General features: G+C 73.0%; 95 protein-coding genes, 5 pseudogenes and 1 riboswitch (1 of these 101 cut by a window edge). Of the genes and pseudogenes, 47 read left to right on the top strand and 53 right to left on the bottom strand.

The features are described 5' to 3' along the window. The 13 genes and pseudogenes from AS857_RS02340 to AS857_RS37100 form a co-directional block, all read left to right on the top strand. A protein-coding gene (locus tag AS857_RS02340; RefSeq protein ID WP_058041414.1) for a GMC family oxidoreductase crosses the window boundary here: on the top strand, nt 1–18 show its end. It extends 1,593 nt beyond the left edge of the window; 18 of the gene's 1,611 nt are visible here — the last part of the coding sequence; its start codon lies off the left edge, out of view; its stop codon occupies nt 16–18. Nucleotides 19–66: 48 nt separating this feature from the next. Further along, complete coding sequence (locus AS857_RS02335) at nt 67–1,449, top strand: hypothetical protein (protein ID WP_144440698.1); 1,383 nt, start codon at nt 67–69, stop codon at nt 1,447–1,449. A 9-nt stretch (nt 1,450–1,458) separates the two neighbouring features. Then, entirely contained in the window at nt 1,459–2,160 is a 702-nt protein-coding gene (locus AS857_RS02330) for a class I SAM-dependent methyltransferase (protein WP_216823935.1), read from the top strand. A 36-nt stretch (nt 2,161–2,196) separates the two neighbouring features. Next, on the top strand, nt 2,197–3,516 hold the full coding sequence (locus tag AS857_RS02325; RefSeq protein WP_079110003.1) for a diaminopimelate decarboxylase: 1,320 nt from the start codon (nt 2,197–2,199) through the stop codon (nt 3,514–3,516). After that, nucleotides 3,498–4,319, top strand: a complete 822-nt coding sequence (locus AS857_RS02320) for a 2,3,4,5-tetrahydropyridine-2,6-dicarboxylate N-succinyltransferase (RefSeq protein WP_058041412.1) — start codon at nt 3,498–3,500, stop codon at nt 4,317–4,319. The genes AS857_RS02325 and AS857_RS02320 overlap by 19 nt, the downstream gene beginning before the upstream one ends. A gap of 3 nt (nt 4,320–4,322) precedes the next feature. Beyond that, nucleotides 4,323–5,513, top strand: coding sequence for an aminotransferase class I/II-fold pyridoxal phosphate-dependent enzyme (locus tag AS857_RS02315; RefSeq protein WP_058041411.1), 1,191 nt, complete (start codon nt 4,323–4,325; stop codon nt 5,511–5,513). Between the two features lie 58 nt (nt 5,514–5,571). Then, nucleotides 5,572–6,831, top strand: coding sequence for an ATP-grasp domain-containing protein (locus AS857_RS02310; RefSeq protein WP_058041410.1), 1,260 nt, complete (start codon nt 5,572–5,574; stop codon nt 6,829–6,831). A 9-nt stretch (nt 6,832–6,840) separates the two neighbouring features. Continuing rightward, the gene (locus AS857_RS02305) at nt 6,841–8,043 is read left to right on the top strand and encodes an ATP-grasp domain-containing protein (protein ID WP_058041409.1); all 1,203 of its coding nucleotides are present in this window, start codon (nt 6,841–6,843) and stop codon (nt 8,041–8,043) included. Beyond that, nucleotides 8,040–8,582, top strand: a complete 543-nt coding sequence (locus tag AS857_RS02300) for a cupin domain-containing protein (RefSeq protein WP_058041408.1) — start codon at nt 8,040–8,042, stop codon at nt 8,580–8,582. Before AS857_RS02305 ends, AS857_RS02300 begins: the two co-directional genes overlap by 4 nt. After that, a complete protein-coding gene (locus AS857_RS02295) occupies nt 8,572–9,915 on the top strand; it encodes an MFS transporter (protein WP_058041407.1) in 1,344 nt (447 codons plus the stop codon). The genes AS857_RS02300 and AS857_RS02295 overlap by 11 nt, the downstream gene beginning before the upstream one ends. 3 nt (nt 9,916–9,918) lie before the next feature. Further along, a complete protein-coding gene (locus AS857_RS02290) occupies nt 9,919–11,112 on the top strand; it encodes an ATP-grasp domain-containing protein (RefSeq protein WP_058041406.1) in 1,194 nt (397 codons plus the stop codon). 1 nt (nt 11,113) lies between these two features. After that, on the top strand, nt 11,114–12,649 hold the full coding sequence (locus AS857_RS02285) for a DUF885 family protein (protein ID WP_058041405.1): 1,536 nt from the start codon (nt 11,114–11,116) through the stop codon (nt 12,647–12,649). Nucleotides 12,650–12,880: 231 nt separating this feature from the next. After that, nucleotides 12,881–12,970 (top strand): annotated as a pseudogene (locus AS857_RS37100) (IS5/IS1182 family transposase); the annotation flags it as partial. Between the two features lie 204 nt (nt 12,971–13,174). On the opposite strand, the gene AS857_RS02280 reads toward AS857_RS37100, so the two are convergent. The 3 genes from AS857_RS02280 to AS857_RS02270 form a co-directional block, all read right to left on the bottom strand. Then, nucleotides 13,175–13,618 (bottom strand): DUF2267 domain-containing protein, encoded by a 444-nt coding sequence (locus AS857_RS02280; RefSeq protein ID WP_058041404.1) that lies wholly within the window; start codon nt 13,616–13,618, stop codon nt 13,175–13,177. A gap of 57 nt (nt 13,619–13,675) precedes the next feature. Next, nucleotides 13,676–14,071 (bottom strand): DUF2267 domain-containing protein, encoded by a 396-nt coding sequence (locus AS857_RS02275; protein ID WP_058041403.1) that lies wholly within the window; start codon nt 14,069–14,071, stop codon nt 13,676–13,678. A 106-nt stretch (nt 14,072–14,177) separates the two neighbouring features. Then, nucleotides 14,178–14,609 carry an Hsp20/alpha crystallin family protein gene (locus tag AS857_RS02270; RefSeq protein WP_058041402.1) on the bottom strand — a complete coding sequence of 144 codons (432 nt, stop codon included), beginning with the start codon at nt 14,607–14,609 and terminating at the stop codon, nt 14,178–14,180. A 127-nt stretch (nt 14,610–14,736) separates the two neighbouring features. On the opposite strand from AS857_RS02270, the gene AS857_RS02265 reads away from it, so the two are divergent. Then, nucleotides 14,737–15,366, top strand: coding sequence for a hypothetical protein (locus tag AS857_RS02265; RefSeq protein ID WP_058041401.1), 630 nt, complete (start codon nt 14,737–14,739; stop codon nt 15,364–15,366). A gap of 66 nt (nt 15,367–15,432) precedes the next feature. Here the strand turns inward: AS857_RS02265 and AS857_RS02260 are convergent, their stop codons facing one another. After that, nucleotides 15,433–15,714 carry a transposase gene (locus AS857_RS02260; RefSeq protein WP_058041400.1) on the bottom strand — a complete coding sequence of 94 codons (282 nt, stop codon included), beginning with the start codon at nt 15,712–15,714 and terminating at the stop codon, nt 15,433–15,435. Nucleotides 15,715–15,942: 228 nt separating this feature from the next. Here AS857_RS02260 and AS857_RS02255 point away from each other — a divergent pair. Then, nucleotides 15,943–16,885 (top strand): annotated as a pseudogene (locus tag AS857_RS02255) (IS110 family transposase); the annotation flags it as partial. A 126-nt stretch (nt 16,886–17,011) separates the two neighbouring features. Beyond that, nucleotides 17,012–17,164 (top strand): annotated as a pseudogene (locus AS857_RS42220) (IS110 family transposase); the annotation flags it as partial. Between the two features lie 55 nt (nt 17,165–17,219). Here AS857_RS42220 and AS857_RS02250 read toward each other — a convergent pair. The 4 genes from AS857_RS02250 to AS857_RS02235 form a co-directional block, all read right to left on the bottom strand. Further along, entirely contained in the window at nt 17,220–17,984 is a 765-nt protein-coding gene (locus tag AS857_RS02250) for an acyltransferase (RefSeq protein WP_058041399.1), read from the bottom strand. Nucleotides 17,985–18,063: 79 nt separating this feature from the next. Continuing rightward, nucleotides 18,064–26,142 (bottom strand): non-ribosomal peptide synthetase, encoded by an 8,079-nt coding sequence (locus tag AS857_RS02245; RefSeq protein ID WP_058041398.1) that lies wholly within the window; start codon nt 26,140–26,142, stop codon nt 18,064–18,066. Beyond that, the gene (locus tag AS857_RS02240; protein WP_058041397.1) at nt 26,139–29,549 is read right to left on the bottom strand and encodes a type I polyketide synthase; all 3,411 of its coding nucleotides are present in this window, start codon (nt 29,547–29,549) and stop codon (nt 26,139–26,141) included. The genes AS857_RS02245 and AS857_RS02240 overlap by 4 nt, the downstream gene beginning before the upstream one ends. Then, the gene (locus AS857_RS02235; protein ID WP_079110002.1) at nt 29,546–30,925 is read right to left on the bottom strand and encodes an MFS transporter; all 1,380 of its coding nucleotides are present in this window, start codon (nt 30,923–30,925) and stop codon (nt 29,546–29,548) included. Before AS857_RS02235 ends, AS857_RS02240 begins: the two co-directional genes overlap by 4 nt. A gap of 291 nt (nt 30,926–31,216) precedes the next feature. On the opposite strand from AS857_RS02235, the gene AS857_RS02230 reads away from it, so the two are divergent. Continuing rightward, entirely contained in the window at nt 31,217–31,438 is a 222-nt protein-coding gene (locus tag AS857_RS02230; protein ID WP_058041396.1) for a response regulator transcription factor, read from the top strand. Between the two features lie 130 nt (nt 31,439–31,568). Here the strand turns inward: AS857_RS02230 and AS857_RS02225 are convergent, their stop codons facing one another. The 7 genes from AS857_RS02225 to AS857_RS02195 all read right to left on the bottom strand — a co-directional run bounded on the left by AS857_RS02225 (nt 31,569) and on the right by AS857_RS02195 (nt 40,761). Further along, nucleotides 31,569–32,231, bottom strand: a complete 663-nt coding sequence (locus tag AS857_RS02225; RefSeq protein WP_058041395.1) for a DedA family protein — start codon at nt 32,229–32,231, stop codon at nt 31,569–31,571. A 156-nt stretch (nt 32,232–32,387) separates the two neighbouring features. Continuing rightward, complete coding sequence (locus AS857_RS02220; RefSeq protein WP_058041394.1) at nt 32,388–33,083, bottom strand: hypothetical protein; 696 nt, start codon at nt 33,081–33,083, stop codon at nt 32,388–32,390. Nucleotides 33,084–33,133: 50 nt separating this feature from the next. Next, nucleotides 33,134–34,279: a glycosyltransferase family 4 protein gene (locus AS857_RS02215; RefSeq protein WP_058041393.1), complete on the bottom strand. Its 1,146-nt coding sequence runs from the start codon at nt 34,277–34,279 to the stop codon at nt 33,134–33,136. After that, complete coding sequence (locus tag AS857_RS39400) at nt 34,174–35,694, bottom strand: lipopolysaccharide biosynthesis protein (protein WP_058041392.1); 1,521 nt, start codon at nt 35,692–35,694, stop codon at nt 34,174–34,176. The genes AS857_RS02215 and AS857_RS39400 overlap by 106 nt, the downstream gene beginning before the upstream one ends. 2 nt (nt 35,695–35,696) lie before the next feature. Continuing rightward, nucleotides 35,697–38,687 (bottom strand): glycosyltransferase family 4 protein, encoded by a 2,991-nt coding sequence (locus AS857_RS02205; protein ID WP_058041391.1) that lies wholly within the window; start codon nt 38,685–38,687, stop codon nt 35,697–35,699. Continuing rightward, a complete protein-coding gene (locus AS857_RS02200; protein ID WP_079110000.1) occupies nt 38,684–39,544 on the bottom strand; it encodes a glycosyltransferase in 861 nt (286 codons plus the stop codon). The genes AS857_RS02205 and AS857_RS02200 overlap by 4 nt, the downstream gene beginning before the upstream one ends. A gap of 92 nt (nt 39,545–39,636) precedes the next feature. Further along, on the bottom strand, nt 39,637–40,761 hold the full coding sequence (locus tag AS857_RS02195; RefSeq protein ID WP_144440697.1) for a hypothetical protein: 1,125 nt from the start codon (nt 40,759–40,761) through the stop codon (nt 39,637–39,639). 424 nt (nt 40,762–41,185) lie between these two features. Here AS857_RS02195 and AS857_RS02190 point away from each other — a divergent pair, with 424 nt between their 5' ends. Next, nucleotides 41,186–41,551, top strand: a complete 366-nt coding sequence (locus AS857_RS02190) for a hypothetical protein (RefSeq protein ID WP_144440696.1) — start codon at nt 41,186–41,188, stop codon at nt 41,549–41,551. Between the two features lie 132 nt (nt 41,552–41,683). Here the strand turns inward: AS857_RS02190 and AS857_RS02185 are convergent, their stop codons facing one another. Further along, nucleotides 41,684–42,139, bottom strand: a complete 456-nt coding sequence (locus tag AS857_RS02185) for a DUF4442 domain-containing protein (RefSeq protein WP_058041388.1) — start codon at nt 42,137–42,139, stop codon at nt 41,684–41,686. An 81-nt stretch (nt 42,140–42,220) separates the two neighbouring features. Here AS857_RS02185 and AS857_RS02180 point away from each other — a divergent pair, with 81 nt between their 5' ends. Then, nucleotides 42,221–43,276, top strand: coding sequence for a DUF8017 domain-containing protein (locus AS857_RS02180; RefSeq protein ID WP_058041387.1), 1,056 nt, complete (start codon nt 42,221–42,223; stop codon nt 43,274–43,276). Nucleotides 43,277–43,349: 73 nt separating this feature from the next. Here the strand turns inward: AS857_RS02180 and AS857_RS02175 are convergent, their stop codons facing one another. Both AS857_RS02175 and AS857_RS02170 read right to left on the bottom strand, forming a co-directional pair. Next, nucleotides 43,350–44,195 (bottom strand): spermidine synthase, encoded by an 846-nt coding sequence (locus tag AS857_RS02175; protein ID WP_245699553.1) that lies wholly within the window; start codon nt 44,193–44,195, stop codon nt 43,350–43,352. A 15-nt stretch (nt 44,196–44,210) separates the two neighbouring features. After that, nucleotides 44,211–45,395: a GTP-binding protein gene (locus tag AS857_RS02170; protein ID WP_058041386.1), complete on the bottom strand. Its 1,185-nt coding sequence runs from the start codon at nt 45,393–45,395 to the stop codon at nt 44,211–44,213. A 170-nt stretch (nt 45,396–45,565) separates the two neighbouring features. On the opposite strand from AS857_RS02170, the gene AS857_RS02165 reads away from it, so the two are divergent. From AS857_RS02165 to AS857_RS02135, 7 genes are all read left to right on the top strand, one after another. Continuing rightward, nucleotides 45,566–46,273 carry a TVP38/TMEM64 family protein gene (locus AS857_RS02165; RefSeq protein WP_058041385.1) on the top strand — a complete coding sequence of 236 codons (708 nt, stop codon included), beginning with the start codon at nt 45,566–45,568 and terminating at the stop codon, nt 46,271–46,273. Nucleotides 46,274–46,406: 133 nt separating this feature from the next. After that, nucleotides 46,407–46,727 carry a hypothetical protein gene (locus AS857_RS02160; RefSeq protein ID WP_058041384.1) on the top strand — a complete coding sequence of 107 codons (321 nt, stop codon included), beginning with the start codon at nt 46,407–46,409 and terminating at the stop codon, nt 46,725–46,727. Nucleotides 46,728–46,877: 150 nt separating this feature from the next. Beyond that, entirely contained in the window at nt 46,878–47,750 is an 873-nt protein-coding gene (locus AS857_RS02155; protein ID WP_058042051.1) for an undecaprenyl-diphosphate phosphatase, read from the top strand. A gap of 181 nt (nt 47,751–47,931) precedes the next feature. After that, nucleotides 47,932–48,522, top strand: a complete 591-nt coding sequence (locus AS857_RS02150) for a hypothetical protein (protein WP_058041383.1) — start codon at nt 47,932–47,934, stop codon at nt 48,520–48,522. Between the two features lie 147 nt (nt 48,523–48,669). Beyond that, entirely contained in the window at nt 48,670–49,197 is a 528-nt protein-coding gene (locus AS857_RS02145) for a DUF4352 domain-containing protein (protein WP_058041382.1), read from the top strand. Between the two features lie 409 nt (nt 49,198–49,606). Then, nucleotides 49,607–50,059: a type II toxin-antitoxin system VapC family toxin gene (locus tag AS857_RS02140; protein WP_107105488.1), complete on the top strand. Its 453-nt coding sequence runs from the start codon at nt 49,607–49,609 to the stop codon at nt 50,057–50,059. A 64-nt stretch (nt 50,060–50,123) separates the two neighbouring features. Then, the gene (locus tag AS857_RS02135; protein WP_058041381.1) at nt 50,124–51,170 is read left to right on the top strand and encodes an enoyl-CoA hydratase/isomerase family protein; all 1,047 of its coding nucleotides are present in this window, start codon (nt 50,124–50,126) and stop codon (nt 51,168–51,170) included. A gap of 39 nt (nt 51,171–51,209) precedes the next feature. Here the strand turns inward: AS857_RS02135 and AS857_RS02130 are convergent, their stop codons facing one another. From AS857_RS02130 to AS857_RS02105, 6 genes are all read right to left on the bottom strand, one after another. Further along, nucleotides 51,210–52,544, bottom strand: coding sequence for a CAP domain-containing protein (locus AS857_RS02130; protein WP_058041380.1), 1,335 nt, complete (start codon nt 52,542–52,544; stop codon nt 51,210–51,212). Between the two features lie 117 nt (nt 52,545–52,661). Beyond that, the gene (gene meaB, locus AS857_RS02125; RefSeq protein ID WP_058041379.1) at nt 52,662–53,651 is read right to left on the bottom strand and encodes a methylmalonyl Co-A mutase-associated GTPase MeaB; all 990 of its coding nucleotides are present in this window, start codon (nt 53,649–53,651) and stop codon (nt 52,662–52,664) included. A gap of 16 nt (nt 53,652–53,667) precedes the next feature. Further along, a complete protein-coding gene (gene scpA, locus AS857_RS02120) occupies nt 53,668–55,872 on the bottom strand; it encodes a methylmalonyl-CoA mutase (protein WP_058041378.1) in 2,205 nt (734 codons plus the stop codon). After that, the gene (mutA, locus tag AS857_RS02115; protein WP_058041377.1) at nt 55,872–57,761 is read right to left on the bottom strand and encodes a methylmalonyl-CoA mutase small subunit; all 1,890 of its coding nucleotides are present in this window, start codon (nt 57,759–57,761) and stop codon (nt 55,872–55,874) included. The genes scpA and mutA overlap by 1 nt, the downstream gene beginning before the upstream one ends. 144 nt (nt 57,762–57,905) lie before the next feature. Beyond that, on the bottom strand, nt 57,906–58,904 hold the full coding sequence (locus tag AS857_RS02110) for a hypothetical protein (protein ID WP_058041376.1): 999 nt from the start codon (nt 58,902–58,904) through the stop codon (nt 57,906–57,908). 122 nt (nt 58,905–59,026) lie between these two features. Next, a complete protein-coding gene (locus tag AS857_RS02105) occupies nt 59,027–61,138 on the bottom strand; it encodes a SpoIIE family protein phosphatase (RefSeq protein WP_058041375.1) in 2,112 nt (703 codons plus the stop codon). Between the two features lie 70 nt (nt 61,139–61,208). Here AS857_RS02105 and AS857_RS02100 point away from each other — a divergent pair, with 70 nt between their 5' ends. Then, nucleotides 61,209–62,645 (top strand): lipase maturation factor family protein, encoded by a 1,437-nt coding sequence (locus tag AS857_RS02100; RefSeq protein ID WP_058041374.1) that lies wholly within the window; start codon nt 61,209–61,211, stop codon nt 62,643–62,645. Between the two features lie 159 nt (nt 62,646–62,804). Here the strand turns inward: AS857_RS02100 and AS857_RS02095 are convergent, their stop codons facing one another. Continuing rightward, nucleotides 62,805–64,253 carry an FAD-dependent monooxygenase gene (locus AS857_RS02095; RefSeq protein WP_107105487.1) on the bottom strand — a complete coding sequence of 483 codons (1,449 nt, stop codon included), beginning with the start codon at nt 64,251–64,253 and terminating at the stop codon, nt 62,805–62,807. Between the two features lie 141 nt (nt 64,254–64,394). Between AS857_RS02095 and AS857_RS02090 the strand changes: the two genes are divergently transcribed. Together AS857_RS02090 and ligD (AS857_RS02085) are read left to right on the top strand one after the other, a co-directional pair. Continuing rightward, nucleotides 64,395–65,411, top strand: a complete 1,017-nt coding sequence (locus tag AS857_RS02090; RefSeq protein WP_058041373.1) for a PHP domain-containing protein — start codon at nt 64,395–64,397, stop codon at nt 65,409–65,411. A 10-nt stretch (nt 65,412–65,421) separates the two neighbouring features. Continuing rightward, complete coding sequence (ligD, locus tag AS857_RS02085) at nt 65,422–66,396, top strand: non-homologous end-joining DNA ligase (RefSeq protein ID WP_058041372.1); 975 nt, start codon at nt 65,422–65,424, stop codon at nt 66,394–66,396. Between the two features lie 10 nt (nt 66,397–66,406). On the opposite strand, the gene ligD (AS857_RS02080) is transcribed toward ligD (AS857_RS02085), so the two are convergent. Then, complete coding sequence (gene ligD / locus AS857_RS02080; protein WP_058041371.1) at nt 66,407–67,312, bottom strand: non-homologous end-joining DNA ligase; 906 nt, start codon at nt 67,310–67,312, stop codon at nt 66,407–66,409. Nucleotides 67,313–67,353: 41 nt separating this feature from the next. On the opposite strand from ligD (AS857_RS02080), the gene ku reads away from it, so the two are divergent. Then, complete coding sequence (gene ku, locus AS857_RS02075) at nt 67,354–68,364, top strand: non-homologous end joining protein Ku (RefSeq protein ID WP_245699552.1); 1,011 nt, start codon at nt 67,354–67,356, stop codon at nt 68,362–68,364. A gap of 33 nt (nt 68,365–68,397) precedes the next feature. Here the strand turns inward: ku and AS857_RS02070 are convergent, their stop codons facing one another. Further along, complete coding sequence (locus tag AS857_RS02070; RefSeq protein ID WP_058041369.1) at nt 68,398–71,112, bottom strand: ATP-binding protein; 2,715 nt, start codon at nt 71,110–71,112, stop codon at nt 68,398–68,400. 427 nt (nt 71,113–71,539) lie between these two features. On the opposite strand from AS857_RS02070, the gene AS857_RS02065 reads away from it, so the two are divergent. From AS857_RS02065 to AS857_RS02045, 5 genes are read left to right on the top strand one after another with little or no spacing between them, the layout of a single operon-like run. Beyond that, on the top strand, nt 71,540–73,054 hold the full coding sequence (locus AS857_RS02065) for a sensor histidine kinase (protein WP_058041368.1): 1,515 nt from the start codon (nt 71,540–71,542) through the stop codon (nt 73,052–73,054). Nucleotides 73,055–73,079: 25 nt separating this feature from the next. Beyond that, entirely contained in the window at nt 73,080–73,466 is a 387-nt protein-coding gene (locus tag AS857_RS02060) for a roadblock/LC7 domain-containing protein (protein ID WP_206329087.1), read from the top strand. Beyond that, nucleotides 73,463–73,828, top strand: a complete 366-nt coding sequence (locus AS857_RS02055) for a DUF742 domain-containing protein (protein ID WP_058041366.1) — start codon at nt 73,463–73,465, stop codon at nt 73,826–73,828. Before AS857_RS02060 ends, AS857_RS02055 begins: the two co-directional genes overlap by 4 nt. After that, on the top strand, nt 73,809–74,447 hold the full coding sequence (locus tag AS857_RS02050; protein ID WP_058041365.1) for a GTP-binding protein: 639 nt from the start codon (nt 73,809–73,811) through the stop codon (nt 74,445–74,447). The genes AS857_RS02055 and AS857_RS02050 overlap by 20 nt, the downstream gene beginning before the upstream one ends. Beyond that, nucleotides 74,444–75,892, top strand: coding sequence for a cytochrome P450 (locus AS857_RS02045; protein ID WP_058041364.1), 1,449 nt, complete (start codon nt 74,444–74,446; stop codon nt 75,890–75,892). Before AS857_RS02050 ends, AS857_RS02045 begins: the two co-directional genes overlap by 4 nt. A gap of 263 nt (nt 75,893–76,155) precedes the next feature. On the opposite strand, the pseudogene AS857_RS40905 reads toward AS857_RS02045, so the two are convergent. Continuing rightward, nucleotides 76,156–76,764, bottom strand: a pseudogene (locus AS857_RS40905) (terpene synthase family protein); the annotation flags it as partial. 539 nt (nt 76,765–77,303) lie between these two features. Here AS857_RS40905 and lnt point away from each other — a divergent pair. Then, a complete protein-coding gene (gene lnt, locus AS857_RS02040; RefSeq protein WP_058041363.1) occupies nt 77,304–78,872 on the top strand; it encodes an apolipoprotein N-acyltransferase in 1,569 nt (522 codons plus the stop codon). Here lnt and AS857_RS02035 read toward each other — a convergent pair. Continuing rightward, entirely contained in the window at nt 78,844–79,749 is a 906-nt protein-coding gene (locus tag AS857_RS02035; protein WP_058041362.1) for a Gfo/Idh/MocA family protein, read from the bottom strand. The genes lnt and AS857_RS02035 overlap by 29 nt on opposite strands. A gap of 107 nt (nt 79,750–79,856) precedes the next feature. On the opposite strand from AS857_RS02035, the gene AS857_RS02030 reads away from it, so the two are divergent. Both AS857_RS02030 and AS857_RS02025 read left to right on the top strand, forming a co-directional pair. Further along, nucleotides 79,857–80,366 carry a DinB family protein gene (locus AS857_RS02030; RefSeq protein WP_058041361.1) on the top strand — a complete coding sequence of 170 codons (510 nt, stop codon included), beginning with the start codon at nt 79,857–79,859 and terminating at the stop codon, nt 80,364–80,366. 78 nt (nt 80,367–80,444) lie between these two features. Then, the gene (locus AS857_RS02025) at nt 80,445–81,149 is read left to right on the top strand and encodes a hypothetical protein (RefSeq protein ID WP_144440695.1); all 705 of its coding nucleotides are present in this window, start codon (nt 80,445–80,447) and stop codon (nt 81,147–81,149) included. Between the two features lie 68 nt (nt 81,150–81,217). Here AS857_RS02025 and AS857_RS02020 read toward each other — a convergent pair whose 3' ends face one another. The 5 genes from AS857_RS02020 to AS857_RS02000 all read right to left on the bottom strand — a co-directional run bounded on the left by AS857_RS02020 (nt 81,218) and on the right by AS857_RS02000 (nt 84,945). Next, a complete protein-coding gene (locus AS857_RS02020; protein WP_058041359.1) occupies nt 81,218–81,916 on the bottom strand; it encodes a uracil-DNA glycosylase in 699 nt (232 codons plus the stop codon). A gap of 100 nt (nt 81,917–82,016) precedes the next feature. After that, complete coding sequence (locus tag AS857_RS02015) at nt 82,017–82,811, bottom strand: SDR family oxidoreductase (protein ID WP_058041358.1); 795 nt, start codon at nt 82,809–82,811, stop codon at nt 82,017–82,019. Between the two features lie 14 nt (nt 82,812–82,825). Then, nucleotides 82,826–83,587 carry a 3-oxoacyl-ACP reductase FabG gene (gene fabG / locus AS857_RS02010; RefSeq protein ID WP_058041357.1) on the bottom strand — a complete coding sequence of 254 codons (762 nt, stop codon included), beginning with the start codon at nt 83,585–83,587 and terminating at the stop codon, nt 82,826–82,828. A gap of 141 nt (nt 83,588–83,728) precedes the next feature. After that, a complete protein-coding gene (locus tag AS857_RS02005) occupies nt 83,729–84,124 on the bottom strand; it encodes a DUF3037 domain-containing protein (RefSeq protein ID WP_058041356.1) in 396 nt (131 codons plus the stop codon). Further along, nucleotides 84,121–84,945: a HipA family kinase gene (locus tag AS857_RS02000; protein WP_058041355.1), complete on the bottom strand. Its 825-nt coding sequence runs from the start codon at nt 84,943–84,945 to the stop codon at nt 84,121–84,123. Before AS857_RS02000 ends, AS857_RS02005 begins: the two co-directional genes overlap by 4 nt. A 95-nt stretch (nt 84,946–85,040) precedes the next feature. On the opposite strand from AS857_RS02000, the gene AS857_RS01995 reads away from it, so the two are divergent. Beyond that, nucleotides 85,041–85,550, top strand: coding sequence for a Rieske (2Fe-2S) protein (locus tag AS857_RS01995; RefSeq protein WP_079109998.1), 510 nt, complete (start codon nt 85,041–85,043; stop codon nt 85,548–85,550). A 22-nt stretch (nt 85,551–85,572) separates the two neighbouring features. On the opposite strand, the gene AS857_RS01990 is transcribed toward AS857_RS01995, so the two are convergent. Next, nucleotides 85,573–86,217 carry a cysteine hydrolase family protein gene (locus AS857_RS01990; RefSeq protein ID WP_058041354.1) on the bottom strand — a complete coding sequence of 215 codons (645 nt, stop codon included), beginning with the start codon at nt 86,215–86,217 and terminating at the stop codon, nt 85,573–85,575. A gap of 140 nt (nt 86,218–86,357) precedes the next feature. On the opposite strand from AS857_RS01990, the gene AS857_RS01985 reads away from it, so the two are divergent. Continuing rightward, on the top strand, nt 86,358–86,828 hold the full coding sequence (locus tag AS857_RS01985) for a pyridoxamine 5'-phosphate oxidase family protein (RefSeq protein ID WP_058041353.1): 471 nt from the start codon (nt 86,358–86,360) through the stop codon (nt 86,826–86,828). 145 nt (nt 86,829–86,973) lie between these two features. On the opposite strand, the gene AS857_RS01980 is transcribed toward AS857_RS01985, so the two are convergent. After that, entirely contained in the window at nt 86,974–87,885 is a 912-nt protein-coding gene (locus tag AS857_RS01980) for a LysR family transcriptional regulator (protein WP_058041352.1), read from the bottom strand. Nucleotides 87,886–87,960: 75 nt separating this feature from the next. Between AS857_RS01980 and AS857_RS01975 the strand changes: the two genes are divergently transcribed. Further along, nucleotides 87,961–89,013 carry a DMT family transporter gene (locus AS857_RS01975; protein WP_079109997.1) on the top strand — a complete coding sequence of 351 codons (1,053 nt, stop codon included), beginning with the start codon at nt 87,961–87,963 and terminating at the stop codon, nt 89,011–89,013. Between the two features lie 98 nt (nt 89,014–89,111). Here the strand turns inward: AS857_RS01975 and AS857_RS01970 are convergent, their stop codons facing one another. Beyond that, nucleotides 89,112–90,443: an aminotransferase class I/II-fold pyridoxal phosphate-dependent enzyme gene (locus AS857_RS01970; RefSeq protein WP_079109996.1), complete on the bottom strand. Its 1,332-nt coding sequence runs from the start codon at nt 90,441–90,443 to the stop codon at nt 89,112–89,114. Between the two features lie 35 nt (nt 90,444–90,478). On the opposite strand from AS857_RS01970, the gene AS857_RS01965 reads away from it, so the two are divergent. Beyond that, complete coding sequence (locus AS857_RS01965) at nt 90,479–91,150, top strand: pyridoxamine 5'-phosphate oxidase family protein (protein ID WP_107105486.1); 672 nt, start codon at nt 90,479–90,481, stop codon at nt 91,148–91,150. On the opposite strand, the gene AS857_RS01960 is transcribed toward AS857_RS01965, so the two are convergent. The 3 genes from AS857_RS01960 to AS857_RS01950 all read right to left on the bottom strand — a co-directional run bounded on the left by AS857_RS01960 (nt 91,137) and on the right by AS857_RS01950 (nt 94,055). Further along, entirely contained in the window at nt 91,137–92,147 is a 1,011-nt protein-coding gene (locus AS857_RS01960) for a DMT family transporter (protein WP_058041348.1), read from the bottom strand. The genes AS857_RS01965 and AS857_RS01960 overlap by 14 nt on opposite strands. 274 nt (nt 92,148–92,421) lie before the next feature. After that, nucleotides 92,422–93,432, bottom strand: a complete 1,011-nt coding sequence (locus AS857_RS01955) for an EamA family transporter (protein WP_058041347.1) — start codon at nt 93,430–93,432, stop codon at nt 92,422–92,424. A 122-nt stretch (nt 93,433–93,554) separates the two neighbouring features. Further along, the gene (locus AS857_RS01950) at nt 93,555–94,055 is read right to left on the bottom strand and encodes a Clp protease N-terminal domain-containing protein (protein ID WP_160330171.1); all 501 of its coding nucleotides are present in this window, start codon (nt 94,053–94,055) and stop codon (nt 93,555–93,557) included. A 380-nt stretch (nt 94,056–94,435) separates the two neighbouring features. Here AS857_RS01950 and AS857_RS01945 point away from each other — a divergent pair, with 380 nt between their 5' ends. Continuing rightward, nucleotides 94,436–95,425, top strand: coding sequence for a PI-PLC domain-containing protein (locus AS857_RS01945; RefSeq protein ID WP_245699551.1), 990 nt, complete (start codon nt 94,436–94,438; stop codon nt 95,423–95,425). Between the two features lie 98 nt (nt 95,426–95,523). After that, complete coding sequence (locus AS857_RS01940) at nt 95,524–96,342, top strand: PhzF family phenazine biosynthesis protein (protein ID WP_058041345.1); 819 nt, start codon at nt 95,524–95,526, stop codon at nt 96,340–96,342. 61 nt (nt 96,343–96,403) lie between these two features. Here AS857_RS01940 and AS857_RS01935 read toward each other — a convergent pair whose 3' ends face one another. Both AS857_RS01935 and AS857_RS01930 read right to left on the bottom strand, forming a co-directional pair. Then, nucleotides 96,404–97,201 carry a CPBP family intramembrane glutamic endopeptidase gene (locus AS857_RS01935; protein WP_058042047.1) on the bottom strand — a complete coding sequence of 266 codons (798 nt, stop codon included), beginning with the start codon at nt 97,199–97,201 and terminating at the stop codon, nt 96,404–96,406. Between the two features lie 164 nt (nt 97,202–97,365). Further along, a complete protein-coding gene (locus tag AS857_RS01930) occupies nt 97,366–98,868 on the bottom strand; it encodes a glutamate-cysteine ligase family protein (protein ID WP_058041344.1) in 1,503 nt (500 codons plus the stop codon). A 517-nt stretch (nt 98,869–99,385) separates the two neighbouring features. Between AS857_RS01930 and AS857_RS01925 the strand changes: the two genes are divergently transcribed. Both AS857_RS01925 and AS857_RS01920 read left to right on the top strand, forming a co-directional pair. Next, nucleotides 99,386–99,973: a hypothetical protein gene (locus AS857_RS01925; RefSeq protein WP_058041343.1), complete on the top strand. Its 588-nt coding sequence runs from the start codon at nt 99,386–99,388 to the stop codon at nt 99,971–99,973. A 324-nt stretch (nt 99,974–100,297) separates the two neighbouring features. Then, on the top strand, nt 100,298–100,504 hold the full coding sequence (locus tag AS857_RS01920; RefSeq protein ID WP_058041342.1) for a DUF5999 family protein: 207 nt from the start codon (nt 100,298–100,300) through the stop codon (nt 100,502–100,504). 172 nt (nt 100,505–100,676) lie between these two features. Here AS857_RS01920 and gcvP read toward each other — a convergent pair whose 3' ends face one another. Continuing rightward, complete coding sequence (gcvP, locus tag AS857_RS01915) at nt 100,677–103,562, bottom strand: aminomethyl-transferring glycine dehydrogenase (protein ID WP_058041341.1); 2,886 nt, start codon at nt 103,560–103,562, stop codon at nt 100,677–100,679. 187 nt (nt 103,563–103,749) lie between these two features. Next, nucleotides 103,750–103,860: riboswitch (glycine riboswitch) on the bottom strand. 108 nt (nt 103,861–103,968) lie between these two features. Here gcvP and AS857_RS37085 point away from each other — a divergent pair. Further along, a pseudogene (locus tag AS857_RS37085) lies at nt 103,969–104,325 on the top strand (PRC-barrel domain-containing protein); the annotation flags it as partial. Here the strand turns inward: AS857_RS37085 and AS857_RS01910 are convergent. From AS857_RS01910 to clsA, 10 genes are all read right to left on the bottom strand, one after another. Continuing rightward, nucleotides 104,262–105,887 (bottom strand): DNA polymerase IV, encoded by a 1,626-nt coding sequence (locus AS857_RS01910; RefSeq protein ID WP_079109994.1) that lies wholly within the window; start codon nt 105,885–105,887, stop codon nt 104,262–104,264. The pseudogene AS857_RS37085 and the gene AS857_RS01910 overlap by 64 nt on opposite strands. Before the next feature lie 112 nt (nt 105,888–105,999). Continuing rightward, a complete protein-coding gene (locus AS857_RS01905) occupies nt 106,000–106,605 on the bottom strand; it encodes a MerR family transcriptional regulator (RefSeq protein ID WP_382050750.1) in 606 nt (201 codons plus the stop codon). A 188-nt stretch (nt 106,606–106,793) separates the two neighbouring features. Next, nucleotides 106,794–107,267, bottom strand: coding sequence for a bifunctional nuclease family protein (locus AS857_RS01900; protein WP_014058684.1), 474 nt, complete (start codon nt 107,265–107,267; stop codon nt 106,794–106,796). 52 nt (nt 107,268–107,319) lie between these two features. Next, nucleotides 107,320–108,129, bottom strand: coding sequence for a transcriptional regulator FtsR (ftsR, locus tag AS857_RS01895; protein WP_058041339.1), 810 nt, complete (start codon nt 108,127–108,129; stop codon nt 107,320–107,322). Between the two features lie 42 nt (nt 108,130–108,171). Continuing rightward, nucleotides 108,172–109,035, bottom strand: a complete 864-nt coding sequence (locus tag AS857_RS37080) for an FHA domain-containing protein (RefSeq protein ID WP_079109993.1) — start codon at nt 109,033–109,035, stop codon at nt 108,172–108,174. A 106-nt stretch (nt 109,036–109,141) separates the two neighbouring features. Further along, a complete protein-coding gene (locus AS857_RS01885; RefSeq protein WP_245699606.1) occupies nt 109,142–110,218 on the bottom strand; it encodes a DUF881 domain-containing protein in 1,077 nt (358 codons plus the stop codon). 158 nt (nt 110,219–110,376) lie between these two features. Beyond that, complete coding sequence (locus AS857_RS01880; RefSeq protein WP_049715989.1) at nt 110,377–110,709, bottom strand: small basic family protein; 333 nt, start codon at nt 110,707–110,709, stop codon at nt 110,377–110,379. Beyond that, nucleotides 110,706–111,629: a DUF881 domain-containing protein gene (locus AS857_RS01875; protein WP_058041336.1), complete on the bottom strand. Its 924-nt coding sequence runs from the start codon at nt 111,627–111,629 to the stop codon at nt 110,706–110,708. Before AS857_RS01875 ends, AS857_RS01880 begins: the two co-directional genes overlap by 4 nt. A gap of 141 nt (nt 111,630–111,770) precedes the next feature. After that, nucleotides 111,771–114,266: a mannose-1-phosphate guanyltransferase gene (locus AS857_RS01870; protein WP_058041335.1), complete on the bottom strand. Its 2,496-nt coding sequence runs from the start codon at nt 114,264–114,266 to the stop codon at nt 111,771–111,773. 85 nt (nt 114,267–114,351) lie between these two features. Further along, nucleotides 114,352–114,942, bottom strand: coding sequence for a cardiolipin synthase ClsA (clsA, locus tag AS857_RS01865; RefSeq protein WP_058041334.1), 591 nt, complete (start codon nt 114,940–114,942; stop codon nt 114,352–114,354). Between the last annotated feature and the right edge of the window lie 148 nt (nt 114,943–115,090).

The raw sequence follows: 115,090 nt of genomic DNA, 5'->3' as shown, positions 1-115,090 counted from the left end.
GAACGCGGCCGCACGTAGGCGAAGGCGCCGAGGGCCTCCAATTCCGATTCCAGAACGGGAAGTTCTATGTCTGACAAGCCTACCGTGGACCGCTTCGACTACACCGTGAACCTCGAACGGGCCGGTTCGTACCGCATGCGCCGCAGCGCCCTCTGGCCGCCATCCGGTTCCTACGCCCTGGGCTGCCTGGACCTCGCCGGGGCGACCCCCGACCTCGGCGACGGCTTCCGCCGGGCGCTGGCCGCTCTCAAGGGCGCCGTCGAGGCCGAGTGGCACACGGTCAAGGAGATCGGCATCCCGGCCCGTCGCCGCTTCAACGACCCGCCGGCGGTCGCCGGGGCCCTGCGTGACGTCGCCGAGTATCTGCCGGGCGAGGCCGACCGGCGGGCGGCCGAGCTGCGCGCCGACGCCGTCCGGAACGGTTACGACGACGGCATCCTGAAGGAACTCGCCTCCCTTGAGGAAGAGGTCACGATCGTCGCGGGGCAGATCTCCACCTGGTACGGCAAGGACGTGCGCGGCCTGCCGACGGCCTTCGCGTGCCGCACCGACGGGGCCCGTCAGGAGCTGGTCGGCCAGGCCCTGGCCCTGCGGGACGAGGCGGCCGGCTACCTGCACCGCCTCCACTCCGGCCTGCGGCTGGGGGAGCTTCCGGCTTTCGGCGCGGCCGAACTCTTCTTCATGGCAGGCGAGGGCAACCTGCACCCCAAGCACATCGCCTACTTCCTCCCCGAGGACGAGGGCGTGAAGTACTCGCCCTTCAAGAAGACGTACTACTTCGCCAACACCCACCGGGCTCTGCTGGAGACGATCTCGGCCCCGCTGGCCGCCCGCCACGTCGAGGCCGGACCGCGCTTCGCCCCGGCCGACGAGCGCTTCGCGACCATCCCGGTACTCGGCGTGCTCGGCCACGAGCTGGGCCACTTCGTCCACCGGACCGCCACCGACTTCACGGATCTCAACGCCGAGGACCGCTGGGCCTCCGTAGTCCTCCAGGAAGTCGCCGCCGACGTCTTCGGGACCCTGATCCTGGCCGACGTATGGGCGCCGCGCCTGGGCATCGCCGCCGAGGACTGCGTCGCGTACTACCTCGCGGAGTGCCTGCGCTACCTGGACCGCGGACTGGGCCACTTCCCCGACAGCGACGGCATGTTCCTCCAGCTGTCCTACTTCGTACAGCTGGGCGCCCTGGAAGCGGATCCGGACGGCGCACCGCGCCTGAAGGGCGACCCCGGCGCCGTCCTGGCCGGACTGCGCTCGCTGGCGCGGGTCCTGGCCGACACCCTGCTCGCCACTGACGCCGGTCGGGCGGTCCGCCTCCACCGGACTTTCGGTCCGGCGACGGCTTCCCCGCTGTCATTCCTCATCGACGAGCTGCGCGGCCAACCGCTGCCCTCCGTCGAGTACATGCAAGAGCACCTCCACTTCGCCGCCACTCCGGCCTCCTGAAAGCGGGACATGATGATCAGCGAGACTCAACAGGACCTCGACCGGGTGCGCGAGTACTACACGTCGAGGCGTGCCGCGGGCGACGGCGAGGAGAGCATCTACGCCATCTGGGAGAAGGGCGGGGCATTCAACGACTCGATCACGCCGTCGACGTACGTGCCCGAGTACCGGTCCCACATGGCGCTCAAGCTTCTCTCGCTGACGCAGGACGGCGCGAACATCTTCTCCTTGGGCTGCGGCAACGCCGCCGTGGAAGGGGTCGTTTCCGGCCTCAACCGGACGGTGCGCGGCATTGACTTCAACGAGGAGGCCGTCGGACTGGCCCGGCATAAGGGCGTCGACGCGTTCGCGGCCGACTACTTCACGCTGACGCCGTCCGACGTCGCCGACGCCGACCTCATCTACGCGGACGGCTTCTTCGGCCACCTCTTCGACAGCGAGCAGGAGTTCGGCCCGGCCCTGGCCAAACTCGCCTCCCTGAAGCCGAAGTCGGGCGCCTACCTGGTGCTCTCCAACGACGCGCCGGCCGACCCCCAGGCGCCGTTCGCCCCGCACGAGCGGGTCGAGGACTTCTGGTTCCTGTCCAGGGGCTACCTCCAGGATCGCCTCTCGGACCTGGGCTACGTCCCGGTGGAGAGCTACTACTTCCCGTACGTGCGCCCCGTCAGCGGCATGCGCAACCGCACCGTCTGCGTCGCCCGGGTCCCGTAACCACCGGTCGTCCGTCCCACCCCGAAAGGGAAGACCTTGCCCATAGCCGATGGGTTCGAGCGGCGTCTGCGGCCGCTGCTCCAAGAGATCGTGGCCGTCTACGGCACTCCGTTCCACCTCTACGACGCCCGGGGGATCATCGACACCCACCGTGCGATGGAGGCCGCCTTCGCCGGCGTCCCCTACCGTCAGCACTTCGCGGTGAAGGCGCTGCCCAACCCCGCCGTCCTGTCCCTGCTTCTGGCGGAGGGCAGCGGACTCGACTGCGCCTCGCCCGTCGAGCTGGAACTGGCGCGAAGCGTCGGGGCCGGTGGCGGCGACGTCGTGTTCACCTCCAACAACACCACTCCACAGGAGTACGAACTCGCCCTGACGTCAGGGGCATTGGTCACCTTCGACGACCGTTCGCTGCTGGACCGGGCCGACACCCTGCCGGAGACCGTCGCCTTCCGGGTCTCGCCGCACGGGCTCTCCGCCGGCTCCCGCCTCATGGGTGACGCGAAGGCGACGAAGTTCGGGGTGCCGGTGCCGGAACTCGCCGACGCCTACCGAGAGGCCAAGCGGCGCGGGGTCACCCGCTTCGGCATCCACGGCATGACCTGCGCCAACGAACTCGATGTGGGCCGGGCGGCGCGCGCCGCGGTGGACGTCATCGAGCTGGGCGCGCGGATCGCCGAGGACGTGGGCATCACGCTCGACTACATCAACGTCGGCGGCGGCCTCGGGATCCCCTACCGCCCCGAGGACCGGCCGTTCGGCTTCACGGCGTACGCGGACGCCATCGTGGCCGCCCGCCGCCGCTGCTTCCCCCGCTCGGCACCGCGGATCCTGATGGAGTGCGGACGGTACGTCACCGGCCCGCACGGGGTCCTGGTGACCCGGGTCGTCAACCGGTGCAGCAAGGGCCAGGAGGTCGTCGGCGTCGACGCCTCGATGTCCGCGCTGATGCGCCCCGGGTTCTACGGGGCGTACCACCACGTCAGTCTGCCCTTCGCCGCGGGACGGCCCGAGTCGCGCTACGACGTCGTGGGCTCGCTCTGCGAGAACATGGACAAGTTCGCGATCGACCGGTCGCTGCCCGACCCCCGCGTGGGCGACATCGCGCTCGTGCACGACACCGGCGCCCACGGGCACGCGATGGGCTTCACCTACAACGGGCGGCTGCGGCCCGCGGAACTCCTGCTGACGCCGGACGACGATGTCGTCGAGATCCGGCGCGCCGAACGGTTCGAGGATTACATCGCGACCGTCCGCACGCAGCCCGTCCCCGTCCTGAGCGCGGCGGCCCGACCCGCCGCCCGGGCAGCACGCACCACAGGCGAACAGGAGCGAACGGCATGCATTCCAGAGCGCTGATCGAGGGTGCCTTCGAGCGCCGCGCCGGGCTGACACCGGCGGACCTCGCGGAGCTCGCCCCGCACGTCGAGGCCGGTCTGGCCGCCCTCGACCGGGGCGAACTGCGGGCCGCGAACCCGGTCGACGGGGTGTGGGTCGCCAACACCTTCGTCAAGAAGCTGATCCTGCTGTCCTTCCCGCTCGGGCGGAACGAGCTCGCGGACTCCGGCCCCGGACGGCCCAGGACCTTCGACAAGGTGCCGCTGAAGTTCGAGGACTGGCAGGAGGACGACTTCGAGAAGGCGCGGATCCGGGTGGTCGCGGGCGCCGTCGTGCGCCGCGGCGCCCACGTGGCACCGGGCGCCGTACTCATGCCGTCCTTCGTCAACATCGGCGCCTACGTGGGCGCCGGAACCATGGTCGACACCTGGGCCACAGTCGGCTCCTGCGCCCAGGTGGGCGAGCGCTGCCACATCTCCGGCGGCGCCGGTATCGGCGGCGTCCTCGAACCGATCGGTGACAGCCCCGTGGTCATCGAGGACGACGTGTTCATCGGCGCGCGCAGCGAGATCGCCGAAGGCGTACGGGTGCGGCGCGGAGCCGTCATCGGCATGGGCGTCTACCTCGGCGCGTCCACCCCCATCGTGGACCGGGCGAGCGGCGAGGTGCTGCGCGGCGAGGTTCCGGAGAACGCCGTCGTGGTCGCCGGGGCACGCACCGACCCGAGCCGGCCCGAACTCTCCACGTACGCCGCGGTGATCGTCAAGTACGCCGACGAGCGCACCCGGGGCAAGACCGCGCTGAACGACCTGGTGCGGGACTGAACCGTGAGCCCACTCGCCGGCGCCTTCGCCCGGCTGCGCGCCCTGCAGCACGGCATCCCCACGCCACCGGGGCTCGACCCGGTCCAGCTCCACCTGGGCGAGGCCCGCCTCGGGGGCGGCGGCCTCGACACCGTGCTCCTGGCCGACGCCAACGGCTGGAGCGGCTATCCGAGCCCGGGCGGCACGGACGAGCTGCGCAGCGCCTACCAGGGGTGGCTGGCACGGCGCTTCGGCGTGCGGGAAGGCCCGGCCGACGGACGCGTGGCGGTCGAGCCCACCCCGGGCAGCAAACAGGCCGTGGCCGTCGCCGTGGCCCGCGCGGTGGCCCGGGTCCGGCCGGAGGGCGGCCCAGCGGCGGTCGTCATGCCGAACCCGTTCTACCCGACCTACCACGCTGCCGCCCTGGCGGCGGGCGCCCGGCCGGTGTTCTACCGCGTCGACGGCGACACCGCCGCCGGAGTGGAGGCGGCCGTAGCGGCGGCGGACGCCCCCGTCGCGGCGGTCGTCGTGTGCAGCCCCGGCAACCCGCGCGGCGAGGTCCTCCCCGAGGACGCCCTGCGGGCCGTGGAGAGGACCGCGGCCGCCGCCGGGGCCCTGCTCGTCGTCGACGAGTGCTACACCGACCTCTGGCTCGAACGGCCGCCGACCGGGTTCCTGTCGCTGGTGGAGCGCGGCGCGGTGGAGCCCGGCCGGTTCCTCGTGCTGCACAGCCTGTCCAAGCGGTCCGGGGCGCCGGGGCTCCGCAGCGGGTTCGCCGCGGGCGACCCGGCGACCGTGGCCGACTACGCGCATTACAACCGGGCGTGCGGCGTGTCGACCCCCGCGCCCGTGTGCGCCGCGGCCGCCGAGCTGTGGCGCGACGAGACCCACGTACGGCGGGCGCGGCGGGCCCTGGCCCGCAACTGGGAGCTCGCGGGCGAACTGCTGGCCGCCGTGCCGGGCTACCGCAGGGCGGCGGCCGGGTTCTTCCTGTGGCTGCCGGCCGACGACGACGAGGCCACGGCCCGCAGGCTCTGGCGCGACCACGCCCTGTCCGTGATGCCCGGCCGCTACCTCGCCGCCGAGGAGCCCAAGGGCGGCAACCCGGGCGCCGGACACCTGCGGATCGCGCTCGTGCACCCGGAGCCGGTGATGCGCACAGCGCTCGCCCGCCTGCGGAACGCCATGGTGCCCGGCCCTCGCCCGGCGGCCTGATCCCGGCCGCGCCGGCGCACCACCCGAAGACCCTCTCACCGGCCCAAGGAGGCCTGCCATGACGCACCCCCAGGAGAAGCCGCTGCTGCTGGTGATCACCAGCGGCCTGCGGCACTACCGCGAGTACCTGTTGCGGTCAATGTCCCACCGCTACCGGGTCCATCTGATCGACTCCGTCGCCCCCACCTGGGAGCTGCCCTACCTGTACGGCTCCACCGTGGTGTCCGACACCGGCGCCCGGTCCGTGCTGGAGGCCGCCCGGGAGGTCGCGGCACGCGAGGCGGTGTCCGGCGTCATGAGCTGGCACGAGGAGCACATCGTGCAGGCGGCCCTGGTCGCCGAGGAGCTCGGCCTGCCCGGCACCGCGGCCGATACCGTCCGCCGATGCCGGGACAAGTTCGCCACCCGTACCGCGCTCGCCGCCGCCGGACTGCCTCAGCCGCGCTTCGAGCTGACCGGGAGCCGCGAGGAGGCGCTGGCCGCCGCCGAGCGGCTGGGCTACCCGGTGGTGATCAAGCCGCGCGCCGCCGGCGGCAGCCAGGGCGTCGTCCTGGTCCACGACCCGGCCGGGCTGTCCCGGCAGTTCGAGACCACCCGCGACGTCCCGGTCCCGCACGCACCCGACTTCGACCGGGTGGTGCTCGTCGAGGAGTACCTGGAGGGCCCGGAGATCAGCGTCGACGCAGTGGTCCACGGCGGCTGTGTCACTCCGCTGTTCGTGGGACGCAAGGAGGTGGGCTACCCGCCGTACTTCGAGGAGACCGGGCACCGCGTCGACAGCGCCGACCCGCTGCTGAGCGACCCAGACCTTCTGCGCGCCCTGACCGGCATCCACGAGGCCCTCGGCTGCAGCGACGGCTGGACGCACAGCGAGCTCAAGCTCACCCCTCAGGGCCCCAAGCTGATCGAGGTCAACGGACGCCTGGGCGGCGACCTGATCCCCTACCTCGGCATGCGCGCCTCGGGCATCGACCCGGGGCTGGCCGCGGCCGACGTCGCCTGCGGCGCCGCCCCGCACACGGCCCCGTCGGCCGCGGGCGTGGCGGGCGTGCGGTTCTTCTACCCGGAGCACAACGACTCCGTCATCGCGTCGGTCGGCTTCGACGACGACGGGCTGTCCACCGAGACCGACCTGCTGGTGACACTGGTGGAGCCGGGCGACGTGGTGTCCCCGCCGCGTCAGGGCCTGATCGACGGGCGCGTCGCCCTCGCCACAGCGGTGGCCGCCACCGCGCGGGAGTGCGCAGACGCCCTGGACCGAGCGCAGGGCGCGCTGCGCCTGTCGGTCACCGAGCCGTCCCTCGCACCGGTGCGGTAGGGGAACGCCATGCACATCCTGGTCATGCACCGCGTCCCCGACTCGTTCGTACGCTACGCCGAGCAGATCGACCACGAGGCCCACGATGTCACCTACGTGAGCGCCCCCGACCGGCTCGCCACCCTCCCCGACGGCGTGCGCGGCCGCCGCATCGAACGCGCGGGCACCGGCGACACCGCCGACGAGGTGCTCGCCGCCGTGGCCGGTCTGCCCCGGCCCGACCTGGTCGTCGCCCTGTCCGAGTACGACCTGCTCCCCGCCGCCCGCGTACGGGAGGCGCTGGGGGTCGACGGCCCCGACGTACGGGCCGTGCTCCCCACGCGCGACAAGGTCGTGATGAAGTCGGCGGTCGTCGCGGCGGGCATCCGCGCCCCCCGCTTCGCCCCGCTGGCCACGGCGCTCGCACAGGGCGCCGGGTCCCTGCCCTGGAGCGGACGCACCGTCCTCAAGCCGCTCGCGGGCGCCTCCAGTGAGGGGATCTCCACGCATCCCGGACCGGCCGAGGCGCTGGCGGCGGCCACCGGCGTCGACGTGGACTCCTTCGAAGTCGAGGAGTTCGTCGAGGGGCCGGTCATCCACGTCGACGGGCTGCTGGCGACGGGCGCACCCGTCGCCGTCCAGGCGAGCCGGTACGTCGGCACCTGCCTGGGCTACGCCGCGGGCCGGCCGCTGGGATCGGTGCAGATCGACACCACGCCCAGGATCACCGAGTGGGCGCTGGCCTGTCTGCGTGCCGTCGGCATCGAGGACGGTCCCTTCCACCTGGAGGGCGTCGACACCCCCGAGGGCCTGGTCTTCCTGGAGGTGGGGGCACGCGTCGGCGGCGCGGACGTGGTCGACACCTTCGAGCTGGCCACCGGGGTGCACATGCCTTCCGTCCAGGTCCGGCTGATGGTCGACGGGTCCGGCGCCCCGCCCCTTGCCAGGACCCCGGGCCCCCACGAGCGGTACGGCTGGTTCGCCGTGCCCGGCCACACCCTCGGCACCCGCTACTGCCGGATCGAGGGGGAGAAGCCCTTCCGCGACGACCCGGTGGTGCTGCGCTGGTTGCAGCGCGCCCCCGACGAGCCGGTCAAGGACGTGATCACGTATGCCGACGCCGACGTCCCGATCGCGGGCGTGGCCGGCCCCGCCACCACCGACCTACTGGAGCGCTTCTTCACCGAGTTCTTCGCATCGGTGAGCGTGGCCCCGGCAGAGGAGCCGTCATGACCCTGCAGCCCCGCCTCGTCGTGGCCGCCCGCACCGAGGACGGCACGTCCGTCGCCGCCGTCGACCGTCCCGTCCCGCCCGTCGCCGTCGGCGCCTGGCCCGGCTCGCGGTTCTACCTCGCCTGGGGCAGCGAGGACGGTGGCGCCCGGGTCGGCAACGGCATGCCCGCGCCCGTCACCCTGCCCTTCTTCCCCGGCCCCGGCGGCACCCGTCTGCTGTTCGCCCGCTATGAGGCGCAGTTCACCACCCCGGTGCCGGTGGGCGACCCGGACGAGCTCGCCGCCGAGGCCGAGGAGAAGCTCCCCGGCCTCCTGGACGTCTTCGAACCCGGCGGGTCCCCCCTGCACACCACCGACACTCTCGACTACGGGATCTGTCTGCAGGGCGAGCTCCACCTCGAACTCGACGACGGCCGGGAGGTATTGATCACCCCCGGCACCTGTGTCGTCCAGCTCGGCACCCGCCACGCCTGGCACAACCGCGGTACCGAGGCAGCCCTGATGTGCTTCGTCGGGATCGGGGCCGACCGTGACGACTGAGCCGAGCGCCCGGCGGGCGGCCGACGAGCCCCGCACGCCGCTCGCCTTGCTGCGCTCCTGGCTGCCCCCCGGCGACAGCGCGCGCAGGCTCATAGCCGCGTCGTTCGCCGACTCCCTGGGCACCGGTCTGTTCATCGCGGGCTCGGCCCTGTTCTTCACCCGGGTCCTGGGCCTTACGACCGTCCAGGTCGGCATCGGTTTGTCCCTGGCCGGGCTGGCCGGGTTCCTGGGTATGGTGCCGCTGGGCCGGCTGGCCGACCGGATCGGCGGCAAGCGCGCCATCATGGCCCTGTACGTGTGGCGGGGCGCCTGCTTCGCTGTCTATCCCCTCGCCCGCGAGCCCGAGGTCTTCTTCGTCCTCGCGTTTCTCATCGGCATCGCGGAATGGGGCGGCGGCCCTATCGTCCAGGGCATCGTCGGCACCGTCGAGGGTGAGGCGTCCCGAGTGCGGACCATGGCTGTGATCGCCTCCGTCCGCAACGTCGGTTTCAGCCTGGGCGCGGTACTCGCCTCCCTCGCCCTGGCCACGGACAGCGGTACGGCGTTCACCGCCCTGGTGCTCGTCGACGCGCTGACGTTCTTCGCTGCCGCGGCGCTGCTGTCCCGGCTGCCCGCCGCCGCCAACGGCGCGGCCGTCGGCCTTGCGACCGCCCGCGCCCCGTCGGCCGGCTCCGTGCTGCGGGTGCACGACCCCAGGTTCCTGGCGCTGTCGGTCCTCAACGGCGTGCTGTTCCTGCACGCCATCCTGCTCACCGTGGCGCTCCCGCTGTGGATCGCGACCAGGACCGAGGTGCCCCCGGCGGTCACCGGCGCCGTCGTCGTCCTCAACACCGTGCTCGTGGTGCTGCTCCAGGTCCGCCTCAGCCGCAGCTCCCTCGACTTGCTCAGCGCCGCCCGCCGCCAGCAGTGGTCCGGCTGGACCCTGGCCGGCTGCTGCCTGCTGACGGCTCTTTCCGCGAGCGCCGGACCCGTCGTGGCGACCGCTCTGGTCATCGCCGCGACGGCGGCGCTGACCTTGGGCGAGATCTGGCAGTCGGTCGGCGCGTGGCGGCTGTCCTACGTGCTGTCCCCCGAGGACCGCCGCGGCTACTACCTGTCGGTGTACGAACTGGGCACCAGCGCCGCCTCCGCGGCGGGACCCGCGCTCCTCACCTGGGCGGTGATCGAGAACGGCCGGGCGGGCTGGATCGGCCTGGCTGCCTGCTTCGCCTTCACCGGCATCGCGATCACATCGATCGCACACCGGGCCGGCCGCGCGGTCGGCGCCCCGGCCCCCACGACGCCGAAGGACCAGGCGCCGTCCCCGGCACACGAGTCATCACAGGAGAGGTGAACCATGCAGAGGCTGCTGCTGGTCGGAGTCGGACTGACAGGGCGGCCCTACGCCGCCGCCGCCCGCCGGCTCGGCGTGCGGGTGCACGCAGTGGAGACCGCGCCCATGGCGGTGGCGCTGGCCGGCCAGGTCGACGAGGTGACGGTGTGCCGGGGCCGCTCGGACGAGCTGTGGTACGAGGCCGCCGGCGCCGCGGTGCGCACCGCCCGGCCCGACGGGGTGCTGGCCTTCAGCGAGCCGCACGTCCTGGCCGCCGCACTGGTCCAGGACGAACTCGGGCTGCCGGGCCCCTCGTTGCGCGCCGCCGCGACGTCGCGCAACAAGGCGCTGCAGCGGGCCCGGTTCACGGCGGCGGGCATCGGCCAGCCCGACTACCTGGTGACCGACCGGCTCGCCGACGCCGCCGAGTGGGCCGCGTCCCGGCTTCCCGTGGTCGTCAAGCCGCTGTCCTCGGCGGGCAGTGCGGGCGTCGAACTCGTCGCGGATCAAGCCGCGTTCGCCGAGGTGGCCGCACGCCGGGACAGCGAGGGCCGGCTCTTGGTCGAACAGGCCGTGAGCGGACCCGAGTACAGCTGGGAAGCGCTGGTGCGCGAGGGCAAGGTGTGGTTCGCCAACCTGACCGAGAAGGAGACCAGCGGTCCGCCCCACTTCGTGGAGACGGCGCACCGCGTCCCGGCCCCGGTCGACGGGGTCACCCGGGCGGTCGCCGACGACCTCGGCGCGGCGGTGCTCGACGCCCTCGGCATGCGCACCGGCATCGTGCACCTGGAGTTCCGTCTCACCCCGACGGGATCCTCCGTCATGGAGATCGCCGTACGCACACCGGGGGACCGCCTCATGGACCTGCTCGGCCTCGCCCACGGCGTCGACTGGTACGAGGCGGCGGTTCGCATGGCGCTCGGCCGGGACCTGCCGGCCCTGCCGCCCGGTCCGACGCGGCACACGGCGGTCTGCTTTCCCCCGGCGTCCCCCGGCACCGTCACCGCCGTTCACGGGCTCGCCGACGTCCTCGCCCACCCTTGCGTGGTGGAGGCCGAGGTGAGCATCGCGCTGGGTGGTGCCGTCGCACCGGTCCGCTCCTCGGCCGAGCGCGTCGGCCAGGTCCTCCTCGCCGCCGACGCCCCGGCCGTGCTCTCCGCGGCACTCGCCGACGTCCGCGCCACGCTCCATGTCGAGACCCGTCCGGCAGGCGCCTGACATGACCGGCATCACCGATGCGCGGGTGAGCGCCGCGCTCGCCCTCGACCTGGCCCGGGCCCGCGAGTCCGTCGGCCTCCACGTGTACGACGGGCAGGTCCAGGACCTCTCGCCCGGAGGTGTGAGCGGCACGCTCGCCCGCCTGGGACGCGGGCCGTTGCCCGAGGACCCGTTCGACGCGGAGGTCACGCTGATCCACGAGGACGGACTGCGCGCCCGGTTCGCCGAGGCCCAGCTGCACCGCCGCGATCCGCTTCTGCACGTCGCCGCCATGGACCTGGCCTGCTACGACCGGCAGTACGCCCCGGCCGGGCAGCGGCACCACGCGCGGATGCGGCACCTGTCGGGCTGGCCGGATGCGGTGGACAACGCGATCGAGGCCCTGGACCGGGTGCCCGCGCCGGTGGCGACCGCCACGCTGCCCGCGGTCCGCGGCCTCGCGCACGGCGTGGACGACGCCCGCGCCCTGGCCGCGCTGCGGCGCCTGGTCCGCCACGTCGAGACGGCCGCGCGGGACGGGGGCCCCTCGGCGGCCCTGGGCACCGCCGCGTTCGAGCGGCTGCTGGGCGCCGGGGAGGGCCTCACGTACGACGTCACGGAGCTGACGACCACGGCCGAGCGCGAACGGGCCCGCCTGCTGGAGCTGTTGAGGGACGCCGTGGACCGGCTTGCCCCCGGCGAGCGCCCCGCCGACGTCCTACGGGCCCTGCTGCGCGATCACCCGGTGACCGCCGACGGCGTCTTCGTCGAGGCCGCCGCCCTGATCGACGAGGTCACCGCTTTCGCCGTCGATCGGGATCTGATCGCCGACCCCGGCGGCGTCTGCCGGGTCGGACCCGCCCCGGCCTCACGGGCCTTCGCGCAGGCGATGATGTCCTGGTCCGCGCCGTACGAGGCCGACGCCCCCAGCTGGTACTACGTTGTGCCGCCCGACCCGGCGTGGCCGCCGGGGGAGGCCGAGGAGTGGCTGGCCGTCTTCAGCCGCACCTCGTTGCCCGCCATCACCGTGCACGAGGTGACGCCCGGTCACTATGCGCACGGCCGTGCGCTGCGGGCGCTGACCAGCGACGTGCGCCGCTCGCTGGAGTCCGCCGGGTTCGTCGAGGGCTGGGCGCACTACACCGAGGAGCTGTACGCCGAGGAGGGCTTCAGGGCCGACGACCCGCGCTATGTGATCGGCGTGGCCGTCGAGGCGCTGCTGCGGGTGACCCGGCTGACCTGCTCGATCGGCCTGCACACCGGGGCGATGACCGTCGACGAGGCCACGGCCCGCTTCGAGGCCGATGCGTTCCTGCGCGGCCGGGCCGCCCGGGGCGAAGCCCTGCGCGGCACCGTCGAGTCCACGTACGGGCGTTACACGCTGGGCAAGATGGCGATCCGTCAGGCACGCGATCGCGCACACGACAGCTGGGGGCAGCGCTATACGCACCGACGCTTCCACGACGCGCTGCTCGCCCTCGGTATGCCTCCCCTCGGGCTGCTGGAGCGGGCCTTCGTCGGCGACCTCGCCCCCCGGCCACCGACGGTCGTCGGATGACCGGGACGGCCCGGCAGCGGCGAAGCGTTCGCCGATGAGGTCGCCATCGGCTTCTTGGGCCTGGCTCGCCGCCGCTGTGGTGCGACCCCCGCGACTACCCGGCCTTCCTCGGGCTCGCCACCGCGATCGGCTGCTGCGAACGATTCATTTTCGCAGCAGTGAGCAACGTGAGCAGCGCGTGAGCGAAGCATAAGACGGTGTCCTATGTGGTGAGGCGGACGTTGACTGGTCATGGGGCGGGGAACGTGGGACTGGATCGTGCCGGACGGGCTGTGGGAGATCGCGAGGCCGCTGATCCCGCCGTCGAAGGTCCGGCCACAGGAGCGCGTAGGAGCCGATGGTGTCGGCGACGCGTGAATCGTCCAAGCGCCGCCGACACTGCTCGGCCTCCCGGCCGAGCAGGAGACCAAGCCGGACGAGACCGTGACCGGATAGCCCTCTCGGGAACCAGCGTGGCCTCGCCCTCGGACACCGGGCGAGGCCACGACCATCTCATTGCCCCTTCGTCGCCAGCTCTGCCCCCCTTTACGCGGCCGGGGTGAGTTCGGCGCGGCCGAACAGCAGGGCGTAGCCGGTGGGGAGCTGGTGGAGGATGCGGGTGATGAGGTCGGGTCCGGCGTGGGCGGCGACGGCGGAGAAGACGGAGCCGGTGTCCCAGCGGGTGGTGGCCAGGGAGGCGCCGGTGCGGGCGGCGAGGTCCTTGACGAAGGCCCAGCCGGTCAGGGGCCGGGTGTCGGGGATCTGCGCGGTGAGGACGCGTGCGGCCTCAAGGGGCAGCCGGGCGGCCAGGTCGACACGTTCGTCGCCGGTCAGCTGGCGTCCCAGCCCCGCAAGGACCAGGCGGACGGCTTCGTCGGCTCTCTCGCGGGTGGGGTAGGCGCCTTCGTAGCGGACCTGCTCCAGCATCTGCTCATACGTCGTCCCGTACGGTTGCTGGTGCTCAAGCGGTACGCGCACGTCGCTGATCACTGCGGTACATGCCTTTCGTGGAGCCGGGGGTGCCGGTGTGCGGCACCGAGGTATGGGTCAGGTGGGCTGGGGGTGACCGAAGAGCAGGTCGTAGCCGGCGGGGAGCTGGAGCAGGATCTGCCCCAGCAGGTCGTCGCCGGCGGTGTCGGCGGCCGTGGACAGCACGGCGCTGACGTCCCACGTCGCAGTCTGCTCGGTGGCGCCCTCGATCCAGGCCGCGGCCGCCCGCACGAACCGCTCCGGGGGCAGTGGCTCGGCGCTCTGCAGCGGGTTGAGCAGGATCAGGGCGAAGTCCTCCGGCAGGCGTGCCGCGAGCTGGGCGCGGACTTCGCCGACCAGGTGCGCGCCGAGCAGGGCGAGCACTACCCGGGCCGCGCGCTCGGCTTCCTCCACAGTTTCGTACTCGCCGCGTTCTTTCACGTGGTCGAGGAACGCTTTGCGTCGCAGAGTCATCTCGGCCGCTCCCCTTCCTTCTTCGGACGGCCTACGGGGTGCGGAGGGCGGGGTGAGGGGGAGATCGGAGATCAGGTGCCCGTCCTCCGCACCCTTCCGGCCGGTGTCAGCCGGAGATCTCCTTGCGGCCGGATCCGACGCCGATGGAGATCTTGCGGGGCTTGGCGCGCTCGGCGATCGGGATGCGCAGGATGAGGACGCCCGCGTCGTAGTCGGCCTTGATGTGCTCGGTGTCGAGGGTGTCGGCGAGCACGATCTGGCGGGAGAAGACGCCCAGCGGCCGCTCGGACAGTTCCATCTGCACGTCGTCGGCCTTCGTCACGGGCCGACGCTCGGCCTTGACCGTCAGCATGTTCCGCTCGACGTCGATGTCGATCGCGTCCGCGCTGACGCCCGGGAGGTCGAAGGCCACCACGTACTCGTCGCCCTCGCGATAGGCGTCCATCGGCATCGCCGACGGCCTCGACCAGGTGCCCGGGCCCATCAGCTGCTGGGTCAGCCGGTCCAGCTCACGGAAGGGGTCAGTGCGCATCAACATGGAAAGACACCTCCAGAGGTTCGGGCAGTTGCTGCCAATGCGCCTCACTGAAACCGTTGTAACATGTCATCCATTGGATGACAAACGTGGTGTCGTCCACACGATGACAATCCCGAGGGAGGTGTCCGTGACCCCGGCCGACCAGCCGTCCTCCTCCAGCACCGACGCCCACAGCCCGGCGTCGTTCCTCGCCGCCGCGGCGGCCCTGCGCGCCATCGACGACGCACTGCGCACCGCCCAGCACGGAGCCCCCGACACCCTCGGCGCCGGGCCGGCACCGGAGCAGGCCCTCGCCTCCGTATTGCTGCTGCGGCAGGTCCGCGAGCAGCTCGCCGGATGGGAGACCGGCCTGATCGAAACGGCCCGCGACGCGGGCGCCAGCTGGGCCGACCTCGCCCACCCCCTCGGCGTCGCCAGCCGACAGGCCGCCGAGCGCCGCTACCTGCGCGGCCGCCCGGGCCCCACCGGGACCACCGGCGAACAGCGCGTAACGGCCGCCCGGCAGGCCCGCGCCGCGGAACGCACCACCGCTACCTGGGCCCGCCACAATGCCGCCGACCTGCGCCGCCTCGCCGGCCAGATCACCGCACTCACCGACCTTCCCCCCGCCGCCCGTCACTCGGTCGGCGAGCTCCACACAGCCCTCGCCCACAACGACCCCGCCGCCCTCATCGCCCCCCTGGCCGCCACCCGCCGCCACCTGACCACCGCCCACCCCGACCTCGCCGCGCAACTCGACACCCTCACACCGCCCTAGAAATCCAGTGAAGATGTTGGAGTTGGGCCGCTCGACAAATGAGCCTGGGCGGCCCGTTCCGCCTGGTCAGGGGCTGGCTGGAGCCAGGGTCCAGGTTCCGTTGTGGTGGTCGAGTCCGAGGTTGATCAGTCGGCGGAGGTTGAGGGCGGCGGCCCGGTGGCGGATCCAGCGTTCGCCTTTGATGGTGCCGCGGCAGGGCAAGCGGCGGTTGCCTCGGTGGACGAGCCAGGCGATGACCCGTTCCACGGGCGGTCGCCAGCGGCGGTAGTCAGCCTGCCAGGTGGGGTCGGCGGCCTGTTGCCGGGCAGCTTCCTGCAGGGCCCGGAAATCGCCAGCGTCGCCCCCCATTACCTTCTTGGTGGCCCCGCAATGGGGCGCCCGGCCTCCGGAGTTGGCATGACTTTCTCCCCCTGTCGAACGCATGGCCTGGGGGGTGGTGTCACCGGCTCCGGAGGCATCGACAGACCGCTGGTTAGGGGCATGACCACCGGCTTTGCAGGTCGGGAGGCTCTTCGTAATGTGGATGTGGCGATCGGTGCCGTGGGACGGCCGGGCGAGGACGACCGAAGGACGCACGTGATCGACACCAGCGGCATCGGCGCCTTCCTCGGCCTGGACGTCGGCAAGGGCGAACACCACGCCACCGCCGTCACCCCAGCCGGGAAGAAAGCCTTCGACAAACGGCTGCCCAACAGCGAGCAGAAGCTCCGTGAGGTCTTCGGCAAGCTCAAGGCCAAGCACGGCGCCGTGCTCGTGGTCGTTGACCAGCCCGCCTCGATCGGGGCCCTGCGACGCGTTCGTCATCGCCGACGCCGCCCGCTCGATGCCGCACACCCTGCGGGCGATCGATCCCGCCGACGAGACGGTCGCCGAGCTGGAGATGATCGCCGGCTTCGACGACGACCTCGCCGGCGAAGCCACCAGGGTCTCCAACCGCTTGCGGGGACTGCTGACCCAGATCCACCCGCACCTGGAACGAGTGATCGGCCCGCGTATCCAGCACCCGGCTGTCCTGGCCCTGCTGGAACGCTTCGGGTCTCCGGCCCAGATCCGCAAGGCCGGCCGCCACCGGCTGGTGAACCTGCTCCGGCCGAAGGCACCCAGGATGGCAGAACGGCTGGTCGACGACATCTTCACCGCCCTGGACGAGCAGACCGTGGTCGTTCCCGGCACGGACGCGGCCGCGCTGATCGTCCCGAGCCTGGCCACTTCTCTGACCGCCGTCCTTGACCAGCGGAAACTGCTGGCCGGACGGATCGAGGAACTGCTGGAGGCCCACCCTCTTTCCAAGGTCCTGACGTCCATGCCGGGGATCGGCGTCAGGACCGGAGCCAGGATCCTCATCGACGTCGGCGACGCCAGCGGCTTCCCCTCCGCCGCCCACCTCGCCGCCTACGCGGGCCTCGCCCCAGCAACCAGAAGTTCCGGGTCCTCGATCCGCGGTGAACAACCCTCCCGGAGAGGAAACAAGCAGCTCAAACGGGCTTTCTTTCTCTCCGCGTTCGCCGCTTTGGCCGACCCCGTGACTCTGTTGCTCAATTCCGCGGAACGTCCGGGCTCGCGTCCGCGACCTGCACCAACGCTGTCGCGAAGGGCGTGGCAGGCGCTGGTTCCTGCAGGTTCTCCGAATTGAGCAACAGAGTCCCCCGTCTCCCGGGCCTACTACGACAAGAAGATCGCCCAGGGGAAGCATCACACCCAAGCCCTTCTCTGCCTCGCCCGACGACGAGCCGACGTGCTCTTCGCCATGCTCCGCAACGGCACCTTCTACGACCCCAAGCCCACCCCCACGGGTTGACGAAACCCATAGGGGCACCCCCCCCGGCGGCTGGGAACGGTCCTGGCAGCCCCGGCTACGCCCCGTCCGGTGACGGTGGCAGGTCGGCGAGCGCCTTCAGCTGTTCCGCTGTCATTTCTGAGGGGATCGGTACCGGGGGCGCCGTCCGCAGTGGCGGGACCCAGCCGGTTGCCGCCTCCCAGCGGCGTACGACCTTCGCCGGGGCGCCCGCGACCACCGCGTGGTCGGGGACCTCGCCGCGGACGACGGAGCCCGCGGCGACGACCACGTTCCGGCCGAGGCGGGCGCCGGGGAGTATCACCGCGCCGGTGCCGAGCCAGCTGCCGGAGCCTATGGAGACGGGTGCGCTGCGCGGCCACTGTCTGCCGATGGGCTGGTGCGGGTCGTCGTAGGAGTGGTTGTCGCTGGTGACGTAGACGTACGGGCCGCAGAAGACGTCGTCGCCGAAGGTCACCGGCTGCGAGGCCACGACGTGGCTGCCCCGGCCGAGGACCACGCCGTTGCCCAGCCGGAGCACGGGGTCGGGCCCGAGGTCGAGGCCGGGCATCATCCCGGCGGTGAGCGTGACCTGCTCGCCGATGATGCAGTGGTCGCCCAGCTCGATCCAGCGCTCGCCGAAGACCGTGCCGAGCGGGAAGGCGAGCCTGGTCGCCGGGCCGATCCGGCGGAAGCGGTACGGGCCCGGCCGCTCGGCGGTCACCGCGCCGGCCTGCTGGATCCACCGCCAGCCGCGGTGGACCGCGCTGGACGCGGCACGACGCCCCCACGCCCGCAGGGCGGTGGAGGCGTCGGAAGAGAACGTGTTCCGGTTCTTCGGCACCCGGTCACGGTAGTCGGCCGGGTGTCGGCCGGCCGCCGGGGTGACCTGTGATCTTCACCCCACCGGCCGGCCGGACGGATCACCCTTCGAGGGCCGCCCGGACCTCCTCGCGCAGCAGCTCGACGTAGTCGCGCGTCCAGCCTTCGACGGTCTCCCGGTCCCACAGGTCGGAGGAGTACTCGACCATCCCCGCGAGCACGTCGCCCGCCGGGACGAGGCCGAGGGTGAACTCCGCCCGGGAGGCCGCGGGCGCGAGGTCCTCGACGGCCACGGTCAGCCCCGGCATCTCGATGTCGGTCTCCAGCGAGCTCTGGTACGCGAAGCCCACCGCGAGCCGGTCCGGCATGTCCACGCCCTCCCGCTGCATCAGGGGCGCGAGGCGCCGCGGCGGCAGGAGCTCGTCGATGCACTCCACGGACGTACGGGCGACCCGGTCCGTCAGCGCCGCGAACGACGCCGCCTCGCCGTCGCGCACCCGCAGCGCGAACCCGGACGTCGTACAGGCCATGAGCGACTCGAACTCGCGCCGCTCCCGGTTGGCGTAGGAGATGCTGAACACGACGTCGGACTGGCCGGACTTGCGGGCCATCAGCCGGCCCAGCGCCGCCACGGTGACCGCGAAGGGCGTGGTGCCACGGCTGCGCGCCAGGCGCTCCACGTCCGCGCGCACGTCGGCGGGCACCGTGAACATCACGGCGCCGCCCCGCCCGCTCGCCTTCTCCGGTCGCGGCCGGTCCAGCGGGAGGTCGATGCCGAACGGCACGCCGTCCAGCTCCCGCCGCCAGAACTTCAGCTTGCGCTCGTCGGCGGCCGGGTCGGCGTGCTCGCGCTGCCAGCGCGCGTACACGCCCGGCTGCAGCGGCTCGGGCTCCAGCCCGTCGGGCAGGCCCTTCGCGGCGGCGCCGTAGAGCGCGGCCAGCTCCTTCAGCAGCAGGCTGACGGCCCACCCGTCGCACACGGCGTGGTGCAGGACGAACAGCAGCACCCAGGTCCGCTCGCCGGCCCTCAGCAGGCGCAGCCGCGGTCCCGCTCCGGTGGCGAGGTCGAACGGCTCCTCGGCGGCCTCTGCGGCGATCCGCTCCAGGCCCGCGTCGCGCTCCCCCGCGGGCAGCCCGCTCAGGTCCTCGACGGGCAGGTCGACGGGCCCGGCGGGCAGCATCTCCTGCTGCCAGTCGTCGTCGCCCGCCGCGACGATGCGGGTGCGCAGGCCCTCGTGCCGTGCGACGAGCCGGGTCAGGGCGGTACGCAGCGCGGACACGTCCAGGTCGCCGGTGAGGGTCAGGCGCATGGCGACGTTGAACACCTGCGGGAGGGGGTGGCCGAGCTGGCCCGTGACGAAGCGGATCTGCTGCTCGGTGGCGGGGGCCCGGTGCTCCACGGCGTCACCGAAGACCACGCCCTCCGTCTCCGCCCCGTTCTCCTGCGACGGCGATCCGGCCAGGAAGGCTGCCATGGCCCGCAGGGTCGGCTCCTCGTAGAAGCGCACCATCGGGTACTCGGTGCCGAACTCCTCGCGGGCCCGGTTGACCAGCCGGATCGCGGTGATGGAGTGGCCTCCGAGGTCGAAGAACGAGGCGTCGGGGGCGATGCCGCCCGCGTCGGTGCCGAACTCCGCGGCCCACAGGGCGCGCAGCCGTCGCTCGACGTCGTTCCGGGGCGCGGGGGCTGCGTCCCCGGTACCGGCACCGGCGTGTACGACAGGTGCGGCCGATACGGCGGGGGCCGCAGTGACGAGGTCGGGTGCCGGCAGGCCCGCGCGGTCCAGCTTGCCCGCCGCCGTCACCGGCAGCGCGGCCAGGACAGTCCAGGCGCGCGGCACGAGGTACTCGGGCAGGCGCTCGGCCAGGGCGTCGGCCATGAGGTCGGCGAACGCCTGCCGGTCGTCGGCGCCGTCCCCGACCGGGTCGGCGGGTACGGCGAAGGCGGCGAGGTACGCCTCGCCCCGGCCGTTGCGGCGCGCCAGGACGACGGCCTCGCGCACTCCGTCCAGGGCGTTGAGCGCGCGGGAGACCTCCTCCGGCTCGACGCGGTAGCCGCGGATCTTCACCTGGTCGTCGGTGCGGCCGCGGAACTGCAGCCTGCCGTCGGCGGTCCAGCGCACGAGGTCGCCCGTGCGGTAGAGCCGGGCGTCCGGGCCGCCGTCGGGGCCGCTGTCGGGGTCGGGCAGGAAGCGTCCCGCGGAGGCCTCGGGGCGGTGCAGGTAGCCGCGGGCCACGCCCGGGCCGCCGACGTACAGCTCCCCCACCGCGCCGACCGGGACCGGCGCGCCGGACTCGTCCAGGACGCGCAGGCGCACGTTGTCGACGGGGCGGCCGATCGCGATCTCCTCGCCCGCGCCGCCGGACTGCGGGCCGGGGTCGACCGTCTCGACGGTGCACAGCACGGTGACCTCGGTGGGCCCGTAGACGTTGACGACCTCGTACGGCGTGCCGGGGCGCGGCCGGGTGCGCAGCACGTCACCGCCCAGGAGCAGGTGGCGCAGCGGCGGCTGGTCGTCCGGCGCGACCTGCAACACGGTCTCGCCGAGGGCCGTCGGCAGGATGGTGAAGGTGACGCCCTGGGCGGCGTACCAGCGGGCGAGCGCGAGCGGGTCCTTGCGGACGGCGTCGCCGGCGACGGTGACCGAGGCCCCCGCGGTCAGCGCCGGCCAGATCTCCATGACGGAGGCGTCGAAGCTCTGGCTGCAGACGACGGCGCTGCGGTCGGCGGCGGTGAAGCCGAAGCGGCGGTGCTGCCACGCGCACAGGTCGGTGACGGCGCCGTGCGGCACGGCGACGCCCTTGGGCGTGCCGGTGCTGCCCGACGTGTAGATGACGTAGCAGAGGGACTCGCCGTCCGTGGCGGGCGCCACAGGTGCCGTGCCGACTGCGGTGCCGGCCGGGGCGTCGTCGGGGGTGACGACGGTGACGCCGACCGGAAGGCGGAGGTCCGCGGCCTGGTCGTGCGTGGACACCAGGGTGCGGGCGCCGGACTCGGCGAGCACCGTCTCGGCACGGTAGCGGCCGAGTGCGGGGTCCAGGGGCACGTACGCGCGGCCGGACTTGAGCGCCGCGAGCATGGCGACGACGAGCTCGGCGGAGCGCGGCAGCCACAGGGCGACGGGGGCTCCGTCACCACCCCGCTCCCGCAGCACGCCGGCAAGCCTCTCGGCCCGCTCCTCCAGCTGACGGTAGGTCAGCACGGTGTCGCCGTCGATCACGGCGGTGGCGCCGGGCGCCGTCGCGGCCTGCCGGGCGACCAGGTCGTGGACGGTGCCGGCCGCCGCGGGCCGCACCGGGCCGTTCTGCCAGGCGGCCGGTACGGGGTCGCCGGGGGCGGCCGTCGCGGCGAGGCGGGACAGCGGGGCCTCCGGCGCCTCGACGGCGGCCGCGAGCAGGTCCCGGAAGGTGCCGAAGAACCGGTCGACGGTATCCGGGTCGAACAGGTCGGTGTTGTACTCCAGGTGGCAGCGGATGCCCTGCGGCTGGTCCGTGAAGTAGACGGTGAAGTCCGTCAGGGCCTTGTCCGGGCCCGCGTCCAGCGGCGTGGCCCGCACCCCGGGCAGCTCGAAGCGGAAGGGCTCGCTGCTCTGGAACTCGGCGAGGACCTGGAAGACGGGGGTGCGGTCCAGGACGCGCGGCGGCGCGAGCTCGCGCACCACGGCCTCGAAGGGCACGCCCGCGTGGTCGTACGCGTCGAGGGCGCGGCCGCGCACCCGGTCCAGGAGCGCCGCGAAGGACGGGTCGCCGGAGAGGTCGAAGCGCAGGGCCAGGGTGTTGACGAAGAACCCGAGCAGCTCCTCGGCGCGCTGCGGGCGGTCCGAGATCGGGGTGCCGATGACGATGTCGTCCTGCCCGGTGACCCGGTGCAGCATGGCCGCGTAGCCCGCGAGCAGGGTCATGAACAGGGTGCCGCGGCGGGCCCGGCTCAGCTCCCGCAGCCGCGTGGAGAGCTCCGGGTCCAGGGTGCGGAAGACGGCCCGGCCGTTGGAGGTCATCACCGCCGGGCGCGGCCGGTCGGTGGGCAGGTTCAGGGCGGGCAGGTCGCCGCCGAGCGTCTCGCGCCAGTAGGCCAGGTCCGCGGCGGCCTCCGGCCCCTCCAGGGCGGCGGCCTGCTCGCGGGCGTGCTCGGCGTAGCTCCACGTCAGCTCGGGCAGGCCGAGCTCGGTGCCGTCGCGCCAGGCCCGGTAGAGGGCGGACAGGTCCCGGGTCAGGACGGTCGCGGAGGCCGCGTCGACCACGATGTGGTGGAGGGACAGCACGAGGACGTGCGCGTCGTCGGCGAGCCTCACCAGCCGCGTGACGAACAGGGGCCCCTCCGCGAGGTCGAAGCGGCGGGCGCTCTCGGCCGCCAGGACCTCCTGCACCGCGGCCTCGCCCCGCCCCGTGCCGTCGATGACGGCGAAGTCGGGCTCGGCGGGGGCCCGTACGACCTGGCGCGGCTCGTTGCCGATCTCCCGGAAGACGGTGCGCAGGCCTTCGTGGCGCGCCACCAGGCCGCGCAGCGCAGCGCGCAGGGCCGCCACGTCGAGCGGGCCGTCGAGGCGGATCGCCTTGGTCTCGTTGTAGGCGGTGCGGCCCGGCAGCATGCGCTCCAGGAACCAGATCCGCTGCTGGCCCGGCGAGAGCGGGGCGTCCGCGGGGGCGGGGGCAGGAGCGGGGGTGGGCGCGGGAGCGGAGGCGGGCGCGGGGGTGAGGAGTGCGGCGGGAACGAGCGCCGGGGCCGGCGCCCCGGCCTCGGCCTTCGTCCCGGCCCCGGCCGGGGCCTCGCGGTGGCGGCGGCGCAGCGCGTCGATGTGGGTGAGGCTCGCGCGCAGCTCGTCCGGCGCGACGCCGAAGTCCACGAGCGAGACGATCTCGTCGGCGCCGGCCGCGGTCACCGTGTGCACCACGGGCGAGACGCTGTCGACCGTGCCGATCAGCGCCCGCTGATCGCAGTAACGGTCGTACGCGCGGCGGAACACCACGTCCAGGTCGTCCTCGCTGAGCGAGGAGAGGTCCACGTTGTGCCCGAGGCTGTTGGTGACACCGCCGAACAGCGACAGGGACGCCCGCATGTAGCGCGACAGGGGTTCGTACGCCTCGGCCCGCGCGACGTCGTGACGGCCGGCGAGGTAGGTGTGCATCAGGACGGCCACGCGCCCGGCGGCCGGGTCCAGCCCGTGCTGCTCGCGGGTGCGGCGGTACAGCGCGACGTTCTCCGCGAGCTGTTCGACGCTCTGCGTCATCAGGTTGGTGACGACGCCGAGGTCGTGGCGGGCCGCCAGCTCGAACGAGGCCGGGTTGCCGACCACAGCGGTGTACATGGGCGGGGCGTCCTGGACGGGCCGCGGGAAGAGCCGCACGTCGGCCTCGCCGTCACCGGTGGCCCGGTGCAGCGCCTCGCCCCGCCAGAACCGCCGCACCTGCTCCAGCTGCTCGTACATCGCCTGCTTGTGCCGGCCGAAGCGCTCGGGGAAGAAGACGAAGTCGTTGGCGTGCCAGCCGCTGGCGATGCCGATGCCGACGCGGCCCCCGGATAGGTTGTCCACCATCGACCACTCCTCCGCGACCCGGATCGGGTCGTGGATCGGCAGGACGACGGACCCGGCGTTGAGCCGGATGCGCGAGGTCTCCCGGGACAGGGCGGCGGCGAGCACGGCGGGGTTGGGAAAGAGCCCGCCGAAGGAGTGGAAGTGCCGCTCGGGCATCCACAGCGCGTGGAACCCGTTCCGGTCCGCGAACCGCGCGGTCTCCAGGAGCAGCTCGTACTTGCCCACGCGGGGCGCGGCGTCGGCACCGGCGCCGGCGTCCTGCGGGTAGTCACCGAAGAAGTAGACGCTGAAGTCCGGGGTACGGGGGCTTGCCTGCGGGGCGGCCGGGGCGGGGGTTGCCTGCGGCGCAGCCGGTACGGGGGTTCCCTGCGGCACCGCCGGTACAGGGGTTCCCTGCGGCACCGCCGGTGCGACGGCCGCGGCCGCGTTCCAGGCCATGGCGGCGACGCGGCGCCCGGGCCCGCGGGGCCCGTCGCCGTCGGAGCCCGCCTGCGTGCCGGGCCCGCCCGCCTCGTGCGGGCTGGAGGCCCGCTCCTGGCCGGGCCCGCCCAGCCCCTCAGGGCCGGGGACCTGCCCCGTGGCGGGCCGGCCCGCAGGAGACGGGCCGGAAGCCCGCTCCCGGCCGGGCTCGCCCGCCGCCTGCAGGCCGGAAACCTGCCCCTCGCCGGGCCCACTCGGCTCCAGCGGACCGGAAGCCCCTTCTTTTTTAAGCCCGTCCGGCGACTGAGGACCGGGGTCCGGGGCGGAGCCCCGGGGCGGGGACGCCGGTTCCGGGGACCTCGCGGCTACGGTGACCAGGTCCGCCAAGGACGCCCCGCCCGCCGCAGGCGCCTTCGGTGCCGCAACGCGGGCGGTGCCCGGAAAGAACCCCGCCCCCCGAAGCTCCCGCAGGGAACCCTTCACCGCGTCCGCGATGAATTCCAGATCGCCGTCCGAGTGCGCGGTGGAGAGGAAGAAGTTCCGCCACTCCCACACGTGCACGCCGCGCAGCATCATGTGCTGGTACAGGAGCTCCATGTCCGCACGGTGGTCGAAGCGGAACTGCGAGCCGAAGTGGCTCATCCGCAGCGGGAACTCCTCCGCCTCGAAGAAGGCGTTGAGCCCCGCGGCCATCTCGCCGGTGCGGGCGTTGAGCCGCTCCTGCAGCAGCGGGCTGTGCTCCTTGAGGTGCGTGAGGACGGCGCGCGCGGCGACCATCGACACCGGGTGCTGGATGTACGTGCCGCCGAAGAACGTGGTGTCCGCGGGCGGGTAGCTGTTGTCGCCGTAGGACCAGTAGCCGCCGTCGACGCCGTCCATGATGTCGGCGCGGCCGGCGATGGCTCCGATGGGGAAGCCGCCGCCGAGCAGCTTGCCGTAGGTGGCGAGGTCGGGCGTGACGCCGTACAGCTCCTGGGCGCCGCGCAGCGCGGGGCGGAAGCCGGTCAGCATCTCGTCGAACATGAGGACGATGCCGAGGCGGGCGGTCAGCTCGCGCAGCTTCCGTACGAACTCGACGGGCTGCAGCTCGGGGTGCCGGCTCTGCACGGGCTCGATGATGACCGCGGCGATGTCCCCGGCCTGCTGCGCGATGGCCTCCAGGGAGGCGTCGCTGCCGTATTCCAGGACGATCAGGTCCGAGACGGCGCTGTCCGGGATGCCGCGGGAGACGGGCACGGTGACCCGGGCTTCCGGGCCGCCCGAGGAGCGGCCGAGGACGGTGTCGGCGTGGCCGTGGTACGCGCCGAGGAAGGTGACGATCTTGTTGCGACCGGTGGCGGAGCGGGCGAGGCGGATCGCCGCGGAGTTCGCCTCCGTACCGGAGTTGGCGAACGCCACGCGCTCCATGCCCGTCATCCCGGCCAGCAGCTCGGCGGCTTCGCCGGTCTCGACGTTGCGGGGACCGAGCTGGATGCCGCGGGTGAGGTGCTCGCGCACCGCCTCGCTGACGAAGGCCGGCTCATGCCCGAAGAGCAGCACGCCGAAGCCCATGGTGATGTCGACGTACTCGTTGCCGTCGACGTCCTGCAGGCGGGAACCGCTCGCCCGGCGGCCCGCGATGGGGTAGAGCATCTCCTTCGTACCGCTGCGGAAGCCCACGACGGCGCGGCTGTCGGCGAGGACCCGGCGGTAGCGCTGGGCGATCTGCTTGGAGGTCGGCGTCTTGGCGGTGTAGCGGCGCACGAGGTCGTCGAGGTGGTCCTGTTGGGAGCGCGGGGCACCACCCTGGACCATGCCGGAGGCGCGCGAGACGGTCACCCGGGGGCCGTGGACGCGCCGCGGTGCGGCGGCCTGCTCCGCGGCCGCCGCCCCACCCGGGACGGGCTGCTCGCCCGAGGCTGCTGTCTCACCCGAGGCCGCCGGCCCGCCCGCGGTCGCCGGTGTCTCCGGGACGGGCGGCTCGCCCGAGGCCACCGGATTCCCCGTGATCGCCGGCGTTCCCGTGCCGGGCGCCTCGCCCGGCGCCGCCGGATGCTCCGCGCCACCCGGCGCTGCCGCGACAGGCGGCCTGTCCGTGGCCGCCGGTTTCTCCGTGCCCGGCGGCGTCCCGTCCGGCGGACTGCCCGCCGGCCCGCCGCCGATCTGCTCGGCGATGCGCCGCGAGAGCTCGTTCATGGCGGCGAGGTCCTGTTCGAGGGCCGCGGAAGCGGCGTCCAGGCCGGTCACTGGGCCACCTTGCCGTTGAGGCGGACCGTCGCGGCGGCGGTCTGCAGGGACAGCAGCTGGGAGAGCTGGGACATCATCTGCAGCTGTATCTGCGATATCTGCTGCAGCTTGTGGGCGAGGTCCTCCAGCTCCCGGCGCGTGGCGTACTCGGGCGCTGCGGCGGACGGGGCCACGGGCTCGGGCGCAGGCGCCGCAGGGAAGGCAGGAGCCACGGGGGCGGCTGGAGCCGCAGGAGCGACAGGGGCCGGCGGGACGAAGGGGGCGGGTGCGGCGGGCCACTGCCCGGCGGCGGGCTGCGGCGCGACCGGCTGCTCCGCCACAGGAGCCACGGGCGGCACGGGCGCCACGGGCGGCACCGGCGCCACGGGCGGCGCGGCCTGCGCCGCAGCGGGCGCCACGGGGGCCTGCCCCGGCATCCGGCCGGCGATGAGCTCCGCGAGCCGCCGCGGCGTCCCGGTCTCCTCGAACAGCTCCCGCATCGAGACCTTGACCTGGTGCTCCTGCTCCAGTTCGCGCAGCACGCTGATCATCTGCAGCGAGTCGGCGCCGAGGTCGAAGAAGGAGGTCTCGCCGGTGATGGCGTCCGGGTCGTGGCTGAGATGCCGGGCGGTGGACTCGATGATGCTTCGGACGACCCGCTCGACCGCTGCCTCGTGCTGTACCACTGTGGCTCCATCTGTCGCTGGTGTTCCGGTACGTACGGCCGTCAACTCCGGCCCTGTCCAGTAGTCCTTGTGCTGGAATCGGTATCCCGGCAGCGGGATCCTGCGGCCGCCGCAGCCGGTGAGCAGCGGCTGCCAGTCCAGGTCCGCGCCCGCGCAGTGCAGGGCCGCCGCGGCGCCCCACAGCGTGCCGAGGCCGGTGCCGCGGCGGAGCGACGGCAGGGCGGGCACTCCGGGCAGGGCCCGGCGCGCCAGGCCGCTGAGCGTGGTGTGCGGGCCGATCTCGACCAGTGCTGCGGGCGCCGTCCCGCCGATCGTGCGCAGCGCCTCGTCGAAGCGGACGGGCTCCCGGGTGTGCCGCAGGAAGTAGGCGGTGTCCGGGGTCCAGCCGGGCGGGCGGACGGTGCCGTCGAGTCCGCTGACGAAGGGGATCGCCGTCGGCCGGAAGGTGACCGTGCCGAGCACCGCCCGGAAGTCCTCCAGCATCGGATCCATGAGGGCGGTGTGGAAGGCGCGGTCGACCGGCAGGCGTTCGCCCGGGGTGCCGCGCGCTTCCAGCAGCGCGCACACCCGCTCCACGGCGGCCACGGGCCCGGCGAGCACGTGGGAGCGCTCGCCGTTGGCCACGGACAGCTCGGCGCCGGGGACTTCGGCCGCCAGGGCGAGGGCCGCGTCGCGGGTGAGCGGTACGGCCGCCATCGCGCCGGGGGCGCAGAGCCGCTGCATCAGCCGGCCGCGCTCGACGGTCAGCCGCAGGCCGTCCTCCAGCGAGAGGGCCCCGGCGGCGTGCAGGGCCGCGTACTCGCCGACGCTGTGCCCGGTGACGGTGGCAGGGGTGACACCGGTCTCCCGCCACAGCCTCGTCAGGGCGCACTGCAGGGCGAACAGGGCGGGCTGGGCGGTGTCGGTGGGCCAGGGGAAGTCATCCCCCGTGGAACCCGGTCCGCCGAGCAGCCCGTCGAGCAATCCGTCGAGCAGAGAGCCCCCCGTGAGTTCCCGGTAGTGGCGCTCGCAGGCGTCGAGGACGTCGCGTACGGCGGGGAAGCGCTCGTACAGGTCCGCGGCCATGCCCCGGTACGGGCTGGCCTGGCCGGTGAAGAGGAAGGCGGCGCCGGCGGCGCCTTCGCGCGGCGCCGTCCCGGTCGTCACGGCCGCCGTGCCCGTCCCGGCGAGCCAGGCGTCGAGGGCGTCGGCGAGCGCGGCGGGGCCGGCGCCGCGGGCGGCGAGCCGGTGGCGGCGGTGGGTGCGGCCGAGCGCGGCGGTGGTGACGAGGTCGGCCTGCCGGGTCCCGGGCCGCTGCCGCAGCGCGTCGCGGAAGGCGCGGGCGTTGGCGGCCAGCGCCTCCTCGCTGCTGCCGGAGACCAGGAGGACGTCCGGCGGGGCCGCGGCGGCGGCCGGGCGGGGCGCGGGCTCGGGTGCCTGCTCCAGGATGAAGTGGACGTTGGTGCCGCCGATGCCGAGCGAGGTCAGGCCCGCGCGGCGCGGGTGGTCCCCCTCCGGCCACGGCGTGGCCGTGCCGGGGATGTAGAAGGGGCTGCCGTCCAGGGCGAGCAGCGGGTTGGGGGTGGTGAAGTTCGCCATCGGCGGGACGACGCCGTGCTTGAGGACGAGCAGCGTCTTGATCAGGCCGGCCAGGCCGGAGGCCACGTCGAGGTGGCCGATGTTGGCCTTGGTCGAGCCGAGGGCGCAGTAGTGGGTCCGGGCGGTGTCCTGGCGGTAGGCGGCCGCGGCGCCGTCGAACTCGATGGGGTCGCCCTTGAGGGTGCCCGTGCCGTGGGTCTCCAGGTAGCCGATGGTGTCCGCGCCGACGCCCGCCCGCTCCAGGGCCCGGCGGATGGCGGCGCACTGGCCACCGGCACTGGGGGCGGTGTACGCCTTCTTGTCCGCGCCGTCGTTGGCGACGCCCCAGCCGCGGATGACGCCGTGGACGGTGTCGCCGTCGGCGAGCGCGCGGTCGAGCCGCTTGAGGACGACGGCGGCGACGCCGGTGCCGCCGACGGTGCCGTCCGCGCCCGCGTCGAAGGCGCGCAGCCGGCCGGACTTGGAGAGGATGGAGCCCTTGACGTACTGGTAGCCCAGCACCTGCGGCACGTGGACGGCCGCCGCGCCGGCGAGGGCGATGTCGCAGTCCTCCACCAGCAGCGCCTGCGCGGCGGTCTGCACCGCCACGAGCGAACTGGAACAGGCCGTCTGGACGTTGACGGCGGGTCCGGTCAAGCCGAGCCGGTAGGCGGCGCGGGTCGCGGTGAAGTCGGGGGCGTTGCCCGTCACGATCTGCATGCCCGCCATCCAGTTGTCGGCGGGCACGCTCGGCAGGACGTTGTTGAGGAGGTAGTTCTCCAGCGTGTAGAGGTGGTAGCCCGTGGTGGCGTAGACGCCCACCCGGGTGCCGTCGCGCTCTCCCGGGTATCCCGCGTTCTCCAGGGCGTGCTGGGCGCACTCCAGGAACATGCGTTGCTGCGGGTCGGTGAGCTGGGCCTCGCGGGCGCTCATCCCGAAGTGCTGGGCGTCGAAGCCGGTGAGGTCGTCCAGGATCCCGGAGGCGCCGACGAAGTCGGGTGCCTCGTAGCGCTCGGCGGGCACTCCGGCCGCGGCGAGCTCCTCGTCGGTGAAGCGGGTGATGCAGTCCGTCCCGTCGCGGACGACGCGCCAGAGCTCCTCGGGGGTGTCCGCGCCCGGTAACCGGAAGGCCAGTCCGATGACGGCGATGCCCTGACCGGTGCCTTCTTGGTACGTGGATGTCATGAGCTGCGGCCTTCCGCCGTGGATACGTCCGTCGTGACGTCCGTCGATGCGTTCTTCGCGACGTCCGCCGCGACGTCCGCCCTGACGTCCGCCGATGTCCCCGCCGTTGCGCCCGCCGGCACGTCCCGGACGTCCCGACCACCGGCCGGCCCGTCCTCCCCCCGCGTGAGCTTGCCGCCGCGCCTGAGGAGCAGGACGAGCAGGGCGACGCACAGGGCGATGGCCAGACCGTGGAAGGCGGCCACCACCTGCAGCGGCGAGAACGACTCCAGCAGGGCCGCGCTGACGATCATGCCGAGGCCGAAGCCGGTGTTCTCGGCCGAGGCGGACAGCCCGAAGAGCCGGCCGCGCTGGGCGTCGGGGGCGGCCTGGAGCCGGGAGATGTACACGATCTCCGTGAACCCGTCGGCCATGCCGGCCACCAGCGCGGCGATGATGGCCGGAACGGTGGGCAGACCGGCGAAGACCACGATGAACGCCGCCGACATCACGCACGCCCCGAGCGCGAACGCCCGCTCCCCCGGGGTGCGGCCGGTCTTCTTCGTGACCCGGCCGAACAGCTGCTGCGCGACGATGTTGCCGATGGCCCAGGTGGCCCAGAACTGGCTGATGAACGTGGCCGGGTGGCCGGGGTCGAGGCTGTCCGAGTAGATGGGCAGGGCCACGTTGTGGGACGAGGAGCCCAGCCCGTCGACGGCCCGGACGGCGATCATCACCGCGAGCAGGGGCGCCGTGCGCAGCAGCATCCGGGCGAAGCCGCTCGCGGCGCCGCCGGCCTCCTCCTGCTCCGCGCCCGCCTCCGCCGCCGGGTCCGCAGCGGCCGCCCGGGTCCGTACGGGCAGCAGGAACAGGACGGTCGCGGAGATCACGAAGGTGGCGGCGTCCAGTGCGAACGCCGCGGAGTAGCCGAGCTGCGCCACGACCAGGCCGGACGAGGCGAAGCCCGCGATCATGGCGAGCGAGCGGCCGGTGACGAGCAGGCCGTTGGCGCGGGCCCGGTGTTCGGAACCGACGATCTCCGGCACGCTGCTGCGCAGGGCGACCTGGGAGAGTGTCGAGCAGAACCCGGTGATCACCGCCAGGCCGAAGAGCAGCCCGACCCGGGCCCCGTCGGGCGCGAGCAGCAGGGCGATCAGGGCCAGGGCCTGGGTGAGGTCGGCGCCCACCATGAGCCGCTTGCGGTCGCAGGTCGAGACGAGACGCCCGGCCACGAAGCCCGAGAGCACGTTGGTCACCAGGCGGACGGCCATGAAGAGGCCGGCGGTGAGCGCGCTGCCGGTGACGTGGTAGATGAAGACGTTCAGCGCCACCATGTTCAAGTAGCTGCCGTACGCCGAGATTCCGTTTCCGACGACGAGCAGACGGAAGTGCCCCATGCGCGGTCCCCCTCCGCTCGCTCCGGGTTGCGTCGACGCCGCGGTCGGCGGCGCACGCTCTCACACTCGCCCGCTTCGAAGCGGGGCTGGAGCCACGGAAGTTGGGGACTTGACAGTCGACTTACCTGCGATTAGGGGGCCATTGACCGGTTGGCCACTATTTTTTGCTTGCTTTTACCCGAGTTCGTGGTTAGATCCATTCAAAAGCGTCGCGCGGGGGAAAGGAACTTCACCCGCGGCCGGCCGCAGGCCACCCACGCCGCGCGGCTCCGCCTGCCCCATGGAGAACCGATGCCCGGCCTCAGCGTCCAGACGGGACCACCGCGCCTGTCGCCCCGCGAGCGGCAGGTGCTGGCCCACATCGGGGCGGGGCTCACCTACCACCAGACGGCCAGGCGACTCGGTATCAGCGTCCACACCGTCGGCACCTACCTCCGCCGCATCCGCGCCAAACGCCCCGCACCGACGCTGGCGGATCTTGTACGCCTCAGCATCAGCCAGGACGCGGGCTGAGCGACCGCCGGCCACGGACCGGGAACATGGACGGCGTGAAAAGCGCGGACGGATGCAGAAAGCCCCCGGACCCTCTGCAGGGCCCGGGGGCTTCGGCGGGGCTCCGGGGAGCCCCGAGGTCACTCGGCGGTCAGTCGGCGGCCCGGACCGGCTCCGGCTGGGCGGCGGCGGGATCGGCGGCGTGGGCGGCCTGGGCCTTCTTGGCCTTGATCCGCATCACGACGAACGAGCCCAGACCGAAGAGCACGGCGGCGACCAGACCGAGCCAGGAGAACTTCTTCAGCCACTCCTCGGCCACCTTGCCGACGGAGTAGATCACGGCGACGGTGCCGCCGGCCCAGACGATGCCGCCGAGCACGTTGGCGATCAGGAACTTCCAGTACGGCATTTTCAGCACGCCCGCGAGCGGGCCCGCGAAGATCCGCAGCAGGGCGATGAAGCGGCCGACGAAGACCGCCCACATGCCCCACTTCTGGAAGGACCGCTCGGCGGTGGCCACGTGGTGCGGGCCGAAGTGCTTGGGGAACTTCCGGCCGAGCCACTCCAGCAGCGGCTTGCCGCCCTTGCGGCCGATCATGTAGCCGATGGAATCGCCGACGATGGCGCCCGTGATGGCACACGCCGCCAGAACGTACGGGTTGATGTGGTCCTGGGTGGCGGCCAGCAGCGTGGCGCTGACGAGGACGATCTCACCGGGAAGCGGAATACCCAGGCTCTCCAGTCCGATGACCCCGCCCACCAAGAGGTAGACGGCGATCGCCGGTACCGTTTCGAGCCACTCCTGGATGTGCAACGCCGGTTCCTCCCGTTAACGATCTCTTCCCGGCGTGCGCCGCGGGGCGCACGCCGGGAAGCCTACTGGAGGAGAGGACTCCTTCAGGCCCTCCCAGGTTGCGGCGGACCGGCTACTTGTTCGGCCGGAGGGGGCAGAGGGCGGTTCCCGGCCCGGTTACGCCTTGGGCGCCGCGGGACCCATGGCGATGAAGGAGAACGGCACGGGCTTCCAGGTGCCGCCCGGGTCCGCGGTGTAGATCACGGCCGCGTTCGTGCCGATGCTCGCGACCGTGACGATCGCCGTCGCACTGCCCACCGCCGCCGTGGCCACGACGGCCGGCGGGGAGGTGAAGGCCTTGGCGAACGTGATCGTGAAGGTCGAGGTCGCCGACCGGACCGAGGTGAAGCCGGTGCCCGAGACGACACCGCCGGCAGCCGAGACGGTGCCGTACACCCGCTGCTCCACCGGCTGCGGCGCGCTGATGCGGAAGCTGAGCTTCGAGGCGGTGGCGCCTATGGCGAGGCCGTCCGGGAGGGTGCGGTCGCCCGGGGCGGCGTTCGGCAGGGCCTGGACGTTCACGGAGTAGAAGCCCTCCGGCTTGTTGCCGATCGCCTCGGCCTTGAAGCGCACGAGCCGGCCGTCGGGGTCGCGGCTCTCGATGGGCAGCGGCCGGTTGATGCCGGAGTCGAGGTTCATGTAGCGGATCTCGCCGGTGGGCGGGAAGACCAGGCCCTCCGGCAGCTTCACCTGGATGATCTCGCCGGGGCCGACCGGGTTGCCGTCGACGTACACCTCGATCGCGAACGAGGCGTTCGCCCCGGGCTGCAGGACCTGCGGGATCGGGTTGCCCTGGTTGATGTGGAATGCCATGTCTCTTCTTCCTCTTCTCTCGGTTTTTCTTGGTGTCTCTCGGTGAGCGGTCACCCGTCGGCGACGGGTGCCTCGTGCAGGAGCCGGACGCCCGGGGTCACCCGGTGGTAGGCCGCGAGCTGCGCGGCGGCGATCCGGTCCCAGTCCAGGTGGGCCACCGTCGGCGGCCCCTTCGCGCCCAGCGCCGCGCAGCGGGCCGGGTCGCGGGTGAGCGCGGCCAGGGCGGCCGCGTAGGCGTGGAGGTCGCCGGGCGGGACGCGTACGCCCACGTCGTCGGTGACCAGGTCGCGCAGGCGGGGGATGTCGAAGGCCAGCACGGGGGTGCCGGTGGCCAGGGCCTCGGCAGCGACCATGCCGAAGGTCTCGTGGCGGCTGGGCACGCAGGCCAGGCGGGCCGAGGCCAGCAGGTCGAACCGGGCCGGGCCGTCGACGCGGCCCAGCCACCGGACGCGGTCGGCGATGCCCAGCTCGGCGGCCAGGGCGCGGGCGGCACCGGCGTGGGGGCCGTCGCCGGCGATGTGCAGGCCGGCCGTGGTGTGCGGGGCTGCCAGCGCGTAGGCGCGCAGCAGCAGATCCAGCCCCTTCGACGTCGTCTCCAGGCGGCCGAGGTAGAGCACGTGGTCGCCCCGCTCGGCGCGCGGCCGGGTGAACGCGGCCCGGTCGACGCCGTTGGGGATCACCTCCACGTGCGCGTCCGGGTTGCGCCGGCCCAGCTCCGCGCCGAGGTCGTCGCTGACCGCGAGCAGCGTGGTGTGCGAGGCGAGCCCGCGCCGCTCGACGGCGCCGAACGGCAGGTGGAACTCGCGGGCCTTGTCCGCCGCGAAGAGCCACTGCACCAGCCCGACGACCGGCCTGCGGGTCAGGTGCGGGACGCAGACGGACGAGAACGGGGCGGCGAAGTCCTCCACCACGACGTCCGGGTCGTACCGGCGTGTCAGCCGCCCCAGCCGGGTGACGACGACGGCGAAGTAGGCGATCTGGGAGGCGAAGCGGCTGCGGGCCAGCGGTCCCGGGTGCGCGGGCAGGGGTACGTACCGGACGCCGTCGCGGACGGTCTCCGTGGCGCCGGGCCAGGGCGCGACGACGACGGTCACCTCGACGCCGCGCGCGGCCAGCCGCCGGTCGACCTCGTGCGTACGGACCGAGCCGCCACCGGCGCCGGGCCGCCGGGGGTCCTCGAAGCCCAGGTGGAGCACGCGGTACGGGCCGGGTCGGCGGGGATGGGTGCGAACCGACAGGCCCGCAGCGCCCAGCACCACGGCCACCGCGAGCGCCCACAGCGCGGGGTACGGCCGCAGGGCGAGCAGCACGCAGCAGGCCACGGCACCCGGCGCCGCGCGCGCCCCACGGTCACCACCGCGGCGGCGCAGGTCACGGCGGCCGAGCACCAGGCCAGGGCCGGCGGGCGGGCGGCGGTGAGCGCGTAGCCGACGCCTCCCGCCAGGCAGGCGAGACCCAGCGGCACGACGACCCGCCGGGCCGGGCCCCAGGCCTGGAACACCACGCTCGCCAAGGCGGTCGTGGCGCCCGCGAACCCGGCCAGGGCGAGCGGGAGCAGGAGCGCGTCCGAGGCGGTGTACTGCCGGGGCAGGACGAGCCCGGTCAGCGCGCCGGGACAGGTGGCGATGGTGACGGTGACGGTGACGCCGGTGATCCAGTGCAGCCGCAGCGCGGTACGGAAGCGCTCACCCGCCGCGGGGGACGGCCCCGACGCCAGGCGGGGGAAGACGACGGTGGCCAGTGCGGCCGACAGGAAGAGCGGGACCCGGGCGAGGACGAGCAGGGCCTGGTACGGCGCCAGGTCGGCCGATCCGCCCCGCACCGCCACGGCGACCAGCACGTCCAGCGTGAACAGCACGCACGTGAGGACCTGGATGCCGCCGACGGCGGCGGCCCGCCGCCACCACTCCGTACGGCCTTCGGGAACTCCCGGAACTTCGGAAGCCCGGTGGCCCGGCTCCGTCCCGGCCTGCCCGCGCACCGCCCGCTCCCCGCGCAGGGCGACGAGCCCGGCGGCGGCCGTGACCCCCGCACCGGCGGCGAAGGCGCCGATGGCGCCCGCGCTGCCCCACCCGGCCGCGACGGCCCCGACGGTGGCGGCGATACGGACGGCCACCTCGGCGACCCGCAGCGCGGCCAGCCCGGCGAAGCGCTCGCGGCCCTGCAGATAACCGGCCCCCACCGAGTTGAGCCAGAGCATCAGGCACGCCGCCGCCAGCCCGGCGAGCGGGCCCGGCCCGGCGTACGAGGCGACGGCCCCGCACGACGCGGCGGCGGTCAGGAAGGCCAGGCCGAGCGCCAGCCACAGGCAGGTGCGCGCCGACATGCGCAGCCGTGCGCTGCCCGGGGCACTGGCGGCGACCTCGCGGGCCAAGACCCAGGGCACAGTGGCGCCGGCGAGGGTGCCCACGCTGAGCAGGACCGAGGAGACGGCGGCGTAGACGGTGAAGTCGGGCGCGGGCAGACGGTGGACGAGGAACAGGGAGAGCCCGTAGTTGCCGATGCCGACGAGCACGGCGGAGAGCGCGAGGGGCAGGGCCCCGTGGATCGTGCCCTTCTCCGGGTTCTCCTGTGCCGGGGTCGCTGCGGGAGCGGCGGTCGTCGTCACCATCGTCAGCCCGCCTTTCCGGAGCCGGCGACCAGCGCCCGTACGTCGTACACTCGCAGCGCCCCGACGGTCGTCCCGCGCTCGCTGTGGACGAGCCGGGCCTCGCGCTCCAGCACGCCGGGAAGCTCGCGGCCGATCCGCGCGTACCCCTGCTGCACCAGCTCGGTGGACAGCACGAGGTAGTCGACGCGGTCGCGCCTGAGGTCGGCCGTGGTCCGCCAGTCGGCGAGCCGGGCGCCGGGCAGGACGAAGGACGCGCCCTCGTCGGTGGCCGCGACGACGCTGCCCTCGGGCAGGTGCGCACGGGACCAGGCCAGGGTCCGCCGGAGGGCGTCGTCGTGGCGGGTGTGGACGCGCGCCCAGACGACGGCGTTGAGTGCGAGGGCGAGCCCGGTGAGCACGACGAGCGCCCTGGCCGCCGTGGCCCTGTCCCGGAGGAGGACGTCGGCCGCGAGGGCGAGGGCGGCCGTGCTGGTGACGACCAGCGGGTAGAACATCTGCTCCTCGAGGGTGCCCAGCGCCATGGCGTAGAGCAGGTGCAGCAGCGTGCACGCCGCCCATGCCGTGATCAGGCTCCGCCCCGGGCTGTCGGCGAACATCCCGGGGCGCCGTGCGCGGGACCACAGCAGCCACGCGGTGGCGGCGGTGCCGAGGGCGATCAGCGCGTAGGGGACGGCGAACTGGCCGAGCTGGACGAGCAGCCGGTCGGTGAACGCGACCGAGCCGTCACCGCTGTTGAAGCCGCTGATCTGCTTGATGCCGAGGGCGCGGGCGATGCCGTCGGTCTTCTGCGCCCACCAGGCCGCCCAGTTGCCCGTGGCAGCCGTCGTCACGACGTACACCGCGTAGCCGGCAGCGGTGACGGCGGCGGCCGTCAGCCGCATCCGCCGGACCTCGCCGCGGGCCGCCAGGCCCAGGACGGTCACGGGCAGGAACGTGCCCAGCGCGTAGGGCTCCTTGGTGGTCACGGCGAGCGCGAACAGCAGCCCCGCGCCCACGCCGGCGGCGGCCCGGCGGCGTGGGGTGACCGGGGTGCGGGCGAGCACCAGCATGCCGAGCGCGGCGGCGGCCGTGGCCTGGGCCTCCAGCATGACGCGGCTGTCGAAGCGGTTCAGGAACGGGTCCAGTGCGAGGAGCAGCCCGGCGAGCAGGGCCGGCGGGGTCCGGACGGCGCGGCGCAGCAGCGCGGTGACGGCGGCGACGGTCAGCGCGCCGGTGACGGCGACGACCGGCCGCAGGTCCAGCACCTGGTGCAGCAGGTCGCCGGACGCCTGGCCGGTGAGGCGCATGAAGGCGGCCAGCAGCGCGAAGAGGGCGGGCGGGTGGAGAGCGAAGAACCGGCCGTCGAAGACGGGTCCCTGGCCGTCGGCGAGGTGCCGGCTGATGGCGGTGTAGTAGAGCTCGTCGACGAAGACGTCGTAGGAACGGCCGGTGAAGGCCAGCCGCAGGGCGAGTGCGAGGGCGAAGAGGGCGATGAGGGCGCCGGGGCCGGCGGCCCGGGTGGCGGCGCGGCGGCGGCCCGTGTCATGCCGCCGCGCCCGGGCAGGGGGGTGGGCCTGCCAGCCGAGGATGTCGCTGTGCCGGGCGAGGCGGACGGACACCCGCTCGTCGCCGGTGTCGACGCCGATGCGGGCCAGGACGGTCTCGGCGTCCCGTTCGTCGGCACCGAGCAGGAGCAGTCCGGGGCGGGGGCCGGTGAGGTCGATGAGGTCGGTCGCGCGCAGGGCGGCGAGATCGGCGCGTTCGAGGACGTCGGCCGGGGCGCTGACGAGGGTGCAGGCGTCGGTGACGGTGCGCCGCTCGGCGGGCCTCCCCCGGCCGGTGCGGCGCAGCCGGCCGTCCTCGGCGGTGAGCGCCGCGAGCAGGTGGGAGGCGGTGGCCGTCCAGCTGAACCTGGCCGCCCACTCCCGGCACTCGGCCTCCCAGCGAGCGGCGTCCTGCGGCGACTCGACGGCGCGCAGGGCCTTGGCGAGGCCGGAGGCGAGATCGTCGTCAGGGCCCAACAGCCAGCCGGTGACGTCGTGGCGGATCGTGTCGCGTAACCCCGGGACGTCGTAGGCGAGCGCCGGCACCCCGGCCGCCGCAGCCTCCATCACCGACAGGCCCCAGCCCTCGGCGAGGGAGGCGGTGGCGGTGATCCACGCGGAGTCGACGAGGGCGTCCCGCTCCTCCTGCGGCACGCGGCCGTGCAGGGTGACGCAGTGGCCGACGCCGAGCTCGTCCACGAGCACGCGCAGCTGATCGCGTGCCTCGCCGTCGCCGACGACGTGCAGTTCCGCGTCCGGCAGTTCGCGGCGGAGCTCGGGCATGGCGCGGACGAGCCGGTCGACGCGCTTCTGCGTGACGAGCCTGCCGACGCAGACGATGCGCGGTGCAGCGGCCCGCTTCCGGGGGTAGCCCGCGGTTGGCACCGCATCGAGGCCGGCGGGCGCGAAGTGGACCGGGCCGCGCACGGCGAGCCACCGGCGGATCTCCGCCCGGGTGGAGGGCGATACGGCGCACACCGCGCGCCGCCCGTACACCAGGCCGCTGCCCCGCCCCTCCAGCCAGCGGCCGAGGCCGGCGACCGGGCGCGGGAACCACAGGGCGAACTGCCCTTGGTGGACGTGGTGGATGAGCAGGGCGACGGGAGTGCGGCGGCGGAGCGCCAGCGGGGTGAAGAAGGGGATGCCGTTCTGCGAGTCGATCACCCCGGCCACGGAGCGGCGGTGGCACAGCAGCCACAGCAGGACGAACGCGTAGACGGTGAACCGGCCGCCACCGCGCACGACGCTGCCGAAACCGGTGTCCTCACGGCGGGCCGTGCCCCGGGGACGGGAGGTCAGGTAGGTGACGCGTACGCCCGCGTCATGGAGCCGGCGTGCGACTTCCTCGCAGTACAGCTCGGCACCGCCCGCCTGGGGGTGGCGGCTGTCGCGCCAGTTGCAGACGACGACGTGACGGCCCTGCCAGTCCCGGGTGGCGGGGAGGGCGGCCCGTAAGTCCGTCGGGGTCATCCCGCCTCCCCGATGGCACGGGCGGAGGGGGCGGAGGGGGCGTGGTGCACGACCCGGGGCGGGAGCCGGTGCATGGTCCGGTGCAGCCGCCACAGTTCCCCGGCCACACGGCGCCCGTCGGTGAACGGACGGAAACTGGAGCCTTCCTGGTCGCTCCACACGACCGGGAACTCGGTCAGGCTCAGCCCGAGGGCCCGGGCCCGCGCGATGACCTCCAGGTCGAAGGCGAAGCCGGTGGTGGTGACGTCGGCGAAGACCCGCCGCGCGGCCCCCGCCTCGAAGAACTTGAACCCGCACTGGGTGTCCTTGACCGGCCCCGAGAACCGCCGCGTCGCCAGCCGGAACCCGGCCCCGCCGAGCCGCCGCAGGGCGGGCTGACGGACCGGGATGCGCGCACCTGTGCAGCGGCGCGAGCCGATGACGACCTGCCAGCCGTCCCGCAGGAGGGCGACCGCGTCGTCGATCGCAGTGGCCGGGGTGGCGAGGTCGGCATCGCAGAAGCCGACCCAGCGGGCACTTGTGCTGACCATCCCCCGGGACACCGCGGCCCCTTTGCCACGGCGGGAACACCCGGTGACGGTGATGGGGATGCCGGAGGCGGCGAGCCGGTCCACGCATTCGGCCGTCCGGTCGCTGCTGCCGTTGTCGACGACACGCAGCGCGGCGGTCAGGGGCATGCCGCGCAAGTGGTCGGCGAGGGCGAGCACCGTGGGGGCCAGGCGCTGCTCCTCGTTGTAGGCGGGGATGACGAGTTCGAGGTCGCAGGCGGTGGCGACCGGCGTGGGGCCGGTCCCGGGTAAGGGGACGTGGGCGGAGTCCTCGCCCGGTGCGGGTGCGGCCGTCTGGGGGCTGTTCATGGGTGGGGCGTCTCCTTGTGCGAGGGCGTGCGGGCGCGCGGGAGCCGGTGGCCCGCCTTCATGGACGGCGGGCCACCGCCCCTGCCATGCGGCTACGGGGTGGCGCCGAGCCGGACGTGGGCGAGCAGCATGCCGGAGCTGCCGTCGGGGTTGGCGTCGAGCTCCTTGTCGAAGCCGGACCGTCCGGGGTTGGCGAACCGCACGGTCACGGCGGTGATGCCCTGGGGCACCCGGAAGGGCAGCCGGCGCTCGCGCCAGCCGGGGTCGTTGAGCTTCTTGCCGGAGTCGTGGGAGGCCGCGGCGCCCTTGCCGGTGTAGTACTGGACGTAGTCGTCCCAGACCAGGACGGTCTCGGCGCCCGGCTTCCCGTACCGCACCTCCGCCCGCAGGTAGGTGGGCCGGTGGTACGGGGCTTCGGGGTTCGGCAGGACGTGGTAGCCGGTGTGGAAGGCGAGCTCGTACGAGGCGCCGGGGGTGACCTGGACGGTCTGCTCGATGAAGCCGCAGGTGTTGTCGCCGTTGATGTCGACGACGTTCTCCCCCTTGTCGAAGGGGGGTTGGGCGTCGGCCGGGAGGTGTCCGTCGGCGTCACCGTTGATCAGGTCGACGAGCCTGCCGGGCTCGCCGGTCTTGGAGACCTCCCAGACCCCCCTGCCCTTGTACTGGCCGACGGTCCAGGCGTCGAGCTGCCGGGCGTCCCGCCCGTAGAGGACTCCTCCGAGGGCCTGCCAGTCCTTGCCGGGCTTGAACCGGACGTCGGTGAACCCACCGTTCCTCATCAGGTTCTCCGGCTCGGGCGTGGGCCCGGGTGCGCCCACCTGAATGCGCAGCGGCGCCGTGGCGGTACCGATCCCCATCCGCCCCCACAACAGGTCCTCGGGGGCTTCGGGCAGCACCTGGACATTGACGGAGTAGTAGCCGTCGGCCTCGTCCGAGTGGTCCCCGAGATGGATGGAGTGGAGGAACTGCAGCCGCCGGCTCACCTTGTCGTAAGGGTGCTGCCGGAGCTCCTCCCGCGGCTTCTTCGGCGGGTGGTAGTAAACCTTTCCGCCCTCGGGGAACGTCACCCCCTCCGGGAACTCGACCCAGAGCATTTCCTCCTGGCCGCTGATCGGTGAACTGTCCGGCGTCAGCCGGAGGTCTATCGCGAAGAACTCCTGCTGCCCGCGGGCCAGGCGCGTCGGCACAGGAAGTCCCTGAGCAATGACGAAGGGCATGGATCCCACCTCTCACTTGTCCGTTCGAGCCGAGGAAGAGATTACCGACGGGCGGATAAAGAAATGCAAAACGGAGTCGTCCGCTTCGGTATATGTCGCGCACATCGAGCCAGCGGATCAGCCCGATCCCGAGCTTTACGATCTAGAGAAACCGAGTCCGGATACTGGTGCGGCAGGCCCGGCGTCAAGGGCGCCCCGACCATACATAAACACTTGTAAACGTCCTGAGCGGGAACCGGCTCAAACATGCCGCCAATACGGTTGAATCGTCACCGAAACGGCTCGCTGACCAAAATTCGGCGCCCGCTCGACATCAACTGGCAGCCACGCTTCCCGGCGTGCTATCAATGACCCCGCAAGCCCCCCTCGCCGAAATCACCGGCGCAGCGGGCAACCTTTCCCGAATTCCATCGGAGGCAAAGGCATGGCACTGGCATTCAAGTCCCATGAATTCCCGTTCCGCATCTCCCCAAGTTCGGATGTGGTGACGGATTCGTACGACATCGAATTCCCGAGCCCCATCCGGGAGGACGACGACGGCTATGTCGTCCGGGCAGCGCTCCAGTCGTTCAAGTTCGAGAGCTTCGTGAACGGCAGCACGGAGGACTGGGAAGTCGGCGGCGAGTCCGTCGCGCTCGAGGTGATACCGAAGGGCCGCCGCAGGGTCACGGTCACCGTGCACGCCAACATGCGCCCGCGTGAAGCCGTCGCGAAGACGAACCCGGCCTTCCAGTTCCGCGCGACCGTCAACGTGCTGGTGATCGCCGACCTCACCGGGTCCAGTTCGTGACCGAGCCCCGTAAGGGCTGACCACCGAACGGCCACCGCTCCCACGAAGCGATGACCGAAGCCGCAAACAGACGAAGGCCCCACCCGTAAACCGGGTGGGGCCTTCTCGCCGTGCAGTCGGGCTCAGCAGCCGCTACGCGTTGGGCCGCAGCGTCCAGACGACCGTCATCTCGCCCGTGACGTCGCCACCCTCACGGGTGATCGCGATGTGGACGGGGAACTCCGGCCGGCCGCCCGCGTCCAGCTCGGCGACGACCTCGGCGGCCGGGCGGCCGAGCTCGGCGGTGGCGGTGACGGGGCCCATCGCGAGCTTCTTGTAGCCGATCTCGGCGCGGACGGCCAGCGGCACGGCGCGCGAGAGCTGGTCGCCGAACGCGGCCAGGACGATCGCGCCGCTCGCGGACTCGGCCAGGGTGAACATGGCGCCGGCGTGCGGGCCCCCGACGTGGTTGTGGTAGTCGGGCTGGTCGGGGAGGCGGACGACGGCGCGCTCGGCATTGGCCTCCTCGAAGACGAGGTTGAGCGTCTTGGCCATGGGCACGGTGGCCAGGAGCATGTCGCCGATCGACGGCTGGGTGGTCTCAGACATGCCCGAAAGTTACCAGTCGGTAGCAACGGCGGGAAGGGGTGCCCTCACCGAGGTCATCTTCTGCCTCTATGGTTATCGGCCATGTGGCCAGGACAGCAGCCGCCCGGGGGCGAGCAGAACCCGCAGGATTCGAATCCGTACAAGACGCCGGTGCCGCCGCCGGGGCCGCCGTCCGGCGCCCAGCCGGGCTACCCGCAGCCCAACCCGTACCAGCAGCCGGGAGCCCAGCAGCCGAATCCGTACCAGCAGCAGCCCGCGGGCGCGCAGCACCCCACCCCGCCCGCCGGGCAGCAGTGGCACACGCCGGCCCCGCCCGGGGCCCCGGAGCCGCCGCGGGACAACCGCAAGCGCACCACCGTGATCGCGGTCACCGCGGCGATCGCCGTCGTGGCCGCCGCCGTGATCACCGGTGTCGTCGTCCTGAAGGACGACGACAAGGAGAACGTGGCGAAGAACGACCCGACGCCGGCGCCCTCGGCGTCCTCGTCGTCGGCTGCGCCGTCCCCGTCCCAGGGCGCCAGTGAGGAGCCCGCCGACAACCCGCGGGCGAACGTCGAGGTCAAGCCCGTGATCAACGGCTGGAAGGTCGTCACCAACAGCAAGCGGCACGTCGTCTTCGACGTGCCGCCGGAGTGGAAGGTCGCTTCTCCGGGAACGAGCATCGGCTTCCAGGACGAGGACGACAAGTCCTTCCCGCCCAATGGCAAGGGCATCAGCATGACCGGAACGGCCCAGTTCAACGAGGACCGGTGCGAGAAGAACGCCACCCCGGTCTCCGCCGGCACCAAGGGTGCCCAGGGCGCCAAGAGCGAGGCCGACGCCGCCGAGAACGAGGCGCTGAACTGGCTCTTCTGGGGCTTCGACCAGAAGAAGACCGGCAAGTTCAACTACTCCAAGGGCAAGGAGTTCAAGAGCGACCACGGCCTGACCGGCACCTCCGCCTCGGCGACGGTCACGGGAGTCGCGAAGAAGCACCACTGCGCCACCAGCGCCAAGTCCGTGACCGTGACGTACAAGGACGTCAACGGCGACCTGGCCACGTGGTGCCTCTACAGCGCCACGGGCACCGAGGACGAGGTGCCCGACGACGTCATCAAGAAGATCATGAGCTCCCTCAGGCCCCTCAAGAGCTCCTGATCACCGAGGGTCTCCCCGGCCCCGCGGGACCGCGGCACCCGCGGGCACCCGCAGGCACCCGCAGGCACCCGCGTCAGCCCACGCTGAACGCCCCGCCCGGCGGCTCGGGGGACCCCACGGCGTCCGCGTCGTCGACCGGCTGCGCGCCGGCCGCGAACCGCTCCAGCGCCTCCCCGTGCTCGACCCGGGCCGGGAAGGCGTCCCCCGCGGCGCGGCGGGCGAGTGCGGCGACCGGGAGTTCGGTGTGCGAGGCGACGAGGACCGCGTTGCCGAAGCGCCGGCCGCGCAGCATCGACGGTTCCGCGATCAGGCACACGTGGGCGAAGACGGCCCGGAACGTGGCCACCTGTGAGCGCAGGAAGGTGAAGGGCGCGCCGTCGGCGAGGTTCGCCGCGTAGCGGCCGTGCGGCCGCAGCACCCGGGCGGCGGCGCGCGCGTAGGCGAGCGAGGTGAGGTGGGCCGGCACCCGCGAGCCGCCGAAGACGTCGGCGACGATCACGTCGGCCGAGGCGTCCGCGGCGGCCTCCAGCTCGCTGCGCGCGTCACCGGCGATCATCTCGACGCCCGAGCCGGGCCGCAGCGGCAGGTGCTCGGCGACCATCGCGAGCAGGCCGCGGTCGGCCTCGACGACGCGCTGCCGCGAGCCCGGGCGGGTGGCGGCGACGTAGCGGGGCAGGGTCAGCGCCCCGCCGCCGAGGTGCAGCACGTCGAGGGCCCGGTGCGGCTCCGCGGCGGCGTCGAGGACATGGGCGATCCGCTGGGCGTACTCGAATTCGAGGTGGGTGGGGTCGTCCAGGTCGACGTACGACTGGGGCGCGCCGTTCACCGTGAGCAGCCAGGCCCGCTGCCGGTCCACGTCGGGCATCAGCTTGGCGGTGCCCCAGTCCACGTCCCGCGTGACGGGTATCGGTTCTTCCACTCCCCTATTGTGCGTTCACGGCATCGCGGGGGAGACCGTTCCGGTGCCGACCGTCCGGCCTCCTTCGCGGATGACGACGGCGAGGCCGGCCTCCAGGGGCACGTCCCGGTCGAGGACGACCGACATGGTGACGGTCTCGCCGGGCAGCGCGACGCCGGGCCCGCCGAGGATCACGGTGCCGGGCACGTCGGCCGTGCGGAGGTGGAACTGCGGCCGGTATCCGGAGAACAGGGGGGTGTGCCGGCCGCCCTCGTCCGCCCGCAGCAGGCGCACGTCCGCGGTGAAGCGGCGCCGCGGCACGACGCTGCCGGGCGCCGCGACGGTGTCGCCCCGGTGCGCGTGCTGGCGGTGCAGCCCGCGCAGCAGCAGGGAGACGCGGTCTCCCGCCCGGGCGTCCGGCAGCGGACGGCCGAAGGCCTCCAGCCCGGTGACGTGGGTGTCGTGGGGGCCCTCGTGCCCCAGGAGCTGGACGTGGTCGCGGAACCGGACGGTGCCGCGCTCGATGACGCCGGTGACGGCTGTGCCGCGCGCGGGCAGGGTGAGGACCTTGTCGACGGAGAGCAGGAAGGGCGCGTCCGTGTAGCGCAGGGGCGTCGGCACGTAGGTGTCGACGGCGTCGAGGAGCGCCTCGATCGTGGCGGTCCAGCGCGGGTCGCCCTGCAGCGCGCGCAGCGCCGAGACGCGGACGAAGGCGGTGTGCTCGCCGTCGTAGCCGTGGGCGGTGAGCAGGGCGCGCACGTCCTGCTCGACCAGGTCGGTGAGCTCCGGCCCGGCCGCGTCCGCCTTGGTGAGGGCGACGACGAGGTGGCGCACGCCCGCCCGGCGGGCGAGCAGCAGGTCCCCGGAGGCCTGCGCCGCGGGCCCGTCGACGGCGGAGACGACGAGGACGGCGCCGTCGAGCCGGGCCGTGCCCGCGAGCAGGTTCTTGGTGAAGCGGGGCCGGCCGGGCGGGTCGGTGTGGGCGTAGTGGCGGGTGCCGGTCTCGTAGGCGACGTGGACGCAGGCGACGGTGGCGCGGGGCGCGCGCTCCTCCGGGCCGCGGCCGAGGCCGGCGGGCGGGTCGGCGAGGGCCCGGGTGCGGGTGCCGAGGACGTGGGTGACGGCGGCGGTGAGCGTCGTCTTGCCGTGGCCGGCGGGGCCGAGGGTGGCGATGTTGACGTGCGGTTTGTGGCGCGGATGGCCGGATGCTGGCCGGTTCATGCGCTCGATGCTCGCGCACGGTGTGCGGGGCGTCGAACGGTTTTCCCCGGCCACGGCCGGTGGGCGCACGGAAGGCGTTCGAGTGAACGTACGAGGAAGGAGTGTTCTGGCGCCGCCCCGTCTTTCCGGGATGACGACCTCTTTATATCCCTGTCGGTTAGGCTCCAGCGATGCCCGAAGCCGCCCCGCCCTCCCCCGGCCCCGCCGAGCTCCGCCCGCATGCCCGGCTGTCCTCGTGGTTCCGCCTGGGCCTGCTCGTGGCGCTGCTGGCCGCCGCCGCGGCCACGGTGCTCGCGCTGCGCCCGGAGCGGATGCTCGCCGAGGGCTGGCCGGAGCTGTCGGGCGGTGCGGCGGTGGTGCTGTTCTCCGTGGCGTACGGGCTGTGCACCGCGGCGTTCGTGCCGCGCCCGATCCTGAACATCGCCGCCGGAGCGCTCTTCGGCGCCCCCACGGGGACGGCGGCCGCGGTGGTGGGCACGGTGCTGGGCTCGGCCGCGTCCTTCGGGCTGGGCCGGCTGCTGGGGCAGGACGCGCTGCGGCCGCTGCTGCGCGGCCGGTGGCTGAAGGCCGCGGACCGGCAGCTGAGCCGGCACGCCTTCCGGTCGATGATGGCGGTCCGGCTCTTCCCCGGCGTGCCCTTCGCCGCCGCGAACTACTGCGCCGCCGTCTCCCGCATGCGCTGGACCCCGTTCCTGCTGGCGACCGCCCTGGGCAGCGCGCCCGCCACGGCCGCCTACGTGATCGCGGGCAGCCACGCCACGGCGCCGACGTCGCCCGCCTTCCTCGGCGCGACGGCGTTCATCGCGGTGACCGGTCTGGCGGCGGTGGTCGTGGCGTGGCGCAAGAAGGGCCTGTCGCGGCGGCTGTCGCGGTCGTAGCGCGGTCATAGCGGGGCCGTTTCCGGCCGTCGGCGGGCGACTTGGGCCCTTCCGCCATCCGGGCGGGCCGGCGCGCGCGGGCCCTGCGGGAGTGCTGTCCTGTCCTGGACACACCCCCGAAAGGAGCCGCCCCGTGATCCCCGTCGAACAGCTCTCCGAACCCGCCGTACGGACGCTGGTGAGCGCCCTCAACGCGGGCGACCGCACCGCCTTCCACGAGTCCCTCGCACCGGGCGCGACGATGGCCGACGACGGCACCGACCGGAACCTCACCCAGTGGGCCGACAGCGAGATCTTCACGTCCGACGGCCACATGGACGTCGAGTCCCAGAGCGACGACGGCCTGGCCCTCGTCGCCCGCTACCGCAACAACACCTGGGGCGAGATGCGCACCAAGTGGTACTTCACCGTCGACGGCGGGAAGGTCACCCGCTTCGAGACGGGGCAGGCCTGACGCTCCGTCTGCATCCGTCGTCCGCTGCGGCCCTGGGTTAAGGAACCGTTCACCCGTACGACTTCGGCGCGCCTTCCATCCTGTGGATGATCGGGCGGCCGGTGCCATCGTGCCGGCCCGGCCGCGACGACTTGGATGGCACAGGCCCACATGTCTTGGTTCGAATCGTTCGTCCTCGGGCTCGTCCAGGGACTGACCGAGTTCCTCCCGGTCTCCTCCAGCGCCCACCTGCGGCTGACGGCCGCGTTCGCGGACTGGCCGGACCCGGGTGCGGCGTTCACCGCGGTCACCCAGATCGGCACGGAGGCCGCCGTGCTCATCTACTTCCGCAAGGACATCGCGCGCATCGTCGGCGCCTGGTTCCGGTCGCTGCACGACCGGCGGGCGCGACGCGATCCCGACGCCCGGACGGGATGGCTGGTCATCATCGGCTCGATCCCCATCGGGGTGCTGGGGCTGGTGCTCAAGGACGCCATCGAGGGACCGTTCCGCGACCTGCGGCTCATAGCCACCACGCTCGTCGTGATGGGCGTGGTGCTCGGGTACGCCGACCGGCTGGCGGCGCGCGACGAGGGCGGCGGGCGGCACCGGGCCGCGAAACGCCGCAAGGAGCTGCGGGACCTGACGGTCCGGGACGGCCTGGTCTTCGGCTTCTGCCAGGCGATGGCGCTGGTGCCCGGCGTGTCCCGGTCGGGCGCGACGATCAGCGGCGGCCTGCTCATCGGCTACACCCGCGAGGCGGCGGCCCGCTACTCCTTCCTGCTCGCCGTCCCGGCGGTGCTCGCCTCCGGCGTCTTCGAGCTGAAGGACGCGGGTGCGGGGCACACCGCCTGGGGGCCGACGATCTTCGCCACGGCCGTTGCGTTCGTGGTGGGTTATGCAGTTATCGCCTGGTTCATGCGTTTCATCTCCACCAGGAGCTTCATGCCTTTTGTCATCTATCGCGTCCTGCTCGGGCTGCTGTTGTTCGTTCTGGTGGCGGCGGGAGTGCTGAGCCCTCACGCCGGGGAGAACCTCGGCTGAGAGCGAGGGTCCGGCTCATCCCTTTTCGGGGCGCCTTATTGGGACGAAGCAGTCCCTCCGCAATACCGGGAAGGTAGCGAGCTGGTCACGATTGATGCAGACGGCGCGTTTGCGGTTGTTACCGAGGGTACGGTTCCCCGGTCCGTTCGTACCTCAAGTAACCCGCACCTCCGGGGGATGTATGCGCACCACAGCCGTCACCGCCTTCTGCCTCGCCGCCGCCCTGTCGCTTGCCGCTTGCAGCAGCGAGACGAAGGCCGAGACCGTGAAGTCAGCCGGCTCGTCGCCCTCCGCCGCGGCCGACGAGCCCGCGGGCGAGCCCCTGCCCATGGGGAAGGGCACCGAGACCGTCGGCGCGGGGGGCGGAGGCAAGCTCGAGATCACGCCCACGAGCGTCGTCTACGCGGCCAGGACCGCGGCCGACAAGCCCACGCGCGGCCTGTTCGCGATCGTCACGGTGAAGGAGCGCCCGATGACGGACGTGGCCGCCGCCGAGACCACGCCGACCGAGAAGGGCGGCTGGCGGTGGATAGCCGCCGACGGCCAGGCCGCCGACAGCGAGGCGAACATCTTCCTGCAGGGCTTCGACTCCGGCGGCCCGATCCGGGCCGGCGCCTCGCAGGTGCGGGCGCGCACCTTCGACATCAGCAACGCCCAGCGCGGCGGCACCCTCACGTACACCGACGGCGAGGGCAAGAGCTTCCGCTGGACGATCCCCGCGCAGGACTCCGGCCCGCAGACCGCCCAGCTCAAGAAGGTCCTGGGCGGCTGACACCGCCGGGCGGACCGCTCCCCCGCCCTCCGGATGCGCACCGCCGCCCCGCGGCGCACGCTAGTGCACATGGGCACGAGACGGCCGCCCCGGGCGGCGCACGTTCGGCCTCGGGGCGCGGTCCGGCCCAGCGCGGGGAGAGCAGCCGTGGCCTTCGCGGCGGCGGCCGCCGTGGCGACGGCGGGCCTGGCCTGCGGAGGCAACGGCAAGGTCGGCACGGGGCAGACGATCACGCTGTCCGGCGGCCCCTCGGCCTCCCCCTCGGCGCGGGTGGCCGCCTTCGGCGACACCTACGCGTACCGCAGCGGCCTGAAGGTGACGGTCACGAAGCCGGAACGGTTCACCCCGTCCGGCACCTCCCTGGGGCACACGGCGGGCAACCAGCCGGTGAAGTTCACGGTCAGCGTCACCAACGGCTCCAAGGATCCGCTCGACACGGCGGGCATCCTGGTGACCCTCGAATCCGGCGACAAGGCCGACCGCGCGGCGCAGATCTTCGACAGCGCGAGCGGCGTCGGCACCCCCTTCACCGGCACCCTGGAGCCGAAGGCGTCGGGCAAGGCGACGCTCGCCTTCGACGTGCCGCAGGAGGGACTCGGCCGCGTGGACGTCGCGGTCCGCCCCGGCTTCGGCCAGGACTTCGCGACCGTCCACTGGGCGGGGCCGGTGAACTGAGAGCGACGGTTCGCGGGCGCGGCGAGCGCGTACCGCTGCGCGGCCCGGCATGGCGGCGCCGCACGCCCCGGCCTGATGCCCGCACAGCCCGGCACCGGTTCCGTCCGGCACGGCTCCCCCACGGCCGCACCCCGCACAACCCGGTACGGGGATCGGCGCTTTCCGGGCCGGGGCGAGGGCCGGGCCGGCGCAAGGGACACGGGGGCCCGGCCCGGCGCGGCGTGAGAGCCCAAGCCGGCGTGAGAGCCCACGCCGGCATGAGAGCCCACGCCCGGGCCCGCGTGAAGGGCGTTCAAGCCCGCGGCGGCGTAACCGGTCCGGCGTCGGCGTCGGCGGCACACCCGGCCGCTCCGCGGCCGTGCCCGCGCGGTTAGGGTGGCGGCGCGGCCTCAGCCGCGACCGCCGCATCATGCACACGCTGGGAGTCACCTTGATCGTCGTCGACGCCTCCGCACTCGTTCTGGCGCTCGCCGACGACGGACCGCGGGGCGCCTGCGCCCGCGCCGCGCTCGCGGCGGACGCCGAGTGGGCCGCTCCCGAGCACATCCTGGTGGAAGTGATGCAGTCCCTGCGCGGGATGTACCTCGCGGGACAGGTGACCGCCGAGCGGGTGGCCGAAGTCGCCGGGCAGCTGCCCGGGCTGACGCTGCGGAAGGTCGCCGTCGAGCCCCTGCTGGGACGGATGTGGCAGCTGAAGGACAACCTCACGCCGGACGACGCGGCCTACGTCGCCGTCGCCGAGGAGCTGGGGGCGACGCTCGTGACGGCCGATCTGCGGCTGCTGCGCGCCACCGGCCCGCGCTGCCCGATCCGGGGCATCACCGACGCGGCGGGCACAACCACCGCGTCCGGCCGCTCCTGACGGGAGCGCACCCCGCCGCGCGCCGCTCGGCCACCCCGCTCCGCCATCCAGTGAAAGGGGAACGATGACCACCATCGACGACGCCGTACTCCTGCGCCGGGAGGGGCGCGCGGGCCGCATCACCCTCAACCGGCCCCGCACCATCAACGCGCTCACCCACGCCATGGTCCGCCGCATCCACACCGCCCTGGACGCGTGGGAGCACGACGACGCCGTGACCACGGTGGTGCTCGACGGCGCGGGCGACCGCGGCCTGTGCGCGGGCGGCGACGTCCGGGCCGTCCACGACGACGTCCGCGCCGGGCGCAGCGCGGAGGCCAGGGAGTTCTGGCGCGACGAGTACCGGCTCAACGCCCGGATCGCGGCCTGCCCCAAGCCGTACGTCGCCCTCATGGACGGCCTGGTGATGGGCGGCGGCGTCGGCCTGTCGGCGCACGGCGGCGTACGGATCGTCACCGAGCGGTCCGCGGTGGCCATGCCCGAGACGGCCATCGGCTTCGCGCCCGACGTCGGCGGCACGTACCTGCTCTCCCGGGCGCCGGGCGAACTGGGCACGCACCTCGCCCTGACGACCTCGCGCATGGGCCCGGGCGACGCCGTGCGCGCGGGGTTCGCCGACCACTTCGTCCCGGCGGCGCGGCTGGAGGAGTTCGCCGCCGCGCTGGCCGTGTCGGAACCCGCCGAGGCGGTACGGGCCTTCGCCGCACCGGCCCCCGCCGGCGAACTGGCCGCACAGCAGGACTGGATCGACCACTGCTACTCCGCCGGCACCGTCGAGGAGATCCTCCGCCGGCTCACCGGGAGCGGCGTCGCGGAGGCCGGGAAGGCGGCGGAGGCGATCCGGGGCAAGTCGCCCACGGCGCTGAAGGTCACGCTGAGCGCGCTGCGCCGCGCCCGCCGGCTGCCCGGTCTGCCCGAGGTGCTGGAGCAGGACTACCGCGTCATATGCGCCTCGCTGGCCGACCCCGACCTGCTGGAGGGCATCCGCGCGCAGGTCGTGGACAAGGACCGCACGCCGCGCTGGGTGCCCGACCGGCTGGAGGCCGTGACGGAAGCGGACGTGGAGCGGCACTTCGCGCCGGTGGACGACGGCGGGCTCGGACTCGCCTGACCCCGCCCCGCCCCGCCCCGGCCTCGGCGCCGGCCCCGGTCACGTGCCGAACAGCTGCGTCCAGTACGTGCCGGCCCGGCTGCCCGTGGCGTAGCCGACGCCGATGTACGCGAAGTCCGGCTTGAGGATGTTGGCGCGGTGGCCGGGGCTGTTCATCCAGCCCCGGACGACTTCCGCCGCGCTGCGCTGCCCGCAGGCGATGTTCTCGCCGATGCCCGGGTGCGGGCACCCCGCCGCCCGCGCCCGGTCCCAGGGCTCGCTCCCCTCCGGCGAGGTGTGGGCGTAGAAGTCGCGGGCGACCATGTCGTCGCTGTGCGCCTGCGCGGCGGCGGCCAGCCGGGGATCGGCGGCCAGCGGGCGCAGACCGGCCGCGGCGCGCTCGGCGTTGGTGAGGGCGGTGACCTCCGCGGCCAGCCGGGCGAGCCCGCCGGGGGTCATGGGCGCGGCCCACACGGCGGTCCAGTAGGTGTCCCCCGACGGTGCCGCCGCGTGGCCGACGCCGACGTGGGCGACGGCCGGATCCCGGAACGGCAGCGCACGCTCGCTCCCGCCCAGGCAGTAGGCGACGAACTCGGCCGGGGTGCGCGGGCCGGAGACGAGGTGCTCGGTGACGGTCAGGCAGCGGTAGCCGGTGGCGGCTATACGGTGGTGGAGGGACGTCCCGTCCGGGCTCTCGGCGGCGAGGCGGCCGTGCGCGGCCATGTCCGCGGCGTGGGCCCGCGCCGCGGAGACCAGCCGGTGGTCCACGGTCACGGACGGCACCCCGGCCGCGGACCGCTCGGCGTTCACGAGGGCGGCGAAGGCGTCACCCGTCGCGTCCGGCCTGTGCGTCGCATACGTCGTGTGCGTCGTGTGCGTCGTGTGCGTCGTGTGCGTCGCGTGCGCCCCGTCTCCCTCGTCCGCCACGTCCACGCCGAAGTCCCTGGCCACGCCCGCGAGTCCGTCCGCATAGCCTTGGCCCAGGGCCCGTATCCTCCAGCCGGTGCCGCGCCGGTAGAGCTCGGCGAGCATCAGCACTGTCTCCGGGCCGGGGCGCGGCGGCGCGAACCTGGCCAGGACCCCGCCGCCGCTTTCCGCGACGCTCAGGACGGGCAGGGGCAGCGCCCCGAGCCGTGTGCCGGGGTCGGCCGGGCTGACCACGACCGTGACCCGCGCGGCCCCGTGCCGCAAGCCGCGGGGGTCGACGGTGACGGTGTCACCGGCGAGCCGGGCTCCGGGCGCGGACGGCTGGTTGTAGAAGACGAAGTCCCCGTCCCCTTCGACCTTTCCGCTCTCGCCGGTGACGATGACTGAAAGGTCGAAGGGGCCGGGCACGCGGAGCGTCAACGTGCCGTCGGGCAGCATGGCGTTCCCGCCGGCGACCAGGTCGTTCATCGCGGCTCCTCCGGGATTCCGGCCGCGGGTCGGCCGGTCCGGAGAAAACGCGCCGTGGAGCCGGGAGGTTCCCGGAGCCCGAGGCACCGCCTTTGTCCTCAAACGCCGGACGGGCTTTTAATCTTTGTGGCGGAACGCCTCCAGCAGCCGCTCCGCTGCCAGGCTCGCCGGCAGCGTGCCCTCGCGCACCTGCCGTTCGATGCCCGGCCCGGCCGCCCGGACCGCGGGGTGGTCGCGCAGCTCGTTCAGGAGCTGTTCGCGGACCATCGTCCAGACCCAGTCGACCTGCTGCTCGCGGCGCCGCGCGGCCAGCGCCCCGGTGCCCTCCTGGACGCGCCGGTGCTGCTCAAGCCGGTCCCAGAGGACGTCCAGGCCGGTGCTCTCGCGGGCGCTGCAGGTCAGCACGGGCGGGTTCCAGGCGGCGTCCGGCGGCTGCAGCAGGCGCAGCGCTCCGGCCAGTTCGCGTGCGGCGGCCTTGGCGTCGCGCTCGTGGGGACCGTCGGCCTTGTTGACGGCGACGATGTCGGCCAGTTCGAGGACGCCCTTCTTGATGCCCTGGAGCTGGTCGCCGGTGCGGGCGAGGGTGAGCATGAGGAAGCTGTCGACCATGTCGGCGACGGCGGTCTCGGACTGGCCGACGCCGACGGTCTCCACGAGCACGACGTCGTGGCCTGCGGCCTCCATGACGACGATGGTCTCGCGCGTGGCCCGGGCCACGCCGCCGAGGGTGCCGGCCGTGGGCGAGGGCCGGACGAAGGCGGCGGGGTCGACGGCGAGGCGCTCCATGCGGGTCTTGTCGCCCAGGATGCTGCCGCCGGTCCGGCTGGAGGACGGGTCGACGGCGAGGACGGCGACCCGGTGGCCGAAGCCGGTGAGCATCGTGCCGAAGGCGTCGATGAAGGTGGACTTGCCGACGCCCGGCACGCCCGTGATGCCGATCCGCCGGGCCGCCCCCGCGTGCGGGAGCAGTTCGGTCAGCATCCGCTGGGCGAGGGCCCGGTGGTCGGCCCGGGTGGACTCGACGAGGGTGATGGCGCGCGCGACGATCGCGCGCTTGCCGTCGAGCACGCCCTTCACGTAGGCGTCGATGTCGATCGTCCGTGCCATCGTCAGGAGCCCTTGCTCACAGTTCGTGGCCGAGGACCCCGGCGAGGGTCTTCAGCAGGTCGTGGGCGGCGTCCGGGATGACCGTGCCGGGCGGGAAGACCGCGGCGGCGCCCATCTCCAGCAGCGTGGGGACGTCCTGCGGCGGGATGACGCCGCCGACGACGATCATGATGTCCTCGCGCCCCTGCTCCGCCAGCTGTTCGCGCAGCGCCGGCACGAGCGTGAGGTGGCCGGCCGCGAGGGAGGAGACGCCGACGATGTGCACGTCGGCCTCCACCGCCTGCCGGGCGACCTCCTCGGGCGTCTGGAAGAGCGGGCCGACGTCGACGTCGAAGCCGAGGTCGGCGAAGGCGGTGGCGATGACCTTCTGGCCGCGGTCGTGGCCGTCCTGGCCCATCTTGGCGACGAGGATGCGCGGGCGGCGGCCGTCCTCCTGCTCGAACGCCTCGACCAGGGCGCGGGTGCGCTCCACCCCGGACGACGGGCCGGCCTCTTCGCGGTACACACCGGAGATCGTACGGATCTGCCCGGCGTGCCGTCCGTAGACCTTCTCCAGTGCGTCGGAGATCTCACCGACGGTCGCCTTGGCGCGGGCGGCGTTCACGGCCAGGGCGAGGAGGTTGCCTTCGAGCCCCTGCCCGGATCCGGCCTCGGCGGCCCTGGTGAGCGCGTGCAGGGCGTCCTGGCAGGCCGCCTCGTCGCGCTCGGCGCGCAGCCGCCGCAGCTTCTCGATCTGCTGGGTGCGCACGGAGGAGTTGTCGACCTTGAGGACCTCGATCTGCTCGTCGCTGTCCACCCGGTACTTGTTGACGCCGATGACGGGCTGCCGCCCGGAGTCGATGCGGGCCTGGGTGCGGGCCGCGGCCTCCTCGACGCGCAGCTTGGGGATGCCCGCGTCGATGGCCTGGGCCATGCCGCCCGCGGCCTCGACCTCCTCGATGTGCTGCCAGGCGCGCCGCGCGAGGTCGTGGGTGAGCCGCTCGACGTAGGCGCTGCCGCCCCACGGGTCGATGACCCGGCAGGTGCCGGACTCCTGCTGCAGCAGCAGCTGGGTGTTGCGGGCGATGCGGGCGGAGAAGTCGGTGGGCAGGGCGAGTGCCTCGTCCAGGGCGTTGGTGTGCAGCGACTGGGTGTGCCCCTGGGTCGCGGCCATGGCCTCCACGCACGTGCGGGCCACGTTGTTGAAGACGTCCTGCGCGGTCAGCGACCAGCCCGACGTCTGCGAGTGGGTGCGCAGCGACAGCGACTTGGTGTTCTGCGGCTCGAAGCGCTTGACGAGCCGGGCCCACAGCAGCCGGGCCGCGCGCAGCTTGGCGATCTCCATGAAGAAGTTCATGCCGATCGCCCAGAAGAAGGAGAGCCGGGGTGCGAACGCGTCGACGTCCAGGCCCGCTTCGATGCCCGCCTTCAGGTACTCCACCCCGTCGGCGAGGGTGTAGGCGAGCTCCAGGTCGGCCGTGGCCCCGGCCTCCTGGATGTGGTAGCCGGAGATGGAGATGGAGTTGTAGCGCGGCATCTTCTGCGAGGTGTACGCGAAGATGTCGGAGATGATCCGCATCGAGGGCCGGGGCGGATAGATGTAGGTGTTGCGGACCATGAACTCCTTGAGGATGTCGTTCTGGATGGTCCCGGCCAGCTTCTCGGGCGGTACGCCCTGTTCCTCGGCGGCGACGATGTAGAGGGCGAGGACCGGCAGCACCGCGCCGTTCATCGTCATCGACACGCTCATCCTGTCCAGCGGGATGCCGTCGAAGAGCTGCCGCATGTCGTAGATGGAGTCGATGGCGACGCCCGCCATGCCCACGTCGCCGGTGACGCGCGGGTGGTCGCTGTCGTAGCCGCGGTGGGTCGGCAGGTCGAAGGCGACGGACAGGCCCTTCTGACCGGCCGCCAGATTGCGCCGGTAGAAGGCGTTGGACTCCTCGGCCGTGGAGAACCCGGCGTACTGCCGGATGGTCCAGGGCTGGTTGACGTACATCGTCGGGTACGGGCCGCGCAGGTAGGGCGCGATGCCGGGGTACGTGCCGAGGAAGTCGAGCCCGTGCAGGTCGTCCGCGGTGTAGAGCGGCTTGACGCCGATGCCCTCGGGGGTCTCCCAGACCAGGTCCTCGGCGCTCTTGCCGGTGGCCTCCTTCAGGGCCGCGCGCCAGTGCCCGGGGTCGGCCGCCCGGTCGGCGTCCGCCGGTCCCAGGTCGATTCCGGAGAAGTCGGGGATGCGCATCACGCCACTCCCATGCGGTCGAGGACGGAGGAGAGGACGGCGACCGCGTCACCGCCGGCGAAGACGAACTCGTCGACCCCGGCCCGCAGATACGCCTCCCGCTGCTCGCCGGCGGGCTTCCCGGCGAGCAGGACCCGCCCGGCGCCCGCGGCCTTCAGGGCGGCGGCGACGGCTTCGGCCTGCTCGGCGTAGAGCTTGTCGCTGGAGCACAGGCAGGCCGCCCCGGCGCCGCTGCGCGCGAACGCCTCGGCGACGGATTCCGCGTCGACCGTGGCGGGCTGGTGCACGGGCTCGATGCCGCCGGCCTGGAAGAGGTTGGCGGCGAACGTGGCGCGGCCGGTGTGGGCGGCGGCGGGGCCGAGCGCGGCCAGGAAGACGCGCGGGCGGGCCCCGGTCGCGGCGAGGTGGGCGTCGGAGCGGGCCCGCAGGGCCTCGTAGGCCTCGTCGCGCCGGACCCGGGGCAGGCCGCCGCCGGGGGCCGCGGGTACGGGCTCGCGCTGCACCGGCTGCTCGCCGAGGTGCGGGAACTCGCTGACGCCGGTGACCGGTTCGCGCCGGGTCGCCAGGTCGGCGGAGCGGCGGGCCCAGGTCGCGGCGAGCCGCTCGGCCACCAGGCCGGAGCGCAGCGCCGCGGCCTGGCCGCCGGCGCGCTCCAGCTCCTGGAACCAGGCCCAGGCGGCGTGCGCGAGCTCGTCGGTGAGGCGCTCCACGTACCAGGAACCGCCGGCGGGGTCGATGACCCTGGCCAGGTGGGACTCCTCCAGCAGCACCGAGGAGGTGTTGCGGGCGATGCGGCGGGCGAAGGCGTCGGGCAGGCCGATGGCGTCGTCGAAGGGCAGGACGGTGACGGCGTCGGCGCCGCCCACGCCCGCGCCGAGGCAGGCGACGGTGGTGCGCAGCATGTTCACCCACGGGTCGCGGCGGGTCATCATCACCGTGGAGGTGACCGCGTGCTGGCGCTGGGCGGCGCCTGCGGTGACGGCGCCGCTGACCTCGGCGACGCGGGCCCACAGGCGGCGGGCGGCGCGCAGTTTGGCGATGGTGAGGAACTGGTCGGCGGTGGCCGCGTAGCGGAACTCCAGCTGGGCGCAGGCCTGGTCGACGGTCAGCCCGGCGGCGGTGAGCGTACGGAGGTAGGCGACGCCGGTGGCCAGCGAGCAGCCGAGCTCCTGGGCGGCGGACCCGCCGGCCTCGTGGTAGGGCAGGGCGTCGACGGTCAGGGCGCGCAGGCCGGGCCGGCTGTCGGCGCACAGGGCGGCGAGGGCGGCCGCGGCGGCCAGGGGCGCCTCGGGGTCGGCTCCGGTGCCGGTGCGGGCCAGGGTGCCGAGCGGGTCGGCGCCGAGGTTGCCGAGGGCGGCGCGGGGGGCGAGGCCGCGCTCGTCGTACAGGCGCAGCAGTTCCCGGGCGGCCGCCTCGAAGTCCGCGCCCGCGTCGAGGACGACGGGGGCGAGGTCGAGGTAGACGCCGTCGAGGGCGGTGGCGATGCCGTCGACGGGGATGCCGGCGGGCCCGGCGGTCAGCCAGAGGGAGGTGACGCCGTTCTCCAGGTCGGCGAGCACCGCGTCGTTGGCCTGCCGCGGGTCCGGGTGGGCGTGGCGCTGGCGCACGTCCCAGCCGGTCGCGGCCGTCCCTTCGGCCCGTCCGCCGCGGACGAACGGGGGGAAACCCGGGTATCCGGGCGCGGCGGGGGCGTCGTCGGCGGTGTAGAGCGGGCCGGTTACGAGCCCGTCCTGGAGTTCGGTGGCGAGTGCCGCCTCGGCAGCCGGGCCGGATGCGTCAGCCGCGCCCGCTTTGCGCAGTACACCCTCCACCAGGCGCTGCCACTGCTCACGGGTGGGGTCCGGGAACTCGGCGGCCAGGGGGAAGCCTTCGTCAGGCAGGACCGTCATGGGGGGAAGGCTAGGGGAGCCGGGGCGCCCTGCAGCAGTGGCAACTGCTGTGACCTTGGCCTCTTCGCCGTGGCGCCCCGGTCGCCGGATCAGGATGTGCCCGTCGGTTACGTGACTGCGCTTACCGCCGGGCTCTCATCGGCGTCAACAGGTGCGGGCCGGTTCGTCGTGCGTCAGCACACACGCGGCGCGCTCGCCGCGCTCCTTGCCGTAGCGGGTGACGAGGGCGGTGCGGAAGTCGGCCCACTGCCGGCGGGTGTCGGCGATGGCGCCCTGGACGGCCCGGTCGAAGTTGGCGCCGGTCTTGCCGCGCGCGGTGCCGGGGCTGCTCGTGGCGCCGGTGACGGCGTCGACGAGGCCGTTGTCCTTGTTGAGGTCGCCGTGCTGGACGCGGCCGGAGCAGCCGAGGGGCACGAGGGAGAAGCAGCCGGTGGTGAGGCCGGCGGGCACGGCCGAGCTGTGCGGCGGCTGCCCGCTGCCGAGGGCGAACAGCGGGGAGGGGGCGGGGAGGTTCAGCCCGGGCGGGTTGTTCTTGCCGGTGGGGCGGCCGGGGTCGGCCTTGTCGGTCCAGTTGCTGTGCGAGTAGAAGTCCTGGACGCCGTGGAGGACGCGGCCGAAGGCCTCGACGGCCTCGCACTTGTTGCGGCCGGGCACGCCGAGGGTGAAGGTGCAGTCCTTGGCGAGGTCGGCCTCGCGGGCGGCGACGGTGCCGTCGGCGGCGAGGGTGGAGCCTGCGGCGGTGACGCCTTCGGCGAAGCGGGCCTGCAGGCGGGCGACGCAGGCGAGCAGCTCCTTGGTCGCCTGGTCGCGGGTGCGGGCGTAGCCGGGCTGGTCGAGGTGGTCGGCGTTGTCGCAGTGGGCGGCCGGGCTGAGGACCTCGTCGGTGTCGGGGGCCCCGACGGCGCCGAAGGTGCCGCCGCGGCCGGCTATCTGGTCGAGGGAGCGGGGCTCGAAGCAGCTGCCGTCGGAGGGGGTGCCGGGCGGGCAGGCCAGGGCCGCACGCGTGATGCGCTCGTGCTCGGCGTGCTGGCCGAGGGTGTTGACGGTGCCGAACGCACGGGCGGGCGGCGCCTGAACGGTCATCAGCATCGGCGCGGCCAGGGCGGTCGCACCGAGGAGGACGAAGGGGGTGAGTCTTCGCATGCTCTCGGAACCCTTTTCGTGATCTTGGGGGGTGGAGAGCACAGTTGACCCGGATCGGCGCGTAATACGCAATTCCGAGTGACTGGGGCAACGATCGGACGCTCTGTCAGGTGACGTACGGATCAGCCGGATTCCGGCGCCCCCGACACCGTCCGGGTGCCTTCGTGCCGCCCCGGGACCACGAACTCGCACCACACGCACTTCCCCGAGCCGCGGGACTCGACCCCCCACACGTCGGCGAGCCGGTCGACCAGCAGCAGGCCCCGCCCCGAGACCCCCGACTCCCCCGGCTCCCGGCGGCGCGGCAGCGTGCTGGACTTGTCCTCGACGTCGACGCGCACCCGCCGCTCGGGGCCGGTGATGATGCGGATGGTGACCACGGCCGCGCCGTCGGTGTGGAGCAGGGCGTTGGTCACCAGCTCGTCGGCGACCAGCTCGATCTCGTCGGACCGCTCGCGCGCGCCCCAGGCCCGTACCGCCGCGCGGATCATGTGGCGGGCCGCGGAGAGGGCCTCGGGGTCGGCCGGGGCGATGTGCTGCTGGAGCCGGCCGCCGCCCTGGGTGGCCGCGCCCTGGCGGCGCAGCAGCAGGACGGCCATGTCGTCCTCGCCGACGCGTTCGCCGATCACGTCGCACAGCCGGTCGGCCAGCTGGTGGAGCTCGTAGGGACCGTCGCGGACGATCGCGGACAGCCGCTGCATGCCTTCGTCGAGGTCGGACCCGGGCTGTTCGACGAGGCCGTCGGTGAACATCAGCAGGGTCTCGCCGGGGTCGATCTCCACCGTGGTCACGGGGTAGTCGAGCCGGCCGAACTCGGCCGAGAGGCCGAGCGGCAGCCCCCCGGAGACGGGCAGGCGCCGGCAGGTGCCGTCGGTGTGCCGCAGCAGGGGGTCGATGTGGCCCGCGCGCACCAGCTGGACGACGCCGGTGGACAGGTCGGCCTCGGCGTAGGCGCAGGTGGCGAAGCGGTCGGTGTCGAGCTCGTGGAGGAAGGAGGAGGCGCGGGCCATGACGGTCGCCGGGGCGTGCCCCTCGGTGGCGTACGCCCGCAGGACGATGCGCAGCTGGCCCATGACGGCGGCGGCCTGGGTGTCGTGCCCCTGGACGTCGCCGATGACGGCGCCGACCCGGCCGCCGGGCAGCGGGATCACGTCGTACCAGTCGCCGCCGATGTCGCGGCCCATGCGGGCCGAGCGGTAGCGGACGGCGATCTGCGCGCCGGGGACCTCGGGGATGCGGCGCGGCAGCATGGACTGCTGGAGGCCCTCGGCGAGGTCGTGCTCCTGGTCGTAGAGCATGGCGCGGGCGATGGACTGGGAGAGGCTGCTGGAGAGGGCGATGAGCAGGTTGCGCTCCTGCTGGGTGAAGCCGCGGGTCTCCCGGTAGAGCAGCCCGATGGCCCCGACGGGGCGGGCCTGGGCGATGAGCGGGAGGTAGGCGGCGGAGGAGATGCCGGTGTCCTTGATGCGCTCCCACAGCCAGGGGTAGGAGCGGGCGAACTCGTCGCGGGACTCGATGAAGCGCGGGGCCATCGTGCGGATGACCTCGCTCATGGGGAAGTTGTCGTCGATGCGGGTCCAGCGGGTGCCCGGGATGTAGTGCTCGCCGGGCCCCTCGGCGACCATGTGGATCCGGCCGGTCTCGACGATGCCGAGGACGAGCAGGTCGGAGCCGAGGTGCTGGACGGCCCGGTCGTCGCGGAAGAAGTCGACGACGTCCTGGACGGTGCGCGCGTGGGCGAGGGCCGCGGTGAGGGTCTCCACGATGGTGGTGTGCGAGAGCCGGTTCTCGTCGCGTCTGCCGATCGAGTGGCCGAGCTCCTCGGCGGCGTCGCGGACGATGCCGATGATGCGGTGCGGGTGGCCCTCCCCGTCGCGCCGGATCCGGCCCTGGGTGTACGTCCAGTGCAGGCTGCCGTCGGGGGCGCGGATGCGGTAGTAGGCGCTGTAGGTCTCGCGGCCCTCCTTCAGGGCGCGGGTGACCTGGGCGTCGAGATCGGCGGCGTCGGCGCGGGGCAGCTTGTCGGCCAGGCCCGAGAGGCGGCCGTTGAACTCTTCGGGGGACAGGTCGAAGAGCTCCAGGGCCGAGGCGTCCATGTGCAGCACGCCGGTGTCGAGGTCCCAGTCGAAGCCGCCCATGCGGTTGAGGGCGAGGGTGAGCTCCGGGCGAGCGGGCCAGTCGTCCGGCACGGAACCCGCCGGTGCGGAGGCAGGCGTCGCTCCCCGATCAACCATAGAGCTACTCTGACACCTTTTGCCCGTTTCTTCGATGTGACTACGCACTCCGGAGTGGTACGGATACGCCATGGAGTGGTTCACGGTCTCCGGGTACTGGCTGAGCAGGCTGGTGCTGCAGCGTGCGCTCGCCGGGATCTACCTCGTCGCCTTCCTGGCGGCGGCCCTCCAGTTCCGCGCGCTGATCGGCGAACGGGGCATGCTGCCGGTGCCGCGCCTCGTGCGCCACGTGCCCTTCCGCAGGGCCCCGGGCGTCTTCCACCTGCACTATTCGGACCGGTTCTTCGCGGTGTGGGCGTGGGCGGGCGCGGCACTGTCGGCGGCGGTGGCGGCGGGTGCGGCGGACGCGGTGCCGCTGTGGGCGGCGATGGCGATGTGGGCCGCCCTGTGGGTGATGTACCTGTCGATCGTCAACGTGGGCCAGACCTGGTACGGCTTCGGGTGGGAGTCGCTGCTGCTGGAGGCCGGCTTCCTCGCGGTGTTCCTGGGCAACGCCCGCACGGACCCGCCGGTCCTCGTGCTGTGGCTGATGCGCTGGCTGGTCTTCCGCGTCGAGTTCGGCGCGGGGCTGATCAAGATGCGCGGCGACCCCTGCTGGCGGGACCTGACCTGCCTGTACTACCACCACGAGACCCAGCCCATGCCGGGCCCGCTGAGCTGGTACTTCCACCGCCTGCCACGGCCGCTGCACCGCGTGGAGACGGCCGCCAACCACGTCGCCCAGCTCGTCGTGCCGGTCGCGCTCTTCACCCCGCAGCCCGTCGCGAGCATCGCCGCCGCCGTGATCATCTGCACCCAGCTCTGGCTCGTCGCCTCCGGCAACTTCTCCTGGCTCAACTGGCTGACCATCGTCATGGCCCTCTCGGCGGTCGACGGCGCCGCGGCCGCGGAGCTCCTCGGCCTGCCGGCGCACTCCCCGGCGCCCCCTCCCCCGGGCTGGTACGAGGTCCTCGTCCTCGCCGCGACCGCGCTCGTGGCCGTACTGAGCTGGTGGCCGGTGCGCAACATGCTCTCGCGGCAGCAGCGGATGAACATGTCCTTCAACGCCTTCCACCTGGTCAACACCTACGGCGCGTTCGGCAGCATCAACCGCAGGCGCTACGAGGTGGTGGTCGAGGGCACCGACGAGGAGCGGGTCGGGCCGGACACGGTGTGGAAGGAGTACGGCTTCAAGGGCAAGCCCGGCGACCTGGGGCGGCTGCCCCGCCAGTACGCCCCGTACCACCTGCGGCTCGACTGGATGATGTGGTTCGCCGGGATCTCCCCGGCCTACGCCGAGCCGTGGTTCGGCCCCTTCATGGAGCGGCTGCTGACGGGCGACCGGGCCACGCTGCGGCTGCTGCGGCACAACCCCTTCCCCGGCGCCCCGCCGACCCACGTGCGGGCGCGGCTGTACCTCTACCGCTTCACCACGTGGCAGGAGCGGCGGGAGTCCGGCGCCTGGTGGCACCGGACGCTGCGGGGCGAGTTCCTGCCGCCGGTGGCGCTGCGCCGCGGCGGAGCGTGACACGCGCCGGGGCGGTGGCTGCGTATTCCGCCAGGTCACGGCAGCCCGGGGGCCGCCCCGGGAACACCGCCGCCGCAGCGGTGCGCAACCACGGCGTGGGAGACCGGCGGTGCCGAACCGCGCCGCGCCCCTGCGGGATCCGCCGCGCAGCGGCGCCGGTCACCGCGGCCCCAGCCCGCACAGCGCCAGCTCCGCGGCGGTGATCGACGGCTCGTTGCGCGCCTCGCGGCCGGGCCCGCGCAGCACGCCGAGCACGACCGGCGGCTTGACCAGGGCCGTCATCGGCGCGGACAGCGTCATCACATCGAACAGGGAGCGCATGACGACGGGGTTCACGGTGGCGGTACGCATCAGGCGCTGGACGTAGCCGCGCAGCAGCCGGGCCGCGGCCGGGGGCTGCTCGCCGATCGCCCCGGGGTAGTTGATGTCCTCGCCCGTGGCCAGGTCCCACGGGCTGCCCGCGGAGCGGCCGACGGCGCGCTGGATGCGCCGGGCCAGACCGGGCGCCCCCAGGCCCTGCTCCGCCAGGATGTCGCGGATCGCGACCGCGCTGTGGGCGGCCACGGACATGCCCTGCCCGTAGACGGGGTTGAACGTGGCGACGGCGTCCCCCACCACCGCGAAGCCCTCCGGCCAGGCGGGCATGCGCTCGAAGTAGCGGCGGCGGTTGACGGTGCTGCGCGTGAGGTGGACGTCGGTCAGCGGCTCCCGGCCGGCGATCAGGTCGGCGATCAGCGGGTGGCGCAGGCTGCGCACGAACGGCTCGAACTCCCCCGGCTCCCGCGACGGTTCGCCGCCGCGCGTGCCGCAGGCCGTGAGCAGCCAGCGGCCGCCCTCGACGGGGACCATCGTCGCGCCCTGGCCGGGCCCCCGCCCGCGCGGGTCGGCCTGGACGCTGACCACGGGGAAGCGCTCGCTGCCGGCGGGTGCCCGGAAGATCCGGGTCACGTAGACCATGCCGGTGTCGACCGTCTCCTCGTGCGCCGGGTGCAGTCCGAGCTCGGTGAGGCGGCGCGCGGCCTGGGAGCCGCGCCCGGAGGCGTCGACCACCAGATCCGCCTCCAGCGCCTCCGCGGAGTGGCTGCCGGCCGTGCGGACCTTCACGCCGGTGACCCGCTGTGCGCCGCCGAGCAGAGCTAGGGCGTCCGTCTCCTCGCGCAGCGTGACGCCGGGCAGGGCCAGCACCTGCTCGCGCACGACCATGTCCAGCAGGTCGCGCGTGCAGGCCATCAGGAACTGCGTGCCCGGCCAGCGCGGGTACCAGCCCTGCGGGCCCATCGCGACCAGCCCGGTCCCCAGCGGGATCCGGCGGGCCCCCGCGCGCACCCACCCCTCGATCGTGCCGGGCAGCAGGGACTCCACCGCCCGGGCCCCGCCGGACATCATCAGGTGCGCGTGACGCGCCTGCGGCAGGCCCTTGCGCGGCTCCATCCCCTCGGGCAGCCGGTCCCGCTCCACGATCACGACCTCGCCCGCGTGCCGGGCGAGCGCGGCCGCGGCCAGCATCCCGGCCATGCCCGCGCCGAGGACCACCGCGCGGCCCGTGTGCCCGCCGGAGGAACCGGAGGAAGGAGAGGACGGAGAGGGGGACGGCGTGGGGGCTCTCATGCCCGAACCCTCCCCACCGCACACCGGGCCTACTCACCGGTTCACCCACGCGCACCCGGCGCCCGCAGCCCTCGCACGTGCGCGCTCCTCCCGGATCGCGCACGGTAGGGGTACCGGACGGCGAAGGAGGCGGTGGGTGCGATGGACCCGGTGGAGGCACTGGACCGGATCGCCTTCCTGCTGGAGCGCGCGGACGCGCCCACGTACCGGGTCAAGGCATTCCGCACCGCCTCCGAGGTGATCGCCGGGCTGCCGGAGGAGGAGGTACGGCGCCGGGCGGCCGCCGGCACGCTCACCACCGAGAAGGGCATCGGGCCCAAGACCGCCGGCGTGGTGGCGGAGGCCCTGGCCGGGCGCGTGCCCGGGTACCTGGCCAAACTGGCGGAGGAGGCCGGGAACCCGCTGGCGGAGGGCGGCGAGGCCCTGCGTGCGGCCCTGCGCGGCGACTGCCACATGCACTCGGACTGGTCCGACGGCGGCAGCCCGATCGACGCCATGGCGCGGGCGGCGCGCGACCTCGGGCACGAGTGGGCGGTGCTGACCGACCACTCCCCCCGCCTGACCATCGCCCGGGGGCTGACGGCGCAGCGGCTGCGCGCCCAGCTCGACGTGGTCGCCGAGGTGGACGAGAGCCTCGGCGACGGCTTCCGGCTGCTGCGCGGCATCGAGTGCGACATCCTCGACGACGGCTCGCTCGACCAGGAGCCCGGCCTGCTCGACGAGCTCGACATCGTCGTCGCCTCGGTGCACTCCAAGCTGCGCATGGACGCGGACGCCATGACCCGCCGGCTGGTCGGGGCCGTGGCCAACCCCCTGGTGGACGTCCTGGGCCACTGCACCGGGCGGCTGCTGGCCGGCCGCGGACGGCCCGAGTCCGCCTTCGACGCGGCGATGGTCTTCGCCGCGTGCGCCCGCTTCCACACCGCCGTGGAGATCAACTGCCGCCCCGAGCGGCTCGACCCGCCCCGCCGGCTGATCCGCCAGGCGCTGGACGCGGGCGTGCTGTTCTCCCTCGACAGCGACGCGCACGCCCCCGGCCAGCTCGACTGGCAGATCCACGGCTGCGCCCGCGCCGAGGAGTGCGGAGTGCCCGCCGAACGCATCATCACGACGTGGACGGCGCCCCAGCTGCTGGAGTGGGCGCGGGGGAAGGGCTAGGCGGCAGGCGATGCCCCCGACCGCCCGGCGCACCCCGGCCCCGCCGCCCGCGATCCGGCCGATGCTGGCGACCTCCGCGCCCCTGCCGCCCGCGGCCGAGGAGGCGGCGTGGGCCTTCGAGGTCAAGTGGGACGGGATCCGCCTGGTCGTGACCCTGCCCGGGGACGGCACCCTCCGGCCGGTCACCCGCGCCGGCAACGACGCCACCGTGACCTACCCCGAACTCCGGGCCCTGGCGGAGCAGCTGCGCGGCCGGCCCGCGGTCCTCGACGGCGAGGTCGTCGTCCTGGACGGGGCGGGGCGGCCCGACTTCGGGCTGCTCCAGCGCCGCATGGGCGTCACCGACCCGCACCGGGCGGCCCGCCTCGCGGCGGAGTACCCCGTACGCCTGATGCTCTTCGACGTCATGCACCTCGACGGCCGGTCCCTGCTGGGCCTCCCCTACCGGGAGCGGCGCGCCGTGCTGGAGGGCCTCGGCCTCGCGGGCCCGGCCTGGTCGGTGCCGGCCGCCGTCGAGGGGCACGGGCAGCAGGCCTGGGAGGCCACCCTCGAAGGCGGGTTCGAGGGTGTCGTCGCGAAGAAGCTGACGTCCCTCTACACGCCCGGCATCCGGTCGTCCGAATGGCGCAAGACCAAGCACGTCGTCACCCTCGACGTGATCATCGGCGGCTGGGCCGAGGGGCGCGGCTCCCTCTCCGGGCTGCCCGGGGCGGTCCTCGTCGGCGTGGAGGAGCCGGACGGCCTGCGCTACGCCGGGTCCGTCGGATCGGGGCTCTCCGAGCGCGAGCGCCGGGAACTGGCCCGCTACCTGGCGGTGATCCCGCGCGCGGACCCGCCCTTCGCCGGCCCCGCCGACGTGCCGGGCGCCCACTGGGTCGAGCCCCGGCTCGTCGCCGAGGTCGTCTTCTCCGGCTGGACGGCGTCCGGCCGCCTCCGGCACCCCGTCTGGCACCGGCTGCGGCCCGATCTGACCCGGCTCGGCTGACGGCGGGACGTCACGGGAGCTGCGCGCGGGTGGCGTCGCCGGTGAGCGGGGCCAGCAGGTCCCCGTAGGTCTCCGCCCGGTCCAGCACCTGCTCGGGGGTGAACGCGAGCTCCTCGGGGTCCCGGCACGCGGCGACCTCGTCCCAGGTGACCGGGGCGGCCACTCCGGGGACGCCCTCCCGCAGCCGCACGGTGTAGGGCGCGGCGGTGGTCTTGGCGCTCGCGTTCTGCGACCAGTCGATGAGGACCTTCCCCCGGCGTTCGACGCGCGCCATGGAGACCACGACGAGGCCGGGGTGCTCGCCCATCATGCGGGCGGCCAGCGCTTTGGCGTAGCCGCCGGCGGCCCGGCCGGACGCCGCGTGGACCGGCGCGTACAGGTGCAGGCCCTTGGAGCCGGAGACGACGGCGTGGGCGGTCAGCCCGTCGTCGTCCAGGAGCTGGCGCAGCCGCTGGGCGACCCGGCAGCAGACCACGAGGTCGGCGCCCGGGCCGGGGTCCAGGTCCAGGACGAGCCGGTCGTGGCCGTCGGGGCCGGCCGTCACCGTCCACTGCGGGACGTGCACCTCGTACGCACCGAGGTTGGCCATCGCGACCAGGGCGGCCGTGGTGTCGATGACGACCTGCTCGGTGACGCCCTCGCGGTGCTCCACCGGCACCACCCGCACCCACCGGGGCTTGCCGCCGGGCGGGTTCTTGGCGACCCAGCTCTGCCCGCCCGGTCCCTCCGGGGCGCGGACGAAGGAGGCGGGCCGGTCGGCCGTGTGCGCCACCATCACCGGGGCGATGCGTGCGTAGTACTGCAGCACCTGCGCCTTGGTGTGGCCCGATGCGGGGAAGAGCACCCGGTCGAGGTGGGTCAGGGCCAGCCGGTGGCCCTCGATCTCCACCGCCTGCCGCTCCGGGGAGACAGACATAAGGTAGGAATTCCCCGTGGAGGGATAAAACTATGCGGACCATGTGGAAAGGTGCGATCGGCTTCGGACTGGTGTCCGTACCCGTACGGCTGTACGCCGCCACCCAGGAACACGGCCTCAGACTGCACCAGGTCCACGACGCGGACGGCGGCCGGATCCACCTCAAGCGCATCTGCGAAGCCTGCGGCGAGCCGGTCGACTACGAGCACATCGCCAAGGGCTTCCAGGACGACGAGGGACACACCGCCGTCGTCACCCAGGACGAGCTGGCCGGGCTGCCGCTGCCCAGCAAGAAGCTCATCGACGTGCTCGCCTTCGTCGACGCCGACCGGATCGATCCCCTGCAGCTCTCCAACGGCTACTACCTCGCCCCCGAGAGCGCGGCGGCCGACAAGCCCTACGTCCTGCTGCGCGAGACCCTCAAGCAGACCGAGCGGGTGGCCGTCACCAAGATCGCACTGCGGACCCGGGAGTCCCTGGCCCTCCTGCGGGTCCACGGCGACCTGCTGACCCTGCACACCATGTACTGGCCGGACGAGATCCGCGACAGCGGCGACCTCGCACCGCCCTCCTCGGTCACCGTGCGGCCGCAGGAGCTGAAGATGGCCACGAGCCTGATGGACACCCTCTCCGAGGAGTTCGACCTCGACGAGCTGGAGGACGAGTACGAGATCGCCCTGAGCGAGCTGATCAACGCCCACCTGTCCGACCGGCCGGTCCCCAAGAAGGAGACGGCACCCGCACCGGACAACGTCATCGACCTGATGGCCGCACTCCAGGCGTCCATCGACAAAGCGGCCGGAAAGACGGGGGAAGAAACGGAAAAGGGCACCAAGAGGGAGGCTGCGCCCAGGAAATCGACGCGCAGCACCGCAAAGAAATCCGCCGCACCGCAGAAACGCACCGCCGCCAAGAAGACCGCGGCGGCCTCCTCCACCGCCAAGGGCAAGAAGACCGCCACCTCCACGGCCAAGCCCGGCACGGCCAAGAGCGCCACGGCCAAGACGGCCAAGAAGACGGCGACCGGGAAATCCGGCCGCCGCGCTTCCTGAACCGGAGTCGGCCGGGCCCGGAGCCGGCCGGGCTCAGCGCACGGCATCACCCGCCGGCTCGACTCCGTCGCACACCGCCGACGCGAGATCGGCCCGGGCCGTCGCCACGAGCCCGTCGGCCGCGCACTGCTGGGCCACTTCCAGCCCCTCGCGCAGCCGCTCGGTCGCCTCGGCCGGCCGGTCGGCCCGCAGCAGCGCCGAACCGTGCGCGACCAGGGCCGCCGCGAACTCGTAGCGGCACGGGGAGCGGCGCAGGTGCACCACGGCCTGGCCGAGCTTCACCAGGGCCTCGTCCGGCTCGGCGACGATGGCGGCCCTGCGCAGGGCGTCACCGATGGCGGTGTCCGTGCCGAAGCGCGCGGCGTTGCGCACGGCCTTGTCGGCCAGGGCGCGGGCGCGCTCGGGCTCCTCGTCCTTCACGGCGACGGCCAGGTCGAGCGCCCACGGGGCCCACACGGTGTTGTTCCGCCCGCGCTCCTCCAGCCTGCGCCCGGCGGTCTCCAGCTCCGTGACCGCCTCCTTCCTGCGGCCCTGGGCGAGCAGCAGCCGTCCGGCCAGGCACGCGGCGTCGGGCAGCACGATGGCGGGCGTGTAGGGCGCCTGGAAACCGTTCTCCTCGGCGAAGGCCTGGGCCTCGTCGACCCGGCCGCGCGCGAGCAGCGTGTCGATCAGCAGGCAGGCGCCGTCCCAGTGGATCGGCAGGCCGGGGCCGAGCCGCTTGCCCAGCCGCAGCCCCTCGCGCAGCAGCGCCTCGGCCTCGTCCAACTCGCCGCGGCGGCGGTGCACCAGACCGAGGAAGTCGTGCGCGAACGCGAGGTGACCGCCGCTCCAGCCGGAGATCTCGAAGGCCCGCACGGCGTCCTTGAAGAGCTCCTCGGCATGGTCGAGCCGGTCGGTGTAGGCGAAGGTGATGCCGATGATGCTGGGGACCTCGAAGCCCCACTCGGTGTTGGTCCACCCCATGCCCTCGGCGAGCCGGCCGTCCACGAGGGCGCGCTCGATGTGCTCGACCACCTGCACGGCGTCCTCGCCGCGGATCATGCCGTCGAAGCCGCGCAGCGCGAGCAGGGTCCGCTCGGTGTTGTCGCGGCCGCGGATGCGTTCGGCGAGCTCGGCGATGCGGCGCGAACGGCCCAGGGAGTCCTGCTCCTCCACCTGGATGCCCTGCCACAGGTAGTGCGCGGCCTGCAGGCGCATCCGCCCGGCGCCCGGCGGGGTGCGCTCGGCCTGCTCCTTCACGACCTCGGCGGCCTCGCGCAGCTGGCTGTTGTGGGCGTAGGCCTGGGAGAGGCGGTAGGTGGCGTCGACGCGCAGCTCCTCGGTGAGGTGCGGCAGGGACAGCGCCGTCTTGAGGTGGTTGACGGTCGTCGACGGCGAGGTGAGCAGCGCGGAGCAGCCCAGCTCGTAGAGGACCGAGGCCCGCTCCTCCTCGGGCGGCGGCTCCTGCAGGGCGCGCTCCAGACAACGGCGGGCCGCATCCGGGGCGCCGACCGCCAGGTGCTCGCGGGCGGCCACGCGCAACTGCTCGACCAGCTCGGAGTCGTGGTCGGGGTGGACCTCCAGCAGGTGCCGGGAGGCCGCGGCGGGGCCCAGCCCCGCCTCGGTGACGGACCAGGCGGCCTGTCCGTGCATGGCGGTGCGCGTGGCCGGCGGGATCGAGGCGTAGATGGCCGTGGCGATCAGCGGGTGGACGAATTCCAGGTCGATGGCGCCGGTGAGGATACGGGCGTGCCGCAGCTTGTCCGCGCACTCGGCGGCCTGGGCCGGTCCCATGCCCGCGAGGTTCGCCGCCAGGGACGGCTGGATCTCGGTGCCCAGCACGGCCGCCGCCCAGGCGAAGCGGGTGACGGCGGTGCCCAGCCGCTCCAGGCGGGAGACCAGACCGCTGCCGCGGGCCGTCGCGCCGAGGTCGCGCAGGAGGGAGGCGGACTCCTCTACCGGCTTGAGGCCGCGGTCCTGCGCCTTGGCGACCAACTCGACGGTCTCGTAGGGATTTCCGCCGGTGACGGCCCAGACCTCGCGGCAGAACGGGGCGTCGGCCTGGTCCGGGAAGGATCCGTGCACCAGCCGGTTGACCGCTTCCGGGGTCAGGGCGCGCAGCTCCACAGGACGGGAGCTGCGGCCGGTGACCAGCTCGCTGAAGCCCGGCGCGTTCTCCGCGAGTTCCTCAGGGCGGTAGGCGATGACGGCCAGCAGCGGCGTCTCCTGCAGGCGCACGGCGAAGAACGAGAGCCAGGCGAGCGACTCGGCGTCGGCCCAGTGGGCGTCGTCGATCATCAGCACCACCGGCTCCTGGCGGGTGGCGAGTTGGGTGACGAGCCAGTCGATGCCGTCGCGCACGCCCTGGGGGTCCTGCGGGCCGACCGGCGGGGCGATGCCCAGCGCGGGGCCTGCGATCTCGTACCAGCCGCCGAGCATCTCCTTCCGTTCGGCCTCGCTCATCGGCGCCAGGACCGGCTGGAGCAGCTGACGGACGACGTGGAAGGGGACCGGCTGCGCGGACTCGCTGCCGCGCGCGAAGAGGACGGTGCACTTGCCCGCCTCGATGGCCATCCGGCGCGTCTTGGTGAGCAACGCCGTTTTACCCAGGCCCGCTTCGCCGCTGTAGAGCAGCAGGCCACCGAGCCGGGACCGCCCTTCGGTCGCAGTTCCGCACAGCCTTTGCACCGCTTGCTCAGCGGCTTGCAGCTCGAGCTCCCGCTCGAACAGGGCGGCGGATGCGTTCTGTTCACGCTGATGCCCTGACATGGCGATGTCTCCCCGGAAGATGTGGTGGAGCGAGCCTAGCCCCGTCCGTGAGGCCAGGGGCAGGGTTCGGCAGACGGACCACCCGGGAGCGTGACCCTCCCCCGCCCGCCACTGGAGCCCGTTCCGCACCACGGGCAGCATGCCCAACTTGCACCGAACATACATTCATACGATTCGTAAACCCATTCGGAATTCGAAGCGCGGGGCCATTATCGAGCCTTTCGAATTCCTGCGTCAGGCCAATCTGCGAATATGACAACTTCGCGCGGGAGCACCGCGCGACCGGCTACGCTCCATGTCGCGCAGCGGGTTGTGGCGACTACTTCACGGTGCGCACAAGTGCTGCGCCGGCGCCGTTCTCCGCGGGAGACACCCGGGATTGCCGCGCGCCGGGCCCTACGCCTTCTTAAGAGTTCCGAGGATCCCGATGGTTGGTACTGGCTCGTCAGTTCAACGGCGGCCCGTCTCCGCTCTGATATGGCTGATCTCCCCCTTGGTACTGGCCGTGTGCACGGGTACGGCGGTCCTCGCCGTCGCTCCCGACGCCCGCGTGCCGGTGGCCTGGTGCGGTGCCTCCGCCACGGTCGCGGTGGCGCTGGCAAGCTCCGAGGCCGCCCGGCGGGGACGGGTCATCGCGGCCCTGCGGCGGCGCTGCACCGAGCAGGAGGCCGGCCTGCGGTACCAGCTCGACCAGCACGAGGCGGAGACCCGGCGGCTGGCCAAGGAGCTGCTCCCCCGGGCCATCCACCTGCTGCAGCGCGGCGCCCCCACCGAGGTCGTGCTGCGCCACACGCTTCCCGTCCACGACCTCGAGCCCGGCTACGCGGCCGCGCACCGGTCGGTGCTGAAATCCGTCATCGAAGCCGTGCAGGCGGAGGAGGGGCTGCGTGACTCCGCGCAGCGCGCCTTCGTCAACATCGCCCGTCGCATGCAGGCCATCGTGCACCAGCAGGCCTACGACATCCGGGAGATGGAGCACAAGCACGGCAACGACCCCGACGTCTTCGGCGATCTCCTCCACCTCGACCACGGCAACGCCCTGACCGGCCGCCTCGCCGACAGCATCGCCGTCCTCGGCGGCTCCCGCCCCGGCCGCCAGTGGAAGAACGAGATCCCGCTGTACAACGTGCTGCGCGGCGCCATGTCGCGGATCCTGGAGTACCGGCGGGTCGACCTGCACTCGGTGGCCGACGTCGCCGTGGTCGGCGCCGGCGTCGAACCGGTGATCCACGCCCTGGCCGAGCTGCTGGACAACGCCACCCGCTACTCGCCCCCGCAGACCCGGGTGCACCTGACCGCCGTGGACATCCAGTCCGGCATCGCCGTCGAGATCGAGGACGCCGGCGTCGGCCTCACCGACGAGGCGCGCCGCCGCACCGACCGCGTCCTCTCCCGCGAGGGCGCCCTCGACCTCGACGACCTCGGCGAGGCGCCGCGGCTGGGCCTCGCGGTCGTCAGCCGGCTCGCCCGCACGTACAACTTCCTGGTGTCGCTGCGGCCCTCCGCCTACGGAGGCGTCCGGGCCGTGCTGGTCATCCCCATGGACCTGATCACCGCCAGCAAGCACCCCGGCGGCGACATCGCCCGCGCGCCCAAGCTCCCGCCCTTCAAGTCCAAGCGCCGCCCGGGCCAGAAGATCCCCCCGCCCGCTCCGCAGACGGCTCCGCCGATGATGGAGCACCCCATCCCGCCGCCGCTCGGGGACAGCGGACTGCCGCAGCGGCGGCGGCGCCGCGGCCCCGCGCCGCTCCCGTTCGGCCGGGGCGCGGCCGAACGGCGGGACCGGCCGCCGGCCCCGCCCGCCGCGCCGGCCGCTCCGGAGGAGGCCCCCAAGCAGCCCGGAATGTGGCTGGCCGCCTTCAACCGCGGCATCAACGGGGAGTCCCTGGAGCCGGATGCCGGCCGGTCGCACAGTGATATCCCGTCAGACAAGGAAGAGTAGCCAAGTGACGCAGCCGCGGTTCAACATGGACTGGATGCTCAAGGACCTGGCAACCAGTGTTCCGCAGACCCGCCACGTGATCGTGCTGTCCTCGGACGGCCTGCGCATGGCTCAGCACGGCACCGACCCGGACGCCGCCGACCGCCTCGCCGCCGCCTGTGCCGGACTGCAGAGCCTCTCCACCGCGATCGCCGGTGAATTCCCCCACGGGGACGGGCAGATGCGCCTGGTCGTGATCGAGGTCGACGGCGGATTCTTCTATCTGATGGCCGCCGGGGCCGGAGCCTTCCTCGCGGTGCTGGCCGACGACGACGTGGACGCCGAGCTGATGGGCATGCGGATGCGGGATCTGGTGGCCCGCATCGGTTCGCATCTCACCAGTCCGCCGCGGGTCGGCGGGTCGGTGACATGAGCACGGAGGGACCCGGCTCCCCGACCGCGCCCGGCAGCCCGGACCGGCTCTACATCCTCACCGGAGGCGAGCCCCGCGCGGAGCGGAAGACGGAGCTCGACCTGGTGACGCTGATCGTCTCCCGGTCCGAGGCCGACCCCGGGCTGCAGCCCGAGCACGCCGCCATCGTCCGGATGTGTGCCTACCCGCTCTCCGTCGCCGAGATATCGGCCTATCTGGAACTGCCGGTCAGCACGCTGACCCTGCTGCTCACGGAGCTGGTGGCGGGTCGTCACGTGGAGGCCCGGCCGCCGGTGCCGGCGGCGGCCCTTCCCGACGTTCAACTTCTGGAGGCGGTGATGAATGGACTACAGAAGCTCTGACTCCCCCGGGTTGGAGACCTATGCGGGGCCGCGCAGCGAGGACGTCCTGCCGGCCTCGGCCACCGCGGCCGTCAAGGTCGTCATCGTCGGCGGGTTCGGGGTCGGCAAGACGACCCTGGTGGGCTCGGTCAGCGAGATCCGGCCGCTGACCACCGAGGAGACGATGACCCAGGCCGGTGTCGGCGTGGACGACATCGCCGGGATCGAGCACAAGACCGAGACGACCGTGGCCATGGACTTCGGCCGGATCAGCATCAACGAGCACCTGGTGCTGTATCTGTTCGGCACTCCCGGCCAGGAGCGCTTCTGGTTCCTGTGGAACGGCCTGTTCGAGGGCGCCCTCGGTGCGGTGGTCCTCCTCGACACCCGCCGCATGGACGTCAGTTACGACGTGATCGGGCGCCTCGAGGAGAAGGGAGTGCCCTTCGTCGTCGGCGTCAACCGCTTCCCCCAGGCGCCCAGATACCCGATGGAGCAGCTCCGCTCGGCCATGGACCTCGACGACTCGGTGCCCATGATCGACTGCGACGCCCGCGACCGCGCCTCGTGCCGCGACACCCTGCTCACCCTCATGCGCTACCTCTACACGCTCACCACCGCCTCCACGGAGCACCAGTGACCCTCCCTTCCGAACGCCCCCGCACCACCTCCCCGGCCGGGCCTCCCCCGCAGTGCCCGGCCCATGCGACCGGCCCCGGCGGGATCACCCGGCTGTACGGCCCGGAGGCCGAGGCCGACCCGATGGGGCTGTACGAGCGGCTCCGCCAGAAGCACGGCCAGGTGGCGCCCGTCCTGCTGCACGACGACGTCCCGGCCTGGCTCGTCCTCGGCTACCGCGAGAACCTCGACGTGGCGCGCACCCCCTCGCGCTTCTCGCGCGACTCCCGGCGGTGGATCGAGGCCCGCGAGGGCCGCGTGGCCCCGACCCACCCGCTCGCGCCGATCACCACCTGGCAGCCGATCTGCGTCTTCGCCGACGGCCAGCAGCACGAGCGCTGGCGCGGCGCCGTCAACGACAGCATCGCCCGCTTCGACAAGCGGGGCATCCGCCGCCACGTCACCCAGTACTCGAACCAGCTCGTCGACCGCTTCTGCGCCTCGGGCCGGGCCGACCTGGTGCACGAGTTCGCCGAGCAGCTGCCGATGATGGCGATGACGCAGCTGCTGGGCATGCCGGAGGCGTACAGCCCCCAGCTCGTCAACGCCGCCCGGGACATGATCAAGGGCACCGAGACGGCGATCGCGAGCAACGAGTTCGTCCAGGAGACGCTGCGCAAGCTGGTGGCGCGCAAGCACGTCGAGCCGGGCGCCGACTTCACCAGCTGGCTGCTGGAGCACCCCGCCGGGCTGTCGGACGACGAGGTCCAGCAGCATCTGCGGCTGGTGCTGATCGCGGCCTTCGAGACCACGGCGAACCTCATCGCGAACACCCTGAAGATGGTGCTCACCGACCACCGCTTCCAGGCGTCCCTGGCCGGCGGTCACATGACGCTGCCGGATGCGGTCGAGCAGGTCCTGTGGGACGAGCCGCCGTTCATCTCGATCCTGGGCCGCTGGGCGACGCAGGACACGGAGCTGGCGGGTCAGCAGATCAAGGAGGGGGACGCCCTGATCCTGGGGCTGGCCGCCGCCAACATGGACACGGTCATCCGCCCTGATCCCGACGTCCCCGTCCACGGCAACCGCTCGCACCTGGCGTTCAGCGGGGGCCAGCACGAGTGCCCGGGCCAGGACGTGGGCCGGGCGATCGCGGACACGGGCATCGACGCCCTGCTGCTGCGCCTGCCCGACCTCACCCTCGCGGTGGACGAGTCGGAGCTGACCTACCGCTCCACCCTGATGTCCCGTCACCTGACCGGGCTGCCGGTGCGGTTCACGGCGCGGGCGCCGCTGCCCCCGGAGGAGACGCTGACACCCGCGCCGGAGCCGCCCCTGCCCGCTCAGCCGGAGCGGGCCGAGCAGCCGGCCATCCCGGCGCCGCCGGTCCGGGCCGCCGGTCCGGAGACGCCCGGTTCGCGGCGGTCGTGGTGGAGGTCGCTGCGGCGTCTGCTGGGGCGGCGGTAGCAGCCGGCCTCGAGCTGGTCCCACCACCAGGCGATGGCGGGGATGGGCAGGGCATCCGGGCTGTCGTCCGACGGGAGCGGCTTCCACCACTCCACGTCGGCGGCGGTCCCGTACGGGTCCTGGTAGCGGGCGCAGGCCGAGGCCCAGTCCAGGTGCCCGCGGACGAAGTGGCCCAGCGCCACCAGGTAGCAGCGCAGTTCCACCCCGGCCCGGGGCCAGATCTGCTCGCGTAAGCGCAGGAAGAGCGTCATGACGCGGTCGCGCATCGCCATGGCCTCTTCCTGGGCCCGGGCGGGCTCCCAGTCCCGTTCCTGGGCGAGGACGTCGATCAGGTTGAGGTTGTCACCGGCACGCCGGATCTCCTTGTTCCGTGAGTAGAAGTCGTTGTCCCAGGCGACGAGCGTCCAGGTCATCTCGGTGAGGGCCCGGACCTCGGGCCGGTCCAGGTCGCGGTCGTCGAGTTCGTATCCTCCGGCGATGTCCATCAGGGCCGTGGAGGGCGCCATGCCGATGGCGCGCATCCACATCGTGGCGTAGTCGTTCACGGACGGCAGGGCCCGGTCGCGGCGGCAGGCGGCCTCCCACACCAGGCCGGTGAGGTAGGTGCGCATGCCCTCGGTCCAGTGGCGCAGCTGGCTCGGCGTCGCGTGCTCGGCCAGCTCCAGGCGGACGGCCCGCAGCGCCGCGGCGTGGGGCGAGTCATCCGGCCACTCCGGTACCGGCGCTTCCAGAACGCGCATGATGCGTGAGGTCGTGTGCGCCAGGCCGTGGGCGGTGGCGGTCGACTCGTCGCACAGGGCGTCGTCCAGGGAGAAGAGCACGGCGTGGAGCTTGGCGACGACGGTGAGCGGTCCGGACTGGCCGTAGGGCATGGTCCGGGCCGTGAGCCCGCCGAAGTCGCACCGGGCGAGGCGTTGCCGCTGGTGCGCCGAGGTGTCGAGCTGTCGCTGGAGCATCCAGTCGACCGAGGTGCGGTCGATCTCCCGGATGCCCGGGTGCACCGCCGGCGGTATCGGACAGTAGAAGGGCACGACCTCCAAGGGCTGTACTGATATGCGATCTCGCACGCCCGTCACGGCGCCTCCCCAGGACGGCTCGCAGCGTTCCTGTCCGCTTTTGCGCGGTACCTGCCCAGGGTGGACCGGAGGTAACCCGTGGCGCATACCCGGTCACACCTTTCCAGCGCAGGATGCAAGGCTCACTTCGGATCATTTCTGACCGAACCCGACCAAAGGAGCTTTTCCGATGAGTGGCGGCGGTGGAATATTGCACCCCGATGTCAGAATTTTTTCCTCATGATCCTCTGCTGTTCGAAAAGATAAAGGTTGACCGGATCCCGCTCATGCGTCGCGCGGACGAATGATCGACGATCTACGGCGCCGGTGACCGTTCGGGCCCAGGGAGGCACACCATGACGACGCAACCGCCGGACGGCCCGTACGCCGGGCTGCCGACCCGGCCCTGGCCGCGGGCGGCTGCGGCGGTGGTGGCGGGAGCGCTTCCCGCACTCACGTTTCCCACGCCTTCGCTGTGGTGGCTGGCCTACGTGGCGCTCGTACCCTGGCTGTCCCTGATCCGCACGGCGCCCTCCGCGCGGCGGGCGGCGCTCGACGGCTGGCTCGGCGGTGGCGGATTCCTGCTCGCCGTGCACCACTGGCTGCTGCCGAGTCTGCACGTCTTCATCCTGGTGCTGGCCGCGCTGCTGGGGCTGCTGTGGGCGCCGTGGGGCGTGCTGGTCAAGCGACTGCTGGGCGGTTCCCCGGGGCCGGCGCGGGCCGCCGCAGCCCTCCTCGCCGTACCTTCCGGCTGGTTGATGGTCGAACTTGCCCGTTCATGGGAGTATTTGGGCGGACCGTGGGGTCTGTTCGGGGCGAGTCAGTGGCAGGTGCAACCCGCTCTCAAGCTCGCTTCAACGGGCGGGATCTGGCTGGTTAGTTTCCTCCTCGTGGCCATCAACACCGCTGTTTCCACGGTCATTTGGGCTTCTCGCGCGCGTATCACCGGACTAATCGGCCTGGCGGGCTGTGCAGCGGTCGTCGCCGGGGTGTGGATGTGGGTGCCTTCGCCGCGCTCCGCGGGCACCGTCCGGATCGCTCTCGTCCAGCCGGGCGTCGTCGACGGGACGGGCAGCGTCCAGCACCGGTTCGACCGCCAGGAGGAGCTCACGAGGAAGCTGGCCGGGCAGCGGGTGGACCTCGTGGTGTGGGGCGAGAGCGGCGTCGGCGGCGACCTCGCGCAGCACCCCGGTCTCCGGGACCGGCTCACCGCGCTCTCCCGCGAGGTGGGGGCGGACCTCCTCGTCAACGTCGACGCGCGCCGCTCGGACCGGCCCGGCATCTTCAAGAGCTCCGTGCTCGTCGGCCCCGGCGGGCCGACCGGGGGACGCTACGACAAGATGCGGCTGGTGCCGTTCGGGGAGTACGTGCCGGCGCGCTCCCTGCTCGGCTGGGCCACGTCGGTGGGCAAGGCGGCCGGCGAGGACCGCATGCGCGGCGAACACCCGGTGGTGATGCGGCTGCCCGCCTCTCCCTCCGTGCCGGAGGGCCTGCGGATCGGCCCGCTGGTGTGCTTCGAGTCGGCCTTCCCCGACATGAGCCGGCAGCTGCCCCGCGACGGCGCCCAGGTGATCGTCGCGCAGTCCTCCACCTCCACGTTCCAGCACAGCTGGGCCCCGTGGCAGCATGCCTCGCTCGCCTCGCTGCGGGCGGCCGAGACCTGGCGGCCGGTGGTGCACGCGACGCTGACGGGCGTGAGCACGGTCGCCGGCCCGCAGGGCCGGGCGGTCGGCGCACCGCTCGGCACCGACCGCAGCGAGGCCGTCGTCCGCGAGGTGCCACTGGCCCGCGGCACGAGCCCCTACGTCCGGTACGGGGACTGGGTCGTCCTGGCGTCCCTGGCGGTGATCGCCTGCACGTGCGCCGCCGAGGGCGTCCGGCTGGTGCGACGGAACGTCAGGAAGCCTGCTCCGAAGCGGCCTTGACGATGCGCTCGCACAGTTCGTGGGTGGCCAGCGCGTCCTCGGCGTCGAGCAGCTTGCCCGCCCGGACCGCGTCGAGGAAGGCGAGGACGGTCTGCTCGATGCCGCGCTGACGGGAGACGGACACCCAGTCGCCGCGCCTGCGGACGCTGGGCTGCCCCTTGTGGTCGATCACCTCGGAGAGGTTGAGGACCTGCCGCTTGGTGTCCTGTCCGGAGACCTCGAGGATCTCCTCGGTGGAGCCGCTCATCCGGTTCATGGTGCCGATGGCCGTGAAGCCGGCGCCGGAGAGCTGGAGTACGACGTGGTGCATGAGGCCCTCGCGGACCCGGGCGCGCACGTCCACGTGCTCGACGGGCCCCGGGGCGAGGAAGCGCAGGGTGTCGACGACGTGGATGAAGTCGTCGAGCACGAGGGTGCGCGGGTCCTCGGCCAGCCCGACGCGGTTCTTCTGCATCAGGATGAGGTCGCGCGGGTGGTCCAGGCACTGGGTGTAGGACGGCGCGTAGCGGCGGTTGAAGCCGACCATCAGGCTCACGCCCCGCTCCCGGGCGAGGCGGACGAGCCGCTCGCTGGTGGCGAGGTCGTAGGCGAGGGGCTTGTCGACGTAGACCGGCACGCCCGCTTCGAGGAGGCGGGTGACGAGCTCGGGGTGGGCCGCGGTCGCCGCGTGGACGAAGGCCGCGTCGAGGTCCGCGGCGAGCAGCGCGTCGAGGCCGGTGTGGCACTGGGCGTCCGGGATGCGGTGTGCCTCGGCGACGCGCGCGAGCGTGGCGGGGGTGCGGGTGTGGAGGTGGAGTTCGAGACCCGGCCGGGTGGCAAGTACCGGAAGGTACGCCTTCTGTGCGATGTCTCCGAGTCCGATGCAGCCGACCTTCACAGCGCCTCCCTGGATACGTGCCTTCGTTTGGGAAGCATACGGCTGTACGGAAGGGCACCGGCGAAAACCTCTGGCGCGGGCGGCACGGGGGCGCGAGGATGACCGCCATGATCATTCCTGAGCGTCCCACGCCCCCCACGATCTCCGACGAGCGCACCAGTCTGGAGAGCTGGCTCGACTTCCACCGTGCCACGCTGGCCCTGAAGTGTGCGGGCCTGGACGAAGCACAGCTGCGCGAGGCCTCGGCGCCGCCGTCCCCGATGAGCCTCATGGGTCTCGTCCGGCACATGGCCGACGTCGAGCGCAGCTGGTTCCGCCGGTGCCTGGCCCGCGAGGACGCCGGGCCGATCTTCTACACCGACGAGGAGCCGGACCGGGACATGGAGGTCACGGAGACGGACAGCTGGGAGGAGGCCTACGCCACCTGGCAGGCGGAGATCGCCGCGGCCCGGGAGGTGGCGCGCGGGCGCTCGCTGGACGACCGCGGCTTCGCCCCGCACCGCAACAAGGAGTTCGACCTGCGGTGGATCTACGTCCACATGATCGAGGAGTATGCGCGCCACAACGGCCACGCCGACCTCATCCGCGAGCGGATCGACGGGGCGACCGGGGCCTGAGCGCTCCCGGACGCATGATCGCACATCACCCGTGCGGGTAATTCCCAAGGCCGACGGCCGCACAGCAGAGTTGAGCGAGTGCATCGACTGCCTGCAGTGACGGTCATGGCGGCGGCGGTGGCGCTGGCGGCCGCCGGGTGTGTGTCCGTCTCCCAGCCGCCCGCCTCCCACTCCCCGCCCCGCCCGCCGGGCCACTCCCGGGCGGGCGATCTGCTGCCCGGCCCCGCCCGTGAGGATCTGATCACCACGGGGCCCGACGGAGCGCGCTCCCCCACGGCTCCCGGGCAGGACCCGAGAGCCGCCACGGCCGGGGGCGCCTCGGGACCCGAGGGCGCGATCACCCCTTCCGGCCGCTCCGGCGCCCACGGCCACCGGGACGGGGCGGATCCTGCGGATCCTTACGACTTCGGCGATCCCCCGGACGCCTCCGACGACGGAGCGGAGCCGTCACGCTCCTCCGGCTCCCCGCGGCTCTCGCACCCGCCCCGCAGGGCGGGCCGCACCTGGGCCTCGCCGGACCGGCCCGCATCCCCGGACCTCGGCCCGTCCTACCCGCGGAGCGAGGCGCCCGCCCCGCAGCCGGAGCAGCGCACCGCGGACTCCCCGCCCGCATCGGCCTCCCACCGGGAAGCGTCGTCCGCGGCGCCGCCCCCGCAGGCACCACCGCCGGCGCCCGCGCCCCGGGCCCGTAACAACAACGTCTGCGCGATGGGCCGGCAGCACGGGCGCTGGCAGCAGGGCGGCGACGCCTCACGGATCTGCGACTCGGTCTACGGGCACTGACGCACCGCCGCAGTGCGGCCGGGGCCGGCGGGCACGATGCCCGCCCGCGGGCCCCGGCCGGGACCGGATCAGAGGGCCGGCACGGCCGCCAGGTCCGGGATGCGCCAGTCGATCGGCTCGTGGCCCTGGGCCGCGACCGCCTCGTTGATCTGGCTGAAGGGGCGGCTGCCGAAGAACTTCTTCGCCGACAGCGGCGAGGGGTGGGCGCCCTTGACCACGACGTGCCGACTCTCGTCGATCAGGGGCAGCTTCTTCTGGGCGTAGTTGCCCCAGAGGACGAAGACGGCCGGGTCGGGCCGGGACGCCACGGCGCGGATGACCGCGTCGGTGAACTTCTCCCAGCCCTTGCCCTTGTGGGAATTGGGCTCACCGCCGCGGACCGTCAGCACGGCGTTGAGCAGCAGGACGCCCTGCTCGGCCCACGGCTGGAGGTAGCCGTTGTCCGGGACGTCGTAGCCGAGCTCCTCGCGCATCTCCTTGTAGATGTTGCGCAGGGAGGGCGGGGTCTTCACCCCGGGGCGGACCGAGAAGCACAGGCCGTGGCCCTGGCCCGCGCCGTGGTAGGGGTCCTGGCCGAGGATGAGGACCTTGACCTGGTCGTACGGGGTCGCGTCCAGGGCTGCGAAGACCTCCCCGCGCGGCGGGTACACCGGTGCCTTCGTGCGCTCCTCCTCCACGAAGTCGGTGAGCTCCTTGAAGTAGGGCTTGTCCAGCTCCTCGGCGAGGACACCGTGCCAGGACTGGGGCAGCACGTCGGTGACGGTCACGTCAACAACCTCCGGGGTTCGTTCCGTTCTCGGGTGAGAACTTACCGGCGACCACTGACAACGGCCGACGCCCGCCCCCGGCGCCCGGTGCCGCCCGCCCTCAGAACCCCGCGTTCAGGAAGATCCCGCCGTCCACGACGAGGGTCTGCCCGGTGATCCACCCGGCCGCGTCCGAGAGCAGGAACGCGGCCGCTCCCCCGATGTCCTCGGGCACGCCGAGGCGGCCGAGCGGGTACGAGGCCACGACCTCCTCCTCGCGCCCCTCGTAGAGGGCGGCGGCGAACTTCGTCTTGACGACGGCCGGTGCGATGGAGTTGACCCGCACCGCCGGGGCGAACTCGTGCGCGAGCTGCAGCGTGAGGTTGACCATCGCGGCCTTGCTCATGCCGTAGGCCCCGACGAAGGGGGAGGCGGAGATGCCGGCGACCGACGCGATGTTGACGATCGCGCCGCCGTTGTCCTTCTGCCACGCCCGCCACGTCTGCTGCGCGAAGCCGAGGGCGGAGATCACGTTGGTCTCGAAGACCTTGCGGGCGACGCCGAGGTCGAGCTCGGCCATGGGGCCGAACACGGGGTTCGTCCCGGCGTTGTTGACCAGGTAGTCGATGCGGCCGAACTCCTCCATGGCGTGCTGCACGGCGGAGACCTGGTGGGCCTCGTCGTGGGCCTTGCCCGCGATGCCGATCGCCCGGCCCGCGCCGAGCGACTCGACGGCCTGCTTGAGGGCGTCCTCGTTGCGGCCGGTGATCACGACGCGGTCGCCGCGGGCGACGAGCGCCTGCGCGATGCCGTAACCGATGCCGCGGCTCGCTCCGGTGACGAGGGCGACCTTGCCGGTGTCCCGGCGGCCGGCCTGCTCCTGCTGCTCCTGCTGCTCCTGCTGCTGTGCAGTCATCTCCGTGCTTCCTGTCAGTTGAGCGGTCCGCCGGCCACGTACAGGACCTGTCCCGAGACGAAGCCCGCCTCCTCGCCGGTGAAGAAGGCGACCGCGTTGGCGATGTCCTCGGGCTCGCCCACGCGCTCCACCGGGATCTGGGTCGCCGCGGCGGCCTTGAAGTCCTCGAAGGTCATGCCGAGGCGGGCCGCGGTGGCGGCCGTCATCTCGGTGGCGATGAAGCCGGGGGCGACGGAGTTGGCGGTGATGCCGAACTTGCCGAGCTCCTTGGCGAGCGACTTGGTCAGGCCCTGCACGCCGGCCTTGGCGGCGGCGTAGTTGGCCTGGCCGCGATTGCCGAGGGCGGAGCTGCTGGAGAGGTTGACTATGCGGCCGAAGCGCGCGTCGACCATGTGCTTCTGGCAGGCGCGCGACATCAGGAACGCGCCCCGCAGGTGCACGCTCATGACGGTGTCCCAGTCGCTCTCGCTCATCTTGAACAGCAGATTGTCACGGGTCACGCCCGCGTTGTTGACGAGGATGAGCGGCGCGCCCAGCTCGGCGGCGATCCGGGTGACGGCGGCGTCCACCCGGTCGGCGTCGGAGACGTCGCAGCCGACGGCGAGGGCCCGGCCGCCGGCCGCGGTGATCTGCTCGACGGTGCCCGCGCAGGCCTCCTCGTCGAGGTCCAGGACGGCGACCGCGCGGCCCTCCCGGGCCAGGCGGACGGCGGTCACGGCACCGATGCCGCGGGCCGCGCCCGTGACGACGGCCACGCGCTGCTCGGGCTTGGGCATACGGGGATCTCCTCACCTCGAAGGCGGCCCGCCCGCCCGGCACCCGGCCGGGCAGGTGAGCAACCGCTTAGTAGCTTCGGCGGGTCAGACGCTAGAAGCCCCGCCACCCGCTGTCAACGCCTTCCCGCGCCGCCCTGCACCTCACCTCACCAGCAGGTCCAGCAGCCGCTCCGGCTCGCTCTCCGGATCCGCCGTCAGGCCGGCGTGCACGGGGCCCGGCTGCACGACCGTACTGCGGGGAGCGATCAGCCAGCGGAAGCGGCGCCCCGGGTCGTCCCCGGCGGCCTGTCCGGCACGCTCCCCGCCGAGGCAGACGCCCTCGACGGCACAGAGCGCGGCGCGCACGCCCGCCACGTCCGCCGTCGGGTCGAGGGCCAGCAGCCGCGCCTCGTCCAGGTGGACGCGGGCGGCGACGTAGCCCTTGGCCTGGCAGTAGACGACGACCCCGGCGTTGATCTGCTCACCGCGCTCGACGCGGGGGACGACCCGCAGCAGTGCGTACTCGAAAACTTCGCGTCCGTTGTGGCGCCCGGTCACTTCCCGGCCCTTCCGTCGAGCCTGACACGCACCCACTCCGGCGCCTGCGAGGGCTTGTCCTTGCTGCGTTCGCCGACCGCGATCCGGTCGCCGATGCTCCGTGCCCGCTCCAGCAGCACCTCGACGTAGGCCCGGCGCACCGCGTCGGGGCCGTCGAAGCCCGGCTCGTCCGCGAGCCACTCGTCGGGCACGTCGGCGGCGACCTCGGTCAGCAGCTCCTCGGTGACGCGCGGAGCGAGCTCGGCCGCGGCCGCTGCGAGGTCCGGGCCGAAGGTGGCGAGGACGTGGTCGGAGGCGTCGTAGGCCTTGCCCGCGGCCGCGGCGGCCCCCGGCCAGTTGTGGTGCCAGATCATGGTGGCGCCGTGGTCGATGAGCCACAGCTCGCCGTGCCACACGAGCAGGTTGGGGTTGCGCCAGGAGCGGTCGACGTTGTTGATGAGCGCGTCGAACCAGATCACGCGGCCGGCCTCGGCCGCCCCGACCTCGAAGGCGAGCGGGTCGAAGCCGAGCGCGCCGGGCAGGAAGTCCATGGCGAGGTTGAGCCCGCCGCTGGCCTTGAGCAGCCCTTGCACCTCCTGGTCCGGCTCGCCCCGGCCGATGACCGGGTCGAGCTGGATGGCTGCCAGGTCCGGGACGCGCAGGCCGAGGGCGCGGCCGAGCTGTCCGCAGACGACCTCGGCGACCAGCGTCTTGCGGCCCTGACCCGCACCGGTGAATTTCATGACGTACGTACCCAGATCGTCGGCCTCGACGATGCCGGGGAGCGAGCCGCCCTCACGCAAGGGCGTGACGTATCGGGTGGCTGTGACTTCGGGGAGCATTGCCCCAGGCTACTGCGGGACTTCTGCCGCCCTTTGAACGCGGGGGCCGCCGGCTCCGTACGTCTCCCTGAACCTGCACGTTCAGAGGAGCGAACATGAACCACACGTCACGGACCGCTTCCACCGACTCGGCAGACTCCGCCGGATCCCCGGGTTCCGGTGAGCCCTCCGTCTCCCCGGCCCCGCGCGGCTCGACCCGCCGCAGCGTCGTCGCGGCGGCGGGGGCCGCCGGTCTCGTCACCGTGCTCGCCGCGTGCGGCGGAGGGGGCGACGGCGGCAAGGACGAGGGCGGGGACGGGAAGGGGGACGGAAAGGGTGACGGGGAGCTCGCGAAGGCCGCGGACATCCCCGAGGGCGGCGGCAAGGTCTTCCCGGACCGGAAGGTCGTGGTGACCCAGCCGGTGAAGGGCGAGTTCAAGGCCTTCTCGGCGGTCTGCACCCACCAGGGGTGCGTGGTCAAGGACGTCTCCGGGGGCACCATCAACTGCCCGTGCCACGGCAGCAGGTTCCGGATCGTGGACGGGAGCGTGCAGGGCGGTCCGGCGCAGGGGCCGCTCCCCGAGGAGCAGGTCTCGGTCCGCGGCGGCTCGCTGCACCTGGGGTGAGCCCGGGCGCCGCAGCCCGGCGTCAGCCGCTCCGGGGCGTGCTCCGCCAGCCGCGCAGGACGGCCTCGGTCGTGGTGACGGTGGCGACGAGCGCCAGGGTGTGGCTGACCATGGCCGCGGTGTAGTCCGCGGGCACGCCGGCGATGGCGTCGGCGGGGACGACGGCCGTGTAGCCGAGGTTGACGGCGTCGAAGACGGTGTTGGGCACGGCCACGTTGGCCGAGACGCCGGTGACGACGAGGGTGCGGCAGCCGAGGTTGCGCAGGAGGGCGTCCACGCCCGTGCCCGCCAGGGGCGAGAGCCCGTGCAGCCGCCGGACGACCAGGTCCGCGTCGCCGACCGGGATCGGGTCGGCGACGCGGACCGCGCGGGTGCCGGTCAGCTGCTGCACGGGCAGCCGCTCGGCCGCGCGGAAGAGGCGGGCGTTGCGGCTGGCGCCGCGGCCGTCGGGGCGGCGCTCGGCGACGGCGTGCACGACCTGGACGCCCGCGTCGTGCGCGCCCGCGACCAGGCGGGCGATGTTCACGAGGGCGCCGGAGGCGCGGGCGGCGGCCGCGAGCTCGGGCAGGGCGCTGTCGGGGCCTACGACGCCGCGCTGGCACTCGACGGTGAGCAGCACGGTCGTCGCGGGGTCGAGGCGCTCGGCGGGCGGGTCCGGCGGCGCCATGCTGGTCGCTCCCTCCTGGGGCCGGTGTCCGGCGGGTGAGGACCGGGCCGCGTGAGGGTAGCGGGCATTGCGCCGGCGGGGGAAGGGGTCCACACTTCCTGACACTCAGTCAGACAGCGGGGTGCGGGGAGGGCGCGGGCATGGTCACCACCCAGCGGCGGGGCCGCCGGATCATGATGACGCGGCCGGAGCTGGACGCGTTCCTCGCCGGGCAGCGCACCTGCCGGGTGGCCACGGTGGGACGGGACGGGCGTCCGCACCTGAGCGCACTGTGGTTCGTCTGGGACGGATCCGCGGTGTGGCTGTACTCGATCGTCCGCAGCCGCCGGTGGGCGGAGCTGCGGCGCGACGCCCGGATCGCGGTGCTCGTGGACGACGGGCGGGAGTACGGGGAGCTGCGCGGAGCGGAGCTGTCGGGCACGGCCGCCTTCGTCGGCGAGGCCCCGCGCACGGGCGAACCCTGCCCGGAGCTCGCCGCGCCGGAGGCCCTGTTCACCACCAAGTACTTCGGCGGCCTGCCCTCGATGCCGCACGACGGCCGCCACGCCTGGCTCCGGCTGACACCGGAGGCGATCGCCTCCTGGGACTTCCGCAAACTGCCGGGCGGCTAGCGCCCCCGCCCCGCGCCCGGCCTGACCCGACCCGGCCGGGCCCGCCTGCGCAACGGAGTGCGCCTTTTCCGATCACGGCTTCCGACCACTGCTTCCGACCACGGCTCCCCGCCACCGCTTCCGGCCGCGGCTCCCGGCCACGGCCCTAGGCGGAGCCCGCCATCTCCTCCCCCGCCGCCCTCAGCGCCTCGACCGCCGCGCGGATGGACGGCCGCCGGTCCGCGTCCGCGCGCCAGATCGCGTAGACGTGGCGGCGCACGGTGTGCCGCACCGGCACCACGCGCACCCCTTCCGGGACGGGGCCGCGCCCCAGCCGCGGGGCGACGGCGACGCCCAGCCCGGCGGCGATCAGGGCGAGCTGGGTGTGGTGCTCCTCGGCCATGTGGGAGATGCGGGGCTCGATGCCCTTGCCGCGCAGGGTGAGCATCAGCCAGTCGTGGCAGAACTCGCCGCGGGGCCAGGAGACCCAGTCGTCGTCGGCGAACTCCTCCAGGTCGACCTGGTCCCGGCCGGCCAGCGGGTGGTCCACCGGCATCGCCACGTCGGCGATGTCGTCGAGGATCGGGGCCTTGGCCAGCCCGTCCGGCATGGGCAGGGGCTTGTTGTACCAGTCGAGGACGACCGCGACGTCGATGTCGCCGCGGACCACCCGGGGCACGGCCTCCTCGGGCTCCATCTCCTCCAGCCGGGCCCGCAGCTGGGGGTGGGCGCTGCGCAGCCCGGCGAGGGCGGCGGGGAAGAGACCGCGGGCGGCCGTGGGGAAGGCGCCGAGGAGCAGCTCCCCGACGGCCTGCCCGCGCTGCGCCTCGAGGTCGGCCTGGGCGAGCTCGACCTGCGAGAGGATCCGCGAGGCGTGGTCGGCGAGCAGCCGTCCGGCGTCGGTGAGCCGCACGCCGCGGCCGTGCTTGGCGAGCAGCTGCTGCCCGGTCTCCCGCTCCAGCTTGGCGAGCTGCTGGGAGACGGCGGACGTCGTCACGTGCAGCCCGTCCGCCGCGGCGCTCACGGATCCGTGGCGGGCGACGGCATTGAGGGTCCGCAGACGCTCCAGGTTCAACATATAAGCAACCCTACGCGATGAGCCCCACTTATATTTACTTGTTCTAAAGGCGGGTGCGCCGCCATCCTTACGGTCATGCGCACCACTGCAAGCTCCGGCTCCTCCGGCCCCTCGGCTCCAGCGGCTTCCCCCGCTCCCCCGGCTCCCCCCGTCTCCTCCGCGCCCCCTCAGCAGGGCCGCCCTGCCGTGGACTGGAGGATCCGCTTCGGTGCGCTCGCCCTCATCTGGGGATGCAGCTTCCTGTTCATCAAGCTCGGCACCGACGGCTTCCCGCCGCTGTACGTCTCCTTCGGCCGGATGTTCTTCGGCGCGGCGGTGCTGGTCACGATGCTGGCCGTGAAGCGGGAGGGCCTGCCGCGCGCCGCACGCACCTGGGCGCACCTGGCCGTTGCGGCGTTCCTGCTCAACGCCCTGCCCTTCACGCTCTTCGCCTACGCCGAGCTGCGCATCCCCTCCACCCTCGCCGGCATCTGCAACGCCACGACCCCGCTGTGGGGCATGCTCCTCTCGCTCGTGGCGCTGTCCGAGGACCGGCCGACCCGGCGCCGCTTCGCGGGGCTGGCCATCGGCTTCGCCGGCGTGCTGACCGTGCTCGGGGCCTGGCAGGGCTTCTCGGGGCAGGACGCGGCGGGCACGGTGATGGCCCTCGCCGCCTCCGCCAGCTACGCGGTCGGCTGGATCTACGTCCGGCGCACGCTGGCCGACACCGGCGACTCCAACCTGTCGAAGTCCGGCGCGCAGCTGCTGCTGGGCACGGCCCAGCTCGCCGTCGTCGCCCCGGTGTTCGCCCCGGTGCCGACCTCCTTCCCCGCCGTGCCGCTGCTGGCCGTCTTCGCCCTGGGGGCGCTGGGCACGGGGCTGGCCTTCCTCGTGCAGTACGGACTGGTCGCCGAGGTCGGGCCCACGACGGCGACCATGATCACCTACCTCGTCCCGGTCGTGGCGACCATCGCCGGCGTGGCCTTCCTCGGGGAGGCGCTCAGCTGGAACACCCCCGTGGGCGCGCTGATCGTGCTGGCCGGCGCCGCCCTCACCCAGAGCAAGACCCAGGGCAGCTCTCGGAGCAAGACCCGAGGCGCGTCCCAGGGCAAGGCCCGCGAGCTGTCCGAGCTGCCCGAAGGGAAGTGACGGCGCTCCACCCGCCGCTCCTCCCCCACCCCGGACCGACACTGCATCACCCGGCCCCGTCGCCCCGCACCGGCCCACCGGAGCGGGCGGCGGGGCCGTCAGTCGTAGCGCCCCACCACCGACGGGCGGGTCACGGAGGCAAGGGCGTCCGCGACCGGCACTATCTCGTCCACGGTCAGGCCCGAGACCGTCAGCCGCACCGCCGGCGGTGACGCGAGCCGGAACCGGGCACCCGGCGCGACCGCCCACCCCGCGTGCAGCAGCCGCGCGACCGCCGCCGTCTCGTCGGGCACGGGCAGCCATACGTTCATCCCGCTGCGCCCGTGCGCCGCGATCCCCCGCTCGCGCAGGGCCCGGACCAGCGGATCCCGGCGACGCCCGTACGCGCCGGCGACCTGCGCCGCGTCCACCGCGCCGCTGCGCCACAGATGGACGACGGCGTCCTGCAGGATGTGGCTGACCCAGCCGGGGCCCAGCCGCTGCCGGCCACGCACCCGGTCCACGGTGACGGCGTCGCCCGTGAGCACCGCGAGCCGCAGGTCCGGCCCGTACGCCTTGGCCACGGAGCGCACGACGACCCAGTGGTCGGTGCACCCCGTCAGGGTGTTGAGAGGCAGATCGACGATCCCGTGGCCGTGGTCGTCCTCGATGAGCAGCGCCTGCGGATGGCCGGCGAGCACGGCGCGCAGCTCGCGCGCACGGGCCTCACCGACCACCGCCCCGGTGGGGTTCTGCGCCCGGCCGGTGACGACGACGGCTCGCGCTCCCTGCCGCAGCACCCGGTCCGCGGCCTCCGGCAGGGGACCGTCGTCGTCGACGGGCAGGGGAACGGGCCGCAGGCCGAGGGCCGGGACCAGGTCGAGGAGGCTGCCCCAGCCGGGATCCTCGACCGCGACGGCATCCCCGGGCCGCAGGTGCACGGCGAGCACGCGCTCGATGGCGTCGAGCGCACCGGAAGTGACGGCGAGCGGCCCTCCGGGGATGCCGTCCGCGTCGAAGGCCGCTCTGGCGAACCGCTCCAGCTCGGTGTCGACGGCGGGGGCTCCGTACAGGGCGGGGGCCTCGGCGGCGCGCGCGGCGGCAGCGGCGAGCGCCTCGCCGAGCGGGGGGAGCAGGGAGGGATCGGGATTGCCCGCCGAGACGTCCCGGACGCCCTCGGGGGCCTCGACGTGGATGAGCTCGCGGGGCGTGCTGGCCGGGCGGTGGCGCACGCGGCTGCCGCGGCGCCCGGCCGTCTCGATCACCCCGCGCTCGCGCAGCGTCCGGTAGGCGGCGGCGACCGTATTGGGGTTGACCCCCAGCTCGACCGCCAATTCCCTCATGGGAGGGAGCAGTTCGCCCGGAGCGAGCTTGCCCGCGCCCACGGCGCGCTCCACGCTCGCGGAAATCTCTGCTGCGCGACGACCTTCGATCCGATAGTCTCCTAGCACAAAACAGATTATGCACTAGTGCAATGGAGTTCGCAATGGCTGTTGCGCCGCCCGCCACGTACGAGCAGACCGACCGGACCACCCCCACCCGCGTCCGCGAGCGCGCCTCGTACGACCGCGAGGTCGTGCACGCGATCCTCGACGCGGGCTACGTCTGCCACCTGGGCTTCGTGCGCGACGGGGCGCCGGTCGTCCTGCCGACGCTCTACGGGCGCATCGGCGAGCGCCTCTACGTGCACGGCTCGACGGGCTCGCGACCCCTGCGCGGCGCGGGCCGGGCGGGGGACGCGGGCATGCCGGTCTGCGTGACCGTCACCCACGTCGACGCCCTCGTCCTCGCGCGCTCCGCCTTCCACCACTCCCTCAACTACCGCTCGGTCGTGGTGCACGGGACCGCCCGGCAGGTGACCGAGGAGCAGGAGAAGCGCGCGGCCCTCGACGCCCTGGTGGAGCAGGCCACGCCGGGCCGGTCGGCGGACTGCCGCCCGGCCTCGGCCAAGGAGCTCGCCGCCACGGCCGTGCTCCGCGTCGACCTCGCCGAGGTCTCCGCGAAGATCCGCACCGGGGGCGTCAACGACGAGATCGAGGACCTGCCCCTCCCCCACTGGAGCGGCATCGTCCCCGTGGCCCCCGCGTACGGCACGCCCATACCCGATAAGCACCTCGCGCCCGGCACCCCCGTGCCCGGCTACGTCACCGCTCTCTGACCGGAACCCCGAGCGGGTCACGGAGCGGGTCACCGAGCGGGTCACCGAGCGGCTCCGCCGGCACCGGGGCGGCCGGTCCGCGTGCCTCCGCGGCGGCCAGTGCCGCCACGGCGCACAGCAGGACCGCCGTGCCGAGCGCGGTCGCGGCCGTGAGGTGCTCGCCCAGCAGGGCCACGGCGATGACCGCCGCCGTCACCGGCTCCAGCAGGGTGATCACCGAGACCGTCGTGGCCCGCACCACCACGAGCCCCGCGAAGAACAGCCCGTAGGCCAGCGCCGTCGGCACCGTCATGAGGTAGGCCCCCAGCGCCAGCGTGCGGCCCAGCTGCCGGTCCTGCGGCCACATGCCCTCGGCCGCCGCCAGGGGCAGCAGGCACACGGCGCCGACCACGAAGGAGGTCACGGTCGTGGTGAAGGGATCCGTGGCCCGCTTCTCGCGCTCCAGGATGCGCGCGTAGACGGTCACGACGGCGTATCCGGCGGCGGAGAGCAGCGCGAGCGCCACCCCCGCCGGGCGCACCGCGCCCGTGCCGTCGTTGCCCAGCATCAGCACGGCCAGTCCGGCGCACGCGCCGCCGACGGCCGTGACGCCTCCGGCGCCGAGCCGTTCCCCCATGAGCAGCCGGCCGCCGAGGGCGACGAGGACGGGCGAGGCGCCCAGGGTGACCACGGTGCCGACGGCGATCCCGGTCGCCTCCACGGCCGCGAAGTAGGCCGTCTGGAAGACCGTCAGGCCGACGCCCGTGATGAGGACGCGCGCCGTTCTGCGCGGCCACGTCTCGTGGGGCCGGACGGCGCGGTCGCGCGTACGGGCCGCGCGGCGCCGCATCAGGAACCGGGCGGCCAGCAGCAGGACGAGACCGCCCGCGGTGCGCCAGAAGGTCAGCGCGGCCGGGCCGAGGCCGCTGCTGTCCATGAGGAGGTCGGCGGTGGCGCCGGTGGTCCCCCAGGAGGCGGCCGCGACGGCCACGTAGAGCAGACCGCGGCCGACGGACATGCCGTCTGCCGGATCCGGCGAGGCCAAGGGGGTTGACGAGGACGAGGGGGCCGGGCCGGCCTGAAGGTGCTCGGGCCGCCCGGTGGCCGGGCAGGACGAAGGAGCGGAACGGGGCATGACTGTTCTCCCGCGGAAGACGTGAAGTGATCGCTGGTCCCTCGTGCGGGCAGCGGCGATCCGCCCGGGGGCTCCACCCCGGGCCCGGTCTTCCGGGTGCGGCCGCCCGCGCTAGGCGGCGGGAGGCGGCAGAACGGTCTTGTGCATGATCGTCACCCTAGGCGGGGCGGGTTCCGGCGGGCAACTCCCCCTGGCCGTCGGCATCCGCCGCGGAGCCCGCCGCTGCGCCCTCACCCTGCGCCACCAGCGTCGCGGCGGCCTTCTTGGGCGTGGAGGACTGGGCGATGAAGGCGCCCACCAGCACCAGGGCGCCGCCGGCGATCTGCGGCAGCGAGAGGTGCTCGCCGAGCAGCACCCAGGCCAGCACCGTGGCGACCACCGCCTCCAGGCAGGCGACCACGCCCGCCACCTGCGGCGAGAGCCTGCGCACGGCGAGCACGCCGGTGGCGTAGGCGGCCACCGTGGCGATCAGCACGACCCAGGCGAGGAGGAGGACGGCGGGCACCTCCGTCCCGCTGATCCCGGCGCTTCCGGCGAGGACGGACCAGTCCATGCCCCAGGGGCGGGCGACGACCGTGAGGACCAGGGCCCCGATCAGCAGTCCGTAGGCGATGACGCCGATGGGGTCGGCGGGCTCCTCGCCCTCGGCCCCGTGGTCGGACAGCACGAAGTAGCCGACCTGGCAGCAGGCGGCGCCGAGGGCCAGCATCAGGCCCACGGCGTCGAAGCCCATGCCCGACCAGACTTCCACCACGCACGCGAGCCCGGCGACGGCGAGCGCCACGCCCACGGCCGCGGCACGGCTCACCGGACGGCGCTGCACGAAGCGCACCCAGCCGAGCAGGAGCGCCGGGCCGAGGTATTCGACGAGCAGGGCCACGCCGACCGGGATCCGGGATATCGCACCGAAGTAGCATGCCTGGACGCCGGCGACGGCCAGCAGGCCGAAGCCGGCCAGGAGAGCGGGGCGGCGGGTGACGAGGGCGCGGTGACGCCAGGCGACCGGCAGCAGGACCAGGGCGGCGCCGGCCGCCCGCAGCCACACCACGTGGAGCGGGTCGAGACCCGCCTGGATCAGCGGCTTGGCCGCAACACCGGAACCGCCGAACGCGAGCGCGGAGACCAGGGCGAGGCCCAGGCCTGCGCTTCTCTCCTGAGAGGCATGCATCGGGTCATCATGCCAGCAGATGACAGGAGCGTCACCCCCGGACACTCCTGACAGGTTTCGGGTCCCCGGCGCACCGACGGATCACCGCGCCCCCGGCGCAACTGATGCGGGTCCTCCGGGACTCACGAGGCGTCGAGCCGGGCCGCGAGCGCCTCCGTGTCGACTCCGGCCCGGCGCATGACCTCCGCCGCGCGGCACCGGTGGTCCAGGGCGAGCATCGCGAGGAGGTCCGTCCCTTCCGCGCGGGCGTCGCCCCGCGCACGGGCCCGGGTGAACGCGCCGTCCATGGCGGCGGCCGCGGCGGGCGACCAGCCGGGCGCCCGGCAGCCGAGGAGGACGGGCAGCGAGCCGGAGTCCTCGACGGTGCCGCTCCAGCGCAGCCCGTAGCCGATGGTGCGCTGGACGAGGTAGCCGAGCAGCCGTACGGTCCGGCCGGGGCTCCCGCCGTCCACGGCGCGGCACACCTCGGGGTCCGACTCCATCAGGGTGTGGAGCAGGTGGGCGGTGTCGGTCTGCCGGTCGCCGTCCCGCACGGCGCGCCTGCGGGCACCCGCGACCGCCGCTGCCAGTTCGGCGCTGAACAGGCCCTCTCGGGCGACGTCCGTCGCCCCCGTATCTCCCACGCGGCTTTGCACCCTCCCACCCCATCAGTCACGATCCGCCGGGTCATCCCCGTGGGGAAGCATTCGCGCATCCCACGGGGGTTGGGTACGGGCCGCCGTTCCTCCTCCTTGAGGAGGACGGGCGCGGAACCGTTCTCAGGGGCGTTCCCCGCCCCGGCGCGGCCCGGAGCGTTCCGATCGGGCGTCCCAAACCGCCCGCTTCTCCCCTGGTCAAAGCTCACTTTCGCGTTCCAGCGTCCCGAAGTGCCGGGATTTCGTGGCGGCCGGGACACATGACCCCGCAAGCTCGGGTGGTCCACGCGCCACATCCAACGATCTGGTGCATATGGAGAGATTCGGGGTGTGCCGGGCGGCGGCACCGACATGAAGGAGCACCTTTCTTGACCACGCACCTCAGGCATGGCTCCGGCCCGCGGACGTTACTGGCGCTGATGGCGGCACTGTGCGGGATCATCGGGGCCACCGCGTTCGGTACGACCCCGGCGGCAGCAGCCGACCAGCGTCACGCGATCTACGCCATCGCGCACCGGGTCGACACCCTGGACGGCGTGGACGCCGCGCTCGACCACGGCGCCAACGCCATCGAGATCGACGTCTGCGCCTGGTGGAATCCGAACGAATGGCGCGCCTATCACGACTGCTCCTCGGCCGGTGACGACCGGCGGGGCCCCAGCTTCGACAGCATGATCGACCGCATCGTCTCCAACGCCGACGCAGGTCGCCGGCCGGCGCTGGTCTGGCTGGACATCAAGGACCCGAACTACTGCGGAGAAGCGCAGAACCGCGGGTGCAGCGTCGCCGGACTGCGCGACAAGGCGCAGAGGCTGACGGCCGCCGGGATCCAGGTGCTCTACGGCTTCTACGAGTACCACGGCGGCAGCACCCCGGACGTCGGCGGCAGGGGCTGGAAGAGCCTGGAGGGCAAGCTCGGCAAACTGGAGGGCATCACCACGACCGGGACCCGCGATCAGGTCCGCAGCGCCTTCGACCGGTCCGGTTCCGGATTCCCGGCCGGTCGCCGGGTGATGGACTACGGCGACGGCAACATCCCCAACGGGTTCGGCAACTGCACCGAAGCCGCCCGCAACACCTGCGCGGAACTGAAGAAGGGCGCCGCGGACCGTGCCGCCGGACAGCTCGCGGCCACACTGTCCTGGACGACCACCTACAACGATCCGTGGTACGTCGACAAACTGCTGGGCGATGCGCGCGTGGACGGCATCATCGCGGGCTACGGCAACTTCACCGGAGAGCACGAGTACGACAGCGGCTGGCAGTGCGCCAACGCCGTCAACCTCATCCGCGACTGGGTGAACCGCCACAGCTCCACCCACCGCATGGCCACCAGCGGTGACCGCCTGTTCAGGTAGCGGACCGCCCCGGGCCGGGGCCGTACCGCCCCGGCCCGGGGCCACATTTCGTGAATTGGCCCTGGCCTGCGGGTTCTTCACGCCCGTAGCGTCCTGCCATGCGTATTCGAATCGTCGACGCCTTCACCGACCGCCCCTTCGCCGGCAACCCGGCCGGGGTCGTCCTCTTCGACTCCGGGGAGTTCCCCGACGACGACCGGCTCCAGCGGATCGCCGCCGAGGTCAACCTCTCCGAGACCGCCTTCGCCCGCCCGCTCGCCGACGCCTCGCAGGGCGCGGACTGGGCGCTGCGCTGGTTCACGCCCCTCACCGAAGTCGACATGTGCGGCCACGCCACGCTCGCCACCGCGCACGTCCTGCACACCACGGGCACCGCCACCGGCACCGTCCGCTTCGCCGCTCGCTGCGGCGTCCTCACCGCCACCGCGCACGAGGACGGCTCGATCACGCTGGACTTCCCGACCGCACCGATCACCCCGGTCGCCCTCCCCGAAGGGGTGACGGAAGCCCTGGGCGCCGAGGTCCTCAGCACCTACGACACCGGTCCGCACATCGGCGACCTGGTGGTCGAGGTCGCCGACGAGAAGACCGTACGGTCCCTGGCGCCCGACATCCGCGCCCTCGGCCGGCACTCGCGCCGGGGCATCATCGCCACCGCCCCGGCCGAGGACCCGGCGCGCGGCTACGACTACGTCTCGCGCTGCTTCTTCCCGAACGTCGGCATCGACGAGGACCCCGTCACCGGCAGCGCGCACACCGCGCTCGCCCCCTTCTGGTCCGGGCGGCTGGGCCGCGACGACCTGACGGGCCTCCAGGCCTCCGCCCGGACCGGCCTCGTGCGGACCGGCCTGCGCGGCGACCGCACGCTGCTGACCGGCTCCGCCGTCACCGTCATCGAGGGCGACCTGCTCGCGTAGGCGGGAGCGACAACGAGGACGGGCTCGGGGACGGGTAAGGAGACCGGACCGGGAAGCGGCGTCAGGCCGTGGGCAGCCAGCCCACCTTGCCCGCGAGCAGCGCGTAGCCGACGAACGCCACGATGTCGATCAGCGCGTGCGCGGCCACCAGCGGCCCGACCCGCCCCCACCGCCGGTAGAGCAGGACGAAGACCACGCCCATCACCATGTTCCCGATGAACCCGCCGACGCCCTGGTAGAGGTGGTACGAACCGCGCAGCACGGCGCTCGCCGCCAGTGCCGCCGCCGGGGTCCAGCCCAGCTGTCCCAGCCGGCGCAGCAGGTACCCGACGACCACGACCTCCTCCAGGACCGCGTTCTGCACGGCGGAGGCGACGAGGACGGGGATCTTCCACCACAGGTCGGGCAGCGACTCCGGCACCACCGTCAGGTTGAAACCCGCGGCCCGGGCACCGAGGTAGAACAGCAGGCCGGTGCCGCCGATGGCGGCCGCCACCCCCGTACCGCGGGTCAGGTCGAAACCGGGGCGGTCCCGGTCGAGACCGACCGCGCGCAGGCCCGGCACGCCCTCGCGCAGCAGCAGGTGCGCCACCAGGAACACGGGGACCAGCGCCGTCGCGATGCCGAACACCTGCCAGGACAGGTCGAGCCAGGGGCGGCCGGGTGCGTGCGAGGCGTTGAGGTTGGCGGCCTGGTCCCTGAGCCCGCCCGGCCTGGTGAGCGCGCCCACGAAGCTGATCAGGGACGACACCGCGCTGGCCCCGAGCGACAGCGCCAGGACCAGGAACGTCTCGCTGCGCAGGGTGCGGCGCCAGGCGGCTTCGCCGGGCGCCGGTCCGGTCCGGGCTCCGGGCAGGATGCCGTCCTCGCCCTGCGCGTTCTGCCGCACCTGTACCTCCGCTTCCTCCCGCCCCGGCGGCGGGGCGACGCTCCGCCGGCCGCCGCTCGTGCCGGCCGCCGCCGTCACAGCTTGCCCGACGCCCCCCGGCCGGTGGGCCAGGGGGTGCGGGAGGGGAGGACGTGTCAGTCGCCGGGGCCGGCCGGCCAGGTGTGCACGGGCGCACCGGTGCGCATCAGCTCGCAGTAGCGCCGGGTGGTGACGACCAGCGCCTTGTGACGGTCCATGCCGTGCTCCAGCGCCCGGTGGTAGGCCGCGGCCTGCCAGGACGCCCCGTTGGTGCGGCTCCGGCAGCGGCCCTCGATGACCCCGAGGTAGCGGTCGCGGTCGGAGGGCTCCACGCCCCAGGCGTCCAGCCCGGCCGCCGCGAGCGGCAGCAGCTCCTCCTGGACGAGCCGGACGGCCGGCCTGCGCTCCAGCGTGCCCGCCCGGCCCGCCTTCGGCCAGCGCAGCCAGGCGTCGATGCCGTGCCGGCAGGCCGCGTCGAAGTTCTCCGCGGCGACGCGGAACGGCAGCCTGGTCCACACCGGCCGCGGCTCCTCGGCGAGCGCCCTGACCAGCCCGTAGTAGAAGGCGGTGTTGGCGATGACGTCGGTGACGGTGGGGCCGGCGGGCAGCACGCGGTTCTCCACCCGCAGGTGCGGTACGCCGTCGGCGACCCCGTAGACCGGCCGGTTCCAGCGGTAGACCGTCCCGTTGTGCAGCGTCAGCTCGTGCAGCATCGGCACCCCGCCCTCCTCCACGACGCGCACCGGATCCTCGTCGTCGGAGATCGGCAGCACCGGTGGGAAGAAGCGCAGGTTCTCCTCGAACAGCTCATATGCAGAATCGATCCAGCGCTCCCCGAACCAGGTGCGCGGCCGCACCCCCTGAGCCGTGAGCTCGGGCGGGCGGGTGTCGGTGGACTGGACGAACAGCGGCGGACGGGACTCGCGCCACAGCTCCCGGCCGAAGAGGAAGGGCGAGTTGGCCCCGACGGCGATCTGCGCCGCCGCCACCGCCTGCGCGGAGTTCCACACGGCGGCGAACCGCCCGGGCGTCACCTGCAGGTGCAACTGCACGGACGTGCACGCGGCTTCGGGAGCGATCGACTCCGCGGTGCACGTCAGCCGCTCGACGCCCTCGATGTCGATCGTGAAGTGCTCGCCCCGCGCGGCCACCACCTGCGCGTTCAGCATGGCGTAGCGCTCGTCCGCCGAGAGGTTCGCCGAGACCAGGTGACGGTCCTCCAGGGTCGGCAGAATACCGATCATCACGATCCCGGAATCGACCTCCATGGCCTTCCGGTCGGCATAGGAGAGAGTCGTCCGCAACTCCTCGGCAAGCTGGTCCAGGACGCTCCCGGACAGCCGGTGCGGAACAATATTCACTTCCAGGTTGAACCGGCCGAGTTCGGTCTGGAAATCACCGCTCGCGATACGCTCGAGCACTTCGGCGTTCACCATGCTCGGCATCCCGTCGGCCCCCGCGAGATTCAGCTCGATCTCCAGGCCCATGAGATTCCTGGGACGGTCGAAACGCTTCTCTTCCAGCAGTCTCCCCAGCGCTTCCAGGCACTGCCGGAGCTTTGCCCGGTGGCGCTGTCGGTCGGCGAGGTCGACGCCCCCGGCCACGACCTTGTCCCCCATCGCAGGGTCCCTCCTCACGTGGGTCGTCGCGGCGCGGGCCGCTCGCGTCACGGTCGATGATGCCCAGCCAATGTGATCGATAACGCCCCGCCGGGACCACATACCCGCTACGCTCTCGGCAACGCATCCGGTGGCACATTCCGTCGGCATGATGGATCACCGCGCTTTGCCGATAGCGCAGGTGCAGCGCCGGCGATAGCGCTGGTGATAAACACCGACGAGATTCGGCCTACCCTGCTCGGGGCACAATACGAGGTGGCGTGGCCCTACTCGGCACAGAATCACCGAAATCACCCTCGGATGAGGCCCTGATATCCCCTTGCCGGAAATACCGGCGACAGCTAGCCGAAACACCATGTGAACACGTGTCGTATAAACTTCGGGGACGAGGCGGAGAGTAGGCGCCACGGCCCCGGCAGCCGGTAAGGTCCCGGCCCCCCTCTGACCCCGCACGCCGACAGCGTCGTCCGCACCCTGCCCAAGCACCACGTGTCTCCGAAGTGAGAGGCGACCCACCATGCCGCTGCATGTCCCCCTTGCCCCTGCGCCTGCCCTGCGCAGTGTTCTGAGCGCCCTCGGCTCCCCCTCAGCCGTCCGCGAGGCCCGTACTCCGTCGCTGAAGGCCGCGCAAGGGCCGCTGACCCCCGAACTCCCGCTGCCCGTCCACGTCCTGGAGCAGACGGCGGGCCGCGGCGGCGCACCGCGCAGCCGGCTCACCGGCTGGCGGTTCCCGATCCGCGGCTCCGAGCGCGTGGTGGCCGCGGGCGAGACGGTGCAGACCGCGGACGGCTGGGCGTTCTCACACTTCTGCGAGGGCCCCTACCTCGTCTCCACGGAACGCGCACTGCGGCAGGCGGAGGCTCTTCCGACGCCGTACCAGCCCCGGCTGCTGTCCGTACCCGGGCTCTACATGCTCACGCTCTGGCTGCACGGGGACATCGCCGCCGACCCCGCCTCGGGCCTGCCCGGCCCGGGTGACCTGCTCGTACCGCTCGCACCGGCGCCGCCGGGGATCGCCGCGCACCGCCCGCACCGCTTCGCCGAGTTGATGCCGGTCCTCACGCTCCGCCTGACCCCCGCCCCGCTGCTGAAGACCCCCGCTTGAGGAGCCGCTCCGGCGGTCCGACACCCCCCCTTCCTTCCCCGGCGCCCCGCGGCCTTTCCGCCGCGGGGCGCACACATGTACTCACCCTCCCGGACTAGCCCACTCCGACCACCGGTAACCACCCGGCCGGACGGTCATGTTGGAAGCAACCGCCCGCATGGGTGATGCGTCTCCAACGAGTAAGGAGCGCTGCCGGGAAATCCCTGCGGAATCACGCCCGTGGGGCAACACTGGTATCGACCAACCGATTCGCCAACGGGGGGCGGCATGAACACCGAATCGAGCCGCAGGACAGCCACCACATCACAGCGAAAGAACCTTCCCATGTGCCAGCACCAGCCCACGTGCCCCTCAGCCGACTCCGCCGACCGGGAAGCCGCGCACCTCGTGGCGCACCACCCCGAGCAGGGCTGGAGTCTGCTGTGCAACGGAGTCCTGCACTTCGAGGACACCGGTGAGCTGCTGCCGGACGGCCAGATCATCGCGCCGCACCGGCCGCTGGACACGGGAAACGTGGTGACCGCTGCCTGAGCTCACGCACCACCGCACTCAGCACCAGAGCACTACAGCGCTCACACACCGCACCACAGGAACGCCGCACCACAGGAAACACCGCACCACCCGCACGCAAAGGGGCCGGCCCGGCGAAATCGCCGAACCGGCCCCGACTTGTGCCGGGCCTCACCCGAGGCCCACGGCTCCGTCAGCCGTCGTAGTCCTCCAGCGGCGGGCAGGAGCACACGAGGTTGCGGTCGCCGTACGCACCGTCGACACGGCGCACCGGCGGCCAGTACTTGTCGGCGGCCGAGACCCCGGCGGGGAAGACGGCCTCCTCACGGCTGTAGGGGTGCTCCCACTCGCCCGCCACGGACGCGGCGGTGTGCGGGGCGTTCCGCAGCGGGTTGTCGTCCTTGCTCCACTCCCCCGAGCCGACCTTCTCGATCTCGGCGCGGATCGCGATCATCGCCTCGCAGAAGCGGTCCAGCTCGGCGATGTCCTCGCTCTCCGTGGGCTCGATCATCAGGGTGCCGGCCACGGGGAAGGACATGGTCGGCGCGTGGAAGCCGTAGTCGATGAGCCGCTTGGCGACGTCGTCGACGCTCACACCGGTCGCCTTGGTCAGCGGCCGCAGGTCGACGATGCACTCGTGGGCCACCAGGCCGTTCGGGCCGGTGTAGAGCACGGGGTAGTGCGGCTCCAGGCGCTTGGCGATGTAGTTGGCGCCGAGCACCGCCACCTGCGTGGCGCGCTTGAGGCCCTCGCCGCCCATCAGCCGGACGTACGCCCAGGAGATCGGCAGGATGCCGGCCGAGCCCCACGGCGCCGCGGAGATCGGGCCGACGCCCGTCGCCGGGCCGGCGGTGGGCTGCAGCGGGTGGTTGGGGAGGTACGGCGCGAGGTGCGCGCGGACGGCGACCGGGCCGACGCCGGGACCGCCGCCGCCGTGCGGGATGCAGAAGGTCTTGTGCAGGTTCAGGTGCGAGACGTCGCCGCCGAACTTGCCCGGCTCCGCCAGGCCCACCAGGGCGTTGAGGTTGGCGCCGTCCACGTAGACCTGGCCGCCCGCCTCGTGCACGGCCGCGCAGATGTCGGCGACGTGCTCCTCGAAGACGCCGTGCGTCGACGGGTAGGTGATCATCAGTACGGCCAGCTCGTCGCGGTACTGCTCGATCTTGGCGTGCAGGTCCTGGGCGTCGACCTCGCCGTCGTCGGCCGTCTTGACCACGACGACCTTCATGCCGGCCATCACGGCGCTGGCGGCGTTGGTGCCGTGCGCGGAGGACGGGATCAGACAGACGGTGCGCTGCTCGTCGCCGTTGGCGCGGTGGTAGGCGCGGACGGCCAGCAGGCCGGCGAGCTCGCCCTGGGACCCGGCGTTCGGCTGGATCGAGACCTTGTCGTAGCCGGTGACCGCGGCGAGCCGCTCCTCCAGCTCCGTGATGAGCGTGACGTAGCCCCCGGCCTGCTCGACCGGCGCGAAGGGGTGCAGCGCGCCGAACTCGGGCCAGGTGACCGGCTCCATCTCGGTCGTGGCGTTGAGCTTCATGGTGCACGAGCCGAGCGGGATCATGCCGCGGTCCAGGGCGTAGTCCCGGTCGGCGAGGCGGCGCAGGTAGCGCAGCATGGCCGTCTCGGAGCGGTGCTCGTGGAAGACCGGGTGCGTGAGGTAGTCACCGGTGCGCAGGAGGGCCTCGGGGAGCGCCTCGGCGGCCACCGCGTCGAGCGCCTCGACGTCGCCGGCCACCCCGAACGCGGCCCAGACGGAGTCCAGGTGGGCGCGGGTGGTGGTCTCGTCGCAGGCGATGCCCACGTGGTCGGCGTCCGTCAGGCGCAGGTTGACGCCGCGCTCGCGGGCGGCCTCGACGACCTCGGCGGCCCGGCCCGGGACGCGCGCGGTCAGGGTGTCGAAGTAGGCGCCGTGCACGAGCTCGACGCCCCCGGCGCGCAGGCCCTCGGCGAGGATCGCCGCGTAGCGGTGGGTGCGGCGGCCGATGGCGGCCAGGCCCTCGGGGCCGTGGTAGACGGCGTACATGCCGGCCATGACGGCGAGGAGCACCTGGGCGGTGCAGATGTTGCTGGTGGCCTTCTCGCGGCGGATGTGCTGCTCGCGGGTCTGCAGGGCCAGGCGGTAGGCCTTGTTGCCGTCGGCGTCGACGGAGACGCCGACGAGGCGGCCGGGAAGGCTGCGGGCGTACTGCTCGCGCACGGCCATGAAGCCGGCGTGCGGGCCGCCGAAGCCCATCGGGACGCCGAAGCGCTGGGTGGTGCCGACCGCGATGTCCGCGCCGAGCTCGCCGGGCGAGGCCAGCAGGGTCAGGGCGAGCAGGTCGGCGGCGACGGTGACGATCGCGCCGAGCTCGTGGGCGCGCTCGATGACCGGGCGGAGATCGCGCACGGCGCCGGAGGCTCCGGGGTACTGCAGGAGGACGCCGAAGACACCGCGCTCGGCGATCTCGTCCGGGATGCCCGCGCTCAGGTCGGCGACGACGACCTCGACACCGGTCGGCTCCGCGCGCGTCTCGATCACGGCGATCGTCTGCGGCAGCGTGTCGGCGTCGATGAGGAAGACGCCCTTCTTGACCTTGCCGACACGGCGGGCCAGGGCCATGGCCTCGGCGGCCGCGGTGCCCTCGTCGAGGAGGGAGGCGCCGGAGGTGGGCAGCCCGGTGAGGTCGGCGACGACGGTCTGGAAGTTGAGCAGGGCCTCCAGGCGGCCCTGGGAGATCTCCGGCTGGTACGGCGTGTAGGCCGTGTACCAGGCGGGGTTCTCCATGACGTTGCGCAGGATCACCGGCGGGGTGAACGTGCCGTGGTAGCCGAGGCCGATCATCGGGGCGAGGACCTCGTTGCGGTCGGCGAGCGTCCGCAGTTCGGCGAGGACCTCGGCCTCGCTGCGGGCCTCCGGCAGGGCCAGGGCGCCCACGCTCTTGATCACTTCCGGCACGGCGGCGGCAGTGAGCTCGTCCAGCGACCCGAAGCCGACCTGGGCGAGCATCTTGGCCTGGGCCTCGGCGTCGGGACCTATGTGGCGGCGCTCGAACGGGGTGTCCCGCTCCAGGTCGGAAAGGGCGATGCGGTGGGCAGTCATCTGCGGAGGCCTCCTGGTCGTTGCGACCTGCGAGGGGTACCACGGCGCGGGTACCCGGACGGCCTCCCCCTCTGTCATCTCAACCTGAGAGCTTCACCGGACCGCAGCGCACGGCCCGGCTTTCACCGTCGGTGAGGAAGGGCTTCGGCGCTTGACCGCCCGAGCCCGCCCTGCTTTCCAGAGTGACCTCGTCCGTGCGGTACGGGTGCCTGAGAGATTCCGGGGAGGATTTGCTCCTTCGGCGCCTCCATCGGCCCCACTGGAGTGGGCTTCCGGAGGACTCTCCCGCACGGATTCTGCGGCCATTCGCCAGCCTACCAGCGCGGCTTTCCCGCCGGATCTCCCGAGTGGCCGCTTCTCGCTTTGTGTTTTTACGTGGGGGGAGGTGCCGAAACAGGGAGGAACCGTGCAGAGCGACATCGATCCCCGGAGCCTGATCGGACGGAAGGTATTCGACCGCGACGGGGCGAAGATCGGCACGGTGGACGAGGTCTATCTCGACGACGCCACGGGGGAACCGCTGTGGGCGGCCGTACGCACCGGTTTCTTCCGGCGGGACACCTTCATCCCCCTGGCGACCAGCGAGGCCTCCGGAGAGAGCCTGCGCACGGCGTACGACCGAGCACTGATCAAGGAAGCCCCCGACTTCGGCGTCGGCCGCCACCTCTCACCCGAGCAGGAACTGCAGCTCTACCACCACTACCGACTGGACATCCCGGGCTCGGGCCGGGTGGCGGGGTCGGACCCGGGACCGGGAACGGGGCGGGGGACGGGATCCGCGCCGGGACCGGCATCCGGCCCGGGATCGGCATCCGGCCCGGGACCGGAGCCGCGCTCCGGACCGAGCCCGGGATCGGGATCGGGATCGGGATCGGCGTCCGCCGGCCCCCCCGGCGCCGGCCGGTCCGGTCCGTCCGCCGGCGGATCAGCAAGCTGATCCGCCCCCGGCTCCTGACGTACGAGGGACAGCGGCTCCCCCGGCTCCAGCGCGGGGTCGTCGACCGCGAACGTCCGCACCCGGCCCGGCTCCGACCAGGGCTGTTCGAACCGCACGGTGACCCGGCCGACGCCGCTGCCCTGCACCCACCCCGCCCCGTACTCGGCGTGCCGCACGTCCAGCCCCGGCAGCCAGCGCCGCGGCTTCACCTCCGCGCCCGCCGTCTCCCCCTGCGCCTCTCCCGGCCCCTGTGGCGCCTCCGCCGCGCCTGCCGCGCCCGCCGCAGCTGTCGTACCTGCCGCACCCGCGGCAGCGGCGGCGGCCTGCGCGAAGAGGTCCTCCTGGGTGTAGTCGGCGAGCCCGCTGACCCCGACGCCGAGCAGCCGGACCCCGGCCGTGGTGTCCACGCCGTCGATCAGCCGGGCCGCGGCCTCCTTGACCACCGCGGGGTCGTCCGTCGGGCCGCGCAGCGTCTCCGAGCGGGTCAGCGTCGAGAAGTCGTAGCTGCGCACCTTGATGACCACGGTCCGCCCGGACCGGCCGGCGGCCCGCAGCCGCTGCACGCACCGCTCGGCGAGCCGGGAGATCTCCGTCTGCACCCGCGACCGGTCGGTCAGGTCCTCCTCGAAGGTGTCCTCCACGGAGACGGACTTGGCGTCCCGGTCGGCGACGACGGGACGGTCGTCATGCCCGGTGGCCAGGGCGTACAGCCCCGCGCCGTGCGCCTTGCCCAGGAGCCGCACGAGCTCCGCCTCGCCCGCCTCACCCGTCTCCGCGACGGTGGTGATGCCGGCCCGGCGCAGCGTCTCGGCGGTGGCCGGGCCGACGCCCGGAATGGCGCGCACGGACATGGGGCCCAGCAGCTCCAGCTCGGTGCCCGGCTCGATGAGCACGAGGCCGTCGGGCTTGGCCTCCTCGGAGGCGATCTTCGCGAGCATCTTGGAGCCGGCGAGCCCCACCGAGCCGCTGAGCCCCGTGGCCGCGCGGATGTCCCGCCGCAGGCGCTCGCCCACGGCCCGCACGGCCGCCGAGGTGGGCTCGACGCCTCCGGCTTCCAGGTCCACGAACGCCTCGTCGAGGCTCAGCGGCTCCACCAGCGGCGACAGCTCGCCGAGCAGGCCCATGACCACTTCGCTGATCTCGCGGTAGAGCGAGAACCGCGGGGTGAGGTAGGCGGCATTGGGGCACAGCCTGCGGGCCTGGGCCGTGGCCATCGCGGAGCGGATGCCGAAGACCCTGGCCTCGTACGACGCGGTGGCCACCACGCCGCGCGGGCCGATCCCGCCCACCACGACGGGTTTCCCGCGCAGGCTGGGCTTGGCCGCCTGCTCGGCCGCAGCGTAGAAAGCATCCATGTCGAGATGCAGGATGGTCGGCGCGCCTCTCACGACACCGATGCTGCCGCATGCCACTGACAATCGCACGCACGTACGACCGGCTGGGTCGCCACGTACACCCGGCCGGAGCGGTCCCACACGGCGGGCCGCAGTCCTGCGGCGGTCAGCCGACGCGGTTGCGGCGGCGGGCCAGCTCGTCGGAGGGGTTGGGGCGGATCAGCGTCTCGCCCGTGTCCACCCGCTCGCCGTGCAGCTGGGACAGGGCGCTCTCGACATCGCGCCACACGACGCCCACGGCGATCCCGAAAACGCCCTGACCGCCCTGGAGGAGATCGACGACCTCGTCGGGCGAAGTGCACTCGTACACCGTGGCACCGTCGCTCATCAGCGTCATCCGGGGCAGGTCGGCCATGCCGCGCGAGCGCAGGTGCTGGACGGCCGTGCGGATGTTCTGCAGGGACACCCCGGTGTCCAGCAGCCGCTTCACGATCTTGAGGACCACCACGTCCCGGAAGCTGTAGAGCCGCTGGGTGCCGGAGCTGTGCGCGGGGCGCACGCTCGGCTCCACCAGGCCCGTGCGCGCCCAGTAGTCGAGCTGGCGGTAGGTGATGCCCGCCGCTGCGCACGCCGTCGGTCCGCGGTAGCCGATCAGATCGGCCTCCGGGCCTCGCGGTGCGGTGACCTCCACCGGAGTGGCATGACGGGGTGCCGGTTCGACCGCTCCCCCGAACAGCGGATACGGACTGCCGACCGCCGTCCCGTCGCCCATGCTTCTCACGCCGACCTCCGTCCTTGACCTGCCCTCTCGACGGTAGGCAGTCACCCGGGGTGCGTCAACGATCGCCACACTCGGCACGCCGAGTGATAATCACCCAGAGAGTGGTTTTGCGTGCCTCTGTGCCGGGAAGGGCTAATCGGATGCGCTGCGGCGAGCCGTCACACAGGGCCGCGGCCGGCTCACTGACTGCTGGTGCCGAAGTCCTCCGGCGAGATCTGGTCGAGGAACTCGCGGAACTTCTCGACCTCGTCCTCCTGCTCGTCCGGGATGGCGATCCCGGCGTCGTCCAGCACCCCGTCGCTGCCGTAGATCGGCGTGCCGGTGCGCAGAGCGAGCGCTATGGCGTCGGACGGCCGGGCACTGACCTCCACGCCGCTGGCGAAGACGAGCTCCGCATAGAAGACACCCTCGCGCAGGTCCGTGATGCGGACCTCCGTGAGCTGCTGGCCGACCGCTTCCAGCACGTCCTTGAAAAGGTCGTGGGTCAGCGGACGGGCCGGGGCCATGCCCTGCTGGGCGAAGGCGATGGCCGTAGCCTCTCCCGGTCCGATCCAGATCGGGAGGTAGCGGTCGCCTCCCACTTCACGCAGGAGCACGATCGGCTGGTTGGAGGGCATTTCCACCCGGACACCCACGACATCGAGCTCGTTCACACAGCAACCCTAGGACGTGCCCGGCAGGTTTGGGTAGTCGGGCACTCGCCGGTCAGTGCGAGCCCGCGTGCAGCGCGGCCTGCACGAGCGCCGCGTGCAGGCGCACGGAGAGCGTGGCGAGCTCGCGCGTGGTGGCCTCGGCATGGGCCCTGGTCTGCGGATTGCGGTGCCGCCGCAGCGGTGCGACCACCTGTTCGACCAGGCCGGCCTGACGGTCGGCGGCGGCCTTCATGGCGCGAAGATGCCGTGGCTCCAGACCGAAACGGCCCAGGTCGGCGACGAGGCGCGCCACGGCCACCGCATCGGCGTCGAATCCGCCGTCCGGGTGCGCGGTGACCAGCCCGTACGACTCCCACTCCACCAGCTCACCCTCCGTGACACCGGTGGCACTCAGCATTTCCTCCCGGCCGATCCGTGCGGCCGGAGAGGGCACGGGCGCCCCGAGCTCGGCACCCGCGAGCACGGCGGCCTCGCCGATCGCGGCGTCCGGACCGGCCTCCTGGCCGTGGTCGGCCAGGAGGGCGGTATCACGGGGCTTCGCGGGGGCGGGCAGCTGCGGCGCCTCGCCCCGGGCCCGCGCCTCGAGGTGCTCCTTGATGACCCGCAGCGGAAGGTAGTGATCGCGCTGCATGCGCAGCACGCAGCCGAGCCGCTCCACGTCCTCCGTACTGAACTTGCGGTATCCGGACGGCGTGCGCTGCGGCTCCACCAGGCCCTCCGCCTCCAGGAAACGAATCTTGGAGATGGTGACCTCGGGGAACTCCTCACGCAGCAGGTTGAGCACCGTACCGATGCTCACCAGCCGTCCCTCCGCGCCGGCGGCTCCGGGTGACCCGGTGCCGCCTGACGGTGTTCGAAGCATGGCCCTTCCTAGCGTCCCCCCGGACGGAGCCCGGGGGGAAGGTCAGATGCCCCGCTGGCTGCCGTAGAAGACCAGCCGGTACTTGCCGATCTGGACCTCGTCGCCGCTGTTCAGGGGCACCGAGTCGATCCGCTCGCGGTTGACGTAGGTGCCGTTGAGGCTGCCGACGTCGGAAACGGTGAAGCTGCCGTCCTGGGCTCTGCGGAACTCCACGTGCCGGCGGGAGACCGTCACGTCGTCCAGGAAGATGTCACTCTGCGGGTGCCGGCCCGCCGTGGTCAGCTCGCCGTCCAGCAGGAAGCGGCTGCCGGAGTTCGGACCGCGCCGGACCACCAGCAGCGCCGAACCGAGCGGCAGGGCGTCGACGGCCGCCTGCGCCTCCGGAGAGAGCGACGGGATCGGCGTCTGACCCGTGGCCTCGGAGTCGTACGCCTCGAGACCGGAGATCGAGATGGTCGACGTGGTCTCCGAGGCGCGCTCGGCCACGGCACCGGGCCTCAGCGGGGCACCGCAGTTGGAGCAGAACCGGCTCGCCTCGGCGTTCCGGTGGCCGCACCTCGTACATACCGGCAAGGCAGACCCTCCGTGCGCGCTCGAGGTCGCTGGTGCCCCGAAACCTATGCGCCCGGTGGCGGCAGGGTCAACAGCCGACCCGCCCGGAATGTCTCCTCCCGGAGCTCCGACCTGATCCCGGAACAGCGGACGCCCCTCCTGGGCGCCCTCCCGGCCCTCGCCACCCTCAACCGGACGCGACGCGCGGTGGCGGGCGCTGCCACCGTCCTGGCGTGCGCTCTTGCCGAACAACTTCGCAAACAACTTCACGGGCGATTCCCCTTGACCGAAACAGACCCGCCCGTGGGGCAGGACAAAACCTCGATGCACACACCGTCCGACCTGGACATCCATACAACGTCCGTGGTCAACAGACAGTTTCCACCACGCACCCTCGACTTGGTGCGCCGACCCCCCGCAACCTCATGGCCTCCCTCTGAAGCCCGCATGACCGCCCGCCTCACTGCGATGACGACCGAGCGTAGTCAGGCCGCTTCGCCGGGCGCAAGGCGTCCACAATGATCTTCTCAGACCGCCGGACCGTGACGCCCGCCTGCTCCTTCTCCAGCGTCTGCACGACACCGCCGGGGATGTTGAGCGCGGGCTCCAGATCCTGCGGCTTGCCGATCACCTTGAACCGGTAAGGCTGCGAGACCTTCTTTCCATCGATCTCCACCTTCCCCGCCGCGCCCGAAAAATAGGTGTCGGCCGCGATCCGTACGTCATTGATCTGGATGGCCTCGGCACCCGCGGCCCGCAGCTCCTGGAGGGTGTCCAGCAGCTTGTCGGACTCGACGGCGTTCTTGGGGTCGCTCACCGTGAGCTCGATGCCCGGCCCCTGCGCCGCCACCGTGCCGGCGAGGATCGCCAGCTGCTGCTCCTTCTGCGCGGTCTGCTTACGGGCCTCCGCCGCCTGGTTGGAGCTGCTCTCGAGCTCGGTGCGCTGGCTCTCCAGCCGCCGCTTCTCGTCCTCCAGCCGCTTCGTGCGGTTGTCCAGCTCGTCCAGGATCCGTACGAGGTCCTCCTGACGGGCCCCGCGCAGCGCGCTGTTGTCGCTGGTCGACCGGACCTGGATGGCCAGGCCCAGGCCGAGGACGCACAGCAGCACCGCGACGGTGAGCTGTGCCCGCGTCAGCCGCGGCGGCCAGAAGGCCTTGGCCAGGCGCTGACGGCCCGTCACAGGCTCGGCGGCGGTGCCGGCCCCGGACGCGGCGGCGGAGGCCGCAGCGACCCCCTCGGGCCCGGGCTCCGGCTCGGAGGCCGCTTCGGGCCCCGGCTCGCTCCGCGGTCCCGGCTCGGGCGCCGGCTTCCCTTCGGCTCCGGACCCGCTTTCGGGCCCGGGCGCGGCTCCCGGACCGGGAGCCGGCTCGCCTTCCGGAGCGGACTCCGGCCCGGACTCGACGGACTTCTCCGGCTTTCCCGGCTCCTTGGCCTTACCAGCCTTACCAGCCTTATCAGCCTTATCAGCCTTATCAGCCTTACGACCGCTATCAGCCCTACCCGCCTTGCCGGACTTGTCGTCCTCGGCAGTCGGCATACCGGGCGCGCCAGGCTTGGCGGGCTCGGCGGGCTCACCCGCCTTGCCGTCCGTACCCGGCTTCGCCGGCTCCCCGGCGGGAACGTCCTTCTTCTTCGGCTCCTCCGCGGAAGCGGATCCCGGCTCGTCGGGCGTGTTGTCGTCGGTGCTCATCGGCCTCACGCCCGGAAGACGTGCCGGCGGATCGCGGCCGCGTTGGAGAAGATGCGGATGCCCAGGACGACCACCACACCGGTGGACAGCTGGGCCCCCACACCGAGCTTGTCGCCCAGGAAGACGATCAGCGCCGCCACGACCACGTTCGACAGGAAGGACACGACGAACACCTTGTCGTCGAAGATTCCGTCCAGCATCGCCCGGAGGCCGCCGAACACCGCGTCGAGCGCCGCCACGACGGCGATGGGAAGGTAGGGCTCGACCGCCGTCGGCACCACAGGACGGACGACCAGTCCGACCACGACTCCCACGACGAGGCCCAATACGGCGATCACGATGTGCCCTTCCCTGTGTCGGTGGCGCGGCCGGCCGCGCCACCCCCCTGCGGCTGTGCGATACGTACGATCAGGCTCGGTGCGGCGGGCAGCCGGACGTCCCCCTGAGCGGAAATGCTGTAGCGGACCCCGTAGTTCTGCTGCAGAACACGCAGATACTGCCCGTCGACGCTGCGCTGGAAGGCATTCGCAAACTGCTGTCCGTCACCGACCGCCAGCACCGTGTACGGCGGCACCAGCGGTTTGTTGTCCACCAGTATGGCGTCACCCGCGGCCCTGATCGCCGACAGCGCCGTCAGCCGCTGCCCGTTGACCGCGACGGCCTCCGCCCCGGACTGCCACAGGCCGTTGACGATGCGCTGCATGTCACGGTCGCGCACCCGGCCCGTATCGGCGAAGCCGGTGCTCTCGCGCGGACCGCCGCCACCGCTCTGCTTCGTCTGCTTGGCATCGTCCACGACGAGCTTGACCCCGGGGCCCTGCACGGCGGTCGCACCCGCGAGCAGCGACACCACGTCGGCCTTGTCGCCGCCGTGCTCCTCCAGGACGTCACGCTGCTTGGTGCCGACGGCGTTCCGCAGGGTGTCGACATTCTTCTGCAGGGCGTCGGCCGCCGAGGTCTCCCGCTCGATGCGGTCGATGAGCTGCTGGCGCTCCTTGGCCAGCGTCGGTGCCGATATCTGCGCCTGCGCCGCCCCCAGCGTCACCACCACTGCGGCGAGCAGCAGGGCCGCGGCGAGGCCCAGCTTCGCACGCAGCGGGCTCGGCAGCTTGCTGCCGCCCTCCTCCTTGCGCCTGGCCGCCGCCTCCGCGTAACCGTCGTCGAGGCTGTGGTCCATCACATTGGTCAGCAGCGACATGGAGGCATCGGGGCGCGGAGCAGGCGGGACCGTGCTCCGAACGGGGGGCTGCTGCGACATGCCGCACATCGTCGCACGTCGGGGGCGTCGTCTCCCAATGGCCCCACCGGCGCGCCGGACGCGGGATCACTCCGGTATCGGTCCGGCACCGGTCCGGCATCAAGGAGACGACGCCCGCCGGGTCCTGACCCGGCGTCCGCGTCAGCGCCCGGCGCCGTCCACGACCGCCGACCACTCGTCGAGCAGGGCCTGCGCCGAGGAGTCGTCCGGTCCCTCGGCCCACAGGTGGGTCACCGCCTCGGCCGGGTCGGGCAGCACCATGACCCAGCGCCCGTCGGCCTCGACCACCCGTACCCCGTCCGTGGTGTCCACGTGCCGGTCCCCGGCCGCCTCGACCACGGACCTCATCACGAGCCCCTTGACCGCCCACGGGGTCGCGAGGTCGCGGCGGAGCACATGGGCGCGCGGGATGCGAGCGTCTATCTGGCTGAGCGTGAGCTGAGTGCGCGCCACCAGCCCGATGAGGCGGACGAATGCGGCAGTCCCGTCGAAAACGCTGGTGGACTCCGGCACGATGAAGCCGCCGCGGCCGTCCCCGCCGAAGATCGTGGTGTCCGCGCGGCCGACCCTGGTCAGGTCGTCGGGCGAGGTCGTCGTCCACTCGACCTGGGTGCCGTGGTACGCCGCCACCTGCTCGGCGATGCGGGTGGTGGTCACCGGCAGCGCCACCTTGCCGCTGCGCCGCTCGGCGGCCACCAGGTCGAGGAGGACGAGCAGGGCCCGGTCGTCCTCCACAATCCGGCCGCGCTCATCGACGAGGGAGATCCGCTCGCCCACCGGGTCGAACCGCACGCCGAACGCGGCGCGGGCCGAGGCCACGATCTCGCCGAGCCGGACGAGGCCGGAGCGCCGGTCGTCCGCGGTCTCGGTGGGACGGGACTCGTCGAGCCCGGGGTTGATGGTGAACGCCTCCACGCCGAGCCGGCCGAGCAGGCTGGGCAGGACGAGGCCGGCGCTGCCGTGCGCCGCGTCCACCACGACCTTCAGCCCCGCCTCGGCCACTCCGCTGGTGTCCACGGACCGCAGCAGCGAGCCCGCGTAGGAGTCGTAGACGCTGGAGGGGAAGGAGAGGTCGCCGATCTCCCCGGGGAAGGCCCTCCGGTACTCCTGGCGGGCGTAGACGCGGTCGAGCTTGCGCTGCCCGGCCTGGGAGAGGTCGGCGCCGCGCTCGTCGAAGAACATGATGTCCACGGAGTCGGGCACGCCCGGCGTCGTGCGGATCATGATGCCGCCGGCGCTGCCGCGCGCCGTCTGCTGGCGCGCCACCGGCAGCGGGACGTTCTCCAGGTCGCGTACGTCTATGGCGCTGGCCTGCAGGGCGGAGATCACGGCGCGCTTGAGCGCGCGCGCACCGCGGGAGTGGTCACGGGCCGTGGTGACCGTCGAGCCCTTCTTGAGCGTCGTGGCGTACGCGCCGGCGAGCCGTACCGCGAGCTCGGGCGTGATCTCCACATTGAGGACGCCGGACACCCCACGCGCGCCGAAGAGATGGGCCTGGCCACGGGACTCCCAGATCACCGAGGTGTTGACGAACGCACCCGCCTCGATGGTCTTGAAGGGATAGACCCGGACATTGCCCTGAATAATCGATTCCTCACCGACGAGGCACTCGTCGCCGATGACCGCGCCGTCCTCGATCCTGGCGGCACGCATGATGTCGGTGTTCTTGCCGATGACGCAGCCGCGCAGGTTGCTCTGCTGGCCGATGTAGACGTTGTCGTGGACGACGGCCTTGTGCAGGAAGGCCCCGCTCTTGACGACGACGTTGGAGCCGACGACGGTGTGCTCACGGATCTCGGCGCCGGCTTCGACCTTGGCGTAGTCGCCGATGTAGAGCGGGCCGCGCAGCGTGGCGTCGGGGTGGACCTCGGCGCCTTCGGCGACCCAGACGCCCGGGGAGATCTCGAAACCGTCTATGTCGACGTCGACTCTGCCTTCGAGCACGTCGGCCTGGGCCTTGACGTAGCTCTCGTGGGTGCCGACGTCCTCCCAGTAGCCCTCGGCGACATAGCCGTAGACCGGCTTGCCCTCCTTCATCAGCTGCGGGAAGACATCACCCGACCAGTCGACGGGAACGTCGGCCTCGACGTAGTCGAAGACCTCGGGCTCCATGACGTAGATGCCCGTGTTCACCGTGTCGGAGAAGACCTGGCCCCAGGTGGGCTTCTCCAGGAAGCGGTCCACCTTGCCGTTCTCGTCGACGATGGTGATGCCGAATTCGAGAGGATTGGGAACACGGGTGAGGCAGACGGTGACCAGTGCTCCCTTCTCCTTGTGGAAACGGATCAGGTCGGTCAGGTCGAAATCGGTGAGGGCGTCTCCGGAGATCACCAGGAAGGCGTCGTCCTTGAGCGCCTCCTCGGCGTTCTTGACGCTGCCCGCGGTGCCGAGTGGCTTTTCCTCATTGGCGTAGGTGAGCTCCATGCCGAGCTCCTCGCCGTCCCCGAAGTAGTTCCTGACGAGGGAGGCGAGGAACTGCACGGTCACCACGGTCTCGGTGAGCCCGTGCCGTTTGAGCAGTCGCAGCACATGCTCCATGATCGGCCGGTTGGCGACCGGCAGGAGCGGCTTGGGCATGCTCGAGGTCATGGGGCGAAGGCGCGTGCCTTCGCCGCCGGCCATCACGACGGCCTTCATGTCGGAAGCGTCCTCCTTGGGAGACGACGGTCATGCCGACTTCACGCCAGGGATGGCCGGAGTAGGGCCGGAGTCTGCGGCGAGATCAGTCGGCCGTGGCGTCCGCCTTGACCAGGCGGCGGACCTGGACCACATAGAGGATCCCTGCCCACCAATAGAGGGTTGTACCCCATCCGGCGAACGCCCATCCGAAAATCGCGGCAAGTGACGGCAACCAGCCCTCACCGTCACTGAGAAGCAGCAACGGGAACGCGTACATCAGGTTGAAGGTCGCGGCCTTGCCGAGGAAGTTGACCTGCGGCGGCGGATAGCCGTGGCGCCTCAGGATCCACACCATGACCAGCAGCATCGCCTCGCGGGCGATCAGGGCGGCGGTCATCCAGAGCGGAAGGATCTCACGCCAGGTCAGACCGAAGAGCGTGGAAAGGATGTAGAGCCGGTCGGCGGCCGGGTCGAGCAGCCGGCCGAGGCTGCTGATCTGATTCCAGCGCCGGGCGAGCTTTCCGTCGAGGTAGTCACTGACGCCGCTGAGGGCCAGGACGAGCAGCGCCCACCCGTCGTGCTTCTGAAGAATCAGCCACAGGAAGAGAGGGACGCCGACCAGACGCGCCATGCTGAGGATGTTCGGGATGGTGAGGACGCGGTCGGTCTGGACTCGCGTCTCCTGGACCTCCACCCGGGGGCCTCCTGTGGGAAATATGCGAACGATACCCCCCGACCTTACCCTTCGGCACAACCGGGCCGCGGGGAGGGTGGTCCCGGAAATGCAAAAAAGCCCTGGCGGGAACTCAAGGTTCCCACCAGGGCTTTTTCTAAAAATTGTT

This window comes from Streptomyces roseifaciens, assembly GCF_001445655.1.
Classification (GTDB): Bacteria; Actinomycetota; Actinomycetes; order Streptomycetales; family Streptomycetaceae; genus Streptomyces; species Streptomyces aureoversilis.
Note: the sequence above shows the minus strand (reverse complement) of the source record. Positions and strands in the feature narration are given on the sequence as shown.

Coding starts and splice junctions, on each gene's coding strand:
- AS857_RS02270 (WP_058041402.1), bottom strand. CDS start 14,609: ATGTTGATGCGCACTGACCCCTTCCGTGAGCTGGACCGGCTGACCCAG.
- AS857_RS01955 (WP_058041347.1), bottom strand. CDS start 93,432: ATGCATGCCTCTCAGGAGAGAAGCGCAGGCCTGGGCCTCGCCCTGGTC.
- AS857_RS02030 (WP_058041361.1), top strand. CDS start 79,857: ATGATCATTCCTGAGCGTCCCACGCCCCCCACGATCTCCGACGAGCGC.
- AS857_RS02095 (WP_107105487.1), bottom strand. CDS start 64,253: ATGAGAGCCCCCACGCCGTCCCCCTCTCCGTCCTCTCCTTCCTCCGGT.
- AS857_RS02290 (WP_058041406.1), top strand. CDS start 9,919: ATGCAGAGGCTGCTGCTGGTCGGAGTCGGACTGACAGGGCGGCCCTAC.
- AS857_RS02320 (WP_058041412.1), top strand. CDS start 3,498: ATGCATTCCAGAGCGCTGATCGAGGGTGCCTTCGAGCGCCGCGCCGGG.
- AS857_RS02155 (WP_058042051.1), top strand. CDS start 46,878: ATGTCTTGGTTCGAATCGTTCGTCCTCGGGCTCGTCCAGGGACTGACC.
- AS857_RS02235 (WP_079110002.1), bottom strand. CDS start 30,925: ATGGGGCACTTCCGTCTGCTCGTCGTCGGAAACGGAATCTCGGCGTAC.
- ligD (WP_058041371.1), bottom strand. CDS start 67,312: ATGTCTGTCTCCCCGGAGCGGCAGGCGGTGGAGATCGAGGGCCACCGG.
- AS857_RS02150 (WP_058041383.1), top strand. CDS start 47,932: ATGCGCACCACAGCCGTCACCGCCTTCTGCCTCGCCGCCGCCCTGTCG.
- AS857_RS01925 (WP_058041343.1), top strand. CDS start 99,386: ATGCCGCTGCATGTCCCCCTTGCCCCTGCGCCTGCCCTGCGCAGTGTT.
- AS857_RS02200 (WP_079110000.1), bottom strand. CDS start 39,544: ATGAACAGCCCCCAGACGGCCGCACCCGCACCGGGCGAGGACTCCGCC.
- AS857_RS02170 (WP_058041386.1), bottom strand. CDS start 45,395: ATGAACCGGCCAGCATCCGGCCATCCGCGCCACAAACCGCACGTCAAC.
- lnt (WP_058041363.1), top strand. CDS start 77,304: ATGACGACGCAACCGCCGGACGGCCCGTACGCCGGGCTGCCGACCCGG.
- AS857_RS02110 (WP_058041376.1), bottom strand. CDS start 58,904: ATGCGAAGACTCACCCCCTTCGTCCTCCTCGGTGCGACCGCCCTGGCC.
- AS857_RS02230 (WP_058041396.1), top strand. CDS start 31,217: ATGCCCGGCCTCAGCGTCCAGACGGGACCACCGCGCCTGTCGCCCCGC.
- AS857_RS02140 (WP_107105488.1), top strand. CDS start 49,607: ATGCACACGCTGGGAGTCACCTTGATCGTCGTCGACGCCTCCGCACTC.
- AS857_RS01885 (WP_245699606.1), bottom strand. CDS start 110,218: ATGCCGACTGCCGAGGACGACAAGTCCGGCAAGGCGGGTAGGGCTGAT.
- AS857_RS02000 (WP_058041355.1), bottom strand. CDS start 84,945: ATGCTCCCCGAAGTCACAGCCACCCGATACGTCACGCCCTTGCGTGAG.
- ligD (WP_058041372.1), top strand. CDS start 65,422: ATGCCCCCGACCGCCCGGCGCACCCCGGCCCCGCCGCCCGCGATCCGG.
- AS857_RS01965 (WP_107105486.1), top strand. CDS start 90,479: ATGGCTGTTGCGCCGCCCGCCACGTACGAGCAGACCGACCGGACCACC.
- AS857_RS02165 (WP_058041385.1), top strand. CDS start 45,566: ATGCCCGAAGCCGCCCCGCCCTCCCCCGGCCCCGCCGAGCTCCGCCCG.
- fabG (WP_058041357.1), bottom strand. CDS start 83,587: ATGCCCAAGCCCGAGCAGCGCGTGGCCGTCGTCACGGGCGCGGCCCGC.
- AS857_RS02330 (WP_216823935.1), top strand. CDS start 1,459: ATGATGATCAGCGAGACTCAACAGGACCTCGACCGGGTGCGCGAGTAC.
- AS857_RS01905 (WP_382050750.1), bottom strand. CDS start 106,605: ATGGGCGACGGGACGGCGGTCGGCAGTCCGTATCCGCTGTTCGGGGGA.
- AS857_RS02260 (WP_058041400.1), bottom strand. CDS start 15,714: ATGGGGGGCGACGCTGGCGATTTCCGGGCCCTGCAGGAAGCTGCCCGG.
- AS857_RS02305 (WP_058041409.1), top strand. CDS start 6,841: ATGCACATCCTGGTCATGCACCGCGTCCCCGACTCGTTCGTACGCTAC.
- AS857_RS02190 (WP_144440696.1), top strand. CDS start 41,186: ATGGCACTGGCATTCAAGTCCCATGAATTCCCGTTCCGCATCTCCCCA.
- AS857_RS01985 (WP_058041353.1), top strand. CDS start 86,358: ATGGTCACCACCCAGCGGCGGGGCCGCCGGATCATGATGACGCGGCCG.
- AS857_RS02310 (WP_058041410.1), top strand. CDS start 5,572: ATGACGCACCCCCAGGAGAAGCCGCTGCTGCTGGTGATCACCAGCGGC.
- AS857_RS01990 (WP_058041354.1), bottom strand. CDS start 86,217: ATGGCGCCGCCGGACCCGCCCGCCGAGCGCCTCGACCCCGCGACGACC.
- AS857_RS01940 (WP_058041345.1), top strand. CDS start 95,524: ATGCGTATTCGAATCGTCGACGCCTTCACCGACCGCCCCTTCGCCGGC.
- AS857_RS02240 (WP_058041397.1), bottom strand. CDS start 29,549: ATGACATCCACGTACCAAGAAGGCACCGGTCAGGGCATCGCCGTCATC.
- AS857_RS01995 (WP_079109998.1), top strand. CDS start 85,041: ATGAACCACACGTCACGGACCGCTTCCACCGACTCGGCAGACTCCGCC.
- AS857_RS02055 (WP_058041366.1), top strand. CDS start 73,463: ATGAGCACGGAGGGACCCGGCTCCCCGACCGCGCCCGGCAGCCCGGAC.
- AS857_RS02205 (WP_058041391.1), bottom strand. CDS start 38,687: ATGACCCCGACGGACTTACGGGCCGCCCTCCCCGCCACCCGGGACTGG.
- AS857_RS02100 (WP_058041374.1), top strand. CDS start 61,209: ATGGAGTGGTTCACGGTCTCCGGGTACTGGCTGAGCAGGCTGGTGCTG.
- AS857_RS02185 (WP_058041388.1), bottom strand. CDS start 42,139: ATGTCTGAGACCACCCAGCCGTCGATCGGCGACATGCTCCTGGCCACC.
- AS857_RS02065 (WP_058041368.1), top strand. CDS start 71,540: ATGGTTGGTACTGGCTCGTCAGTTCAACGGCGGCCCGTCTCCGCTCTG.
- AS857_RS02300 (WP_058041408.1), top strand. CDS start 8,040: ATGACCCTGCAGCCCCGCCTCGTCGTGGCCGCCCGCACCGAGGACGGC.
- mutA (WP_058041377.1), bottom strand. CDS start 57,761: ATGACGGTCCTGCCTGACGAAGGCTTCCCCCTGGCCGCCGAGTTCCCG.
- AS857_RS02090 (WP_058041373.1), top strand. CDS start 64,395: ATGGACCCGGTGGAGGCACTGGACCGGATCGCCTTCCTGCTGGAGCGC.
- AS857_RS02135 (WP_058041381.1), top strand. CDS start 50,124: ATGACCACCATCGACGACGCCGTACTCCTGCGCCGGGAGGGGCGCGCG.
- gcvP (WP_058041341.1), bottom strand. CDS start 103,562: ATGACTGCCCACCGCATCGCCCTTTCCGACCTGGAGCGGGACACCCCG.
- AS857_RS02285 (WP_058041405.1), top strand. CDS start 11,114: ATGACCGGCATCACCGATGCGCGGGTGAGCGCCGCGCTCGCCCTCGAC.
- AS857_RS02195 (WP_144440697.1), bottom strand. CDS start 40,761: ATGCCCTTCGTCATTGCTCAGGGACTTCCTGTGCCGACGCGCCTGGCC.
- AS857_RS01975 (WP_079109997.1), top strand. CDS start 87,961: ATGCGCACCACTGCAAGCTCCGGCTCCTCCGGCCCCTCGGCTCCAGCG.
- AS857_RS02105 (WP_058041375.1), bottom strand. CDS start 61,138: ATGGTTGATCGGGGAGCGACGCCTGCCTCCGCACCGGCGGGTTCCGTG.
- AS857_RS02335 (WP_144440698.1), top strand. CDS start 67: ATGTCTGACAAGCCTACCGTGGACCGCTTCGACTACACCGTGAACCTC.
- AS857_RS02015 (WP_058041358.1), bottom strand. CDS start 82,811: ATGACTGCACAGCAGCAGGAGCAGCAGGAGCAGCAGGAGCAGGCCGGC.
- AS857_RS01920 (WP_058041342.1), top strand. CDS start 100,298: ATGTGCCAGCACCAGCCCACGTGCCCCTCAGCCGACTCCGCCGACCGG.
- AS857_RS01960 (WP_058041348.1), bottom strand. CDS start 92,147: ATGTCCGTCGGCCGCGGTCTGCTCTACGTGGCCGTCGCGGCCGCCTCC.
- AS857_RS37080 (WP_079109993.1), bottom strand. CDS start 109,035: ATGGATGTCCAGGTCGGACGGTGTGTGCATCGAGGTTTTGTCCTGCCC.
- AS857_RS01930 (WP_058041344.1), bottom strand. CDS start 98,868: ATGGGGGACAAGGTCGTGGCCGGGGGCGTCGACCTCGCCGACCGACAG.
- ku (WP_245699552.1), top strand. CDS start 67,354: ATGTGGAAAGGTGCGATCGGCTTCGGACTGGTGTCCGTACCCGTACGG.
- AS857_RS01875 (WP_058041336.1), bottom strand. CDS start 111,629: ATGTCGCAGCAGCCCCCCGTTCGGAGCACGGTCCCGCCTGCTCCGCGC.
- AS857_RS01870 (WP_058041335.1), bottom strand. CDS start 114,266: ATGAAGGCCGTCGTGATGGCCGGCGGCGAAGGCACGCGCCTTCGCCCC.
- AS857_RS02275 (WP_058041403.1), bottom strand. CDS start 14,071: ATGACTCTGCGACGCAAAGCGTTCCTCGACCACGTGAAAGAACGCGGC.
- AS857_RS02130 (WP_058041380.1), bottom strand. CDS start 52,544: ATGAACGACCTGGTCGCCGGCGGGAACGCCATGCTGCCCGACGGCACG.
- AS857_RS39400 (WP_058041392.1), bottom strand. CDS start 35,694: ATGGTGACGACGACCGCCGCTCCCGCAGCGACCCCGGCACAGGAGAAC.
- AS857_RS02180 (WP_058041387.1), top strand. CDS start 42,221: ATGTGGCCAGGACAGCAGCCGCCCGGGGGCGAGCAGAACCCGCAGGAT.
- AS857_RS02060 (WP_206329087.1), top strand. CDS start 73,080: ATGGACTGGATGCTCAAGGACCTGGCAACCAGTGTTCCGCAGACCCGC.
- AS857_RS01980 (WP_058041352.1), bottom strand. CDS start 87,885: ATGTTGAACCTGGAGCGTCTGCGGACCCTCAATGCCGTCGCCCGCCAC.
- ftsR (WP_058041339.1), bottom strand. CDS start 108,129: ATGCTTCGAACACCGTCAGGCGGCACCGGGTCACCCGGAGCCGCCGGC.
- AS857_RS02070 (WP_058041369.1), bottom strand. CDS start 71,112: ATGTCAGGGCATCAGCGTGAACAGAACGCATCCGCCGCCCTGTTCGAG.
- meaB (WP_058041379.1), bottom strand. CDS start 53,651: ATGGCACGGACGATCGACATCGACGCCTACGTGAAGGGCGTGCTCGAC.
- AS857_RS02220 (WP_058041394.1), bottom strand. CDS start 33,083: ATGGCATTCCACATCAACCAGGGCAACCCGATCCCGCAGGTCCTGCAG.
- AS857_RS02050 (WP_058041365.1), top strand. CDS start 73,809: ATGGACTACAGAAGCTCTGACTCCCCCGGGTTGGAGACCTATGCGGGG.
- scpA (WP_058041378.1), bottom strand. CDS start 55,872: ATGCGCATCCCCGACTTCTCCGGAATCGACCTGGGACCGGCGGACGCC.